Source organism: Streptomyces sp. NPDC002911 (genome assembly GCF_053591835.1).
In genome coordinates this window covers 57,672-144,868 of sequence record NZ_JBSFUO010000016.1, presented here as the reverse complement: position 1 = coordinate 144,868, position 87,197 = coordinate 57,672, and the positions used below count along the sequence as shown (strand labels likewise).

73 protein-coding genes and 2 pseudogenes (1 of these 75 only partly in view) are annotated in these 87,197 nt (G+C 71.2%); 28 read left to right on the top strand and 47 right to left on the bottom strand.

Annotated features, from left to right (window positions below):
* Positions 1-251 precede the first annotated feature (251 nt).
* The 5 genes from ACWD04_RS23755 to ACWD04_RS23735 all read right to left on the bottom strand — a co-directional run bounded on the left by ACWD04_RS23755 (position 252) and on the right by ACWD04_RS23735 (position 4,737).
* Entirely contained in the window at positions 252-434 is a 183-nt protein-coding gene (locus ACWD04_RS23755; protein WP_451135012.1) for a hypothetical protein, read from the bottom strand.
* Between the two features lie 110 nt (positions 435-544).
* Positions 545-1,003, bottom strand: coding sequence for a MaoC family dehydratase (locus ACWD04_RS23750; protein ID WP_451135010.1), 459 nt, complete (start codon positions 1,001-1,003; stop codon positions 545-547).
* 30 nt (positions 1,004-1,033) lie between these two features.
* Positions 1,034-2,377: an MFS transporter gene (locus tag ACWD04_RS23745; RefSeq protein ID WP_451135008.1), complete on the bottom strand. Its 1,344-nt coding sequence runs from the start codon at positions 2,375-2,377 to the stop codon at positions 1,034-1,036.
* A 127-nt stretch (positions 2,378-2,504) separates the two neighbouring features.
* Positions 2,505-3,731, bottom strand: a complete 1,227-nt coding sequence (locus tag ACWD04_RS23740) for an acetyl-CoA C-acetyltransferase (protein ID WP_451135006.1) — start codon at positions 3,729-3,731, stop codon at positions 2,505-2,507.
* Positions 3,732-3,846: 115 nt separating this feature from the next.
* Entirely contained in the window at positions 3,847-4,737 is an 891-nt protein-coding gene (locus ACWD04_RS23735) for a LysR family transcriptional regulator (RefSeq protein WP_451135004.1), read from the bottom strand.
* A gap of 154 nt (positions 4,738-4,891) precedes the next feature.
* Here ACWD04_RS23735 and ACWD04_RS23730 point away from each other — a divergent pair, with 154 nt between their 5' ends.
* The 4 genes from ACWD04_RS23730 to ACWD04_RS23715 all read left to right on the top strand — a co-directional run bounded on the left by ACWD04_RS23730 (position 4,892) and on the right by ACWD04_RS23715 (position 8,681).
* Positions 4,892-5,809, top strand: coding sequence for a CoA transferase subunit A (locus tag ACWD04_RS23730; protein ID WP_451135021.1), 918 nt, complete (start codon positions 4,892-4,894; stop codon positions 5,807-5,809).
* A 26-nt stretch (positions 5,810-5,835) separates the two neighbouring features.
* Positions 5,836-6,612: a CoA-transferase subunit beta gene (locus ACWD04_RS23725; RefSeq protein ID WP_451135002.1), complete on the top strand. Its 777-nt coding sequence runs from the start codon at positions 5,836-5,838 to the stop codon at positions 6,610-6,612.
* Between the two features lie 75 nt (positions 6,613-6,687).
* Positions 6,688-8,217 carry a 3-hydroxyacyl-CoA dehydrogenase gene (locus ACWD04_RS23720; protein ID WP_451135000.1) on the top strand — a complete coding sequence of 510 codons (1,530 nt, stop codon included), beginning with the start codon at positions 6,688-6,690 and terminating at the stop codon, positions 8,215-8,217.
* A gap of 68 nt (positions 8,218-8,285) precedes the next feature.
* Complete coding sequence (locus tag ACWD04_RS23715; protein ID WP_451134998.1) at positions 8,286-8,681, top strand: VOC family protein; 396 nt, start codon at positions 8,286-8,288, stop codon at positions 8,679-8,681.
* Here the strand turns inward: ACWD04_RS23715 and ACWD04_RS23710 are convergent.
* From ACWD04_RS23710 to ACWD04_RS23700, 3 genes are all read right to left on the bottom strand, one after another.
* Positions 8,618-9,379, bottom strand: coding sequence for a helix-turn-helix domain-containing protein (locus tag ACWD04_RS23710; protein WP_451134996.1), 762 nt, complete (start codon positions 9,377-9,379; stop codon positions 8,618-8,620). The two genes, ACWD04_RS23715 and ACWD04_RS23710, sit on opposite strands and share 64 nt — an antisense overlap.
* Positions 9,380-9,474: 95 nt before the next feature.
* Entirely contained in the window at positions 9,475-10,167 is a 693-nt protein-coding gene (locus tag ACWD04_RS23705) for a DUF5701 family protein (protein ID WP_451134994.1), read from the bottom strand.
* Between the two features lie 197 nt (positions 10,168-10,364).
* Positions 10,365-11,534, bottom strand: coding sequence for a YihY/virulence factor BrkB family protein (locus ACWD04_RS23700; RefSeq protein WP_451134992.1), 1,170 nt, complete (start codon positions 11,532-11,534; stop codon positions 10,365-10,367).
* Positions 11,535-11,551: 17 nt separating this feature from the next.
* Here ACWD04_RS23700 and ACWD04_RS23695 point away from each other — a divergent pair, with 17 nt between their 5' ends.
* From ACWD04_RS23695 to ACWD04_RS23630, 14 genes are all read left to right on the top strand, one after another.
* Complete coding sequence (locus tag ACWD04_RS23695; protein ID WP_451134990.1) at positions 11,552-13,189, top strand: acyl-CoA dehydrogenase family protein; 1,638 nt, start codon at positions 11,552-11,554, stop codon at positions 13,187-13,189.
* A gap of 258 nt (positions 13,190-13,447) precedes the next feature.
* On the top strand, positions 13,448-14,740 hold the full coding sequence (locus ACWD04_RS23690) for a GAF domain-containing protein (protein WP_451134988.1): 1,293 nt from the start codon (positions 13,448-13,450) through the stop codon (positions 14,738-14,740).
* 41 nt (positions 14,741-14,781) lie between these two features.
* Complete coding sequence (locus tag ACWD04_RS23685; RefSeq protein WP_451134986.1) at positions 14,782-15,390, top strand: GNAT family N-acetyltransferase; 609 nt, start codon at positions 14,782-14,784, stop codon at positions 15,388-15,390.
* Positions 15,391-15,521: 131 nt separating this feature from the next.
* Positions 15,522-15,605: a putative leader peptide gene (locus tag ACWD04_RS23680; protein WP_349817346.1), complete on the top strand. Its 84-nt coding sequence runs from the start codon at positions 15,522-15,524 to the stop codon at positions 15,603-15,605.
* 114 nt (positions 15,606-15,719) lie between these two features.
* The gene (locus tag ACWD04_RS23675; protein ID WP_451134984.1) at positions 15,720-17,417 is read left to right on the top strand and encodes a nitrite/sulfite reductase; all 1,698 of its coding nucleotides are present in this window, start codon (positions 15,720-15,722) and stop codon (positions 17,415-17,417) included.
* Positions 17,414-17,593, top strand: a complete 180-nt coding sequence (locus ACWD04_RS23670; protein ID WP_031095411.1) for a hypothetical protein — start codon at positions 17,414-17,416, stop codon at positions 17,591-17,593. The genes ACWD04_RS23675 and ACWD04_RS23670 overlap by 4 nt, the downstream gene beginning before the upstream one ends.
* On the top strand, positions 17,590-18,306 hold the full coding sequence (locus ACWD04_RS23665; RefSeq protein ID WP_451134982.1) for a phosphoadenylyl-sulfate reductase: 717 nt from the start codon (positions 17,590-17,592) through the stop codon (positions 18,304-18,306). The genes ACWD04_RS23670 and ACWD04_RS23665 overlap by 4 nt, the downstream gene beginning before the upstream one ends.
* A gap of 23 nt (positions 18,307-18,329) precedes the next feature.
* Positions 18,330-18,875 carry an adenylyl-sulfate kinase gene (gene cysC / locus ACWD04_RS23660; RefSeq protein WP_451134980.1) on the top strand — a complete coding sequence of 182 codons (546 nt, stop codon included), beginning with the start codon at positions 18,330-18,332 and terminating at the stop codon, positions 18,873-18,875.
* Positions 18,872-19,807, top strand: coding sequence for a sulfate adenylyltransferase subunit CysD (gene cysD, locus ACWD04_RS23655; protein WP_451134978.1), 936 nt, complete (start codon positions 18,872-18,874; stop codon positions 19,805-19,807). The genes cysC and cysD overlap by 4 nt, the downstream gene beginning before the upstream one ends.
* Before the next feature lie 2 nt (positions 19,808-19,809).
* Positions 19,810-21,156 (top strand): sulfate adenylyltransferase subunit 1, encoded by a 1,347-nt coding sequence (locus ACWD04_RS23650; RefSeq protein ID WP_451134976.1) that lies wholly within the window; start codon positions 19,810-19,812, stop codon positions 21,154-21,156.
* A gap of 234 nt (positions 21,157-21,390) precedes the next feature.
* Entirely contained in the window at positions 21,391-22,506 is a 1,116-nt protein-coding gene (locus tag ACWD04_RS23645) for an aliphatic sulfonate ABC transporter substrate-binding protein (protein WP_451134974.1), read from the top strand.
* Positions 22,507-22,551: 45 nt separating this feature from the next.
* Positions 22,552-23,343, top strand: a complete 792-nt coding sequence (locus ACWD04_RS23640) for an ABC transporter ATP-binding protein (protein WP_451134972.1) — start codon at positions 22,552-22,554, stop codon at positions 23,341-23,343.
* Positions 23,330-24,208 carry an ABC transporter permease gene (locus ACWD04_RS23635; RefSeq protein ID WP_451134970.1) on the top strand — a complete coding sequence of 293 codons (879 nt, stop codon included), beginning with the start codon at positions 23,330-23,332 and terminating at the stop codon, positions 24,206-24,208. The genes ACWD04_RS23640 and ACWD04_RS23635 overlap by 14 nt, the downstream gene beginning before the upstream one ends.
* A 6-nt stretch (positions 24,209-24,214) precedes the next feature.
* Positions 24,215-24,967 (top strand): sirohydrochlorin chelatase, encoded by a 753-nt coding sequence (locus ACWD04_RS23630; RefSeq protein WP_451134968.1) that lies wholly within the window; start codon positions 24,215-24,217, stop codon positions 24,965-24,967.
* Between the two features lie 148 nt (positions 24,968-25,115).
* Here the strand turns inward: ACWD04_RS23630 and ACWD04_RS23625 are convergent, their stop codons facing one another.
* From ACWD04_RS23625 to ACWD04_RS23590, 8 genes are all read right to left on the bottom strand, one after another.
* On the bottom strand, positions 25,116-26,033 hold the full coding sequence (locus ACWD04_RS23625; RefSeq protein ID WP_451134966.1) for a S1 family peptidase: 918 nt from the start codon (positions 26,031-26,033) through the stop codon (positions 25,116-25,118).
* A gap of 552 nt (positions 26,034-26,585) precedes the next feature.
* On the bottom strand, positions 26,586-26,969 hold the full coding sequence (locus ACWD04_RS23620; protein WP_451134964.1) for a nuclear transport factor 2 family protein: 384 nt from the start codon (positions 26,967-26,969) through the stop codon (positions 26,586-26,588).
* Positions 26,962-27,510, bottom strand: a complete 549-nt coding sequence (locus ACWD04_RS23615; RefSeq protein ID WP_451134962.1) for a DUF1697 domain-containing protein — start codon at positions 27,508-27,510, stop codon at positions 26,962-26,964. The genes ACWD04_RS23620 and ACWD04_RS23615 overlap by 8 nt, the downstream gene beginning before the upstream one ends.
* A 103-nt stretch (positions 27,511-27,613) precedes the next feature.
* Complete coding sequence (locus tag ACWD04_RS23610) at positions 27,614-28,816, bottom strand: S8 family peptidase (protein WP_451134960.1); 1,203 nt, start codon at positions 28,814-28,816, stop codon at positions 27,614-27,616.
* A gap of 344 nt (positions 28,817-29,160) precedes the next feature.
* Positions 29,161-30,354, bottom strand: coding sequence for a macrolide-inactivating glycosyltransferase (mgt, locus tag ACWD04_RS23605; RefSeq protein WP_451134958.1), 1,194 nt, complete (start codon positions 30,352-30,354; stop codon positions 29,161-29,163).
* Positions 30,355-30,419: 65 nt separating this feature from the next.
* Positions 30,420-31,715 (bottom strand): ABC transporter substrate-binding protein, encoded by a 1,296-nt coding sequence (locus ACWD04_RS23600; RefSeq protein ID WP_451134956.1) that lies wholly within the window; start codon positions 31,713-31,715, stop codon positions 30,420-30,422.
* Positions 31,715-32,554 carry a carbohydrate ABC transporter permease gene (locus ACWD04_RS23595; protein ID WP_451134954.1) on the bottom strand — a complete coding sequence of 280 codons (840 nt, stop codon included), beginning with the start codon at positions 32,552-32,554 and terminating at the stop codon, positions 31,715-31,717. The genes ACWD04_RS23600 and ACWD04_RS23595 overlap by 1 nt, the downstream gene beginning before the upstream one ends.
* Complete coding sequence (locus ACWD04_RS23590) at positions 32,551-33,489, bottom strand: carbohydrate ABC transporter permease (protein ID WP_451134952.1); 939 nt, start codon at positions 33,487-33,489, stop codon at positions 32,551-32,553. Before ACWD04_RS23590 ends, ACWD04_RS23595 begins: the two co-directional genes overlap by 4 nt.
* Positions 33,490-33,614: 125 nt before the next feature.
* Here ACWD04_RS23590 and ACWD04_RS23585 point away from each other — a divergent pair, with 125 nt between their 5' ends.
* Positions 33,615-34,481 (top strand): phosphotransferase enzyme family protein, encoded by an 867-nt coding sequence (locus ACWD04_RS23585; RefSeq protein ID WP_451134950.1) that lies wholly within the window; start codon positions 33,615-33,617, stop codon positions 34,479-34,481.
* A 205-nt stretch (positions 34,482-34,686) separates the two neighbouring features.
* Positions 34,687-34,824 carry a hypothetical protein gene (locus ACWD04_RS23580; protein ID WP_451134948.1) on the top strand — a complete coding sequence of 46 codons (138 nt, stop codon included), beginning with the start codon at positions 34,687-34,689 and terminating at the stop codon, positions 34,822-34,824.
* On the opposite strand, the gene ACWD04_RS23575 is transcribed toward ACWD04_RS23580, so the two are convergent.
* Positions 34,807-35,568: an exonuclease domain-containing protein gene (locus tag ACWD04_RS23575; protein ID WP_451134946.1), complete on the bottom strand. Its 762-nt coding sequence runs from the start codon at positions 35,566-35,568 to the stop codon at positions 34,807-34,809. The two genes, ACWD04_RS23580 and ACWD04_RS23575, sit on opposite strands and share 18 nt — an antisense overlap.
* 78 nt (positions 35,569-35,646) lie before the next feature.
* A complete protein-coding gene (locus ACWD04_RS23570; RefSeq protein WP_451134944.1) occupies positions 35,647-36,879 on the bottom strand; it encodes an SAV2148 family HEPN domain-containing protein in 1,233 nt (410 codons plus the stop codon).
* A gap of 379 nt (positions 36,880-37,258) precedes the next feature.
* Between ACWD04_RS23570 and glgX the strand changes: the two genes are divergently transcribed.
* Both glgX and treY read left to right on the top strand, forming a co-directional pair.
* Positions 37,259-39,403 (top strand): glycogen debranching protein GlgX, encoded by a 2,145-nt coding sequence (gene glgX, locus ACWD04_RS23565; RefSeq protein WP_451134942.1) that lies wholly within the window; start codon positions 37,259-37,261, stop codon positions 39,401-39,403.
* A 97-nt stretch (positions 39,404-39,500) separates the two neighbouring features.
* Positions 39,501-41,882 (top strand): malto-oligosyltrehalose synthase, encoded by a 2,382-nt coding sequence (gene treY / locus ACWD04_RS23560; RefSeq protein WP_451134940.1) that lies wholly within the window; start codon positions 39,501-39,503, stop codon positions 41,880-41,882.
* Positions 41,883-41,893: 11 nt separating this feature from the next.
* Here the strand turns inward: treY and ACWD04_RS23555 are convergent, their stop codons facing one another.
* The gene (locus ACWD04_RS23555) at positions 41,894-42,463 is read right to left on the bottom strand and encodes a DUF1707 and FHA domain-containing protein (RefSeq protein ID WP_451134938.1); all 570 of its coding nucleotides are present in this window, start codon (positions 42,461-42,463) and stop codon (positions 41,894-41,896) included.
* Positions 42,464-42,585: 122 nt separating this feature from the next.
* Here ACWD04_RS23555 and ACWD04_RS23550 point away from each other — a divergent pair.
* A pseudogene (locus ACWD04_RS23550) lies at positions 42,586-42,858 on the top strand (GNAT family N-acetyltransferase); the annotation flags it as partial.
* 200 nt (positions 42,859-43,058) lie between these two features.
* A complete protein-coding gene (locus ACWD04_RS23545; RefSeq protein WP_451134936.1) occupies positions 43,059-43,970 on the top strand; it encodes a GNAT family N-acetyltransferase in 912 nt (303 codons plus the stop codon).
* Here the strand turns inward: ACWD04_RS23545 and ACWD04_RS23540 are convergent.
* Positions 43,942-45,339 (bottom strand): GH1 family beta-glucosidase, encoded by a 1,398-nt coding sequence (locus ACWD04_RS23540; RefSeq protein ID WP_451134934.1) that lies wholly within the window; start codon positions 45,337-45,339, stop codon positions 43,942-43,944. The genes ACWD04_RS23545 and ACWD04_RS23540 overlap by 29 nt on opposite strands.
* 205 nt (positions 45,340-45,544) lie before the next feature.
* Between ACWD04_RS23540 and treZ the strand changes: the two genes are divergently transcribed.
* A complete protein-coding gene (treZ, locus tag ACWD04_RS23535) occupies positions 45,545-47,308 on the top strand; it encodes a malto-oligosyltrehalose trehalohydrolase (protein ID WP_451134932.1) in 1,764 nt (587 codons plus the stop codon).
* A 135-nt stretch (positions 47,309-47,443) separates the two neighbouring features.
* On the opposite strand, the gene ACWD04_RS23530 is transcribed toward treZ, so the two are convergent.
* Positions 47,444-48,574: a M24 family metallopeptidase gene (locus ACWD04_RS23530; RefSeq protein WP_451134930.1), complete on the bottom strand. Its 1,131-nt coding sequence runs from the start codon at positions 48,572-48,574 to the stop codon at positions 47,444-47,446.
* 91 nt (positions 48,575-48,665) lie between these two features.
* A pseudogene (locus ACWD04_RS23525) lies at positions 48,666-49,291 on the bottom strand (nucleoside/nucleotide kinase family protein).
* 86 nt (positions 49,292-49,377) lie between these two features.
* Here ACWD04_RS23525 and ACWD04_RS23520 point away from each other — a divergent pair.
* Positions 49,378-49,764 carry a VOC family protein gene (locus ACWD04_RS23520; protein WP_451134928.1) on the top strand — a complete coding sequence of 129 codons (387 nt, stop codon included), beginning with the start codon at positions 49,378-49,380 and terminating at the stop codon, positions 49,762-49,764.
* Positions 49,765-49,780: 16 nt separating this feature from the next.
* Here the strand turns inward: ACWD04_RS23520 and ACWD04_RS23515 are convergent, their stop codons facing one another.
* The 4 genes from ACWD04_RS23515 to ACWD04_RS23500 all read right to left on the bottom strand — a co-directional run bounded on the left by ACWD04_RS23515 (position 49,781) and on the right by ACWD04_RS23500 (position 53,942).
* Positions 49,781-50,686 (bottom strand): LysR family transcriptional regulator, encoded by a 906-nt coding sequence (locus ACWD04_RS23515; RefSeq protein WP_451134926.1) that lies wholly within the window; start codon positions 50,684-50,686, stop codon positions 49,781-49,783.
* A 69-nt stretch (positions 50,687-50,755) separates the two neighbouring features.
* On the bottom strand, positions 50,756-51,949 hold the full coding sequence (locus ACWD04_RS23510) for a glycine C-acetyltransferase (protein ID WP_451134924.1): 1,194 nt from the start codon (positions 51,947-51,949) through the stop codon (positions 50,756-50,758).
* A gap of 42 nt (positions 51,950-51,991) precedes the next feature.
* Positions 51,992-53,020 (bottom strand): L-threonine 3-dehydrogenase, encoded by a 1,029-nt coding sequence (gene tdh, locus ACWD04_RS23505; RefSeq protein WP_451134922.1) that lies wholly within the window; start codon positions 53,018-53,020, stop codon positions 51,992-51,994.
* Between the two features lie 508 nt (positions 53,021-53,528).
* On the bottom strand, positions 53,529-53,942 hold the full coding sequence (locus ACWD04_RS23500) for a MarR family winged helix-turn-helix transcriptional regulator (RefSeq protein WP_451135018.1): 414 nt from the start codon (positions 53,940-53,942) through the stop codon (positions 53,529-53,531).
* Between the two features lie 168 nt (positions 53,943-54,110).
* Between ACWD04_RS23500 and ACWD04_RS23495 the strand changes: the two genes are divergently transcribed.
* A complete protein-coding gene (locus ACWD04_RS23495; protein ID WP_451134920.1) occupies positions 54,111-54,572 on the top strand; it encodes a MarR family winged helix-turn-helix transcriptional regulator in 462 nt (153 codons plus the stop codon).
* Here the strand turns inward: ACWD04_RS23495 and ACWD04_RS23490 are convergent.
* Positions 54,547-55,383: an alpha/beta fold hydrolase gene (locus ACWD04_RS23490; RefSeq protein ID WP_451134918.1), complete on the bottom strand. Its 837-nt coding sequence runs from the start codon at positions 55,381-55,383 to the stop codon at positions 54,547-54,549. The two genes, ACWD04_RS23495 and ACWD04_RS23490, sit on opposite strands and share 26 nt — an antisense overlap.
* Positions 55,384-55,579: 196 nt before the next feature.
* Between ACWD04_RS23490 and ACWD04_RS23485 the strand changes: the two genes are divergently transcribed.
* Positions 55,580-57,994 carry a GTPase-associated protein 1-related protein gene (locus ACWD04_RS23485; protein ID WP_451134916.1) on the top strand — a complete coding sequence of 805 codons (2,415 nt, stop codon included), beginning with the start codon at positions 55,580-55,582 and terminating at the stop codon, positions 57,992-57,994.
* Positions 57,995-58,067: 73 nt separating this feature from the next.
* Here ACWD04_RS23485 and ACWD04_RS23480 read toward each other — a convergent pair whose 3' ends face one another.
* The 20 genes from ACWD04_RS23480 to ACWD04_RS23385 form a co-directional block, all read right to left on the bottom strand.
* Positions 58,068-58,952: a peptidoglycan-binding protein gene (locus ACWD04_RS23480; protein WP_451134914.1), complete on the bottom strand. Its 885-nt coding sequence runs from the start codon at positions 58,950-58,952 to the stop codon at positions 58,068-58,070.
* 28 nt (positions 58,953-58,980) lie between these two features.
* Positions 58,981-60,528 carry a DUF6519 domain-containing protein gene (locus ACWD04_RS23475; RefSeq protein WP_451134912.1) on the bottom strand — a complete coding sequence of 516 codons (1,548 nt, stop codon included), beginning with the start codon at positions 60,526-60,528 and terminating at the stop codon, positions 58,981-58,983.
* Between the two features lie 69 nt (positions 60,529-60,597).
* Entirely contained in the window at positions 60,598-62,769 is a 2,172-nt protein-coding gene (locus tag ACWD04_RS23470) for a hypothetical protein (protein WP_451134910.1), read from the bottom strand.
* A gap of 22 nt (positions 62,770-62,791) precedes the next feature.
* Entirely contained in the window at positions 62,792-66,547 is a 3,756-nt protein-coding gene (locus ACWD04_RS23465; RefSeq protein WP_451134908.1) for a putative baseplate assembly protein, read from the bottom strand.
* Positions 66,544-69,714: a putative baseplate assembly protein gene (locus ACWD04_RS23460; RefSeq protein ID WP_451134906.1), complete on the bottom strand. Its 3,171-nt coding sequence runs from the start codon at positions 69,712-69,714 to the stop codon at positions 66,544-66,546. The genes ACWD04_RS23465 and ACWD04_RS23460 overlap by 4 nt, the downstream gene beginning before the upstream one ends.
* Complete coding sequence (locus ACWD04_RS23455; protein WP_451134904.1) at positions 69,711-70,088, bottom strand: GPW/gp25 family protein; 378 nt, start codon at positions 70,086-70,088, stop codon at positions 69,711-69,713. Before ACWD04_RS23455 ends, ACWD04_RS23460 begins: the two co-directional genes overlap by 4 nt.
* Positions 70,085-70,426 carry a hypothetical protein gene (locus tag ACWD04_RS23450; RefSeq protein WP_451134902.1) on the bottom strand — a complete coding sequence of 114 codons (342 nt, stop codon included), beginning with the start codon at positions 70,424-70,426 and terminating at the stop codon, positions 70,085-70,087. Before ACWD04_RS23450 ends, ACWD04_RS23455 begins: the two co-directional genes overlap by 4 nt.
* 38 nt (positions 70,427-70,464) lie before the next feature.
* On the bottom strand, positions 70,465-70,995 hold the full coding sequence (locus ACWD04_RS23445) for a phage baseplate assembly protein V (protein ID WP_451134900.1): 531 nt from the start codon (positions 70,993-70,995) through the stop codon (positions 70,465-70,467).
* A 40-nt stretch (positions 70,996-71,035) separates the two neighbouring features.
* Positions 71,036-72,175, bottom strand: coding sequence for a hypothetical protein (locus ACWD04_RS23440; protein ID WP_451134898.1), 1,140 nt, complete (start codon positions 72,173-72,175; stop codon positions 71,036-71,038).
* Positions 72,168-72,536 carry a hypothetical protein gene (locus ACWD04_RS23435; protein WP_451134896.1) on the bottom strand — a complete coding sequence of 123 codons (369 nt, stop codon included), beginning with the start codon at positions 72,534-72,536 and terminating at the stop codon, positions 72,168-72,170. The genes ACWD04_RS23440 and ACWD04_RS23435 overlap by 8 nt, the downstream gene beginning before the upstream one ends.
* Positions 72,537-72,541: 5 nt before the next feature.
* Complete coding sequence (locus ACWD04_RS23430) at positions 72,542-73,228, bottom strand: hypothetical protein (protein WP_451134894.1); 687 nt, start codon at positions 73,226-73,228, stop codon at positions 72,542-72,544.
* Entirely contained in the window at positions 73,225-73,893 is a 669-nt protein-coding gene (locus tag ACWD04_RS23425; protein ID WP_451134892.1) for a hypothetical protein, read from the bottom strand. Before ACWD04_RS23425 ends, ACWD04_RS23430 begins: the two co-directional genes overlap by 4 nt.
* Positions 73,890-80,444, bottom strand: coding sequence for an eCIS core domain-containing protein (locus ACWD04_RS23420; RefSeq protein WP_451134890.1), 6,555 nt, complete (start codon positions 80,442-80,444; stop codon positions 73,890-73,892). Before ACWD04_RS23420 ends, ACWD04_RS23425 begins: the two co-directional genes overlap by 4 nt.
* Positions 80,441-80,728, bottom strand: coding sequence for a hypothetical protein (locus ACWD04_RS23415; RefSeq protein WP_451134888.1), 288 nt, complete (start codon positions 80,726-80,728; stop codon positions 80,441-80,443). The genes ACWD04_RS23420 and ACWD04_RS23415 overlap by 4 nt, the downstream gene beginning before the upstream one ends.
* Positions 80,719-82,761 carry an AAA family ATPase gene (locus tag ACWD04_RS23410; RefSeq protein ID WP_451134886.1) on the bottom strand — a complete coding sequence of 681 codons (2,043 nt, stop codon included), beginning with the start codon at positions 82,759-82,761 and terminating at the stop codon, positions 80,719-80,721. Before ACWD04_RS23410 ends, ACWD04_RS23415 begins: the two co-directional genes overlap by 10 nt.
* Before the next feature lie 30 nt (positions 82,762-82,791).
* Positions 82,792-83,655, bottom strand: coding sequence for a Pvc16 family protein (locus ACWD04_RS23405; RefSeq protein ID WP_451134884.1), 864 nt, complete (start codon positions 83,653-83,655; stop codon positions 82,792-82,794).
* A gap of 4 nt (positions 83,656-83,659) precedes the next feature.
* Positions 83,660-84,397, bottom strand: coding sequence for a hypothetical protein (locus ACWD04_RS23400; RefSeq protein WP_451134882.1), 738 nt, complete (start codon positions 84,395-84,397; stop codon positions 83,660-83,662).
* Entirely contained in the window at positions 84,390-85,148 is a 759-nt protein-coding gene (locus ACWD04_RS23395) for a T4 family baseplate hub assembly chaperone (RefSeq protein WP_451134880.1), read from the bottom strand. Before ACWD04_RS23395 ends, ACWD04_RS23400 begins: the two co-directional genes overlap by 8 nt.
* A gap of 8 nt (positions 85,149-85,156) precedes the next feature.
* The gene (locus ACWD04_RS23390) at positions 85,157-85,681 is read right to left on the bottom strand and encodes a phage tail protein (protein WP_451134878.1); all 525 of its coding nucleotides are present in this window, start codon (positions 85,679-85,681) and stop codon (positions 85,157-85,159) included.
* Positions 85,682-85,737: 56 nt separating this feature from the next.
* Positions 85,738-87,197 carry the 3' portion of a phage tail sheath family protein gene (locus ACWD04_RS23385; protein WP_451134876.1) on the bottom strand. It continues 391 nt past the right edge of the window, so the window shows 1,460 of its 1,851 coding nt (coding positions 392-1,851); its start codon lies off the right edge, out of view; its stop codon occupies positions 85,738-85,740.

Here is an 87,197-nt window from a genome sequence, read left to right as displayed (position 1 = left end):
CTTGCACTGCCGGGCGGCCCTTCGTGCGTGCTCCACGCGGGACGCCGGCGCGGTCGCCGAGGCGGTACCGGGTGCTGCGTCCCGTCGGTGCTCGCGGGCGACGCGGCGGGCGTCACCCGCCAGCACACGGCGAGCGGGGGGGGGGCAAGGCGCTGCAGGGCGCGCTCTGCCTGGAGGAGGCGCTGCGGCGATGGATTAGGACGCGGTGGACGCGTGGTGTCGCGCCACCCTGGCGGGGCCAGCAGCTATCTCTACGCGGGCGCGGAGGCTGAGGCGGACTGAAATTCCAGCCGCCTGCGGATGCCGCCGACGTGGGTACGCACGGCGCACACCACACGCACTCCGTCGGCCGCCTCGACGATCTCGTGGTGCTGGGTGCAGGTGGCGGCCGGGTGCTGCCGGCCGTCGTCGACGCCCTCACGCACCCGGTCCATGGCCGCCAGGTCGGCTTCGGCGTACCGACCGGGCTGAACCGGCCGACGGACCCCGACGCCCGGGCCGACCACCTGGCAGCGGCTTCGCGCGGGTGCTGGATGGGCCGGGCTCACGGGTAGAAGTGCGTGAGCGACTCGGCGACGCAAGCCGGCTTCTCGGAGCCCTCGAGTTCGAAGGTGAAGCCGCGCGTCATCTGCACGCCGCCCCGCGCGACCTCGGTCACCCCGGTGACGGTGGCGTGCAGGCGGACACGGCTGCCGACGGGGACGGGCGCCGGGTAGCGCACCCGGTTGACCCCGTAGTTGAGCGCGCGTCCCACGCCGCTCACCTGGAGGAGTTCGCCGAACATCGGGATGCCCCAGCTCAGCACCATGTACCCGTGGGCGATGGTGCGCCCGTACGGGCCGGCGGCGGCGCGCTCGACGTCGGTGTGGATCCACTGGTGGTCGCCCGAGACGTATGCGTAGGCGTCGATCAGCTCCTGGGTGACCTCCTTCCACTCCGAGTGCCCGAGGTCGCGCCCGCCGAGGGTGAGGATCTCCGGGATGCCGTGGACGGTCAGCGGCATGGCGGTACTCCGTTCTGCGTGTACGGGCGGTCAGGCGGTGACGGGCGCGGTGCGGGGGGCGGCGACCGGATCGGCGGCCTGCTCGTCGTGGTTGGGGCGCTTGAGCAGGAGGAGCATGCAGCCCAGGGTCAGCGCCACCTGGAAGACGGCGTACGCGATGACGGCGGTGATGGAGCCGGTCCGGTTCAGCAGGAACTGGCCGATGATCGGGGTCGTCCCGCCGAGCAGGGTGCCGCAGAGCTGGTAGCAGAGCGAGATGCCCGTGTAGCGGAGATGGGCCGGGAAACGGCTGGCGAGCATGCCGGCGAGGGCGGCGTAGTAGAGGCAGTGCGGGATCGTGGCGACGGCGACACCGAGCATCGCGAGGCCGTAGTTCCCAGTGCTGATGAGGACGAACATCACCGGCATCAGGATCAGTTCGGGGACCAGCATCACGGTCACCGCACGGGACCAGCTCTTCATACGGGTGGCGATGAGGGCGCCGAAGGGCTGGACGATGATCTGGGTGACGTTGGCGACGAGGATGATCGTCAGGAACGAGCTGCGGTCGAAGTCCAGGGACGTGGTGGCCCAGGACAGGGCGAACGTCGACTTGAAGTACGTCGCGGACAGGCCGATGGTGCAGGCGCCGATGCCGAGGACGATCAGCATGGGGTGGCTGCGCAGCACCTCGGTCAACGGGAGCTTGACCACTTCCTTCTTCGCGATGAGCTTGGCCATGGCCGGGGATTCTGCGACCTTCAGGCGGACCAGCAGACCGACCATGACGAGTGCGGCGGAGGCGAGGAAGGGCACCCGCCAGCCCCAGGAGACGAACGCGTCGTCGGGCAGCTGGCTGATGGCGAGAAAGCTCAGGGTGGAGAGCGTGTTACCGACGGGCGAGCCCTGCTGGGCGAACGCCGCGTACAGCACGGACTTGCCCTTGGGCGCGTGCTCGGAGGCGATCAGGACGGAGCCGCCCCACTCCCCGCCGAGGCCGATGCCCTGGATCATGCGGATGCAGACCAGCAGGATCGGGGCGGCGATACCGATGGAGGCGTAGCCGGGCAGCAGGCCGATCGCGGTGGTCGAGATGCCCATCATCAGCAAGGTGATGACGAGGGTCTTCTTACGGCCGAGCCGGTCACCGTAGTGGCCGAAGATGATGCCGCCGATGGGGCGGGCGAGGAAGCCGACCCAGAAGGTGGCGAAGGCGACCAGGGTGCCTATGGGGCCTTCGAGTTCGGGGAAGAACACCTTGTCGAAGACGAGCGCTGCCGCGGTTCCGTAGATGTAGAAGTCGAACCACTCGATGGTGGAGCCGATGAAGGCTCCGAACCCTGCGCGGTTGGCGGCCTTCGTTCGCTCGCGTGCGGTGGCGGTGGTCGCACTCATGGTGGCTCCCGTGAACATGGTGGAACAAGCGGATGGGGCACGGCTGACCCGGGCGTCGCCCGAGACGCTCCGGGTCGCGTGGTGGAGAGGGGAAGCAAACGGGGACGGAGGGGGATGGGGAGAGGTGTCAGGTGGTGATGCGTTCGAAGACCGCGGCGAGGCCCTGGCCGCCGCCGATGCACATGGTCTCCAGGCCGTAGCGCGCCTCGCTGCGGTGCATCTCCCGGCTGAGTGTGGCCAGGATGCGGGCGCCGGTGGCACCCACCGGGTGGCCGAGCGAGACACCGGATCCGTTGACGTTGATCCGCTGCTCGTGGTCCCTCTCGCCGAGCCCCAGCTCCCGGGTGCAGGCCAGGACCTGGGCGGCGAAGGCCTCGTTGATCTCGATCAGATCGAGGTCGGCGAGGGTGAGCCCGGCGCGGCCGAGGGCCGCGTGGGTGGCCGGGACGGGGCCGATGCCCATCGTCGCGGCGGGGACACCCGCGCGGGCGAAGGAGACCAGACGGACGAGCGGGGTGAGCCCGAGCTGTTCGGCGGTGGCGGCGCTCGTGACGAGACAGGCGGCTGCGGCGTCGTTCTGCCCGCTGGCGTTACCCGCGGTGACGGTGGCCTCCGGGTCGGTCCTGGCCATGATGGGGCGCAGCGCCGCGAGTTGCTCGCGGGTCGTGTCGGGGCGGGGGTGCTCGTCGGCGGTGACGACCGTCTCGCCCTTGCGCGTCCTTACGGTGACGGGGACGGTCTCCGCTTGGTAGCGCCCCTCCTCCGCGGCGCGGGCGGCGCGGGCCTGCGAGCGCAGGGCGAGGGCGTCCTGGTCGGCGCGGCTGATGGAGTAGGCGCGGCGCAGGTTCTCCGCGGTCTCGATCATGCCGCCGGGTACGGGGTGGCGGACGCCGCCCGCGGTGACCCGGCCCCGGGCGAGCGAGTCGTGGAGCTGGAGGCCGGGGCCCTTGATGCCCCAGCGTCCGTCGTGCGTGTAGTAGGGGGCGGCGCTCATGACGTCGACGCCGCCCGCGATGACGACATCGCTGAAGCCGGCCCGGATCTGCATGGCGGCGTCGAGGACGGCCTGAAGGCCGGAGCCGCAGCGCCGGTCGGTCTGGGCGCCGGTGACGGTGTCGGGCAGTCCGGCGTCCAGGGCGGCGACCCGGCCGATGGCGGGGGCTTCGGACGAGGGGTAGGCGTGTCCGAGGAGCACCTCGTCCACCCGGTCCGGGTCGACTCCCGTGCGGGCGACGACCTCGGCGATGACGCGTGCGGCGAGCGCGGCCGGGGTCTGCTGGGCGAATGCGCCGCCGAAACGCCCGATGGGTGTGCGCAGCGGCTCGCAGATGACGACATCGGTCTGGTCGGGCACGGCGGGACACCTCTCGCGGGTTCGGATGTGTGGGGCGACCTTCGCACTGGACCACTGAGTCGGTCCAATATCGAGTTACCTCATGTTCAAGACGCCACGCGTCTCAATCGGACGGCTACGGGGTCGGCAGGGCCCCCTCGGCGACCGCGAGCACCGCGCGGAGTGCCGCCGAGGGGTTGTCCGTGCGCCAGGCCAGCGCGGCCTGGCGCCGGATGGGCGGGCCGGCGAGGGACCGGTAGACCAGTCCGTTCTGCTGGATGTGGCGGACGGAGGAGACCGTGAGCGTGACGCCGACACCCGCGGCGACGAGGGCCAGGATCGTGTACGAGTCAGGAGCCTCCTGCACCACGCGCGGGTTGAAGCCGGTGGCCTCACAGGCCTGGACCATCGCGTCGCGCACCGTGGAGCCGGCGTTCGCGGGGAAGGAGACGAAGGGTTCGTCGGCGAGGACCCCGATGGGGATGTTCTCCAGGCCGGCGAGCCGGTGGTCGGAGGGCAGCGCGCACAGCAGCTCCTCCTCGTCGATCACCCGGTAGGCCACTCCGGGCTGGGTGACCGGGAGCCGGACGAACCCCAGGTCGAGGGAGCCGTCGGCGACCCGGGACAGGGCGACGTTGGCGTACGTCTGGCCCTTCATGGCCAGCTCGATCCCGGGGTGGGCGGCCCGCACGGCCCGGGTCAGCAGGGGCAGCGTCTCGTGGCTGGACGCTCCGGCGAAGCCGATGGTGACCCGGCCGTACTCCCCTCGGCCGGCGGCCTTGGCGGCCCGTACCGCCATGTCGAGGTCGTCGAGCACGGTCCGTACGGGCTCCAGGAAGGACTCCCCCGCGCTGGTGAGCCGCACCGAGCGGGTGTTGCGCTCGAAGAGCTGGACGCCGAGTTCCTTCTCCAGCTGCCGGATCTGCTGGCTGAGCGGGGGCTGGGCCATCTGCAGCCGCTTGGCGGCGCGGCCGAAGTGCAGTTCCTCGGCGACAGCGGTGAACGCGGTCAGATGACGCAGTTCCATCGGAGCTTCCATTCATTAACCAACGGTCTTGATCCGACCTTAATTTGGTATTGGACAGCAATCAATGGGTGCTGACACGGTAAGGGCGACCAGCACGCACTCGCCGAGGAGCACCGTGGAGCGGACGGATACGGCCGACGGGCCCAGCAAAGTCATGTCGATGAAGGAGGCCGTCGCCGCCTTCGTGCACGACGGAGCCACCGTCTGCATCGAAGGGTTCACCCACCTCGTCCCCACCGCCGCCGGGCACGAGATCATCCGCCAGGGCCGCAAGGACCTCACCGTCGTACGGATGACGGCGGACATCGTGGTGGACCAGATGATCGCCGCGGGCTGTGTCTCGCGGCTGGTCTCCTCCTTCGTGGGCAATTCCTCCGCCGGTTCGCTCGGCGAACTGCGGCGCAGGATGGAGCGCGCCGATCCGGCTCCGCTGGCCTTCGAGGAGTACAGCCACTACGGGATGGTCTGCCGCTACCTCGCGGGGTCCCAGCGGCTGCCGTTCTACCCGCTGCGCAGCTACGGGGGCAGCGATCTGCCGAGCGTGAACAGCGATCTGCGTAAGGTGACGTCGCCCTACCCCGGGCCCGACGGCGAGCAGGAACAGATCTACGTCGTGCCGCCCGTGAACCCGGACGTGACGATCATCCACGCGCAGCGTGCGGACCGCCGGGGCAACACCCAGATCTGGGGGCTGACCGGCATCCAGGCCGAGGCGGTGTACGCGGCGGACAAGGCGATCGTGGTCGTCGAGGAGATCGTCGCGGACGAGGTGGTCCGCTCCGACCCCAACCGCACGCTCGTCCCGTCCCACGCCGTGGACGCCGTCGTCGTCTGCCCGCGCGGCGCGCACCCGTCCTTCGCGCAGGGCTACTACGACCGCGACAACGCCTTCTACCGGGCCTGGTCACACATCAGCAAGGACCCGGGGCGGCTGCGGGAGTGGCTGGCTGAGTGGGTGTACGGAACGGCCGACCACGCCGAGTACGTCGACAAGCTGGGTGAGGACTTCTGGGCCGGCCTCGCGGTGGGCGAAGCGCTCAGCGAACCGGTGAACTACGGGCGGCGGCTGTGAGCGCGCCGCAGGGGAAGGAACGGACCATGACCACCACCGCGCCCGAGGCCGTCACCTCGTCCGAGCTGCTCTCCGTCGTCGCTTCCCGCGAACTGGCCTCGCGGCGAACGGTGTTCGCCGGCATCGGGCTCCCGACGCTCGCCACCGAGCTCGCCCATCTGACGGTCGCGCCGCAGATCGAGGTGGTGTACGAATCCGGGGTCTGCGGGGCCCACCCCTCGCATCTGCCGGAGACCATCGCGGACGCGGTGCTCATCTCGGGTGCGGAGGCCGTGCTGTCGATGCCGGCGTTGTTCGGCTGCGTGCTCCAGGGCGGCCACATCGACGTGGGATTCCTCGGGGCCGCGCAGATCGACCGGTGGGGCAACCTGAACACCTCCGTCATCGGCGACTGGGAGAACCCCACGGTGCGGCTCCCCGGTTCGGGCGGCGCCATCGAGGTGATGGCCAACTCCCACGAGGTGTTCGTGGTGATGCGCCGTCACAACCCGCGCTCCTTCACCGGCGCCCTGGACTTCTGCACCACCCCGGGCCCGGACCGCGCGCTCGCCGAGGGCATCCGGCCGCTGGGAGCCGGGGTCACCCGGGTCATCACCGAACTGGGCATTCTGGCCCGCTCCGGCGTCGGGGAGGAGCTCCGGCTCGTCGCCGTACACCCGGGCGTGGCGGTGGAGCAGGTCCGGGAGGCCACCGGCTGGGACCTTCAGGTCGCCGGCTCGGTAGAGACCGTGCCCCCGCCGACCGAGGAGGAACTGCGGCTCCTGCGCGAGGATGTCGACCCCGGCAGGGTCTACCTTCGCTGAGCCCGGACCCGCCCGGCTTCGCCGCCGTCAACCTTCGCTGACATCGACCGCACCTGCCGAGAGGACGTAACCGCCATGCGTATGAGGATCGTCGGAGCCGGAGCCATGGGACGAGGCATCGCCCAGTGGGCCGCTTCGGCCGGGCACACCGTCGAGCTCTGCGACGTCCGGACCGAGGCGGTGACGGCGGCCGTGGACTTCGTCCGGTCCATGCTGGAACGCGCGGTCCAGAAGGGCCGGATGTCCGCCGGGGACTCCGTCGCGACCCTGCAGCGGCTGATCCCGCTGGACGACCCGTGGGCGTCCGGCCCGGAGGTCGAGCTGGTCATCGAGGCCGTACGGGAGGACCTGGACACCAAGGCCGAGGTCTTCGGGAAGCTGGAGCAGGCCCTGCCGGACTCGGCGGTCTTCGCGACCAACACCTCGTCCCTGTCGGTGACCCGGATCGCCGCTTCGCTACGGGACCCGGGGCGGCTGGCCGGGCTGCACTTCTTCAACCCCGTGCCCCTGATGAAGATCGTCGAGGTCGTGCCGGGCGCTGCCACCCGTCCCGGGATCCCGCCGGCGCTCACGGCACTGGTCGAGAGCTGCGGGCACCGCGCGGTCATGGTCGCCGACACCCCCGGCTTCCTCGTCAACCACGCCGGCCGTGGACTGGTGACGGAAGCGCTGGCACTGCTGGAGGAGTCTGTCGCGGACCCGGCCGGGATCGACCGGATCGCCAGGGACGTCCTGGGGCTGCGCATGGGCCCGTTCGAACTGATGGACCTCACGGGGCTGGACGTCACGGCCGCCGTGATCGACTCGATCTGGCAGGGCTTCCGCTACGAGGACCGGCTCCGGCCCTCCTATCTCACGCCGAACCGGGTGTCCGCCGGCCTGCACGGCCGCAAGACCGGACAGGGCTGGTTCGCGTACGGCCCCGGGGCACCCGCCCCGGCCCCGGAAGCGCCGGTCACGGGTGACTCGGACCGCCCGGTGTTCGTCGCGGGCGGCGAGGACGCCGCATGTCTGCGGACCGCGCTGACGGCTGCCGGGACCACGGTCGAGAACGGCCCGTCGCCCACCGACGCTGCCGTGGTCCTCGTCCCTGTCTGGGGGACGACCGTGGCCGCGGCGGTGGCCTCGCTGGGGCTGCCCGCCCCGCGCACCTTCGGCGTCGACCCGCTGCACCCGGCGGGCCGTCGCCGGGTGCTCGCCGTGACGCCGGCAACCGATCCGGCCGCCGCGCGGGACGCCCGCGCGGTCCTGGCCCGCGCTGCGGACGGCGGGGAGCCCTGGGCCGTGTCGGTGGTGCGGGACACCGCGGGGTCGGTGGCGCAGCGGCTGCTCGCCTCGGTGGTCTCCGTCGCAGCTTCGATCGCGGAGCGCTCGCTGGCCACCCCGGCGGACATCGACCTCGCCGTGACGACCGGCCTCGGTTACCCGGCTGGACCACTGGCCTGGGGCGACCGGATCGGTGCCGTGCGGATGCTGGACCTGCAGCGGTCCGTGTACGCCACGACCGGCGATCCCCGGCACCGGCCGACCCGCTGGCTCACGGAACGCGCTCAGCTGGGGCTGCCGCTGACGGAGCCGGGCACCTCGCCCGCGACCTGCGCGTAGCGGCGCCACGCCGGGCCGTGACCGTTTCGTACAAGACCCGGTCACGGCCTCCGGCATACGGTCGGTCCATGACTCCACGACTCGACGCGATCTCCGTGACCACCGCCGACCTGGCCGCATCGCTCACCTTCTACCGCAGGCTCGGGCTCGAGATCCCAGCGGGCGCTGAATCGTCCCCCCACGTCGAAGTTCCCCTTCCCGGTGGGCGGCGCCTGCTGTGGGACACCGAGGACGTCGTCCGTTCCTTCGACCCCGGCTGGACGGGGTCGAGGGGCGGCGAGCGCCTCGGGCTCGCCTTCCTCTGCGACAGTCCGGCCGAGGTCGACGCGGTGTACGCGGATCTGACCACCGCCGGGTACGAGGGCCATCTCGAACCCTGGGACGCCGTCTGGGGCCAGCGCTACGCCGTCGTGCTGGACCCCGACGGCTGCGCGGTGTCGTTGTTCGCGACCAACCCCGCGTAGCCCGTCACGGCCAGATACTCACCGAGCGTCGTGCCGGCCAGATCGCGTACCTCCCGGGCCAGATGCGCCTGGTCGGCGCAGCCCGCCGCGGACGCGGCCTCGGCGTACGGTGTTCCCGCGCGCACGAGGTCCAGGGCCCGTTGCAGCCTCAGGACCCGGGCCAGCGTCTTGGGGCCGTAGCCGAACGCGGCCAGCGAGCGGCGGTGCAGTTGACGTGCTCCGAGCCCGACGGCGCGCGCGGTGGCGGCGACGGAGCACCCCTGCCGCAGTCGTGCGGCGACGGCCGCCGCGAGCGGGTCCGCGGCTTCGGCTCCGGCTGCCCTGCGCAGGGCGACGCCCTCCAGCGCGGCGGCCTGGTCGTCGGCCGCGCCGATCCGCGCGGTGAGACGGCGGACCTCCCTGCCGGGCCAGAGGGCGTCGAGCGCGACCCGCCGGTCGCGCAGCTCGTGCGCGGGTACGCCCAGCAGCGCGGGTGCGGTGCCGGGGGCGAAACGGATGCCCGCGCAGTCGGTGGAGAGTGCCGCCGCAGGAGTGAACGCGCGGGTGTCGGGCCCCGCCACCAGCAGCCGGCCCCCAACCCACAGCAGGTCCATGCAGCCGTCGGGGAGGACGGGCCGCGCCGTGTCGCGCGGGCCGGACCAGGTCCAGGCGGTGGCACCGTCGAGGCGGGACGCCCACTCCGCGTATCCGTCACTCATGCCCACCACGCCAGGCGCTCCCCGTAACCACGCGCGAGCACATCGGGCCCGGAGCGGGACGCCTGGCCGGACACCGTGGGGAGCGGATGGACACGTCAGCCTCCTGCGGAGGGACCTGGACGAACGTTACGCCCTGTCGCCGACGCGAAGCCGAGCCAGGTGTGCCGGTTGCCGGCCCAGCACCAGCCGACCTTGGGGGCGTCGCGCCGTTCACGGCCGTCCCGCCCGGAGCCGTTGCTGATCCAGAGCGCGGGGGTGCGGGCGTCCAGGGCGTCGTTCGCCTTGCGCAGCCGGGAACCGATGGTCATGAAGCAGTGGTTGCGCTCCAGGGCGGCGGGCTGCTGCAGCACCCAGGCGATGCCCTCGGTGAGCAGCAGCGGGGTGCGGCCCTGGGCGGTGAGAGCGGGAAGCGCCTCGTTCGGGCTCCAGTTGGCCATCAGGTCCCCTCGGTCGAGTCCGGTGACGAGATAGAGAGGGGCCTCGGGCAGCGCGACGGTGTCGAGCGGGGCGAACAGGTCGACGTCGGGCATGTCGGTGACGACGAAGCCCGGCTTGTGCTCCCGGCGCAGCAGCGGCGTGAGGGCGGAGGCGGGGGCCCGGTCGGGGTGGAGCGCGAGCAGGGTCCTGTCGTCGGCGGAGGCTTCGGCGGCCTCGGCGAAGGCCCGCAGCTCGGCGGCGGGCAGTCCCGCGATCTCGTGCACCCCGAGTTCGATCAGGCGCTCGGCCTGCACGCGTGGTGTCGGCAGGGCGGGAAGGACGGCGGCTGGCGAGGGCACGGTCTCCGGCACGATGGCTCCCAGGGATGACGTCGAACGGGCTCGGATTCAACGCGGCACCTTCCCGGAGAGTTCCCGCCCCCGGCGTCCTGGCACTGCCCGGTGGACACCGGTTGATGATTCCGGCGGAACACGGGCGGACTGCGTATGCGGGCCGGTCCCGGGTCCGGAGGGCATCGCGTCCCTGAACCGGGTTGTCGCACCGACCACTAGGCCTCCGGGCCCCCGCGGTCCGTCCCGGGCCGGTGGTTCCGGTCGTCCTTCGTGTCCCGGTTGCCGTGCAGACGGGACACCACGTCGTCCGGTGGCAGGAAGCGCGACCACCGCTCGGGGAATTCGGAGGGCATCGACACGTCGTCCTCGTCGTCGGCGTACGCGTCCCAGTTCGCTGCCTGGGCACGGGCCACGAGCTCCGCGGCCTGCGCCGCCCTGGCCCGGTCGCCGGCCGCGCGGGCCGCCGCCGTGGCCAGCGAGGGCCAGACACGGTCGATCGCCGCGTTCACCGCGGCACCGACGAGTACGGCGAAAGCCGAGATCCCTATCCAGAGCAGGACGGCGATGGGCGCGGCCAACGAACCGTAGATCGTGGGCCCTTCGACCGTGTTGGTGAGGTAGATCCGCAGCAGGAAGCTGCCCAGCACCCACATCCCGAGTGCCATGAGTGCCCCGGGGACGTCTTCTATCCACGGCGAACGGACGGGGACGGACACGTGGTAGAGCGTCGTCAGGAAGGCGATGGACAGGACTATGACCAAGGGCCAGTACAGGACGGCGAGCACCTCGGTGCCCCACGGGACGAATTCCACCACCCGGTCGGGGCCGACCACCAGCAGTGGCAGCACCACTGCTCCCAGCAGCAGCGCGACCACGTACAGCAGGAAGGCGAGCAGCCGGGTCTTGACGATGCCGCGGTGGCCGTCGAGCCCGTACATCACGGTGATGGTGTCGATGAAGACGTTCACCGCGCGCGAGCCGGACCAGAGGGCGATCGCGAATCCGATGGAGATGACGTCGGGGCGCGCCCCGGTGGTCACGTCGGCTATGAGGGGCTTGGCGATGTCGTTGACGCCCCGCTCCGACAGAACCGTCTGCACCGCGCCGAGGATGTTGCGCTCGATGGAGGCGACCGTGGTGGTGGACGTCCAGTCGTCGACGTAGCCGAGCAGACCGATCAGACCGAGCAGCAGAGGTGGCAGGGACAGCAGGGTGAAGAACGCCGCCTCGGCCGCGAGGCCGAGGATGCGGTACTCGATGCACGAATTGACCGTGTCCTTGAGCAACTGCCATGCCATCTGCCGCTTCGAGACGTTGCGGTAGAGGGCTCGAGCCCGGTGGAGCCGACCCGGTGGCCGCTCGGGTGTTTCTTTTGCTGCCTGCACCTCCTTACCGTATCGGCATGGCACCTAGCACCCACACAGTGACCAACCAGGTTCCGCCGCTGGTCGGCTATGACGTCTTCGCCGCCGACCGGGCTCTGACGGAGGCCGTCGAACGGCATGTCGGGCCCGGGATCCTCGACGAGGTCCGGGGGGAACTCGGCTCGCTGGGCCGGTCCGCCGGCTCCGCTCAGGCGCAGGCGTGGGGTACGCAGGCGAACGACAACCCGCCGAAACTGCGTACGCACGACCGCTACGGGCACCGCCTGGACGAAGTCGAGTTCCACCCGGCCTGGCACCGGCTCCTGGGGCACGCGGTGTCGGCCGGGCTGACCGACGCCTGGGGCAGGCCGGACGGGCACGTCCGACGGGCGGCCGGCTTCCTGGTGTGGACTCAGGCCGAGGCGGGCCACGGGTGCCCGCTGTCGATGACGCACGCGGCGGTCCCGGCGCTGCGCACGGATCCGGCGCTGGCCGCGGAGTGGGAGCCGCTGCTGACCTCCCACGTGTACGAGGAGGAGCTGCGGCCCGCGTCCCAGAAGGCCGGCGCGCTCTTCGGGATGGGCATGACGGAGAAGCAGGGCGGCACGGATGTGCGGTCCAACACCACCCGCGCCGAGCCGCTGGCCGGTGCCGGGGAGTATCTCCTCACCGGCCACAAGTGGTTCTGTTCGGCGCCCATGTCCGACGGCTTCCTGGTGCTGGCGCAGGCGCCGGGCGGTCTGAGCTGCTTCCTCGTACCACGCATCCTGCCGGACGGTGCCCGCAACGTGTTCGCGATCCAGCGCCTCAAGGACAAGCTGGGCAACAGGTCCAATGCTTCCAGCGAGGTCGAGTTCGACGGCACGTGGGCCCGCCGGGTCGGTGAGGAGGGGCGCGGGGTGCGCACCATCATCGAGATGGTGGCGGCCACCCGGCTGGACTGTGTGGTTGGTTCGGCGGCGCTGATGCGTCAGGCGGTGGCGCAGGCGATCCACCACAGCGCCTACCGCAGTGCGTTCGGCGGGCTGCTGATCGAGAAGCCGCTGATGCGCAACGTGCTGGCCGACCTGGCCCTGGAGTCGGAGGCTGCCACGACGCTCGCACTGCGGCTGGCCGCCGCGTACGACGCGGACACGGAGGAGGAGCGGGCCTTCCTGCGGATCGCGGTGCCGGCCGCCAAGTACTGGGTGACGAAGCGGTGCACCTCCGTGGTCGGGGAGGCCCTGGAGTGTCTCGGCGGCAACGGGTACGTCGAGGAGTCCGGGATGCCCCGGCTGCTGCGCGAGGCCCCGCTCAACTCGATCTGGGAGGGCTCGGGCAACGTACAGGCGCTCGATGTGCTGCGGGCGCTGCAGCGTGAGCCGCAGGCGCTCAACGCCTTCCTGCAGGAGGTCGGCAAGGCACGGGGCGCGGACCACCGGCTCGACGCCGCGATCAAGGACCTGCTGACGGAGCTGGCGGATCTGGACGCCGTCGAGGCACGGGCGAGGCGGGTGGTGGAGCGGATGGCCCTGGTGCTGCAGGGCTCGCTGCTGCTGCGCTGGGCGCCCCCGGAGGTGGCGGACGCGTTCTGCGCATCGCGGCTGGGCGGGGACTGGGGCTCGGCCTTCGGGACGCTGCCGCACAGTCTGGATCTGACCGCGGTCGTGGAGCGGGCGCGGGCCCAGGAAGGCTAGGGAGGAACGGCGGAGGGTGGTGCTGCGCCGACACGGCACCACCCTCCACGCTTCTGCACCACCGCCCGGCGGGTCGGGGGGACTCCCCGCGCGGTGTGCCGCCACTCTTGTACGGTCCACGGCCGGTCAACAGAGTTGCAAAGGGTTGCACCCGTTGCGGGGAGCGCGAGCCAACGGGCGCCTCGCACGGCAGGATGAGTGCTTGGGCCGGGTTGTCTACTGCCGGACCAGGCCCACGCATTTGTTGGGGGGAGCGTCATGAAGTCAATCCCTGCCGCGCGGAAGCGGCCGGAGACCGCCTCGTACCCCGTGGTGGCCGAGCGCCTGGTCCGCCGCGCACGGGAGGCCCGGCTGGCGGGCGAGCCCAGGGGGACGGTCCCGCGCGCGGAGATCGACGCGTCCTGGGACCGTGTGCTGCGCAGCGGGATCGACCCCGAGCAGGCACCGGAGAGCAGGCTGCTGGAGACGGACGAGATCGAGCACCGGCGCAGCAGCACGGCGCTGGGCGAGGTCATGCCCCTGCTGCGGGAGGGGCTGGCGACGATCGCGGACGCGGCGCACCAGATCATGGTCGTCTCCGACACCGAAGGCCGGGTCCTGTGGCGTCAGGGCCATGCGGCCGTGATGCGCCGGGCCAAGGACATCTGTCTGGAGGAGGGTGCGGCCTGGGCGGAGTCGGCGACGGGGACGAACGCGATCGGTACCGCCCTCGCCACGCGCGCACCCGTCCAGGTCCACTCCGCCGAGCACTTCATCCGCGCGCTGCACGACTGGACCTGTGCGGCGGCCCCGGTGCGCGACCCACGGGACGGCCGGCTGATGGGCATCGTCGACATCAGCGGGCCCGCCTCCACCTTTCACCCGGCCACGCTGGCGCTGGTCGGTTCGGTGGCGGCGCTGGCGGAGAGCGAGCTGCGCAGCCGGCATCTGGTGGCGATCGAGCGGTTGCGCTCGGTCGCTGCCCCGCTCCTGTGCCGGCTGGGCGGTCGCGCGCTGGTGGTGGACACCCACGGCTGGCTGGCCGCCGTCAGCGGGATGCCGCCCGTGGACCGGCTGCCGCTGCCGAAGTCGCTGGAGCCGGGCACGGTGTGGCTCGCCTCGCTCGGGATGTGCCGGGTGGAGCCGCTGCCCGGCGGCTGGCTGGTGCAGGTCGCGGAGGGCGCGCACGACCGTGTGCCGCGCCGGGTGGTGCTCGACCTGAGCCGCGAGCGGGCGCTCGCGGTCCATGTGACGGGTGCGGTGGGCAGGTGGACATGCCGGCTCTCGCCCCGCCACGCGGAGCTGCTGTACGCGCTGGCCCTGCACCAGGAGGGCCGCACCGCGGCGGAGCTGGCCGAGGACGTCTTCGGAGACGGGACCAGGACGGTGACGGTGCGGGCCGAGATATCGCGGATCCGCCGCCATCTCGCGGAGGTGCTGGCGCACCGGCCGTACCGCTTCGGCGAAGGCGTCGAGGTGGAGGTGGTCCTTCCGGACGTGCCGGCCGATCTGCTGCCCCGCTCGACGGCTCCGGTGGTGCTCAGGGCGCGTACGGCGGCGGGCGTGGCCTGAGCTTTTTGGCGACGGCCCCGGGCCGTGGTTCTCTGACCGCCATGAGCAACACCACGCACTCCGCCTCCTCCCTCTCCGGCGCCCCCCTCGCGGACGTGACCGTCTGGTACCTGGAGCAGACGTCGCCCGCCGACCTGAGCCCCGTCGCCGCCCCCGAGGGCTCGGTGACGGTCGTACGGTCGGGGACCCCGCTCCCGGAGTTCAGCCGCTTCCTGTACACGGCGGTGGGCGGGGACGTCCGGTGGACCGACCGGCTGGACTTCACGTACGCACAGTGGCGGGAGCTCCTGGAGCGGCCGGGGGTAGAGACGTGGGTGGCGTACGAGAACGGGACTCCGGCGGGGTTCATCGAGCTCGGCCCGCAGGAGGACGGGGCCGTCGAGATCGTCTACTTCGGCCTCATCCCTTCCTTCCGGGGCCGCCGGATCGGCGGCCACCTGCTGTCGTACGGAGTGGCGCGCGCCTGGGACCTCGCCGAGCGCCATCCGGGGCTGCCCACCACCGAGCGGGTGTGGCTGCACACGTGCTCCAATGACGGTCCGCACGCAATGGACAACTATCTGCGGCGGGGGTTCCGGCTGTCCGCCACGAAGATCGTGCAGGAGCCCGATGTCGCCGGCCCCGGCCCGTGGCCCGGCGCGCACGCCTGACCACACCCACCATGTCGCTTTGTCGACAGGCAGGCGTGACCGAAATTACAGCGTCTCACATTTCGGGACCATCTCGTCCACATGATGGATCGTGGTGGACTGGCGCAAGAGGCGCGTGACACGCTTCCGTCATGTCTGGAACTGGAATTGCCTTGGTGAGTCGACGGCACGTCGACCTCGGTCGCATGTCCAGCGCCATCTGTCCGGTCCGCTGAGAGTCTCCAGCACCGCGATTCCCTGATGTTCCGCTCCACCCCTGCGCACCGCCGCGCCTCACGCGAGTGTGCAGTTCAGAGCCGCCCTCCTGCAGTCCCGAAGGACGTATCGCCATGGCCGCCAGCCCCGAGAAGCCTGCTACCGCCACGCCTCGCCGCAAGGCCGGACGTCACCGTGGTGAAGGTCAGTGGGCCATGGGTCACTTCACCCCGCTGAACGGGAACGAGCAGTTCAAGAAGGACGACGACAGTCTCAACGTGCGGACACGCATTGAGACGATCTATTCCAAGCGCGGATTCGACTCCATCGACCCGAACGACCTGCGCGGGCGTATGCGCTGGTGGGGCCTGTACACCCAGCGCCGGCCCGGCATCGACGGCGGCAAGACCGCCGTGCTGGAGCCGGAGGAGCTCGACGACCGCTACTTCATGCTGCGCGTGCGCATCGACGGCGGGAAGCTGACCACCGCGCAACTGCGGGTGATCGGCGAGATCTCGCAGGAGTACGCGCGGGGCACCGCCGACATCACCGACCGGCAGAACGTCCAGCTGCACTGGATCCGCATCGAGGACGTCCCGGCGATCTGGGAGAAGCTGGAGGCCGTCGGGCTCTCGACCACCGAGGCCTGCGGGGACTGCCCCCGTGTGATCATCGGTTCGCCGGTGGCCGGCATCGCCGCCGACGAGATCATCGACGGCACGTCCGCGGTCGACGAGATCCACGAGCGCTACATCGGCAGCAGGGAATTCTCCAACCTGCCCCGTAAGTTCAAGACCGCGATCTCGGGTTCGCCGGTCCAAGACGTGGTGCACGAGATCAACGACATCGCCTTCGTGGGCGTGGACCATCCCGAGCACGGTCCCGGCTTCGACCTGTGGGTCGGCGGCGGGCTCTCCACCAACCCACGGTTCGCCGAACGCCTGGGCGCCTGGGTGCCGCTGGACGAGGTCGCCGACGTCTGGGCCGGTGTCGTCGGGATCTTCCGTGACTACGGCTACCGCCGGCTGCGTACGCGCGCCCGCCTGAAGTTCCTGATGGCCGACTGGGGCCCGGAGAAGTTCCGCCAGGTACTCGAGGACGAATACCTCAAGCGCCCGATGCTGGACGGCCCGCCGCCCGCACAGCCCTCCTCCCGCTGGCGCGACCACATCGGTGTGCACGCGCAGCAGGACGGCCGCTTCTACGTGGGCTTCGCCCCGCGCGTCGGCCGGGTGGACGGCTCCACCCTGGCCAAGATCGCCGATCTGGCCGAGGCACACGGTTCGGGCCGGGTACGCACCACCGTCGAGCAGAAGATGCTCATCCTGGACGTGGAGCAGGACCGGATCGAATCCCTGACCGCCGGACTGGAGGCACTGGACTTCCAGGTGAAGGCCTCCCCCTTCCGGCGCGGCACGATGGCCTGCACCGGCATCGAGTTCTGCAAGCTGGCGATCGTCGAGACGAAGGCGCGCGGCGCCGCGCTCATCGACGAACTGGAGCGCCGTATGCCGGAGTTCGAGGAGCCGCTCTCCATCAACATCAACGGCTGCCCCAACGCCTGCGCCCGCATCCAGACCGCGGACATCGGCCTCAAGGGCCAGCTCATGCTGGACGGCGACGGCAACCAGGTCGAGGGGTACCAGGTGCACCTCGGCGGCGCGCTCGGCCTGGGGGCCGGTTTCGGCCGCAAGGTCCGTGGCCTGAAGGTCACTTCGGCCGAACTTCCTGACTACGTCGAGCGGGTGCTCGGCAAGTTCCAGGAGGAGCGCGAGGACGGCGAGCGCTTCGCGACCTGGGCCGCCCGGGCCAGTGCGGAGTCGCTGTCATGAGCGAGCGAGCCGCGCCGTTCTACTGCCCGTACTGCGGCGACGAGGACCTGCGCCCGCACGAGGCCGGCCACGGCGCCTGGGAATGTGCTTCCTGCAACCGCGCGTTCCAGCTGAAGTTCCTGGGTCTGCTGGCCCAGGGGCTCCAGCGCGACGATGTCGAAGGGGACGGGACATGACGGACACTCTGCAAGCCGGTCAGCTCACCGACGAGGCCCTGAAGGATCTGGCCGTACAGGCTGGGCGCGACCTGGAGGACGCCTCCGCGAGCGACATCCTGCAGTGGGCGGCCGATACCTTCGGCAAGCGCTTCTGCGTCACCTCCTCCATGGAGGACGCGGTCGTCGCGCACCTGGCATCCCGGGTCTTCCCCGGCGTGGACGTCGTCTTCCTGGACACGGGCTACCACTTCGAGGAGACCATCGGCACGCGGGACGCGGTGGACGCCGTGATGGACGTCAACCTCATCACGCTGACGCCGCGTCAGTCCGTGGCCGAGCAGGACGCCGAGCACGGACCGAGGCTGCACGACCGTGATCCCGACCTGTGCTGCGCACTGCGCAAGGTCAAGCCCCTGGAGGAAGGGCTGACCGCGTATGCCGCCTGGGCGACCGGCCTGCGCCGCGACGAGTCCCCCACCCGGGCCGGCACTCCTGTGGTGGGCTGGGACGAGAAGCGCCGCAAGGTGAAGATCTCCCCGATCGCCCGCTGGACCCAGGACGACGTGGACGCCTACGTCGCCGAGCACGGCGTACTGACCAACCCGCTGCTGACGGACGGTTACGCCTCCGTCGGCTGCGCGCCCTGCACCCGGCGGGTGCTGGAGGGCGAGGACGCACGGGCCGGCCGCTGGGCCGGGCGTGGCAAGACCGAATGCGGGCTGCACGGCTGATGACGACTGATCAGGAGATACCGATGAGCGTGACGGAGACGGGAGCCACGGTCTGGCTCACCGGTCTGCCGAGCGCGGGCAAGACCACCATCGCCTATGAACTCGCGGGCCGGCTGCGCGCCGACGGGCACCGGGTCGAGGTGCTCGACGGAGACGAGATCCGCGAGTTCCTCTCCGCGGGCCTCGGCTTCTCGCGCGAGGACCGGCACACCAACGTCCAGCGGATCGGCTTCGTCGCCGAACTGCTGGCCGCCAACGGCGTGAAGGCCCTCGTCCCGGTCATCGCGCCGTACGCCGACAGCCGTGACGCCGTACGCAAGCGTCATCTGCAGGAGGGCACCTCGTATCTGGAGGTGCACGTCGCGACCCCGGTCGAGGTGTGCTCCGAGCGCGATGTGAAGGGGCTGTACGCCAAGCAGGCAGCGGGCGAGATCAGTGGTCTCACCGGGGTCGACGACCCCTACGAGGCACCTGAGTCGCCGGATCTGCGGATCGAGTCGCACCAGCAGACCGTGCAGGAGTCCGCAGCGGCGCTCCACGCGCTGCTCACCGAGAGGGGCCTGGCGTGAGTACTGTCGCCACCGTGCCGGAAGGCACTGTCAACCCGTACACGCTGAGCCACCTGGACTCCCTGGAGTCGGAAGCGGTGCACATCTTCCGCGAGGTGGCAGGTGAGTTCGAGCGGCCGGTGATCCTGTTCTCCGGCGGCAAGGACTCGATCCTGATGCTGCACCTCGCGCTGAAGGCGTTCGCCCCCGCGCCGATCCCCTTCACCCTGCTGCACGTGGACACCGGGCACAACTTCCCCGAGGTCCTCGAATACCGCGACCACACCGTCGAGAAGCACGGCCTGCGCCTGCACGTCGCCTCCGTCCAGGAGTACATCGACGCCGGCAAGCTCCGCGAGCGCCCCGACGGCACCCGCAACCCCCTCCAGACGGTGCCGCTCACCGAGGCCATCCAGCAGCACCGCTTCGACGCCGTCTTCGGCGGGGGACGCCGTGACGAGGAGAAGGCCCGCGCCAAGGAGCGTGTCTTCTCCCTGCGCGACGAGTTCTCCCAGTGGGACCCCCGCCGCCAGCGCCCCGAGCTGTGGCAGCTCTACAACGGCCGCCACGCCCCTGGCGAACACGTCCGCGTCTTCCCCATCTCCAACTGGACCGAGCTGGACGTCTGGCAGTACATCGAGCGCGAGGGCATCGAGCTCCCCCAGATCTACTTCGCCCACGAGCGCGAGGTCTTCAACCGTTCCGGCATGTGGCTGACCGCCGGCGACTGGGGCGGTCCCAAGGATGACGAGAAGACCGAGATCCGCCAGGTGCGCTACCGCACCGTCGGCGACATGTCCTGCACCGGCGCCGTCGACTCCGACGCCACCACCCTGGACGCCGTGATCACCGAGATCGCCGCCTCCCGCCTCACCGAGCGGGGTGCGACCCGCGCCGACGACAAGATGTCCGAGGCCGCGATGGAAGACCGCAAGCGCGAGGGGTACTTCTAGACATGAGCATCACCACGACCGAGCAGCTCTCGGCCACCACCCTGCTGCGGTTCGCCACCGCCGGTTCCGTCGACGACGGCAAGTCGACCCTCGTCGGACGCCTGCTGCACGACTCCAAGTCGGTCCTCACCGACCAGCTGGAAGCCGTCGCGCTGGCCTCCACCAACCGCGGCCAGGAGGCGCCCGACCTGGCGCTCCTCACCGACGGCCTGCGCGCCGAGCGCGAGCAGGGCATCACCATCGATGTCGCATACCGCTACTTCGCCACCCCCCGGCGCCGCTTCATCCTCGCCGACACCCCCGGCCATGTGCAGTACACCCGCAACATGGTCACCGGCGCCTCCACCGCCGAACTGGCCGTGGTCCTCGTCGACGCCCGCAACGGCGTCGTCGAACAGACGCGCCGCCACGCCGCCGTCGCCGCACTCCTGCGCGTCCCGCACGTCGTCCTCGCCGTCAACAAGATGGACCTCGTGGACTACGCGGAGCCCGTCTTCGCCGCCATAGCGAAGGAGTTCACCGCGTACGCGGCCTCGCTCGGCGTACCGGAGATCACCGCGATCCCGATCTCGGCCCTGGCCGGCGACAACGTCGTGGAGCCGTCCGCCCACATGGACTGGTACGGCGGCCCCACGGTCCTGGAGCACCTGGAGACGGTGCCGGTCAGCCATGACCTGACGGAGTGCCACGCGCGCTTCCCGGTGCAGTACGTGATCCGTCCGCAGACCACCGAGTACCCCGACTACCGTGGCTACGCCGGTCAGATCGCCGCCGGGGTGTTCCGGGTCGGCGAGACCGTCTCCGTGCTGCCGTCCGGACGCACCACGACGATCGAGGGGATCGACGCGCTCGGCGAGAGCGTCGGCATCGCCTGGGCCCCGCAGTCGGTGACGATACGGCTGGCCGACGACATCGACGTCTCGCGCGGCGACCTGATCGCCCCGGCGGACGACGCCCCCGCCGTCACGCAGGACGTCGAGGCGACCGTCTGCCATGTGGCCGACCAACCGCTCACCGTGGGCCAGCGGGTGCTGCTCAAGCACACCACGCGCACGGTCAAGGCGATCGTCAAGGACATCCCGTCGCGGCTCACGCTGGACGACCTCTCCCAGCACCCGGCACCCGGGCAGCTGGTGGCCAACGACATCGGCCGGGTCGTCGTGCGTACCGCCGAGCCGCTCGCGCTCGACGCCTACGCGGACTCGCGGCGCACCGGCTCGTTCCTGCTGATCGACCCCGCCGACGGCACGACGCTCTCGGCCGGGATGGCGGGCGCCTCGTTCGCCGCCGTCACCGACGGGGCCGCGGACGCGGACACTTCCGCCGAGGACGCGGCGTGGGACTTCTGATGACCACGGATTTCTTCTCGACCTTCGCGAAGGAGGGCGGCCGGGTCGGCAGTGGCGCCCTCGGCAGCGGCCAGGGCGGGGTCGGGCGATGTGCGTGATGACGTACGCGCACTGCCTGCGCGCCCGCTTGCAAGGACCGCACCGCCGGTTCAGACGAAGACCTGCCGATCGCCCGGCCGCGCCACCTGACTCCAGGGGGGCGTGAGTACCGGGCCGACGAGAGGAAAGCCTCCCGTGCCTGCCACCCGTACCGCTCTCCGCCGCAGCCTCGCCGCTGCCGCCGCTCTGCCGCTGCTCGCCGTGGCGCTCACCGCCTGCGGCTACGGTTCCGAGGCGAAGGACGACGGCTCCCAGAAGTCGAACGTCTCCGCCGGCGGGAAGAAGCTCTCGGCGGACACCGTGAAGATCGGGTACTTTCCGAATCTCACGCACGCCACCGCTCTGGTCGGCATCCAGGAAGGCCTCATCGCCAAGGAGCTGGGCGGCACCACGGTCAAGCCCTCGACGTTCAACGCCGGGCCCTCCGAGATCGAGGCGCTCAACGCGGGTTCGATCGACATCGGCTTCATCGGTCCCGCCCCGTCGATCAACGGCTACAGCAAGTCCAAGGGGCAGAGCCTGCGGATCCTCGGCGGATCGGCCTCCGGCGGAGTGAAGCTCGTCGTGAACCCGGAGAAGATCAAGACCCTGGACGACCTCAAGGGCAAGAAGATCGCCACCCCACAGCTCGGCAACACCCAGGACGTGGCGTTCCTCAACTGGATCTCCGAGAAGGGCTGGAAGGTCGACGCCCAGAGCGGCAAGGGCGACGTCTCCGTCGTCCGTTCGGACAACAAGGTGACCCCGGACGCTTTCAAGGCCGGGTCCCTGGACGGCGCGTGGGTCCCGGAGCCGACCGCTTCGAAGCTGGTCGCCGAGGGCGGCAAGGTCCTGCTCGACGAGTCGTCGCTGTGGCCTGACGACAAGTTCGTCATCACGAACATCATCGTGTCGCAGAAGTTCCTCTCCGAACACCCGGACGTCGTGGACGCGGTACTGCGCGGCACGGTCAACACGAACAAGTGGATCAACGCCAACCCGGACAAGGCGAAGGCCTCGGCCAACACCGCGCTCGAGGAGCTGAGCGGCAAGGCACTGCCCGCCGACGTCCTCGCCCCGGCGTGGGAGTCCATCCGGTTCACCGATGATCCGCTGGCCGCCACGCTCCAGGCGCAGGCGGACCACGCGGTCGAGGCCGGTCTGCTGGAGAAGCCCGACCTCAACGGCATCTACGACCTGAAGCCGCTGAACAAGATCCTCAAGGCAGCAGGACAGCCCGAGGTCGCCGACGCCGGCCTCGGTGCCAAGTAGCCCACCCGACCGCACCAGGATCCCTGAATTCAGGAGGTGACGACCATGGCGACCACCACCCTCACCAAGGCCGAGGACCGTGCAGCGGTCGAGCACGCCGCTCGTGTCACGAACGTGTCCAAGTCCTTCGCCGGACCCACGGGGCAGCAGCTGGTCCTGGACGACATCACACTCGATGTCGCGCCGGGCGAATTCGTCACCCTTCTGGGAGCATCCGGGTGCGGCAAGTCCACTCTGCTCAACCTGGTGGCCGGACTCGACCGCCCGACCGCGGGATCCATCGAGACCCCCGGCGGGCGGCCGGCCCTGATGTTCCAGGAGCACGCCCTCTTCCCGTGGCTGACCGCGGGCAAGAACATCGAACTGGCCCTGCGGCTGCGCGGGGTACCGAAGTCGGACCGCCGACCGGAGGCGGAACGGCTGCTCGAGCTCGTGCGCCTGGGCGGGGCGTACGGCAAGCGGGTGCACGAACTCTCGGGCGGGATGCGCCAGCGGGTGGCGATGGCCCGTGCGCTCGCCCAGGACAGCCAGCTGCTCCTGATGGACGAGCCGTTCGCCGCGCTCGACGCCATCACGCGCGATGTACTGCACGATGAACTGACCCGGATCTGGCACGAGACGAACGCGTCCGTCCTGTTCGTCACCCACAACGTGCGCGAGGCGGTGCGGCTCGCCCAGCGCGTCATCCTGCTGTCGTCGCGTCCCGGCCGGATCGCCCGGGAGTGGAAGGTCGACATCGAGCAGCCTCGCCGCATCGAGGACACCGCCGTGGCGGAGCTGTCCGTCGAGATCACCGAACAACTGCGTGGGGAGATCCGCCGACATGGCCAGCACTGAAACGAAGGCCGACGACCTGGCGGGTCTCGAGGCGGGCCTGGACGCGCTCGACGCCGTACAGGTACGCAGGACGCCGACCCGCGAGATCCTGCTCGGCAAGATCCTGCCGCCGGTCGTCGCGGTCGTCCTCGTGGTGCTCCTCTGGCAGCTGCTGGTCTGGGCGAAGGTCACCGACGACTACAAGCTGCCGCCGCCTTCGGCGGTCTGGGACAGCCTGACCGACATGTGGCTCCAGGGCACTCTGCTGGAAGTCATCTGGACCAGTGTGTCCCGCGGTCTGCTCGGCTTCGTGATGGCCGTCGCGATCGGCACCCCCCTGGGTCTGCTGGTGGCACGGGTGAAGGTGGTCCGGGCGGCGATCGGCCCGATCCTGTCAGGGCTGCAGTCCCTGCCGTCCGTGGCGTGGGTGGCTCCGGCCATCATCTGGCTCGGCCTCGACGACAAGACGATGTACGCCGTGATTCTGCTCGGCGCGGTCCCGTCCGTCGCCAACGGTCTGGTCTCCGGCGTCGACCAGGTGCCGCCGCTGTTCCTGCGCGCGGGCCGCACGATCGGCGCGACGGGGCTGCGCGGGACGATCCACATCGTCCTGCCGGCCTCGCTGCCCGGCTATCTGGCGGGGCTCAAGCAGGGCTGGGCGTTCTCCTGGCGCTCGCTCATGGCCGCCGAGATCATCGCTTCCTCGCCCGACCTGGGCCTGGGACTCGGCCAGTTGCTGGAGAACGGCCGGAACAACTTCGACATGCCGGGGATCTTCCTGGCGATTCTTCTCATCCTGTTCGTCGGCATAGCGATCGACCTGCTGATCTTCAGCCCGCTGGAGCGGCGGGTGCTGCGCAGCCGCGGTCTCCTCGTCAGGAGCTGAGTTCTCATGGCCTCCCCCGTCCTGCTCGTCATCGCCCACGGCAGCCGCGACCCGCGGCACGCCGCGGCCGTGCACGCGCTCACCGCGCGGGTGCGGTCGCTGCGGCCCGGGCTGCGTGTGGAGACGGGCTTCCTGGAATTCAACGCACCATCGGTGCCGAGGGTGCTGGAGCGTCTGGCCGCCGAACGGGCGGACGAGGTCGTCGCGCTCCCCCTGCTGCTGACCCGGGCCTTCCACGCCAAGTCGGACATCCCCTCGGTGCTGCGCGAGGCCCGCACCCGGCTCCCACGGCTGCGGATCAGCCAGGCCGACGTCCTCGGTCCGTCCCCGCTGCTGAACACGGCACTGGAACAGAGGCTGTACGAGGCCGGGGTGTCCCCCGGCGACAAGAGCTCGACCGGGTTGGTCCTGGCCTCGGCGGGCTCCACAGACCCGGAGGCGATCGCAGTGATCGCTGAAATCGCGCGGGAGCTGCGGCACACCGGTTGGTGCGCCGTGCGGCCTGCGTTCGCCTCCGCATCCCTTCCGCGGACCGCCGATGTGGTGCGCGCCCTGCGTACCGACGGTGTTCGGCGGGTCGCGGTCGCCCCGTACGTCATCGCTCCCGGCCGTCTCCCCGACCGCATCGCCACGGGCGCGGAGGAGGCCGGAGCGGATGTGCTGGCCGGCGTACTGGGACCGTCCCCCGCTCTCGCCCGGCTGTTGCTGACCCGGTACGACGAAGCGCGCGTGCCGGTCGACGGGGCGATGAGCGCCTGACCGACGTCCAGGCTGCCGGTGCGCCCGCGCTTCCGCTCGCGGAGCCCGGGTGAGGCACACCGGTCCGAAAGCGGATACGGCAACGGGCCGCGCTCGGTGAGCGCGGCCCGTCGGCAGGTGGTGGCGCGTGAGGTCCTGGCAGCCGGACCTAGAAGATGCTGACACCGTAGGCGCTCAGCGCCTCGGTGACGGGCTGGAAGAACGTGGTGCCGCCCGAGCTGCAGTTACCGCTGCCGCCCGAGGTGAGGCCCAGCGCGGTGGTGCCGGAGAAGAGCGAACCGCCGCTGTCGCCGGGCTCGGCGCAGACGTTGGTCTGGATCATGCCGTAGACGACGTCACCGCTGCCGTAGTTCACCGTCGCGTTGAGGCCGGTGACGGTGCCGCTGTGGACGCCGGTGGTGGAACCGCTGCGCTTGACGGCCTGGCCGACTCGGGGGGTCGCGGCGGAGGTGATCTCCTGATAGCTGCCGTTGTAGAGGGAGACCCGGCCGTCCGCGGCGGCGCTGCTGGCATGCCGGATGATCCCGTAGTCGTTGACCGGGAAGCTGGAGCCGGTCCTGGTGCCGAGGGTCGTGCTCTGGCCGGAGTTGGTGTACCAGGTGCTGCCGATCTCGGTGCAGTGCCCGGCGGTCAGCGCGTAATAGGTGCTGCCGCTGCGGACGTTGAAGCCGAGGGAGCAGCGTCCGCCGCCGGCGTAGATGGCCTGTCCGCCCGCGATGAGCTTGTTGAACGTGCCCGGGGTGTGCTTGATGTCGGCCTTCGCGCCCGAGTCGGTGACCGACTTCTTGATCGTGGCGACCTCGGCGGCGGTGACCGTGCTGTCGACGGTCACGACGACCTTGCCGGTGCTCGCCTCGGTGTACCAGGCCGTGCCCGCGATGTCGGCGCCGAGCACGGCGGAACTGGCCTCGGTCAGCTCGGCCTTCGTCACGGTGGTGTCCGGTGCCGCCTGGGCGACAGCGGTGGGTGCCGCAAGCGCCACAGCGGTGACCAGACCCGAGGTGGCGGCAATGAGACGAGCACGTCTGGAGAGCGAGCCGAGGGGAGCGAAGCGCTTGAAGGTCACAGGATCCTCCGTCGTTGGGGGGTGTCCGGTCCGCTGGGTGGGCGGTCCGAGGGTGTGCGGCTGTCCGCGACCGGGGGTTCTGATCGTGGACCTGCCAACCGCACGCTCGCATCCTTGACTCCGCCGGAACCGGTGACAAGGTCGTCTTCCGGACCACGGCGGAGAACGGACCGTGAACTCCGATATGCGTGCGAGTAGCCTCCGAACAACGAAGTCCGCTCACCGAACGGAGGTGCGCGGCGAATTGCAGCAAACGCCGGAACGCGGGGCGGACATGGGCCGCTGTCTGTGCGCATCGCGTTCACACACACCCCTCCTGCCCGCGAGGCGTGCGTACCCAGGCGCCCGCAGCCCGGACCGGAGCCGCCGGGACGTCGACCGTTCGGGCGGCTTACCGGCGTTTTGCCCGGGCGCTCCCCTTGGCCGGAATCGGCCCTTCCGGCGAGAACCGGCCGGGCTCGTGGCACGGATCAGACCGGGGCGGCACTCTTGCGGCGCCGCACCGGTGTGTGCTGACGGCGGATATCGGCGAGCGGGACAAAACCGCCCCGTTCAGACCTCGGCGAACGGATCGTCGATGAAGGGCGTGGCCTGGTGGAAGTAGAGCAGCCAGCCCCTCCCGGTCAGCCGCCACAGTGAACTGCGGTGGGAGCGAAGGCCTTTGGACTCCGTGTCGAAGGTGAGATGCACCAGGTCCGGCGCCAGCTGGTCACCCCGCATCCGTGACGCCGTGAGCGGTCCCGGACACGGTGTCTCCGGGGCCGTGAGCATGGCGATGATCGTGTCCCGCTCCCACAGCCGGCCGCTGGTGCCGATCTCCCGGAAGTCGGCGTGCAGCAGTGTGGCCATCACATCGGCGGAGGCACGCACCACGGGGTCGAGGAGGCGGAGCTCACCGTCGATGGCCGCGGCCACGGCGGGCGAGGGTTCAGTCACGCGTCATCTCCACCAGCTTGGCGACGGTGTTCCAGTTGCGGCTGGTGGCGACGAGCCCCCGGGTGACAGCGGGCCGCCCGAGCGCCACGGCAAGCTTGGAGCGCCCGAGCCCGTCGGGCGCGTACAGATAAAGGGAGCGGTCCCCCAGCCGGAACTCTTCGGGGCGGAAGGCGTCGGCGTCGAGCGAGGCCAGCCGTGCGGCATCGACGGCCTGGTCGAAATAGGTGACGTGCAGCTGCTTGCCCTCGAGCTCGGCTGCCGGGAACGGGCAGGCCTCGGCCACTGCCGCGAGATATGCGCCCGAGCGGACGAGGCAGTCGACCGGGAAGCCGAACCGTTCCTCGAACGCCCGCTCCAGCCCGACGGCCAGGTCGCTCTCGTCGCCCGCCGCGCTGCGGAACACGGCGTTTCCGCTCTGCAGATGCGTGGCGACGTCCTCGTGCCCCAGCTCCTTGAGCAGCGTACGGAGGTCCGCCATCGGCACCCGCCGGTGACCGCTGACATTGATACCCCGCAGCAGCGCCGCGTACATCGTGCTCATGTCCCCACCCTAGATCTTTCCACCGGCAGAGGCCGCCGCGCCCCGTGGGGGAGGGCGCGGCGGCCTCCTGCCTGTTCTACCCGGCCTGCTCGGCCTGCTCGGCCTACTCCACGACCTTCAGGAGCTTGTTCGCCGTGCCCTCGGTCGCGTTGGTGACCGCGTCCGGGGTGGCGCCGTCGGTGAGCGCCGTGGCGACCTCCTCGGGCGTGGCGTCCGGGTGTCCGCCGAGGTAGACGGCGGCGGCACCGACGACGTGCGGGGTCGCCATGGACGTACCGGAGATGGTGTTCGTGCCGTCGTCGCTGTCGTTCCACGTCGACGTGATGTCCGAGCCCGGGGCGTAGATGTCCACGACCGAGCCGAAGTTGGAGAACGACGACTGCTCGTCGTCCACCGTGGACGAGGCGACCGTGATGGCCTCGGGCACACGGGAGGGGGAGCCCTCGCCCGCGTCGCTCGACTCGTTGCCCGCGGCGACCGCGAAGGTGACGCCGGAGGCGACGGCCTTCTGCACCGCGGCGTCGAGGGCCGGGTCAGCGGATCCGCCGAGGCTCATGTTGGCGACGGACGGACCCTCGTGGTTCGCGGTGACCCAGTCGATCCCCGCGACGACCTGCTCGGTGGTGCCCGAGCCCGCGTCGTCCAGGACGCGGACGGCCACGATCTTCGCCTTCTTGGCCACGCCGTGGGACGCGCCCGCTATGGTCCCGGCCACATGGGTGCCGTGTCCGTTGCCGTCGTCGGCGTCGTCGTCGTTGTCCACGGCGTCGAAGCCGGAAGTGGCGCGGCCCTCGAAGTCGTTGTGCGTGACGCGGACACCGGTGTCGATGACGTACGCCGTGACGTCCCCACCCGCGGCATCCGGGTAGGTGTACGCGTCGTCACCTGCGGTTTCGGCCTGGTCGATCCGGTCCAGCCCCCAGGACGGCGGGTTGTCCTGGGTGGCGTCGATGTGGAACTTCTTGTTCTGGACGACCTTGGAGACGGCCGGGTCGGCGGCGAGCCGCTTGGCCTCGGTCTCCGAAAGCCCGCTGGCGGAGAAGCCGTTGATGGCCGACTTGTAGTTTCGCTCGAGTGTGCCGCCGTACTGCTGGGCCAGGCCGGCCTTGTCGGCCTTCTGGTCCAGCATCACGATGTAGCTGCCGGAGACGGCTGTCGCCGCGTCCGCGCCGTAGACGGTGCCCATCGCGGGTGCCGGGGCGGCGCCGGCGAACGGAGTGGCGAGCAGGGTGACGCCGGCAGCCACTGCCACTGCGGTGATCGCAGCGGAGAGCTTGACCGAGCGCGCGCGCTTGTGAATTGCCATGAAGAGGGGACTCCTCGTCATTCCTTGTGGGGGGATTGACCCTCGGCCGGAAAATCTCCGTGGGCTGCCTCGAAAGCCTGCTCGATTGACGCGCATAGATCAAGACCTTCATGTAGCCGTCACGCACTCGGCAAGGTTCCGTCACAGAAAAACGGCGCACTCCCCTCCATCTCGGGCGAGCCGCCGGAGTCTCCCAGGCCGCGAGAAGTCGCATCGGCGGCACGTCCGGATGAACGTGACCCGAACGCGCGCGGACAACCCCAGCTCACCGCTGCCGAGCACCGAAACGGAGCGACATGTTTCGGTTGCGTACACCGCGTGCCGGCCGGCGCGGACGCGTCGACTCAGGCGGGCAGTTCGGCCTCGATGAGGTCGGCGGCACGCCGCGTGCCGCCTTCTGCCGCCATCCGCTCCCGCATGACCGCCAGCCTCGCGGCCACCTCCGGATCGCCCACCAGCGCGAGGACGGCGGCCCGCAGCGACGCGGCGCCGGCCTCCTCCTTCGGCAGGTGCCGGGCGACACCGATGGCCTGCAGCATGTCCGCGTTGCCGAACTGGTCGACCGCCTGCGGCACCGCGACCATCGGGGTGCCGGTGGCGAGCCCCTCCTGGCTGCCGCCCGCGCCCGCGTGCGTGATGAAGGCGTCCGCCTGCCTCAGCACGGACAGCTGCGGCACCCAGGAGTGCACCTCGACACTGTCCGGTACCTCCCCGAGCTCCGCCGGATCGACATGGGCGCCGATCTGCAGCACCACGTGCCAGCCCGGCAGTTCACCGAAGGCCTTGACGCACTCACGGTAGAACGCGGGCTCATTGGTGTACGCCGAGCCGAGGGAGACCAGCAGGACTTTCTCCGCACCGGCCGGCCGCTTCCACTCCCCCTGGTCAGCCCGCTCACCCTGACAGGCGCCGACGAAGGTGAACCTCTCGTGGTCCACCCGGTCGGCGTGCGGCTGGAGAGCCTCGGGGATCAGCACCAGCCCACGACGCGGGCGGGCCACGAAGTCGTCGGACGAGAGGTCACCCAGACCGTTGTCCGAGAGCCAGGCCGCGAAGCGGTCGAAGTACGCCCGGCCCTGCGCGGTCCGCCTCAGTTCGGCGTTCGCGGGCTCTCCGATGTCTTCGGCGTACCCCTCCCAGGGCACCAGGTTGGGCCAGAGCTGGACGGCCGGCACACCCCAGCGGTGCGCGAGGACGCGGGCCGGGTAGGCGGTGATGTCGTACAGGACGAGGTCCGGCTCGTCGCCTTCGAAGGCGTCGACGAGCTGCGGGAGCGCCTGGACGGCGTCATCGAGGAACGGCTCGATGTAGTCGACGGGTTCACTGCCCCAGTCCTCGGGATCGGTGGGCAGCGTGGAGGTGTAGATCACCGGCTCGGCCCCGGTGGCGGCGACCTTGTCGGCGAAGGAGGCCGGGATGGCGTAACTGACGCGGTGCCCACGGGCGACGAGCTCCCGGATCACTTCGAGGCTCGGGTTCACATGGCCGTGGGCGGCGATGGAGAACATGGCGATATGGGCACGCGGGGTCGATGTCATGGCCCCACGTTAAACGAGACGATACGTCTCGTCTATTTGTTTTCGGCGTCTGCTCTGCGGCCGGATCAGCGCTGGTAGCGGGCCAGTACCCGGTTCCCGTCGTCGACCAGACGTTTCTTCAGCTCCTCGGTGCCGATGGCCCCGCTGTAGTACTCCTGGAGCGCGGGCGTGGCGACCTTGTCCTTCCACTCGGGATAACCGCGCACCGACTGCGCGGGGGCGGGGCGCAGCGCCCGGGCGAGAGCGGTGCCCGTCGCCCACCCGTTGGCCTCGGTGTGCAGCGCGGGGTCCGCCAGCGCCTCGGTGCCGGTCGGCAGCATCCAGTCACCCCTGGCCAGCCGCACCATGTTCGCGGGGCGCAGCAGGAAGTCGATGAACTGCACGGCCTCCTTCTTGTGCGGGCTCTCCTCGGCGACCGAGAGGGTCTGCGGACTGACCCCCTGGGCCGGCCCGCCGCTGCCGGCCGGAGCGGGGAGCACCGTCCACTCGAAGCCCTCGGGGGCCTGCTCGACCACCTGCTGGCGGTAGGAGAAGCCCAGCGGGACCATGGCGTACTTGCCGCCGAAGAAGCCGGGGAGCGTGTCCGAACCCCCCATGCCGAGCGCCGAACGCGCGGCGCTGCTGTCGGAGTTCACCTGGTCCCGGACGGTTCCGGGCATGACCTGGTCGCCTTCGTCGAACCGGATGGTCACCTTGCCGTCCGGGCCGCGGTGGAAGAGCTGCCCACCGGCGGAGAGGCCCAGACCGAGGGTGACGGAGACCGGCTCCTTGAGCGGCCAGGCGACCCCGTACGTCCCCTTCATCGTCAGCTTTCGGGTTACCTGGCGGAATTCCGGCCAGCTCCAGGGCTTCTCGGGGGTCGGGATCCGGACGCCGGAGGACTCGAGGATCTTCGTGTTGGCGATCAGGACCTTGGGTTCCTGGAGGAACGGGACTCCGTAGACACCGTCGCCGAAGGTGGTGGTCGCCCAGGACTGCTGTGGGATGTCGTCGGCCAGCCGGTCGGGCAGCAGAGTCCTCAGATCGGCCAGGTAGCCGCCGTACGCGAAGTCCGCGAGGTCGTCGGAGGCGTCGTGGATGATGTCGGGCGCCTCACCGCCCTCGAAGGAGGTGAGCAGCTGGTCGTGGACGTTGTCCCAGCTGCCCTGGACGTAGTCCACCTGGATGTCCGGGTGGGCGGCGTTCCACTCGCGTACGAGTTGCCTGTTGGCGTCCACCGACTCCTTCTGCCAGGCCAGCGACTGGAAGGAGAGCCGGATCGTGCCGTCCGCGTCCGTATCACCCTCTCCCGAGCAGCCGGTCAGCAGGAGAGCGAGTGCGGTGGTCACGGCCGCGGCGAGCGCGGGCAGCCGGCGGCGCATCAGTGCTTCACCGCCCCGGCCGTCAGACCGCCCGTGATGCGCTTCTGGATGACCGCGAAGAGCACCAGCGAGGGAAGGGTGGCGAGGAACGCGGCGGCGGCGAGCGGTCCGAGGTCTGCCACGCCCTCCGCGCCGAGGAAGTGGGTGAGTACGACCGGCAAGGTCTGTTTCTCCGGAGTCTTGAGCAGGACGAGCGCGAAGAAGAACTCGTTCCAAGCGGTGATGAACGCGAAGAGGGCGGTGGCGACGATCCCGGGGGCCAGCAGCGGCGCGGTGACCGACATGAGGATCCGCGCCTTCCCCGCCCCGTCGACGGCGGCGGCCTCCTCGAGTTCGGGTGGCACCGCCCGTACGTAACCGGCCAGCATCCAGAGGGCGAAGGGCAGTGACCAGACGACGTACACCAGGATCAGCCCCCACAGCGAGTTGATCAGGTGCAGGTGCTTGAGGACCAGGAACAGCGGAATGATCACCAGGACGAAGGGGAACGCCTGGCTGACCACGACCCATCCGGTGGCGGCTGTGGAGAGCCGCCCGCGGTGGCGGGCCATCACATAGGCCATGGGCGTGGCGATGACGACGGCGATGAGCGCGGCGCAGACCGCGGCGGTGAGCGAGTTGGCGGCGGCCCTGAGCAGCGGCTGCTCGTCGAAGGCCTGCCGGAAGTTGTCCAGCGTCGGGTTTTCGGGAATCCACGTGGGGTGCAGCGAGCCGAGCTCGCGGGCCGGCTTGAAGGCGGTGGAGATCAGCCAGAGGAAGGGGAACGCCAGGAAGACGAGGTAGCACAGGAGCGCGGCGTACTGACCGGCGCGCGCGGTTCTGCCCGTACGGAGGCTCACGCGTCCTCACCTCCCCTGAGCCGGCCTACGAGGTAGAAGGCGAGGAGCACCGAGATGACGGCGACCATCACGCATCCCATCGCTGCGGCGTAGCCGAACTGTCCGTAGCGGAAAGCCTCTTCGTACGCGAAGAGCATGGGAAGCCGGGTGCGGCCTCCGGGTCCGCCGCTGGTCAGGACGTAGACCAGGGCAAAGGAGTTGAAATTCCAGATGAAGTTGAGCGCGCTGATGGCGAGCGCCACTGGCCTGATGGCGGGCCAGGTGACGGTACGGAAGCGGCGCCAGGCCCCTGCCCCGTCGAGGGCGGCCGCCTCATGGAGTTCGTGCGGGGTGTTCTGCAGCCCGGCCAGCAGCGCCACGGTGGTCTGTGGCATTCCGGCCCAGATACCGACGACAATCACCGCGGGCAGCGCGGTGGCGAGTCCGGTCAGCCAGTCCCGGCCGTCACCGAGCCCGAGATCCCGGATGGTCTCGTTGAGGATTCCGGCGTCGGGGTTGTAGACCAGGCGCCACATGATGCCGACGACGACCTCGGGCATGGCCCAGGGAATGATCGCCAGCGCCCTCGCGAGCCAGCGCATCCGGAGGTTCGCGTTGAGCAGCAGGGCGAGGCCGAGGGCGAGCACGAACTGCGGGACCGTGACCCCGACCGCCCACAGCAGACCGATCCGGAAGGAGTCCCAGAACAGGGTGTCGTGCAGCAGGTCCTGGAAATTGAGGACGCCGATCCATTGGGTGGAACGGGTGCGCCCCGACTGCGCGTCGGTGAAGGCCAGCACGATGCCGTACAGCAGGGGTCCGACGCTCAGGATCAGGATCGGAATCAGTGCGGGCAGCACCAGGAACCAGGCGGCCCCGTCCCGTCGGCGGCCCTCACCCCGTCCACCCTGGGGGGCTTTACGCCCGGACCGCACCACTGCGGTCGCCAATGTCATGAATTCGACCCCTTTACTTCCTTGGATCGGTTTCATACCCGTATGGCCGACCGAGCGGCCCCCGTCATCGTGCTGACGGCCCGCCTGTTCGTCAAGGTGGCCTGCGGGGATGAGAAAATCGAGCCATGGACGACATGCGGGCGCGCGAGGTACTGACTGCCGCCGGACTGGCCGACGGCGCGGAACTCCTCGCGCTGGGCGAGAACGCGGTGTTCGCGCTCGACGACCTGGTGATCAAGGTCGGCCGGGACGCGACGCACCACCCGGAGCTGCGGGAACGGGCCGAGCGCGAGGTGGCCGTCGCCCGGTGGCTCGCCGCGTCCGGCGTTCCCGCCGTACGGGCAGCCGAGCCGCGGGCCCGCCTGGTGGAGGGCCACCCGGTCACGCTGTGGCACCGGCTTCCCGAGGCCGTGCGCCCGACCGAACCGCGCGATCTGGCCCCGCTCCTCACCCAGGTCCACGCGCTGCCCGCCCCCGAGGACTTCACCCTGCCGCGCCGGGAGCTCCTCGGCGGCGTCGAGCGCTGGCTGCGGCTCGCGGGCGACGTGATCGATCCGGCCGACGCCGACTATCTGCGCGGCCGTCGCGACGGCTTCGCGAAGGCCGCGGCTGCTCTCGCTCCCCACCTGCCGCCGGGCCCCATCCACGGCGACGCGCTCCCCCGCAATGTCCACGTCGGCCCGGACGGGCCGGTGCTGGTCGATCTGGAGACCTTCTCCGCCGATCTGCGCGAGCACGACCTGGTGGTCCTCGCCCTCTCGCGTGACCGGTACGGCCTGTCCGCCGAGGCCTACGAGGCGTTCACACAGGCGTACGGATGGGACGTACGCGCCTGGGAGGGGTGCGCGGTGCTGCGCGGCGCACGCGAGACGGCGAGCTGCGCCTGGGTCTCCCAGCACGCCCCGGCGAACCCCAGGGCGCTGGCGGAGTTCAGGCGCAGGGTGGCGTCACTGCGCGAGGACGACCCCCAGGTGCGCTGGTACCCGTTCTGAACGCAGCGACCGTCCGACCCGCACGGGTGGTTGACTTCACGGGACTCATCGACTAGCTCACCGGAACCGAGCGCCCCGATGACGGGGTGGTGCCGCGCCCGGCCGAGGATCTGCGGGCGGCCCTGCTCGGCCTCGACCGGCCCGATGTCCCGTACGTCATTCGTGACGGCTCGTCGGTGACGCCGACCCGGTGGCGGAGTGGCGGATGGCGGAGCCTGCCTGGCAAGCCCTCTTCGCCGAGTCCCAGCTGACGCGTGCCGTCCGGATCCGGACGCGACTGGTCGAGGAAGGCCATGAGGTGCGCGCCCTGGAGGAGCAGTCGGCGTCACCGGCTCCGAACTGACGCCTCCGGACCGCCCTCTCCCGCCTGCGGCTCCCGCCTCCGCGGGATGAGCGGCCACGCCGGTTCGACGACCGCCGCAGGATCCGCGGTGCGCCGGAGATAGGCCTGCAGCGAGAGCGACTGCTCTGCTGCCGCCTGCACCTGGAGACCGTGCAGGTCCTCCAGCGGCATCACGCCGACGGACTGGTGCTTCTCCCCCAAACGCCGCACCACCCGGGCAGCGGCCACGGCGTCCGCCCTCGCATCGTGCGCGTCGTCGAGCGACACCCCGTACTGGGCGCACAGCGCGTGGAGGGCCCGCTTCCCCTTCCGGTACTTGTCGACATGCTTGTCGATCACCAGCGGATCGATGACGGGCGAGGGTGTGCCGCCCAGCAGCTCGCTGACCGAATCGACCCCGTACCGTCGGCACTCACGGTCGAGCAGGGACAGGTCGTAGCGCGCGTTCATCACCACCAGAGGCGTCCCCGAGCGCAGCCCGCCGGCGACGGCCCGGGCGATCTCCTCGATCGCGGAGGCGGCCGGCACCCCGTGCTCGCGGGCGCGCTCGGTGGAGATTCCGTGGATCGCCGACGCCTGCTCGGGTATGGCCACACCGGGATTCAGCAGCCACGTCCGCTCCTCCGACACGGAGCCGTCCGCTTCCAGCCGGACGACCGCCGCCGTCACGATGCGGTCGGTCTCGACGTCCGTACCCGTGGTCTCCAGGTCGAACGCCAGCAACGGCCCGCTGTTCCAGCTCATCCCGTATCTCCTTCTGTGGTGCTTACCCCCAAGTGCTGACCACCCTCGCACGCACCACTGACAACGCCGGCGAGGGCGTCAGGAGACGGGCCTGGAGTCCGTCCAGACCGACTCGAACTCCTCGCGGTACGTCTCGAAGAGGCCGTGCTCACTGTCCTGCCCCGCCCTGACCACCGCACGCCCCCCGCCGCGCAGCACCAGCACGGGGGCCTCCATGCCGCGTGCGCGCCGCAGATACGGCTGGACGACCCCGACCGCGTCGGGCCCGTCGCCGTCCACCAGATAGGCGGTGAAGCGCGGTGTCTCGTCGAAGACATGGATCTGGAAGGCGCCCGGGTCGCGGAGCTTGGAGCGGACCCGTCGCATATGGAGGATGTTCATCTCCACGGAGCGGCTCAGTTCGCCCTTTTTGAGGCCCAGTTCGCGCTCCCGGCGTTTCACGGCGCTGCTCGCGGGGTTGATGAACAGCAGCCGGACCCGGCAGCCCGACTCGGCGAGGCGGACCAGCCGGCGCCCCGAGAAGTTCTGCGTGAGGAGATTGAGCCCTATGCCGATGGCGTCCAGCCGGCGCGCGCTGCCGAACAGGTTCTCGGCGGGCAGCTGGCGCTGCAGCCGGACCCGGTCCGGGTGGACGGAGACCACGTCGGCGTAGCGGTCGCCGACCAGTTCCTCCACGGCGTCCACGGGCAGGCGGTCCGCGGAGGGGACGGCCGCACCATTGCCGAGGATCTCCAGGAGCCGCGCGGATGCCCGTTCGGCCTGCGCCAGGACCGCCTCGTTCAGCGCGCGGTTGCGGGAGACGACGTTGCGCGCCACCTCCAGCTCGTCCAGCGCGAGCTCCACCTCGCGGCGGTCGTCGAAGTACGGCTCGAAGCAGGGCCAGTGCTGGACCATCAGCTCACGCAGCTGGGGCAGCGTGAGGAAGCTCAGGACGTTGTCGTCGGCGGGGTCGAGCAGATAGCCCTTGCGGCGCGAGACCTCCCGGACCGCGACGGCGCGCTGCACCCACTCCTGCCCCGCGGGTCCCGCGGCGGCCACCACCCAGTCCTCGCCGTGCACCGGCTCGTAGATCGGCCGGATCACGGCGGAGACCACGGCGCGCAGCCGCTGTTCCACCAGATTCAGCCAGATGTACGCCCGCCCGGCCCGCTGGGCGCGTGTGCGCACCTCGTTCCACTCGTCCGCTCCCCAGTCCAGCTCAGCGCCGATCTCCATGGGCTGTGCGAGGGAGACAGCGCCTGGCGGGGCATCGGTCGACTCCCCCTCGTGACCCGTGTCACCTGGGGGCAGCTCGAACCCTCCCGAGCTCACCCGTGTACCGCCTTCCACTCCCCCACCAACGATCAAGGAAGGGTACTCCGGTAGCGGGAGCCGGTGCAGCAGGATGCACAGGCTCCTTACTCAACTCCCCTGTGCTGCACGCCCGTTCCTTGCGGTGAGTTCGGGCGGAGTGAGATGGTTCATAGCGATTGCGCACCCCCTCGCATGCCGCATACCGGACGGAGGAGCTGCCCGGCGGCCCGGTCCCCCTGTCCGGGCGACTCCGAGGTGCCCCAGGTTGACCGGCCCCGCGGGATCCCGCGACGGGACCCGGCCGCACCGGTCGACGTGCTAGGTACAGGACCGTCTTTCGGGGAGTATCGGGGCGAAATCCCCCAGCACCCGGATCAGAAGTGGAAGAGTCCTATTTATGCAGGTCTGGCCGGGACACGCGTACCCCCTGGGCGCCACGTACGACGGCGCCGGAACCAACTTCGCGGTCTTCTCGGAGTCCGCCGACAGAATCGAGTTGTGCCTGCTGCACGACGACGGTTCAGAAACGGCGGTGGAGCTGCGCGAGACCGACGCCTTCGTCCGTCATGCCTATCTCCCCGGGGTGATGCCGGGGCAGCGCTACGGCTTCCGGGTGCACGGGCCGTACGAACCGCAGCGCGGGCAGCGCTGCAACTCGGCAAAGCTGCTCCTCGATCCGTACGCACGTGCGATCTCGGGAAAGATCCAGTGGGGCGAGGCGGTGTACGGCTATCCGTTCGGCAAGCCGGACGAGCGCAACGACCTCGACTCCGCGCCGCACACGATGAGCTCGGTCGTGGTCAATCCGTACTTCGACTGGGGGGACGACCGCAGTCCGCGGACCGATTACCACCGCACGGTGATCTACGAGGCCCATGTGAAGGGCCTGACGATGCTTCACCCGAAGCTGCCCGAGGAGCTGCGCGGCACCTACGCGGGGCTCGCGCATCCCGCGGTCATCGCCCATCTGACGGAGCTGGGTATCACGGCGATCGAGCTGATGCCGGTGCACCAGTTCGTCCAGGACCACCGTCTCGCCGACGCGGGGCTCGCCAACTACTGGGGCTACAACACCATCGGCTTCTTCGCCCCGCACAACGCGTACGCCTCCTGGGGCGACCGCGGTGAACAGGTGCTGGAGTTCAAACAGGCCGTGAAGGCACTGCACCAGGCGGGCATCGAGGTGATCCTCGACGTGGTCTACAACCACACGGCGGAGGGCAACCACCTCGGTCCGACACTCTCGTTCCGGGGCCTGGACAACGCTTCGTACTACCGCCTGGCCGACGACCAGAAGTACTACATGGACACCACCGGCACCGGGAACTCGCTGCTGATGCGGTCCCCGCACGTCCTGCAGCTGATCATGGACTCGCTGCGGTACTGGGTGACCGAGATGCACGTGGACGGGTTCCGCTTCGACCTGGCGGCTACGCTCGCACGGCAGTTCCACGAGGTGGACCGGCTGTCGTCGTTCTTCGACCTGGTGCAACAGGACCCGGTGGTCAGCCAGGTGAAGCTGATCGCCGAACCCTGGGACGTGGGCGAGGGCGGCTACCAGGTGGGGAACTTCCCGCCGCTGTGGACCGAGTGGAACGGCAAGTACCGGGACACGGTGCGGGACATGTGGCGGGGCGAGCCCCGGACCCTCGCGGAGTTCGCCGGACGGCTCACCGGCTCCTCGGACCTCTACCAGGACGACGGCAGGCGCCCGCTGGCCTCGATCAACTTCACCACCTGCCACGACGGCTTCACGCTGCACGACCTGGTCTCGTACAACGACAAGCACAACGACGCCAACGGCGAGGGCAACCGGGACGGTGAGAGCCACAACCGCAGCTGGAACTGCGGGGCGGAGGGCGACACCGAGGACAAGGAGGTCCTGGAGCTGCGCAGCCGTCAGATGCGCAACTTCATCGCCACTCTGATGCTCTCCCAGGGCGTGCCCATGCTGAGTCACGGCGACGAGTTCGCGCGGACCCAGCGGGGCAACAACAACGGCTACTGCCAGGACAACGAGCTCTCCTGGGTCCACTGGCCCGGCCCGGCCGCCGCCAAGGGCGCCGAGGACGGCGGCGACACGGACGCCGGCCTGCTGGAGTTCACGCGGGCCATGGTCTGGCTGCGCCGCGACCACCCGGTCTTCCGGCGCCGCCGCTTCTTCCACGGGCGCCCGGTCGAGGGCACGCACGACGAGCTGTCCGACATCGCGTGGTTCACCCCGCGGGGTGAGGAGATGAAACAGCGGGACTGGCAGGCGGCGCACGCCAGAGCCATGACCGTCTTCCTCAACGGCCACGCGATCTCCGAGCCGGGCCCGCGCGGGGAGCGCATCTCCGACGACTCGTTCCTGCTGATGTTCAACGCGGGCGCCGAGACCCTGGAGTTCGCCGTCCCGACGAACCACGGCAAGCAGTGGCAGGTCGTGGTGGACACGGCGATCCCGGACGGGGTGCCGCCCGGTGCGGGGCCCAAGGTGTCGGCGGGCGAGCGCGTGACCCTGGTCGGGCGGAGTCTGACGGTGCTCAAGCGTCCGGCGTAGGCCGATGGAGTGACTGGCACCTGGTGGGCGCCACCCGGTCGGTGCCCGGTGGCGGAGAAGGTGGGACAGAGGCCCCCGGCGGGGTACGTACGAGTCCATGACGCCCACCGCCACGTACCGGCTTCAGCTCCAGCCGGACTTCCCGTTCGCCGCGGCCGCGGACGCCGTGCCGTATCTCGCCGAGCTCGGCGTCTCCCATCTGCATCTGTCGCCCGTCCTGGAGTCGGTGCCCGGTTCCGGGCACGGCTACGACGTCGTGGACCATCACACGGTGCGGGCCGAGTTCGGGGGCGAGGAGGGCCTGCGGGCGCTGGCCGGTACGGCCCGCGCCCACGGTCTCGGGATCGTCCTGGACATCGTGCCGAACCACATGGCCGCCGCACCCCGGCACAACCTGCCGCTGTGGGAGGTGCTGCGCGAGGGCCGGGACTCCCCGTACGCCCGCTGGTTCGACATCGACTGGGCGGCGGGCGGCGGGAAGGTGCTGCTTCCCGTACTGGCGGGCCGGGTCGGCGAGGAGAGCGGCAGGTTCGAGCCGGGCACCAGGGACGACGGCACACCCGTGCTCCGCTACGGCGATCTGGAGTTCCCCCTGCGCAAGGGCACGGCGGGCCTCCCGCTGCCGGAGCTGCTGGCCGCCCAGCACTACCGGCTCGCCTGGTGGCGTCTGGCCAGGACGGAGCTGAACTACCGGAGGTTCTTCACCATCTCCGATCTGATCGGTGTCCGGGTGGAGCACCCCGAGGTCTTCGCCGCCACGCACGGCAAGATTCTCGAACTGGTCCGCGACGGAGTCATCGACGGGCTGCGCATCGACCACCCGGACGGGCTGGCCGATCCGGCCGCGTATCTCGGTCGCCTCGGCGAGGCCACCGGCCGGCGGTGGACGGTGGTCGAGAAGATCCTCACCGGTCCCGAGTCCCTGCCGGCCGGCTGGGCGGTCGCGGGGACGACCGGGTACGACGCGCTGCACCGGATCGACGGTCTGTTCACCGACCCGATGGGCGCGGCGGACCTGCTCGGCCGCTACCGGGGCTTCGCGGGGCCTCCCGGGGACCGCGGCGGTTACTGGACGGCGACCGTGCGGCGCGCGGCGTACCGCGTGGTCACCCGTGAACTGGCCGCCGAAACGGAGTGGCTGACGCGTCTCGCCGTCGAGGCGTGTGCGGGGGACGCCGCACTGCACGACCACGCTCCCTGGGCCCTCCACACCGCGGTGCGCGAACTGCTGGTGCGGGTGCCCGTCTACCGGCCGTACGTGACGGCGGGCGGCCCGCTCACGGAGATCGCCGAGTCGACGCTGCCCGCCGAGGCCGTGCGGGACGCCAAGGCGGTGTTCTCGGTCCCCCAGGAGGCGGAGGCCGTCGACGTCGTACGGGATCTGGCACTGGGCCGCCTCGGCGGCGGGCCCGAACACGTCGCGTTCTGCGCCCGGTTCGCGCAGACGGCGTCCGCGCTGCACGCCAAGTCGGTGGAGGACATGGCGTTCTACCGTTACGTCCCGCTGATCTCTGCGACCGAGGTGGGCGGCGACCCGGGCCGGCCGGCGGTGAGCCCGGAGGAGTTCCACGCCTTCTGTGACCGGATCGCGCGGGACTGGCCGGCCACCGGCACGGTGCTGACCACCCACGACACCAAACGCAGCGGGGATGTACGGGCCCGGATCGCGGTCCTGTCCGAGTGCCCCGAGCGGTGGTCCTCGCTGGTGGCTCAGCTGTCCAGGGCGTCGTCCGTAGCGGCCCCGGATCCCCAGCTGGCCTGGCAGGCCTGGCAGTCGGCGTTCGGCTGCGCGGGCCTGCCCGCCGGCGAGATGGCGGGCAGGCTGGAGCCGGCGCTGCTGAAGTCCGTGCGCGAGGCGGGCCTGTTCACCAGCTGGACCGAGCCGGACCCGGCGTACGAGCGGGCCGTGACCGATTTCGTGGCGGCGGGCCCGGGCAGCGACGCGGGTGAGGCACGGGAGACGATGACCCGGTTCGCGGACACGCTCACCCCCTTCGTACGGGCCAATGCGCTGGGGGCCGCGCTGGTGCATCTGACGATGCCGGGCGTGCCCGATCTGTATCAGGGCACGGAGCGGGAGTACGTCGCACTGGTCGACCCGGACAACCGGCGTCCGTTCACCCGGTCTGCCGGAGGCGACGAGAAGACCGCGCTGACCACGGCCGCGCTGCGCCTGCGCCGGGATCGCCCGGAACTCTTCGGCGAATCGGGCACCTACGCCCCCCTGGCGGCCCGGGGGCCCGCGGCCGCGCACTGCCTGGCGTTCTGCCGGTCCGGCGAGGTGATCACGGCGGTGACCCGGCTGGCACTGCGGCTCGACGAGGAGGGCGGCTGGCGCGATACGTCGCTGACGCTGCCCGACGAGGGACCGTGGACCGATCTCCTGTCGCCGGGACGGGAGTTCACGGGGCCCGCGGTCCCGGTGGCGGAGCTCTTCGCCGACCGGCCGGTGGCGCTGCTGGCGAGGGCGGGGAGCTGAGGGGCCCAGGCTCAGGCGGGGGGTACGGGGAGGGAAGCGGCGAGCCGGTAGGTCATCCGGCCGAAACTCACCTGGTCCCCGTCGCGCACCGCGACCGAGCCGACGACCCGCTGCCCGTTGACACAGGTGCCGTTCGTCGAGCCCAGGTCGCGCAGAATCCATCGATCGCCGTGCGAGGTCAGTTCGGCGTGCATCCGCGACACCGTCTCGTGGCTGAGCCGGAGTCCGTTCCCCGGGTCGCGGCCGATGCGCAGCGGGTGCGGGCCGGGCATCGGCAGCAGGAGCCTGGGCAGCCGCTCGGACTGCCAGGCCCTGCGCAGCCGTGCCGGAAAGGCGGAGACGCCGCCCACCGCGCGGAACAGGCCGCGGGACCAGCGCCCGCCCGACGGCTCCAAATCCGAGGTGAGCGCCTTCAGCTCCTCGGAACGCCGGGCGGTCAGGGCCAGTTCCATGCGCCGCAGGAAGGTGTCGTGGGAGAGCTTCCCTTGCGCTGCGCCGTCTCTGAGCACGCCGAGGACACGGTCGCGCTCGGCGTCCGACAGCCGCGCGGGATACGTGTAAGACTCGAAGGAGGACGTCACAGAACCGATTGTCGGTCCGAGACGCCCGAGGTGTCCAGACGATGACCGGTTCCGGCCGCCCTGACCTGCGCCGCAGCGGATCAGAACACCTGAAGCCCCCTCAGGAGTGGTGCGTATAGCCGGACTTCCCCGGCGGTGAACCGGTGGGGTTCGTCATTCCGGCCCGCAACAACTACCACCCGGTGATCGCGTACATCGGCGTGCTGCCGGCGCACCGCGGCAACGCTCACATCGACGGCATCCTCACGGAAGGCACCCGGGTGCTGCTGGCCCAGGGCGTGGACCGCATCCGGGCCGCGACGGATCTCGGCAACGTGCCGATGGCCGGAGCGTTCGCGCGCCTGGGTTACGTCAACTTCGAGCGGGCGTTCGACATGGTGTGGGACCAGCCGTGAACCGGGACGAGCGTAAACCGGTGGACCCCGCGCGCCCGGGCCCGTACTGTCACGGAAGAAACCCGGCCCAGGACGCGGAAGGAGGCGAGACAGGTGCATACCACTTCGTTCCCGCGCTCCCGTCCCGTCCGCCGGGCGGTGTCGGACTCGGTCTGACCGGGAGCGCGTACTTCCGTCACCCAGTCCCGGAGGACACTTCCATGACCGTTCCGGTCATCCGTTCGCTCACCCCTGGCGACGCCCACCTCTTCCATGCCCTGCAAGATCCCCGGCTGGTCGGCCGTGCCGCGTTCGGCCACCGTTATGCCACCGTGCACGAGGGCGGTGAGTACCGCCCCGAGTGGACCTGGGTCGCCCTGCGCGACGGCGACGTCGTCGCCAGGGCCGCCTGGTGGGGCGGGCCCGGGGACACCGAGCCCGTCCTGCTCAACTACTTCGACTTCGCCGAGGGCGAGGACGCCGCCGCAGTCGAGCTGCTGCGCCGGGCGCCGTGGTCCGTCGAGTACGAACTGATCGTGCCGCCCCGCTGGCGGGACGTGCCGGCGGTGCTGGCGGCCGCCTCGGCACGGATCGCGGCAGCCGAGGCGGCAGGGATGAGGCCGCTGGTCGAGCGCTACCGCTACGAGTGGACGCCCTCGGACGGCCTGCCCGAGCGGTCCGGCCGGCTGGAGTTCCGCGAGGAGCCCGACGACGCGGTGATCCTGGAGGTCTTGCGCCGGGTCCATTCCGTGACGCTGGACGCACACGCACGGCGTGCCATCGAGGGCCCCGGCGGTCTGGAACTGGCCGCCCGGGAGGAGCTGGACTTCTTCAACTGGTGCCCCTCGCCACGCTCCTGGTGGCAGCTCGCGTACACCCCGGACGGCGCACTGGCGGGCATCCATGTGCCCGCCCGCAATCCTGGTGGCCCGTGCATCGGGTTCATCGGGGTCGTTCCCGAAGCGCGGGGACACGGGTACGGCTACGACCTCCTCGTCGAGTGCACCCGCTTCCTCGCCGGTGAGGGCGCCACGTCCGTGGCGGGCGCGACGGACCGTGGCAACCTGCCGATGGCCGCCGCTTTCGCGCGGGCCGGGCACCGCATCACCCAGGAGCGTGTTCACCTGGTGTGAGTTCCGGGCAGGGTGCGCCGGTGCCCGTGCGCTGCGCCCGGATCACGTCGCGGTACCAGGTGTAGGAGTCCTTGGGGGTGCGCCGCAGGGTCTCGTAGTCGATGTGGACCAGGCCGAACCGCTTGCTGGCACCCTCGGTCCATTCGACGTTGTCGGTCAGGGACCAGGTGAAGTAGCCCCGTACGTCGGCGCCCGCGTCGATGGCCGTACGCAGCGCCTCCAGGTGCCCTTCCAGGAAGGTGATGCGGCGGCCGTCGGCGACGGGCTCGTCGACCGCGCAGCCGTTCTCCGTGATGTAGACGGGCGGGAGCCGGTCGCCGAAGCGGTCCCGGAGCTGACCGAGGGTCTCCGCGAGCCCCTGGGGGACGACGGGCCAGCCGAAGTCCGTCGTGTCGTATCCCTCGATCTCCCTGATGCCGAAGGGAAGTCCGGCGGGCATCGAGTAGCCGGAGAAGGAGTCGAGCGCTTCCGGCCTCGGGGCACCGACGAGGGTCGGGTTGTAGTAGTTGACGCCGTACCAGTCCAGGGGCGTGGAGATGGTCCTGAGGTCGTCCTCGACCGGTCCGGGCATCAGGGCGGCGAACCCGTCGTCGGGATAGCGGCCGGTGAGGACCGGGTCGGCGAACAGCCAGTTGGTGAGGGTGTCGTAGAGCTCGGCACCCATGCGGTCCTCGTCGGTGTCCCCCGCCGTCCAGACGGGGCTGTGGGAGAGCGCGATGCCGATGTTGCCGGCGCCCGCGGCGCGCAGTGCCCGTACGGCCAGCCCATGGGCGAGCAGCTGGTGGTGGGCGGCCGGCAGGGCGTCGAAGAGAAGGGTCCGGCCGGGGGCGTGCTCCCCGAGGGCGTAGCCGAGCATGGTCACCTCCGCCGGTTCGTTGATGGTGATCCACATGGGTACCCGGTCGGCGAGGCGTTCCGCGACGATGCCCGCGTACTCCGCGAAGCGGTATGCGGTGTCCCGGTTGAGCCAGCCGCCCGCCTCGTCCAGCGGGAGCGGGGTGTCCCAGTGGTAGAGCGTGGGGGCGGGTGTGATGCCGTGGGCGCAGAGTTCGTCGACGAGGCGGTCGTAGAAGTCCAGTCCCGCGGGGTTGAGAGAGCCGCTGCCACCGGGGACGACGCGGGGCCAGCTGATGGAGAAGCGGAAGGCGTCCGCGCCGAGTCCGGCGAGCAGGGCGACGTCCTCACGGTAGCGCTCGTGGAAGCCGGTGCCGCGGGTGGTGTCGGTGCCGTCCTTGATGCGGCCTGGCTGTGCGGCGAAGGCGTCCCAGCCGGAAGGCCCCTTGCCGTCCGCGTCGAAGGCCCCTTCCGTCTGGAAAGCGGAGGCGGAGGCTCCCCACAGGAAGCCGGGTGGGAAGGACGGCACGGTCATCTCGGCCTCCAGCAGCCGTGGGAGGGACCTCGGGAGTACTGCTCGGGTTCATTACGTATGAGCGGAACCCGGTAGGGCAATGATCAGGACCTGACCCTGATCGCCGGTTACGGACTGGCTCCGGTGTCCCGGGGCCGTGTGTGCGACTTCCGCCGGTCATGGGGCCTCCGGGTGGGGCTTCCGGTTCATGGACGAGGAGTGGTGGATGCAGTTCGAGGTGTGGGCCCCCGCCGCCGGGTCGGTCGTGCTGTGCACGGCGGACGGGCGGAGTCCGATGGACCGCGACCCGCAGCGTGCGGGCTGGTGGACGGCCGAGGCGGCGGCGGCGGACGGCGACCGTTACGGCTTCTCGCTCGACGACGGCCCCGTGCTGCCCGATCCGCGCTCCCGCCGCCAGCCGGACGGACCGGACGGCATGAGCGCGGTGGTCGAGCCGGCGGCGTACGCCTGGCAGACGACAGCCTGGGCGGGGCGCGGGCTGCAGGGCGCCGTCCTGTACGAACTGCACATCGGCACGTTCACGGACGCGGGGACCTTCGAGGCCGCGGTCGAGCGGCTCGGACACCTCGTGGACCTCGGCATCACCCATGTGGAGCTGATGCCCGTCTGTCCGTTCCCGGGAACCCACGGGTGGGGGTACGAAGGAGTCTCGCTCTGGGCCGTGCACGAGCCGTACGGCGGCCCGGCCGGGCTGAAGCACTTCGTCGACACGGCGCACGGCCTGGGTCTCGCGGTCGTCCTGGACGTGGTCCACAACCACCTGGGCCCGTCGGGCAACTACCTTCCGGCCTTCGGCCCGTACTTCACGGACACCCACCACACCCCCTGGGGCACGGCCGTCAATCTCGATGCCCCCGGTTCCGACGAGGTGCGCGCGTACCTGCTGGGCAGTGCGCTGGCCTGGCTGCGGGACTACCACCTGGACGGGCTGCGTCTGGACGCCGTGCACGCACTGGCCGACGGCCGGGCGCTCACGTTCCTGGAGGAGCTCTCCACCGCCGTCGACGCGCTCGCCACGGAGCTCGGCCGGCCGCTCGGGCTGATCGCGGAGTCCGACCTATGCGATCCACGTACGACCACGCCGCGCACGGAGGGCGGCATCGGCCTGCACGCCCAGTGGAACGACGACTTCCACCATGCCCTGCACACCGCGCTCACCGGCGAGTCCCAGGGCTACTACGCCGACTTCGCGACCGCCCCGCTTGCCGCCCTCGCCAAGACGGTGACCAGCGCGTTCTTCCACAACGGCACCCACTCCAGCTTCCGGGGCCGCACGCACGGCCGTCCGGTGGACGTCACCCGGACGCCCGCGCACCGCTTCGTCGGCTACGCCCAGACGCACGACCAGATCGGCAACCGCGCCCTCGGGGACCGGCTCGCCTCCTCGCTGAGCCCCGGCCTGCAGGCGTGCGCCGCGGCGCTCGTGCTCACCGGGCCCTTCACCCCGATGCTGTTCATGGGCGAGGAGTGGGGCGCCCGCACCCCGTGGCAGTTCTTCACCGACCACACGGATCCGGAGCTGGCCCGCGCCGTACGCGACGGCAGACGGCGGGAGTTCGCGGCGCACGGCTGGGCGGAGGAGGACATCCCCGATCCGCAGCACCCGGCCACCCGGGACCGCTCCTGCCTCGACTGGAGCGAACCGGAGCGCGAGCCGCACGCCCGGCTGCGGTCCTGGTACCGGGAGCTGATCACCCTGCGCCGCGCTCTGCCGGACCTCTCCGACCCGGACCTCGCCTCGGTGAGGACGGCGTACGACCAGGGCTCCGGCTGGATCGCCTACCGCAGGGGCGACCTGCGGATCGCGGTCAACCTTTCCGGGAAGCCTGCCGCCGTCCCGCTGGGCGCCGGCCGGCACCGATCCGGCGGGGGGAGGGTGCTGGCCGCCTGGGAGCCGGTCGAGGCTCCCGGCGACGGCGGAGTACTGCATCTGCCGCCGGAATCGTGTGTCGTACTCGCCGACGACTGAACAACGCCCTTGCACATCCGTGCACTTCGTGGGAGCTCACGCCCGGCCGGACGGAGCGGGCGACCGTCCGCTGCCCTGTCCCAGGACGTGCCGCACCGGTTCCGCGACCGCGGGCCGCAGGACCGAGGGCAGGCTCTATTCGACGACCGCCAGATCGCGAGCGGTGGTGTTCAGCCGCCTGCCCCCGCTCTCGGTGACCGTGACGATGTCCTCGATACGGACGCCGAAGCGGCCCGGGAGGTAGATGCCCGGCTCCACGGAGAAGCACATGCCGGGCACGAGCGGCTGCTCCTCGCCCTCGATCATGTAGGGCGGTTCATGGGTGGTGACACCGATGCCGTGTCCGGTGCGGTGGATGAACCGTTCGCCGTAGCCGAATTCGGTGATGACGGCGCGGGCCGCCCGGTCGATGTCCTGGCAGGCTGCTCCGGGCCGCACGGCACGGCAGCCCGCCTCCTGCGCCTCCCGTACGACGTCGTGGACCCGCTGCTCCTCGGCGGTGGGTTCGCCGACGTGGACCGTACGGGAGGTGTCGGAGCCGTAACCGTGCTTCAGGCCCCCGAAGTCCAGGACGACCATGTCGCCCCGCTCGATGGTGCGGTCGCCCGCCTCGTGGTGCGGGTCGGCACCGTTCGGGCCGGAGCCGACCACGGTGAAGTCGACCTGGGAGTGGCCGTGTCCGGTGAGGAGGGCGGCCAGGTCGGCGGCCACGTCGCTCTCCCGCCGGCCGGCGAAGCGGACCTTCAGGATCTGCTCGTACGTCGCGTCGGCGGCCGCCCCCGCGGCGGCCAGCCGTTCCAGCTCGGCCGCGTCCTTGACGGCGCGCAGCATCGGCAGGGCGTCGGTGAGCGAGGCGTAGGAGGTGTCGGGGAGGAGCGTGTGCAGCGCCAGGAGGTGCAGGGCCCAGGCGTTGTCGCTGATTCCGAACCGGCCCTTGGCGTCGAGGAGTCCGGCGGTCAGGGTGTACGGGTTCGCGGCGTCCGTCCAGTCCCGCAGGGTGAGGGCGGGGGAACCCGCCGCACGTTCGGCGTCCGCCGCCTCCAGGGCCGGGACGACGAGGACGGGATCGTGGCCCGCCCGCAGGACGAGCAGGGTGAGGCGCTCGGTGGTCGCGGTCGGCCGGTAGCCGGTGAGGTGGACCATGTCGGGTCCCGGCGCCACGAGGACACCGGCCAGGCCCGCGGCGTCGGCGGATTCGGCGGCGCGGGTCATCCTGGCCCGGTAGTCGTCGGCGGTGAAGGGCACGGGCTGATCGGTGCTGGGCATGGGGAACCTCCTGGACGGGCGACGCGGCACACAGCATCCTGCCCGCCCGGCCCGGTGGACGCGAGCGGATACGGGGCGTGCCCGGGCGGGTTCAGCGGCGCCGCACGACAAGGTCGGCACGGTCGCGATGCCGCTCGACCAGCCGGGCGTTCCGCTCGTCGGACTCGGCGACCCAGCGCTCGGCGTGGCGTCGGGACTTCCCGAAGCGCACGTGCCGCTCCACGAGTCCGCTGACCCGGGCCGCCGGATCGACGTCCAGGAACCACACCTCGTCCAGCAGCCCGCGTACCGGCGTCCAGGGCCCCTCGTCCAGCAGCAGGTAGTTGCCCTCGGTCACCACGAGCGGGATGTCCGGGGGGACGCGGACGGAACCGGCGACGGGCTCCTCCAGCGCACGGTCGAAGGCGGGCGCGTACACCGGGCAGGTCTCCCCCGGGTCCCGCAGCCTGCGGAGCAGGGCCGCGTATCCGGCGGCGTCGAAGGTGTCGGGGGCGCCCTTGCGGTCGGTCCGGCCGAGACGTTCCAGCTCCGCCCCGGCCAGGTGGAAGCCGTCCATCGGGACGAGGACGGCCCGTCCTTCGAGCGCTTCGACGATCCGGGCGGCCAGCGTGGACTTCCCGGCGCCGGGCTCTCCCGCGATGCCGAGGATGCGCCGGCTGCCGGTCGCGGCGAGGCGGCCGGCACGTCGGTCAGGGCGGCGAGGTCGCTCGTGTCCATGGCGGGATTGTGCCCGGACGGGACGGAAGCACGTTAGTGTTACGTATAACTCACGCTTCGCACCCACCTGGACGAGGATCGGTCCCATGCCCCATATCGCCCTGGTCACGCTGGTCGTCCGCGACTACGACGAGGCCCTCTCCTTCTATACCGACGCCCTCGGGTTCGAGCTGGTCGAGGACACGGACCGGGGCGAAGGCTCCCGCTGGGTCGTCGTGCGGCCGCGGGGCACCGCGGGCACAGGACTGCTTCTGGCGCGCGCCAAGGACGAGGCCCAGCGCGCGAGTACCGGGGCGCAGACGGGCGGGCGGGTCGGCTTCTTCCTGCACACGGAGGACTTCGCCGGTGACCACCGGCGGATGCGGGCCGCCGGGGTCCGCTTCCTGGAGGAGCCGAGGCACGAGACGTACGGCTCCGTCGCGGTGTTCGAGGACCTCTACGGCAACCGGTGGGACCTGCTGCAGCCCGCGTGACCGCCGGCCCGGTACGTCACACGGGCCCGGCCGCCGCGCGCAGCGCTTCCAGGACCGGCTTGATCAGCGGGTGCCCCTCGGCGCCCTGCCGTACCGCTGCGAAGACCCTCCGGGTGGGGGCGGCGCCCTCCACCGGCCGTACGACGACCCGGCCGAGCTCCGTGCCGCGCAGCGCCGAGCGGGGCACCAGCGCCACACCGGCGCCCGCCCCGGCCAGGGCGACCACGGCGTGGAAGTCGTCGGAGGAGTGCTCCAGCAGGGGCTCGAAGCCGGCGTGCTCGCAGGCCAGGACCACCACGTCGTGGCAGGGGTTGCCGGGGTACGGGCCGATCCACGTGTCCTTGGCCAGATCGGCGACGGCGACGTGGTCCTGGCCCGCGAAACGGTGCCCGACCGGCAGCACCGCGTCGAAGGGTTCGGAGTACAGCGGGATCCGGGTCAGGCGCCGGTCTTCGGCACCGGGCGCGCCCCGGTATTCGACGGCGACCGCCACATCGACCTGACGGTCCAGCACCATCGGCACGCTCGCGTCGCCCTCGGCGTCCTGCACCCGGACCCGGACACCCGGCGCGGTACGGGTGAGTTCGGCGATCGCGGGGGCGAGGACAAGGCCGATGCCCGTGGCGAACGCGGCGACGGTGACCGTCCCCGCGACGCCCGCGCTGTAGTCGGCGAGCTCCGCCTCCGCCCGCTCCAGCTGGGCGAGGACGGCGTTGGCGTGGGTCAGCAGGATCTCCCCGGCGGCGGTCATCCGGGCACCCCGCGCCCCGCGCTCGACCAGCCGGTGGCCGGTCTCCTGCTCCAGTGCGGCGAGCTGCTGGGAGACCGCCGAGGGGGTCAGATACAGCGCGGCGGCCGCGGCGGTCACCGTGCGGTGGTCGGCCACCGCACGGAGGATGCGCAGCCGCCGTGCATCGATCATGCGCTCATTGTCCCAGGTCGTGAGACGGTTCTACGCCTCAGGCGCGGCCCTGTGCCTTCATTTGCGGCCCTACGCCTCGAGCGCGGCCCGTGCGTCGACGAACGCGTCCACGGCGCGGTTGACGTCGTCCGTGGAGTGCGCGGCGGAGAGCTGGACGCGGATGCGCGCGGCGCCCTGCGGGACGACGGGGTACGAGAACCCGATCACGTACACACCGCGCTCGAGGAGCAGCTCCGCCAGCCGGCCCGCCTTCGCCGCGTCCCCGATCATGACGGGCGCGATGGCGTGGTCGCCGGGCAGGATGTCGAAGCCCTCCTCGGTCATCCGGGAGCGGAAGAGCGCGGTGTTGGCGTCGAGACGCTCACGCAGGTCACCGGCGGACTCCAGCAGGTCGATGACCTTGAGGGAGGCGGCGGCGATGACCGGGGCGAGCGAGTTGGAGAAGAGGTACGGGCGCGAGCGCTGGCGCAGCAGCGCGACGATCTCGGCTCGCGCGGCGACGTAACCGCCCGACGCGCCGCCCAGGGCCTTGCCCAGCGTGCCGGTGATGATGTCGACCCGGTCCATGACGCCGTGCAGCTCGGGGGTGCCCCGGCCGCCGGGGCCGACGAAGCCGACGGCATGCGAGTCGTCGACCATGACCATGGCGTCGTAGCGGTCGGCGAGGTCACAGATCTCGGCGAGCGGGGCGACGTAACCGTCCATGGAGAAGACGCCGTCGGTGACGACGAGGCGGCGCCGCGCCCCGGACGCCTCCTTGAGCTGCTGTTCCAGGTCGGCCATGTCGCGATTGGCATAACGGTGGCGCTTCGCCTTGGAGAGGCGGATGCCGTCGATGATGGAGGCGTGGTTGAGGGCGTCGGAGATCACCGCGTCCTCGGGGCCGAGGAGGGTCTCGAAGACGCCGCCGTTGGCGTCGAAGCAGGAGGAGTAGAGGATCGTGTCCTCCTGCCCGAGGAAGGCGGAGAGCCGCTGCTCCAGCTCCTTGTGGACCTCCTGGGTACCGCAGATGAAGCGGACGGACGCGAGCCCGTAGCCCCAGCGGTCGAGCGCCTCGTGGGCGGCGGCGACGACCTCGGGGTGGTCGGCGAGGCCCAGGTAGTTGTTGGCGCAGAAGTTGAGCACCTCACCCGCGCGGCCACCGGAGGTGACGGCGACGGTGGCGGACTGCGGGCTGCCGATGACCCGTTCGGGCTTCTGGAGTCCGGCGTCGCGGATCTCGTCGAGGGTGGTGCGCAGTTCGTCGCGTACGGAGTCGAACATGTCGGATGTCTCCCAGGTGGATACGGGTGCGTACGAGGGGCTTCAGGCGGTCCAGTCGAGCAGTACCTTGCCGCCGAGACCGCTCGCCGCGTCGTCGAAGGCGGCTTCGAAGTCGCGGTAGCCGTACCGGCCGGTGATCACCGGGGCGAGGTCGAGCCCGCCCTCCAGGAGTACGGACATGGCGTACCAGGTCTCGTACATCTCCCGGCCGTAGATGCCCTTGATCGTGAGCATCGAGGTGACGATCCGGGACCAGTCGACGGGGAATTCGGCGGACGGCAGTCCGAGCATCGCGATCCTGCCGCCGTGGGTCATGTTCGCGATCATGTCCCGCATGGCCTCGGGGCGTCCGGACATCTCCAGACCGATGTCGAAGCCCTCCCGCAGGCCGAGCCGGCGCTGGCCGTCGGCGATGGTCCCGTCGCCGACGTTCAGGGCGAGGTTCACCCCGACCTTCCTGGCCAGTTCGAGCCGGGCCTCGCTGACGTCGGTGATGACGACGTTGCGGGCGCCCGCATGGCGGGCGACGGCGGCGGCCATGATGCCGATCGGGCCCGCGCCGGTGATCAGCACGTCCTCGCCGACCAGGGGAAAGGACAGTGCGGTGTGCACGGCGTTGCCGAACGGGTCGAAGATGGCGGCGACATCGAGGTCGACCTCGTCCCGGTGCACCCAGACGTTCGACGCGGGCAGTGCCAGGAACTCGGCGAACGCCCCGTCCCGGCCGACACCGAGCCCCAGGGTGGAGCGGCACAGGTGCCGGCGCCCGGCAAGACAGTTGCGGCACTTCCCGCAGACGAGATGGCCCTCGCCGCTGACCAGGTCGCCGATCTTGATGTCGACGACGTCCGCGCCGATCCCGGCGACCTCGCCGACGAACTCGTGGCCCAGGACGAGCGGGGTCCGCACGGCCTGCTGCGCCCAGCCGTCGTAGTCGCGGATGTGCAGGTCGGTGCCGCAGATACCGGTGCGCAGGACCTTGATCAGCACGTCCCCGGGACCGGTCTCCGGCTCCGGCACATCCATCAGCCACAGTCCCGGCTCGGCCTTGTGCTTCACGAGTGCCTTCACGACTGCGGCTCCCTGTACCTGGTACGTGCGAATGACCCGGGCCGGGGCATGCCGAAGTCGGCCTGCGGCCCGGGGTGTGGGGGTGACGGCGGACGGAGCAGGGCGAAACGAGTGATTCGCTGCTCGCTGCCGTCACAGAGACCCTGCCGCACGCCGGGCCCCAGGTCCATCGAGGATTTCTTAAGCGCCGTCGCAGCTGCGCTTCACACCTTCGCCTACGGTCCCAGCCGTCGGGACCGGCTGTCCCGGCGGCCCGGGCTTTCGGACGGACCGCGCGGGGCGAGCACGGCGGCCGACCGGTCCGCGATCAGCTGTATACGTCCTCGGGCAGCCATTCGCCCGAGCCCTGCGGCGCACGGTGCAGGGCGTCCTCGACGATGCGCTCGTCGAGGTGCCGGGTCCCGTCCCCTGCGGGGCGGGCACGTCGAAGACCCTCACGGGTATACGACGGACTGTCACGCCCGCGCGGCGTGCGGGTAACGCGTGCGAAAAACCGGGTGCCCTGCGCTCAGGGCCGGGGCCAGGGACGGCCGTCGTGTTTTTCGATGTCACTGTTGAATCGCCTGAGGCAGGCGGCGAAGGCGGCGACCTCCTCGGACGACCAGTCGGCCATGACCCGCTCCAGACCGCTGATGTTGTCCGTACGTTCGGCGTCGAGGCTGAGTTCACCCGCACCGGTGATGCGGAACTTTCGGGCGATGCCTCCATCGGGATCCGGGATCCGCTCGACGAGACCGGCGCGCAGCATGGCGGCGGTCTGCCGGTTCAGGGTGGAGGCGTCGAGACCGAAGGCCTCGCTCAGCCGGCCGATGGACATCGGCCCTTCCATACGGATCCGGCTCAGCAGGGTGTACGCGCTGCGGTCGAGGTGCCCCCCGCCCCGCCGGGGCGCGTTCAGATGGAGGTGCCGCCCTAGCAGCATCGTCTCGAACTCGATCAGGTGCGTCGGCTTGTCCACGATCCTTCTCTCGACCGCGTTCGCGGCATCTCGGGGCTTTCCAGGGCACGTATACCACCCGCCGCCCTGTCGGCCCCACACCGCATTTGCGTATGTTGGCATAGCTATTTCACCAGTACCTACGCTGTGGGCATGCCCGCTCCCACCGCGCCCGAACAGGACATCGACCGCGTAGCCTCCGCGCTCGTGGCGGTCCTGCGTGCGCTGCAGCGGGGTCTGGAGCGGAAGGTCGCGCAGTTTCCGCATCCGCGGCTTCCTGACGGTCAGATGGCGCTGCTGTTCCTCGTCGAGGAACGCGAAGGGATCACCGTCCGCGAGACGGCCGAAGCCCTGCTGATGAAGCCGAACAACGTGAGTGCCCTCGTCTCCCAGCTCACCGACCATGGGCTGCTGGAGCGCAGGCAGGACGCGGCCGACAAGCGGGTCGCCCATCTGTACCCGACGGCCACGGCCCGGGAGCGGCTCGCCGCGGCGCGGGCACTCAGGGAAGCCCACGGCGCCCCTCCTGCCCGGCCCGGCCGGGTGCGGGAGTGCGGGAAAGCGCGCCCCGCTCCCGGACGGGCCGCGTTCAGGACAGCGGTACGAACGATCTGACCGCCTCGCACAGCCGCTGCGGCTGGTCCTCGGGGATGAGGGTGAAGCTGTCGGTGATCTCCACGAGTTCACCCCTGGGCAGCATGTCCGCCAGTCGTCGGCCGTGGGCGAGCGGCATGACCTTGTCCTCGGCCGCCCAGACGACGAGTGCGGGGCGGTCAAACGTACGCAGCGCTTCAGCCCACGCCAGGAGTTCGTCCCGGGGCGGCACCCCGAGCACATACGCCCGCAGGTCCCGCCGGATCGCGGCGGAGGTCCACAGCGGCCGGAACCACGCGTCCATCACGTCGTGCGGGACCGGCCGTTTGCTCATCCACCCCCAGGTCAGGGGGGTTCGGCGCATCGGCTTCAGCTTCAGCAGTGCGAAGGCGAGCCGCAGTCCACCGGGCAGCTTGGCCGCGGCGTGCAGATTGCGGCCGGGCAGGCCGGGCGGAAAGTTGTCGAAGGCCTCGCAGGACGTGATCACCAGCCTGCCGATCCGCTGGTCCCGGCCCTCAGCGACGAGGGCCTGTGCCCCGCCCCAGTCGCTCATCACCAGAGTGACGTCCCGCAGGTCCAACTCCTCCAGGAACTCGGCCACCAGGTGGGCGACCCCGAGGACCGTCAGATCGGCATCCGGGCGCATCGGCCTGCGGTGGGCCCCCAGCGGCAGCGTGGGCACCACGCATCTGAAGTCGGGGCCCAGCCCGGCGACCACATGGCGCCAGAGCGAACCGTCCATCGCCACCCCGTGGAGCAGGACCACCACAGGCCCTTCGCCGCCCGTGTCCTCGTACTCCACCACTCCCGCGGAAAGCGTCACCTCGGTCATACGGCCAACCTAGGGCCTCCTCGTGCCACGTGCGGCCCAATGGGGCGTCAGGGCTTGATAGCGTCGCCCGCACGACTACGGAAAGCTCCCCGCCGGGGTCGTCGCTCCGCCGGGCCGGGCCGCACCGACAGGGCGGCGAGCGGCGGCCGGTGCGCGTGACGGGGACGCACGTGGCAGGGACGATGAGGGCCTACGCATGAGCCTCCCGCAGTTGCACTACACCTCCGTGGCGTCCGGGGACGGGGTGTCCGCCGGCCGGTTCACCGCCGTGGACCCCGCGATAGCCGGGCCGGTGCGCGAGGAGGCCGCACCGCTTCTGGCGTACGACGCACCGGCGGACACTGCCGAGCGGCTCACCGATGCCCGGCTCCGGGCGCTGCCGATGGCGTTCGGCTTCGTCACACTCTCCGACGGCAGTCATCTGCTGAGCCGTACGGTGGCCACCGGCGGGGGCGGATTCCACGCGCACGCCGTGCACCTCCTGCCCGGCACGCCGCTGCCCGGCCGAGTGCTCCCGGTCGCCGCGTGGGGGGCCGCGGGGTGGCTCTCCACGACGCCGGACCGCATGCTGCCCGATCCCCTGACCTCGATGTCGACCACGCACGGCCCCTCCCGGGGGCTCACCCGGGAAGGCCTCGGCGACTTCGCCGTGTCCCGCAGCCCGTGGCTCGCCGCCGTGCTCAGCGATCTGCGCCGGGTGAGCGAAGACCCCTCCGCGCCACCGGTCGTGCTCGTGGAGCGGCAGAGCGCGGATGTGGCCCGCTGGGTCGCGCTGGCCACGGCCGTGCTGCCCCGGGAGCATGCCGAGCGGCTGACCTTCACCACGTACACCCGGCACCCCGGACGCACCTCGCACCAGGTCTTCGGTGTCCTGCCCGAGGACGCACCCGATGTCCGCGACCCGCGCTTCCGTGTACACACCTCCTCCGGTCCGCGCCCCTCCGGGACGGTGGACGACGTCTGGGCGGGGACCGCGGCCCGGATCTGGCGCAGCCGGTCCCCTGAGCTCTTCCGCGAGGCGGCGGAACTGCCGGGTGAGCCCTTCGCCGCCGGGCCGCTCGCCGTCACGGCGCTCGGCGCCGGCATCGCGCTCGGGTCCGGCGAGCGGGCCGCGGCGGCCGACTGGGCGGCCGTGCGGCCCTACGCCCTGGACGAGAAGGGCATCCGGCAGCTGACCGACGCGCTGACCGCGCCCGCCGACGACCGCACGGCCGCGGAGTGCGCCGCGGCGCTCCGGCTTCTGACGGCGCTCGACGGCCGCTGCCCCGCAGCCGTCACCGCGCCGCTGGCCGCCCTTCTGGTGACGGAGGCGGTACGGGGCGGCGACGTGACCCTGGAGCCGCCCGCGCGTTCGGCGTTCGAGGAGCCCGCCGGGGAGCGCGCGCTCGCCGCGCTGGTCGAGGAGCTCGGCGACGAACTGCTGGCCGAACTCACCGCCAGGGTGCCTCGGGGGGTCGCACGGACCGTGCAGCTGCTGCGGATCACCCGGCTGCTCGGCGTCGACTGCTCCGAGCTGCTTCCCGGGGTCGTGGGCCGGCTGGCCCGCTCGCTGCTCGACGACCCCGGGGCGGGCGCGTGCCGCACGCTGCCCGACCTGCTGGACGAGCAGTTCGACGTCCGTACGGCGCTCCTGGGCGAGCTGGACCGGCTCGCCCCGGACCACCCCGCGGCCACGGAACTGCTGCTGGTCCGGGTGGCCCTGCCGTTCACCGGGACGCAGACCCTGCCACATCTGCGCATGTGCGCCGAGGCACCCGGGGCCAGGGCGCGGGGAGCGGACCGGGTGGAGGTCCTGCACACGGTGCTGCGCGCGGCGGGCATGTCCCCGTTCACCGAGCCGCTGGTGCTGCGGACCGCTGTCGGCCTGGTGTGGGGCGAGGAGACCCCGACCTCGGGCGAGGCCCGGTCGCTGCTGGGCGAGACCACCTCCGACGCCCACCGGACGGCCGGCACCTGGTCACGCCTGGTCGACGCCGCCCTCGCCGCCCCCGCGGGGGACGAGGACGCTCCCGAGCTCGCCCACGACCTGCTGCGCGGCTTCCCGCAGGAGATCGGTGCCCGGCTACGCGCCTGCCTGATGCTGCTGGACTTCGCGCGCGACCTGCGCTCGGGGACGGCGGAACCCGGATGGGCGGACCGTGCCCGGACGCTGCGCAGCCGCGCCGAACCGGCTGAACCCCCGGCCCTGGAGCACGCCTTCGGCGCCCTGGCCGAGCGACTGCTCGCCCCCGGCCGGCCCGGGGAGGAGTTGTACGCGTTCGTGCACAGCGGGGACGAGGACCTGATCGCGGCGTACGGCAGGGCTGCCCGGCGGGACGCGGTTCTGGCCCTGCTGCGGGCGGACCCCACGTACGTGGCGGACTGCTTCACCGTGTGGAACGCCCACCCGCACGCGGGCGGCGACTGGACCCGGACCCGTACCGCGCTGCTGGAAGAGGTGCTGCGCCCCGCGGTGCGCGCCCTGTCCCCCGAGGGGCTGACCGCGGCGGAGCAGGCCGTGGAGCGCGAGGGAAGCAGTCGCACCCTCGACGCGTTCCGCGCCTGGAACCGGCCGACGCGCTCGATCGGGCGTCTCGGCAAAAGGATCGTGGGGCGGGTGCGCCGGGGGTGACCCCGGGGGGTGCGGGGGTCCTCTCCTCAACGGGACGAGGTGAGGGCCCCCGCACCGGCATCACACCGCGGGCTCAGACGTTGGGCACCTTGAGCTTGTCCCAGCTGGCCTTGCCCGGGATGCCGTCCGCGCCGCTCCCCGAGTAGCCCAGCTTGCGCTGCCACGCGGCGTACGACTTCCGGTCCGCCTCGGACCAGTCCGGGCCGGGGCCGACCTCGTACCGTCCGCAGCCTTCGGCCACCAGTCTCTTTCCCATCGCCGTGATGACGGCGCTGCGCCGCCCGACCCGGAAGTACGCGGCTCCGGGGAACGGCTCGTACCTGGCCGGAGGCTTGGGGGCGGGCGGCTTCGACGGGCCGTCCGGCTCGCCCCCGAGGCGTGTCCTGACCCTGCCGCGCATCGAGTCCATCGTGAACCCGCGCGGGTCGATCTTCCCCGGCTGCCACTCCTTGTGGCCTATCACCGAGCGGTGGTTCCAGCCGTGTGCCCGGCAGATCGCGGCGGCCGCCTTCTCGATCGCCTCCAACTGGGCCGCCGGCCACGGGTCCTTGCCGTCGCCGAGGTTGACGCACTCGAAGCCGTAGAAGGAACGGTTGCCGTCGGTGTTGGCCTCGTTGTCGGCGGGCAGGGACGATTCGTTGATCACCGCGCGCAGGACTTCGTCGTCGCCGAGTCCGGCGTGGTTGGCGCGGCCATGGCCCACCAGGTGGACCGAGCCGTCCTTGGCGATCACTCCGTGGCACAGCGGGCCCGGGAGACTCGAATGGCCGTCGTAGCAGAGGTCCACGGAGCTCTGGGTGCCCGAAGTCACGGTGTGATGGATCATCACCCCGTGCACGGGCCCCCACGAGCCCTTGTGGTTGCGGTTGTGCGTGCGCCAGTTACGGTGCTCGACGACACGCAGACCCTCGTCCCGCAGGGCCTTGAGCAGTTTGTCGGCGGAGAGAGGCGTTGCCATCGTGATGCTCCTTCACCCAGGTGGTGCGTCAGTTCTCGGGCTGTCCCTCGTCGTCCTGCCCCGCCGTCCGGCCGTCCGAACCGGCGGCGGCGGTCTCCGTGGCCTCCGCTTCGGCTTCGGCCCGCGCCTCCGCGGCCAGTTCCTGTTCACCGGCCGCGGGGATGACGGCGGCCAGGGGTGCGAACGTCATGCGCAGGTCCGCTACCGAACCCTCCCCCAGCACCCAGGCCAGCGGCGCGTAGTGGACCCGGATGCCCTTCGGGGACTGCAGCAGCGGGCGGCTGGCCGCGTCCGCCGGCCACTCGACTCCGCCCGTCACGGTCCTGGCCGGGACGGTCCAGAAGTCACCGGACCGGTAGGTCCGGCCCGGCTCGAAGTACACGAACACGCCGTCCTCCAGCGGCAGCCAGCCGCCCTCCTCGATCCGGACCGCCCCGCCCCGCAGCGTCGCCGCTGACTGCTTCGTACGGCCCGGGCCGCCCCCGTGCCGCGCACCTGACCGCTGGTCCCAGCGCCGTAGGTACGGGTGGAGTTCGGGGCGCCGCCCTACCGAGGAGTGCGGTTCGTCCGAGAGCCGTACCCGTCGTCCTGGCAGGTCGAGCTCCTCGATCCGCAGCAGTGGCAGCGGCTCGCCCCGACTGGTGTAGCCGGTGTCCACGAACTCCACCTGGTCGCCGACGTTCAGACCGAGCTTGCCGTCGTTGCCGAGCGAGGACAACTCCACCCAGGTCCCGTCGATCTCGTCGACCGGCAGCGTCACGGAGCCGTTCTCCCGCGACCATTTGAAGGTGGCGTCCGCCGCCGCGCCGCCCTGGTGGATCTCCACGCGGTACATCTGGTTCTCCGGGCCCCGGTAGCGGGCGCCCGGCTCCACCAGGCAGGGGTCGTCGTCCGCGTGCTCGGGGCGCTCGCTGCGCGCCGCCATCCGTGCCGTCGGCGCCTGCGCGGCCGCCCACCGCGCGAACGCCTCGCGGACCTGGTCCTCGGCCGCCCCGTCCTCCAGTTCCAGCTGCGCGCCGGGCAGCGGAAGCACCTGCCAGACGGTCTTGATCCGTGCCGCCGTGTCGGGCATCGCCGACCCGAGCGCCACCTCGCGCAGCAGCGGGTCCTCGGCCGCGGTCACCGAGCGCTCCCACACCTTGAGGCAGGCCAGGTACGGGAACTGGGTGGGCAGCCGGTCGCCGGGGCGCTCCGGGTCCCGGTAGCCGTCCGGCTGGTCCCAGTAGGTCCAGGTCGCCGGGGTCTCCGCGTCGTCGGCGGCGTCCTCGCCGGCCGGTACGCCGGGCTCCGGCCGGGTCGCGTCCAGCAGGATCCCGTCGACGTAGTAGCGCCCGCCGCCGAGCGACAGGTCGTCGAGCTCCCGGCTGCCGCCCAGGAAGCCCACCTCGAAGCCGGTCGCGCCGCTCGGGCCGCCGTGCTGCCCGATCAGGTCGGCGGTGGTGGTCCGGGCCAGGTGCAGCTGGATGGCGGCCTGTTCGTTGGCGTCGGCGTCCAGCTGGACGCGGCCCTGCTGGGTGAGGACCGCCGCGTAGTGCCGGTCCGGCCGGAAGGTGTCGCGGGAGAGATCTGCGTGCATGGGAAGGGGTCCCCCTCGGAAGTACGTCAGTTCGGAAGAGACTGGGGCGGGCGGGGCGGATCAGGGCGGTCAGGTCACGGGGAAGATCCCGGCGTCCGTGCCGGCCGGGGTGTACGCGGCGAGCCGGGCCCGCAGGCTGTCCTCGCGCTGCGGTTCGTGGAGCTGGTGGAAGACCCCCATCTCGGAACCGTCGTCGGCGCCCCGCCGGATCTGCCACGGCCCGCCGTCGGCGAGCCGTCCGTACGCCGGAGTGCCGTACCGCTCGCTGCTCAGTCGCGGGCGCACCAGACCGGCCTGGTCGGCGCCTACGAGGTCCGGCTGGCAGCGGTGGCGGCGCGGGGTGCGGGAGCCGGGCGGCACGTAGCAGTACCGCAGGCAGCCGATGCCGCGCCGGGCCACCCGCAGCTGCCCGGTGAAGACGCTGTTCTCGGCGATCCGCACCGCGTGGGTGTGGACCTCGCCGATGACCGTGGTGCGGTGCGCGTGCAGCACGGCGTGCGCGTGACGGCAGTCCGGGGCGGAGAGCGCCGGGAGGTTGTGGCCGGTGGCGTCCAGAATGCTGTCGCGGATGTGGATCGGCAGCGGGTCCGTGCTCACCTCGTCGCCGATCACCTCGATGGTGCCCAGGACGCTGCGGTCGATGGACACGCAGGCGGTGGTCCGGTCCAGGACCAGGCTCGGCTCCTCGGGCGAGTGCGGTTCGCAGTCCGTCTCCAGCGACCAGCCGGGCACCAGGGTGCAGTGCCGCAGCACGACCGCGCCGACGGGGCCGCTGACATGGAGTCCGCGTCCGGTGACCAGCAGACCGTCCAGGACGATCCGGGGAGCGTCGGCGTCGTGCCCGTGCCGCGTGTCCTCCTGCGCCCGGATGTTGAGCGCGTCCGGGCGGTTGCTGTACCAGTCGAGCAGCCGGATCACCGGGCGGCAGCCCTCGGCCGCCCGCAGTTCCAGCCGGTCGCCGCGGCCGAGGTCGAAGTCGAGCTGCTCCTGGTAGGCGCCGCTGTGCGTGATCTCGATGACGCCCTCGGCACCGCAGTGCCCGGACCGCCGGTCGGTACGCCACTGCGCGTACGCGTCCATGATCCGCTGGTAGGCCTGACGGGGGCCCACCCGGTAGATGCGGGCGGCGGGCGAGGTGACACGCTCGCGCGGGTACTCGCCGCCGCCGGTGTCGCCGCCGAAGGCGTAGTGGTAGGTGACCCAGACCCCTTGCCGGGGCGCCGAGCGGGACCCGAAGGCGATCCGGCCGAGCAGCGGGTCGACGGCCACCTGGCCGAGCTTGGGGCGGTAGCGCCAGCCGGACAGGTCCGCGACGACGATGTCCGACATCGGCACCGGCTCGTCCTGCCCGTCACGCCAGACCGTGAAGCTCTTGCCCGGCCCGTAGTGGTCGGCGAGCCGGTCCGCGAGCTGCCGGCGGCTGATGGACGCGGGCACGTTGTCGACGGTCGCGATGTGCGTGGCGGAGGGTTCCGGCACCGGGCGGGTCACCAGCGCGGTGTCGTTGCCCAGGATGGAGAACGCGTACAGGCTGCGGGCGCGGTCGATGCAGTACGCCGGTGCCCGGCTCACCCGGTAAGGCTTCAGCCGCCACACGAACAGGCCCACCCCAGCGGGGGAATGGCCGCCTCTACGTCGCGACGAGGCTGCCCTGCGTACGTCGACGGAGCGGGCCAGCTCGTCGAACGGGCCACCTGCCAGGTCGAGTTGCGCCCCCTCGCGTACGTCCGCAAGCCTGCCGCGCCCCAGCCTGCGTACGTCGCTGGGCGCCGAGCCCGTTCCGTACAGCCTGACCGGCTGCTGGTGGGAGACCAGTCGGGAGGACTCCACGGCCCTGGCCGGCCACCCGGCGACCTCCTGGGACAGCTCCTCCAGCAGGGCGAGGGTGCCCTTGCGGCGGCGGTTGGCGACCGTGGCCGCGACGTCGCGGCGCGGGGCGAGCGCCTCGGCCAGCCGGGAGCGGGCCTCTCCGTCGGCGGTGTCACCCAGCCCGGACGTCCGGACCCGCTCGTACCCGGGCAGCGGCCGGTAGCCGACCAGGTCGCCGAGGTACGGCAGCACCCAGGGCGCGGCCGTCTCCACGAAGAGGTCCTCGTAACTCTGGTCGACGCCGTCGCGCACCCGGTCGACCTGCTCGGCGATCACCGCGAGCAGGGCCCGCAGCGGCTCCCCGCCCTCGGCGTCCCGCAGCCGGTGCCACTGCGGGAGCAGCTCCGCGAGGCCGTCGGGTTCCCTGCTCATGCGACGCTCCCTTCCTGGGTGTTCATGCGGTGACCTCCGTCAGAATCAGCGTGTCCGGGACGTCCGGTGACAGCAGGACGAGCTGTGCGGGCCGGATCCCGCGGAAGACGCACACCGCACGGCCCTTCTCCAGGCGCCGGGTGTCGGTGATGTCCGGGTTGAGGCGCAACAGTTCGGCGAGTGCGATGCCGTAGCGGGCGGCGACCGCCGTGAGCGTCTCGCCCTCCGGCGCTGTCACCCGGTGCACGTCCTCGTCGTACGTGGCGAGCCGTGCCGGGACGGTGGTCCGCGGTTCGGCCGGCGTGTCCGCGAGGGCGGGCAGGCCGTCGGGGGTGAGGGACGCCGGCACTCCGCCGAAGACGTCGACGTCCACGTGGTCGACCCCGCGCACGGAGTGCGCGGTCGCCAGTACGTCGGACAGATGGGCGGGGCTGCCCAGCTCACGCCGGGAGCTGCCGAACCGGGTCAGCAGCGCCTGGCGCAGTCTCGGTTCGACGGTCTGCCAGCTGTGGTCCCGGGCCACCTTCACCTTCGCCGCCAGAAGGAGCAGCAGCAGTTCGCGTACCTGTACCCGTACGGGCAGCCGGGAGTCGCCGTACCGGGCGAGCGAGGAGCGCAGCGCGGTGAGTACGTCGGAGTCCTCGGCGATCGGGATGTCCTGGACCCCGGTGACGGTGAGGTGCAGCATCCGCCGCCTGCCGTCGAAGAGTTCGCGTGCCGCCGCCTCTCCGACACCGGCCCGGGAGCGGGCGAAGTCCTCGTAGTCCGCGACCGACACCAGCCGGTCGAGGGCGGACACGGCGAGCGGGATCGCGGACCGGGTCCGGCCGGGGCCGTCGGCGTCCGCGCCGCCCGTCGCGGGTTGGGGATTGGTGACCCCGGTGACGCCCAGCGGCCGGGTGACCGCCTGGGTGACGCGGTCGGCCCGGACGTTGGCGGCCCGGCCGGTGCCGAACCGGTAACGGGCCCGGACGTTCTCGTGGCCGGTGGGCAGCCGGGCGCCGTGCACCCCGTCGCCGAAGGTGACCGTGGTCCGGCCGCCCGCGGCACCGCAGACGTAGACCCGTTCGCGCGGGCCGCGCCCGGCGAGGCCGTCCACCCGGTGCCAGAGCAGTCCGTCGACACGTACCTCGAGGGCCGGGGTCGCGCCCAGCGGGTTGTCGGCGGGCAGCCAGGTCAGCGGTGCCTGCCAGAGCGCGAACGTCTGGTTGGCGAGGTCCGCGTCGCCGTTGCCGATCGGTTCGTCCCGGCTTTCGCCGTGTCCGGCTGCCACGACGTTGCCCCGTACGCGCACGGTGGCGCGCCGGTAGCGGTGGACGAGGTCCGTCGTCAGGGTCAGCCGCGTGTGCACGTGGTCGCCGGGCAGCAGCGGGTCGAGGACCTGTTCCACGCCCGCGATCGTCACCAGCTCGGTGGCGGGCGCGGCGGCCACGTCGGTGCGCTCCCCGGACACGATCAGCCGCCGTCCCGGGCGCAGCCCGTCGTACAGCTCGGCCAGTTCCAGTTCGTTGCCGTGGACGTCCTCTCCGAGCGGTTCGTCGGCGAGCCGCAGCGCCTGCCCGCCCGCGTGCACGATGGCGTCGCGGATGGTGGAGAGCAGCACGTCGTGCTCGTCGAGCCAGGGGTCGGCCAGGGTCAGCTCCGTACCGCGGCCGGTGATGCCGAAATCGGTGTACACGGCGGTGCGCAGGGAGGTGACCCTGGTGGTGACGAAGCTGAGCGCCGGGTCGCCGGGGATGCCGTCCGGTCCTCCGGCGCCCTTGCGGGGGCGCTCGACGACGACCCAGCTGCCGGGCGTGATCGAGTCCTGCACCGAGTCCAGGGCGATCACCTGGCGGTTGGCGGGTTCCGGCACCGTGGCGATGCCGATGACCACGTTGGCCGGTTCGCTGCCGACCGTGTAGCGCACGGTCAGCTCGTAGCCCTCGTGTCTGATCTGCTGGTGGTCGCCGGGCGCCAGGCGCCAGCTCTTCGTCTCGCCGTTGTGCACGGCGACATGGACGCGGCCGTCGTCCGCGGGCCGGGACACGAACAGCGTCCGCTCGGGCAGGCCGTCGAGCAGTTGGGCGGTGACCCCGGGCTCCTGCGAGTCGGCGGGGCGCACGTTCAGCCAGCTCAGGTCGTGGTCCTGGGCGGTCCGGGTCATGACGGCGACCCGGCCGGGCCCGAGGTCGAACGTCGCCTCCGACGGCAGGTTCTCCGTGTGCTGGACGGACGAACCCGTCTCGGTGTGCTGGAACTCGGCGCGTACCGGGACCTTGCCCGCCGTGTCGAACACGACCCGCACCGTGGTGAGGGCGGAGCCGGTCAGCGGCCAGTCCGCCTGCCTGATCACCCGCCCCCGTTCGTCCTGCACCGGCCTCAATGGGGCCGTCGCCCCGAACGGGGCAGCCGTCACCCGCATCGCCTGCACCTCGTGCAGGAGCGGCGGTGCGGTCGGCGCGGACCGCCGCCACGCCGGGTACATCCCGTCGGCGATCCGCGGGTCGAGCGCCGCCAGCAGCCGGGCGCCCATATCGGAGCCCGGAGCCGGCCTGCCCGCGGGCACCGGGCCCGTCCCGCTGCGGGACGGCCCTACGACCTGGCCGCGCAGGGCGGGGAGCACCGCGCCGAGTGCCCGCAGCGCCGCGGACACCGGTGCGGCGGCGCGCAGCGCCTCGGACGCGGGCCGAGAAGGTTCCAGGTCCGCCGCCTGCGCGATCACTTCGCCGATCATCGCCTCCAACTGCTCGAACCAGGAGGCGGCCTCGGCGTGCGCGCGGGAGACGGCCTGTGCCTCGGCCAGCCGCTCGTGCGGCTCCGCCAGCCGTGCCGCGAGGGCGGCCGGTGAGGTGACGGAGTCCAGTTCGGCCCGCAGCGGGGCGAGCACCTGGGCGTCGAAATCGGCGACGAACCTGCTGACCGGTCGCGGATTGGGGTTCTCGGGCGTGGGTTCGCCGTCCTCGACCGCCCGCTCGTCCTCGGTGATCCACTCGCGCAGCAGCTCCACCAGTTCGCTCAGCGACGGCGGGGCTGACTGCTGGAGCCCGATCCCCGTCACGTCCTCCTCACGGTCGACACGGAGCCGGGCCACGGAGCGGAGCAACCGCCGTCCCGGAGTGCCGTCACCGTCCTGGCCCTTGAGGACGAACAGCAGCCGGTCCCCGGTCTGCAGGGCGGTCGTGGTGCCCGAGACCTGGATCTCGGAGCGGCGGGTCAGATCCTCCTCGGTGAGCAGCGCGGGCCTGCGCCGGCGCACCGCGAGTTCGTTCCACGAGGCGCGGGCGACGAGATCGGCCTCCGTCTCGAAGACCTGCGACTCCTCCTCGGAGGTGAGAGGAACGCTGTTGCTGCGCGCCCCGCGCGGAACGAGCACCTCCACGTCCACGCCCCGCGGGTCCCTGTCCAGGGTGTACGCGAGATGCGTGTCGGCGGCGATACCCGGCCTGGGGCGGTGTCCCACCAGGCGTCCGAGCAGCGCCAGCGAGCGGTGCTCGTCGGCGGTGCGGACGTACGCCTCGTCCATGATCCGTTCGCCGTGGAACGTCAGCAGGTCGCCGACGACGGCCCAGGAGTCCAGCAGCCCGATCGCCGGATCGTCCGGGGTGCGGACCGTCAGCCCCCGCAGCACCGGATAGGCCGGAGAGGCGAGCCGGTCCACCATGGCCGCCAGGAACGATCCGTAGTCCCCGACCCGGTAGTCGAGGGCGGTGCGCCCCGGCGGGTTGTACAGGGCCTCGGGGGCCCGGCGTTCGTCGTGTCCACCGCAGCCGCAGCCGCTGTTGCCCGAACCGCTCATCGGGTACCTCCGGCGAGTTCGATGGTCAGCCGCCCGTTGTCGGGGCGGTCCGGGTCGTTGTCGCAGCGTGCGATCTCCAGCGCGCCGAGGCGCAGCACGCCTGTCTCCAGGGCGGTGCCGTCTCCGTCCGCGGCGTCGAAGAGCCGGCGGAGCCGGGTCACCGTCACGCTCTCCACCCCCTGCACGGCGGCCGCGGCGGCCACCAGCCGGCTGAGCCGCACCGGTTCGCCGAACACCAGGGCGTCGGGGTGGAAGAAGCCGAGCCGCCCGTCATGCATCCGCCCGCGGCCCAGCAGCCGGTACAGCTCGGCCAGGATCTGCCCGTGCTGATGTCCGGGGGCCGCGCACACCGACAGGGCGATGTCCAGCGGTACGTTGCTCGCGGGGCCGACGACCAGGTCGTGTCCGATCCGCCGGTAGCGTTCCAGCGCGTACGTCACCGAGTCGAGCAGCTCGGGCTCCGGGTCCCCGGCCCCCAGCGTGTCGACGGCGACGTGGGCCTCCTGCACGCTGCCCGTCCAGCGGATCTCCGCCGCCGCCCGCTGCACCCCGGGCAGTGCGGAGGCCAGCGCGGCGTAGTCCTCGGCGGTCACCGCGCGCTGTGCGGTGCGTTTCAGGTCGAGCGGGGCCAACTGCCTCACCTGTTCGAGTGGTTCGGGCTCCGTGCCGCCGACCGCAGGCAGCGGGTTGCGTACCGCTGCGACGGGCAGCGCCTCCCCGGCGGCCTCGGCCGCCGGGTCGCGGTGGAGCACCAGGTGGTTGACTGCTTCCGCGCCGACGTTGCCCGCCGTGCCGCCACCGAGCCGGTAGTGCAGCTCCAGCCGGGCTCCGGGCCGGGGCCGGGCACCATGCCTCCCGTCGCCGAAGCGCAGTGCGATCCGCCCGTCGTCCTCCAGCTCACCGACGAAGTTCCGGTCCCGGTGACCGGCGGCGAGCAGATCCCGCCGCGCGGCCCACTCCTCGTCGCCGTCCACGGCCGTCACCGCGGGCAGCGCGTCCCGCGGATCCTGAGCCAGGGCGGCGGCGGGCCCCCGCAGCACCGGCTCGTCCGGATGCAGCCCGGCCGCGTGGCCGGGGCCCCAGGTCTGCGCGATCTCCCAGGCGATGCCGGCGTCGAGGACCGTGCCCGCCCGGGCCCGGGCCGTCAGCACGTGGAGCCTGCGCAGCTTCCGTGCCAGCAGCCGATCGCTGCGGTGGAGCAGTTCGCGCAGCGCGCGTACCGGGTGGAGGTGCAGCTCCAGGTGCTCCAGCGTCCGCAGCCCGAAGAGCACGGTCAGTTCGTCGATCTCCGCCTCGGTCAGCCCGTCTCGGTCACGGGCGCTGCGCCACAGCTCCACCAGCCGCTCGCGGACCCGCCCGGGCACGGCGGCCAGTCGGTCGGCCTGCCCGGTCGAGATGTGTTCCGGAAGCGGGAACGGCGCCGCCTGGACCACGGGTGAGCGCTGGAGTACGGGGCGGAACCGGGGCCTGATGCCTGGGTAGGCCACCTGCGCGAGGAGAGTCGCCAGCGCCTCGGCCTGCTCGTACGCCGTACCCGGTACGACCTTCTCGCGCCGTCGTCCCGCGAGCTCCAGGCCGATGCCGGCGCGCGTCACCTGATCCTCGCCGACCTGCTCGGACAGCTCCCTCACCTGCTCGGCGGTGAGCAGGTGTCCGTGCCGCGTCTGTTCCAGTCGTTCGTCCAGGAGCCGGGCCGTCGCGTTGCCCGCGTCGGCGGCCCCGCAGCCGAAGCCGGACGGCTCGCAGGAGCCGGGTACCGCGGGCTCCGGGGGCACGGGCACCGTCTCCGGCAGGGCTCCGCCGAACGTCAGCGACCTGCCGTGATCGACGAGAACCACATTGCCCCGGGCGACGCTCACGTCCGCCACCGGTGCGCATCCCGGTCCGCCACGCGTCGACAGGCACACGGGGAAGGCGAGCGCGTCCTGGCGGGCCCAGGTGACCTCCAGCACCGGCCGGCCGGCCAGCCTGTCCACGCCCGGGGTGACCGAGGTCAGCCGTACCGCCTGCCGGTGCGCGGGATCCGCGTCGCCCGGTGTACCCGAACGTGCCCCGCGGACTTCCTCGAACACCAGCAGATCGCCGGGCGACAGGGCCAGCGAGCGCACCGTGCACTTCTCGTCGGCCCACCCGTCCAGGAGCGTCGCGGTCACCGCGCCCTTCGGCAGGGCACACACCTCGTCGCCCCAGGTCCAGAAGCGGATGGTGTTGTGCGCTGGGCGCAGTTCGGCCGGTTCGGCGTCCACCACCGGCTCGAACACCTCCACCGCACCGCGCTCGGCCAGCACCGCCAGATCCCGGTCCTCGATCACGGTGCCGGTCTCGGGCCGGTCGCGGAGTCCCGGGGTGCGGACGTCGACCGCGGCGAAGCGGAACGTCCCCGGCAGCAGCGTCAGCCGCTTCGTCACCTCGACGGTGACCAGGGCCCGGGCATTGCATCCGTCGTGCATCGGGTAGTCGATCAGCCGTACGTGCCGGCGCACCGACACCCGCCTGCGGGCGGTGTCGAGGTAGGCCTCCGTCGCGACGGCGTCCTGGTGGTAACTGATCCGGTCTGCCGTGTGGGCCAGCAGCTCGACGAGCGTGACGCCCAGGTCGGCGGGGTTGCGCTCGACCCAGTCGGGTGTCGTCAGCGCGAGCCGGTCGAGGATGAGGCGGCGTACGGAGTCGTAGTCGCGCGCCGTGTAGTCGATGACGGGCGCCTCGGCCCGGGGGCCGGGGTCCCCGCCCGCCGGGTCGTCCGCGCAGTCGAAGGGAGTGGGGCAGTCCGTCCGGAACTCGAACTCCGTACGGAAGTACCGCTGGTCGAAGCCGGGGAACGGCTCCGTGCCCGGCCGCCCGTACGGATCGGTCTCCACCACCGACAGCCGGTAGCGCGAGGTGTCCCCGGTCCGGTCGACGGTCACGAGCAGCCGGTCGTCGAGCTCCGGTTCGTCCTCCCGCTCCACGGTCACCTCGACCGCCTCGATGCTCGTGACACGGCGGCCGCCGTCGATGCGGATGTTCTCCGGGCACAGCCCGTGCGGGGCCTTCCCGAGGAACGTCACCGTGAGGGTCAGCCCGTCGTCGCCGGCCTCCACCGCGTCCACGCCGTGGAGCCGTGCCGCGCGCACCTTGCCGCGCCTGCCGTTCGTCCGGCAGGCCACCTCCCTGCCCGTGCTGCTCATGCGGGCCCGCTCCCTTCGAAGACCTCGTCGCGCCGGCTCCCGGTGGAGCGCACCACGTAGCGCAGATACACCCGGACGACGCTCTCCTCGCTCACCACGTCCAGGGATTCCACATCGATCAGCTCGCCCAGCCAGCGCTGCAGCGAGGCCTGTACGGACAGTTCCATCGCCGAAGCCAGCTCGGGGCTGTTCGGCGTGAACACCAGATCCAGCAGCCCGCAGCCGAAGTCGGGGCGCATCAGCCGTTCGCCGGGGCTGGTGAACAGCAACTGCTCGACGAGGTCCCGCACATGCTCGTCGTACCGGGCGTGCGCCGTCCTGCCGCGCCGGTCGCTGCGGAACGGGAACACGAGGTCGGTGCGTACGGTCCTCATCGGCACGTCGCCCCCCGCCGGGGCGCGTTCACGACCGGTGGCCCCTGCGGCACGAGCACCGCACTGAAGCACTGCGCCGCACTCGTGTGCAGCAGGACGGGTGCGCCGTCGACCCGCACGCCGCCGGGCTGCGGGCTCCACCGGACGGTGGTGCACGGATGCGGCACCCCGCCGACGGTGTGCGGGCACCCGGTCACCACGAACGTGTCGGCGGCGGTGTGCACCGGCAGCCCGTCCAGGCGCACGGTCGCGTGCGCGGAGGCGGCGGAGGCCCGTCCGCCGTGCGGGCAGTGGAGGGTCGCGGCGGCGCTGACGATGGTCCCTGAGCTGCTGGACAAGAGTTCTCTCCCCGTTGTCTGGTGCTGCTTCGTGGCCACTACTGCTTCTTGGCCACGATCAGCCGGCCGTTGTTGATGTCGACCTCGCCGCCGGCCAGCACGATCGAGGCGCCCTGGCCGTCGGAGACCGTCACGCCCTTCTCGTCCACCTGGATGTACGCCCCCGTCGCGGCCTGGAGACGGATGCCGTTGCCGCCGTCCGGCACGTCGCCCATGACGAACCTGTGCTTGTCGGAGGTCTGGATCACCACGTTCTGGTGCCCGGGAGATCCGGTCACCGCGTCGGGCGGCAGCTCCGAGCGTTCGCCGTACCAGCACCCCGTCCAGATGGGGAAGCTGACCTCACCCTGCTCGAACTCCACCCACACCCCGGCGCCGGCCGTCGGCACCACGTACTGCCCCGACTGCGGCCCGGTGAACGGCAGACAGGGCATCGCCCAGGTGGACGTCTCGTCGCCCAGGACGTCCGGCACCTTGACCGTGACCCGCCCGATTTTCAGGGGGTCGTCGTTGCTCACCACCCGCCCTCGGAACTTGCCGAGAAACCGGTTGTTCGGACCTGCAGCCATGCGAAGTTCTCCCGCTCCTCGTTCTCTGTCCCGTCATCGGTCACGGTCGTACGGTGCCGCTCCGGGCGACCAGGCCCTCGCGCGAGAGCGTGAAGTTCTGCTGGTACGAGCCGGGTCTGATGTTGTGCGTCACGGACTTGACGAAGTAGTCGCCGTCGTACGTCACCCCGGCGCCACGGACCCCGACCAGCTCGCGCGGCCGCAGGATGTACCCGTGCCGGTTCACGTCCAGGGACCCGGAACCGGAGACGGCGTCGGCCGACAGCGCCGCGCGCGCCAGCAGTTCGGCCTGCGCCTGCTGAGACTCCCGCTTCGCCGTGCCGGACAGGGTGCGGCGCTTCAGCGCGGGAGTGGCGCGGCGGCCCAGCGGCGGGCGCAGCGGCCCGATGTCGGGCTGCGGCAGGAGCCGGCTGTCCCGGGTGGCCGGATCCTGCACCCGGGCCTGCGGCTCCTCCCGGGCGGTCCCGTCGTACGCGAACGTCAGCTGGTCCACGGTCGAGTTGACGTCCATGTTCACGTTGAGCGCGTGCTGGCGCTGCCCGATGCGGGCCTCCGGGCCCCAGACGGCGGTGGAGTGCCCGGGGCGGGGTCCGGGTTCGAGGTAGAACGTGTAGCCGTTGGCCCGGGCCAGGTCGTTCACGTAGCTCAGGTCGGTGCCCGACTGGTAGTCGACCCTGAGCTGTTCGCGCGGCGGCTGCTCGATCTGCTCCTGGAAGACGCGGGCCTCGATGCCGTAGTCGGCGTACTTGGCGAGGATGCGGGCGACGCGTCCGGAGGGCCGCAGGTTCGGGTACCGGTCGGTGCGCTCCTCCAGGTCCATGAGGAGCGTCAGGTCCTCCCCGGTCACCGTGAGGGTGGAGTGGCCCGGCTGGTTGCTCGCGCCGACCTCCTGGCGCACGATCAGCCCGTCGAGCAGCACCCATCCCGTGCCCTTCACGCTCACGGAGAGGATCACCCGGGTCTTCGGGTCGAAGAACCCTTCGGGCAGCAGCCGCCGGGACAGCGCCCCCTGCTTGGTGAGGTCGAACGCCATCTGGAATCCGCTGCGTTCGCCTGCGGTGGCGGTGATCTGGGCGGACAGCAGTGCCTCGGTGACCTCGGGCGGCACCGGCCGGGTCAGCCGGGGTCCCGTCTGCAGTGTGATGTGGATGGGCCCGCTCCCCACGGGCTGGTCAGACATACCGCGCCCCCTGGAAGCCGCCCGCGTGCGGGATCGCGATGGTGCGGCCCGCCTCCTCGGTCAGCTCGTGCGGGTCCAGCACCGGATTGGCGTCGGCGATCTGCCACCACTGCCCGGGGTCACCGAAGTACCGCTGCGCGAGCAGGTCCGGCCGGTCGCCGCTGCTGACGGTGCGCGGGGCGCTCTCGTGTGCTGCTTCACTCAGCGGCGTAAGTAACCGCCGCTTCGTGTACCGCACCTCGGTCCCGTCGGCCATCCGGTGCACGCCGATCTCGGCGTCGTGGTACCGGCTGGAGCGGGGGTAGGGGTGGGCGCCGGGCAGGGCGTCCAGCACGTTCTCGTACGGTTCGATCTCGGCCATGTCCTTCAGCCCCTCCCCATGACGGTGTTGCCCCCGGCCAGCCCCAGCGAACCGAGCCCGCCGCCGCGCGCGGCCCTGGCGAGCTGCTCCTTCTGCGCGAGATGCGCCATGTACAGATCGGCCCCGCGGTGCCCGGCGGGCAGGTCGCTGACGCTGAGCACCTTCATGCCGATGCTGAGGCTCGCCCGGATCGGATTGAGGTTCACGTCGAACGCCGACTCGTTGACGGACAGTTCGGTGAGCCGCACGGGCATGACGCGTTTGCTGCCCCAGGTGAAGAGGGTCAGCGGCATCTCGATCGGGCTGATCTCGATGGTCCCCTTCTTGGAGAGGCGGCTCGCTTCGCGCAGCTGGGCGGTGGTCGGGTGCACGAGCATTTCGAGGGTGGCCAGCTCGGGGTGGATCCCGTCGGGTGCGGCGACCTCGAACTGATCCGTGGCATCGATCTCGGCGGTGAACTTCCAGGTCTCCTCGGCGGGCCCCTTGAGCCGGAGGGCCTCGTTCCTGTCGCCGGAACCGCTGCCCCCTCCCCCGGAGTCGCCGCTCCCGCCGACGGACCGGGGGGCGAGGCTGCGTTCCAGGGTGTCGGGGTTGAACTGGAGGACGATGATGCGCTGCGGGGTGCCGCGTTCGGGGTCGACGACGACTATGCCGGAGCGGATGGGTTTGGGGATGTCGGCGTAGCGGGTCATTGTTCTGCCACTCCGGCTTCGTCGAAGCCTTCGAGGAGGAGGCCGGCCGTGTCCCGCAGATCCTCATCCGGATCGTGGTCCCGGACCTGGACGAGCTGCGGGCGATAGTTCGGATAAGGCACGTAGGAGACCGACCACACTGCGGATTCCCTCACTCGTGTGTCAGAGTGGCGCAGGGCATCGTTGATCCGAGTGAAGAAACGGTCGTCGAATTCCTCAGGAGCGCCGAGGCCGGCGCGGATCACAGCCTGTGTGAGTTCCGTCGGGCCGGAGGAGGAATCGACCTCGGCCACCAGTTCGTCGAGTCGCCAGGTGTGCAGACGGACCTCGATGATCTCTGCGGCCCCCCGCACTGCGGCAGCGTCCTCGCCCACCACGACGACGTAGCTGTTTCGAGCGATGTCATCTTCGAAGTAGTGCAGGGAGAGCTTGGGCCCGGCAGCCCAGACGACCTGGTAAGGAGTCCCCTCCTCGGGATCTGCCGCATATTCCTCCCTGCGCGGCCATCCCAACTCCACCGCGAGACGGTTCACCTCATCCTCGGAGAATCGCGGACGCAAAACCATTCGTCGTGTGCGAGACCATTCGGTCGTCATCGTGTGGATCGCCTTCTTTGTTCGAACACATAGCGGTGATAGGTGCGTTTCGCGCATGGTGCGGATCACAATCCGTACATCTGGTACATGCGGCTACGGATCTGTTGCTTGAGGTCCGCGAGTGTTTTGAGTTCGCCCCCTGTCGTCGTCTTGATATTCATCGATTTGATCCACACGCGAATTGCCATGATTTCACGGTCTGCCATGGCCTGCGCCCGGGAGTTCTTCTCCAGACCTCCTCGTTGTGCGGGCGGAGTTGCGACCCGGCGGGCCATGTACTCGTCCAGTTGCCGGGCGTCCTCCATGGCGCCGACAGGGGCCATGGGCATCAGATGCAGGGCGTCGCCCCCCGGCATTCTCCTCTTCGGATCGACCGTGAGGTTCCGGGGTTTCGTCAGATCCTTCTCACGGTCCAACTGGACGTGTCCACCTTGCCCTGCCATGTCGAGGACCATGCCGGACGTGATCAGGGTGCGTGGGTTACGGGCGGCTTCCTGGCCTGCGATGAGCACTCCCAGATGCGCAGCGTCCTGGCCCCGTCGGCCTGTCGGCCGGTCGCCTCGTGCCAGCTCGCGGGCTGCCTCCATCGCGTCCTGTCCCCTTCGCTCATCGGAGAAGATCTCTTCCTGGATCTTGTCGTACGGGAGTCCGGCTCCCCTGTTTTCGCGCACTTCACCGGTGCGCAAGATCTTCTTTCGTACGCCTTTCACCAGTCCGCGGTTGACCCTGTTCTGGTTCTCGATCTCCTGCTGGGCGCGCCGCATACTCTCGGCCTGTTGCGGTGACGCTGCACCCTTTGCCGCATCCTCGATCCGCTCGGCAATTTTCGCCTTCAGGGTTTTCGTCTCATTTGGTTGCGACAGGGCGACCGAGGGAAGCAGCTTTTCCATGTCCTGACCGGGCGCAGCAGCCCCACCGTCGAGGAAGGAGAGCATGTCGTGGGTGTTGACCCCGCGGAATTTACGCTTGGCCAAAAAATTGTAGACAGATGCCAGACCGACACCCTTGGGCACACCGTACCGGTCCTGATTTTTCTCCTGGCGCTGGACTGCCTTCGGCTGCGCCTCCAACGCAGCGGGATCGGCCGGCTCCTTGGATATCCGATTCTCACCTGCGACGACTTTATTGTTTCCCGATATGTCTGCAGCCAGGTCGTTCAGGAATTCCAGAAGTTCATCTTCATCGACCTCGAGCCCTTCGGCCACTTCGACCTGTGGGTTGAGACGGGCGTGGATTTCGAACCGGTTGGCGCCGGAAAGGTCCAGGGAGGACAACCTGTACCACATGCGCAGAGCCGAGAGTGCGCCGTCGAGCACCGCGCTGCGCACACCACGGTTGAGCATGGAGGCGATCTTGGGGCGGATACGAGCCGCGATCTTCTGCAACCGGGCCTCCTTGGACTCCTTCGAGTCCTCCTTCTTCTTCCGGTCGTCCTGGTTCTGCTTCTTCCGGTCCTGCTGGTTCTTCTTGTCGTCGCGCAGACGGTCGCGTTTCTTCGTGAACGCGTTCCGCAGCTTCGACGCACTGTTCTTCAGCGCCTTGCCCGGCTTGCTCTTCTTGAGCTTCTTGCCCAGCGTCTTCCCCGCGTTGCGGACCTTCTTCAGGGCCGACTTCACAGCTGACTTCGCCTTGCCCAGCGCCTCGCCCAGCGGTGACTTCGGCTTCTTCGGCCTGGTCGGCTTCGGGCCCTCGATCTCCTTCCTCTTCTTGGGAATCCGAGGAGAACTCCCGGGGGACTTGTCCTTCGCCGGCCCCTTCGGTGTCGCCGTGTCCTTCGGCTTCACCGGTGCCTTCGGGTTCGGCGACGGCTTGCCCTTCGGCTTCGGCGCCACCGCCGGCCTCGTCATCGCCGTCTTCGCGTTCCGCATCGCGTCCCGCGCCTTGTTGACCGCCGATCCCGCCGCCTTCTTCGCGCCCTTGCCCGTTTTCTCCAGGCCCTTCATGATCTTCTGGGCCATCGTCTGGAGCCTCTTGCCCACGCCCTTCGTCGCGCCCGCCAGGCGGATCATCAGGAAGTTGGCGATGAATTCCAGCAGTGCCACGATCCCCGCGGCCACCGCCTCCGCGAACAGGCACGCCGCCGGGCCGGCCTTCACGGCCCTCAGATAGGCCCAGAACTTACTGAATGCGGAGAGGATCGAGCTGATGCTCTGCCAGGCAGCCATCAGGCCCTGAACGATCGTGAGGATCGCGCCCGCCGCGGGCACGATCATCGAGACGACCTTCTCGATCACGAGCGAGGCGATCATCATCGGCAGTGAGGCGATGATCGCGTCCCATGCCATCTTCCCGATCTGCTTGATCGAGACGCAGCCCTTCACCAGGACGTCGATCACGGCCTTGCCGAGCCCGAGGATGCCCTCGACCTTCGTGTCGAACCACCGTTTGACGCCCGTCTTGATCGCGCCCCACAGATGGTCCTGGATACCGGACTTCGCCGAGCTGCCAGCCTTGCCGATCCAGCCGCCCGGATCCGGTGCGATGTCCGCGACCAGCGCCGCGAACTTGCCCAGCGCCTCGATCGCCGCCTGCGCGAACTTGATCGCGCCCAGGATCACCGCCTGATAGGCCTTGATGACGGCCTTGATGCCCGCCTCGAGGACGTCGAGCAGTGCGTTCAGGCCCGCGGCGAGCGCGTCCAGCAGCGTGTTCACGGCCTTCTTCAGGCCGTCCGCCAGCGTGTTGACCGCCGCGATCGCCTTGTCCCGCAGGCCCTCGATCGCCTTGCGGAACCTGTCCCGCAACTCGGGGAACGCCGCCAGCAGCACGTCACCGATCGCGATCAGCGCGTCCGCGAGCACATTGATCGCCGCGATCGCGAGGTCGCGCACGAAGTCGATGGCCTTGTTCGCCCAGTCCTTGAACGTGTCGATGATGCTGTTCACGGCCTTGCGCGCGGCGTCGAACACCGCCGTCACGGCCTCCAGAAGCGCGGTGAAGAAGCCCTTCACCTTGTCCGCGATCCAGCCGAAGAAGCCTCCGGAGGGCTTTTCCTCCTCCTTCTTCTTCTCCGCCTCCTTCTCGGCGTTCTCGCGCTCCGTGTCGATCTGCTGGTTGTCCTTGTCCTTCCTGTCGCCGACCTCCTTGTCCTTGTCGTCGCGGGCCTTGACGATCTCCTTGTTCTTGGCGGTGTGCTCCTTCTCGGAGTCCCTGTCCGCCTCTTCGACCTTCTCGTCCTGCTCGGTGCGCCAGGTCTCGCGTTCGCGCTGCGCGTCCTCGGCGGCCCTGCCGCGTTCCGCGGTCTGCTTCTCCGCGTTCTGCGTGACCTCACGGTCGATCTCGGTCTGCTTCTCCTGCTTGGACTGCTGCTCGCTCTGCTTGTGCTTCTTCTCCTCGGCGGCCAGATCGCCCTGTGCCTGTCCTGCCGACCCCTGAATCTCGCCGCCGCGCTCCTGCTTGGCGACCGCGCCCACACCCGGTTCGGCCCGAGATCCCTTGGCCGCGCCGGCGCTGCGCTTGGCAGCCCCGCGGCCGGTCGCCCTGCCGACGAGCTGCTCCTGCGGCGCGTTCGGGAAGATCTGGTCCTCGCCCATCGGCTTGGCGGCGTCGTCGCGCCCCGTGCTCTGGATGTCGGACTGCTTGTTCTTGAGAGCCTTGGCCTGGTCGTCCGTCCGCTTGGGGTCGCTCGCCCCCTCCAACCGGATCTTCGGCGCGGGACCGACCGTCTTGTTGCGCAGTTCGGGGTCCACGGTCGGGACCGCGTCGGCCGCGGCCTCCACGTTCTTCGCCTCGTCGGCGCTCAGTTCCGCCGCCACGGGCATGGGCGGTGGTGGAGCACTGTCCGTGGGCTTCGCGCCGTCGGCCTTCTCACTGCCCTTGGCCCGCTGCTTGTCCCCCTGGCCCTCGGGCCCGAGCTTCTCCACCTTGCCGGTCACCTGGGCAGCGGGTTCCGCAGCCTCCGGCGGCCCCGACTGCGTACGCGGCGCCCCCGAAGGGCGTTCCCGCTTCGGCGGTTCGGCGTTCAGCCGCTTCTGCTCCTCGCCGACCTTCCTGTCCGCGGCGGCGTCCACACCCGGCATCGCGGCGGCCGCCTGGTCCGGCGCCAGCTTGCTCACCGTACCGATCGCGGCCTTGGGGTCCTGGCCGGAGACGTCCGGCGGCTCCTCCTCCTTCTTCTCCGCGGGGGCGGCGCCTCCGCCCCCGCCGCAGCTGCCGCCTGCCTCGTCCTTATCGGCCGCAGGCTCCGGCGGGGCGCAGCCGCCGCCGTCCTTCTCCAGCGACGCCTCAGCCGTGGGGCCCGCGCCGGGGCCACCAGTCAGCTCGGCCGCCGGGCTCACGGCGGCCTGGGCCGCGGACGGCGCGGCACCGGGCCCGGCTGCGACGGTCGGCCCCATGGGCTCGGAAGCGCCCACCGCGCTGCGTGGTGACACGCCGGGACCGGACTCCCTGGGCACACGGCTCTTCGGACCGGCGGCCTCCCGCTCCGGCTTGGGCGGCTCGGCGTCACGTCGTGCGGCGGGTGAGGGGTTACGGTCCTCGACGGCCGTCTCCTGGGGCTGGGCACCCGCGGGCCGCGCTACGGCCGGGCCGGAGGAGGCTACGGGAGCGGCGTCGGCCGCCGCAGGTGCTGATCTCTCGCCCGTGGCCCGCTGGGCCTCCTGCTGTCCTCGTTCGCTCAGCTGACGCTGTTCGTCCTGGGCGTCCTTCGCGTCGTCGGCGTGACGCTCCTGCGCGCCTGCGGACGGGGCCTCCTGCTCCCGCTCCTGCTCATCGGCCGGATCGGGCTTCTCGGCCTCCGGTTGCGGCGGCTCCTTGTCGGTGGTCTCCGGGTCGGAACCGACCTCCTGGTCGGTTGCCTTCTCCGGCTGCAGATCCTTCGCCGAACGGTCCTGCGCCTCGACCGCGGGCCCGCCCTCCGGCCGGGGAGCCTCACCCTCCGCCGGCCCGACGTCCGAACCTGGCGCCTTCGGGTCGGGGGTGACGGAGTCCTCGTCCTCCTCCTGCTGCTCCTTCTCGCGCTCCCGCTGGACCCGTTCGGCCTTGGTCGGCGGCGGCACCGGAAACGCGGGCAGGCTCGGTTCGGCCGCTCCCGGAGACATCTCGTCCGCCGTCGGTACGGCAGAGAGGTCCAGGTCGGTCTCGGGCAGATGGTCCTCCGGCCTCAGCGCCTCCTCGGTCCGGGCGGCACCCGCCCTGCTGCCCTCGCGGTCCTCATCGCCACCGATCTCATCGTCCGCGCCCGCCTCCAGACCGAGCGGCTTCTCCTCCTCGCGCGGCTCCCCCTCGTCCTCGTCCTTCTCGTGGAGGCCGTGCTCGGACAGTGCGCTGTCCGGCCGGTCGCCGCGTTCGTCGACCTTCTCGGGACGTACGGGGCCGGGCTGGGCCTTCGCCTTCGGATCGAGATTCTCCTGCTTCGAACCGACCGCCGGCTTCTTCGCGTCATCCTTGCGTCTGCGTTTGTCGGCGCCGGGAGAGTTCGCCTGCTCCGGGTCCTGCTCCTCGCGGTCCCGTTGGGCCTTGCGCTCCTCCTTCGCCTCCTCGGCGCCCACCTGCTGCCCCTGCGCCCGCTCGTCCGCGGCCTCGTCGGTGCGCTGCCGGTCCTCGGACTGCTTCTCCTCCTCCTGCTGCTGTTCCTGTGCCGCCTGCTCGCGCGACTGCGCGCGCTCGTCCTCGCGCTCCTCGCGCTGTGCCGCTTCCTGGTCCTCGGCCGCCGCGTCGGAACGCGCTCTGCTGCGGTCGCTGCCCTGCTGCTGGTCGCGGTCCGTGGCGTCCCGCTGCTCCTCACGGGCGTCGTCGTCGCGCCGGCTGGTGGAGGCCGCCTCCCCCTCCTGCTTGCGCTTCCACTGGGTACGCTCCACGCCCAGGGCCTCGAAGAGGTCGATCTCCGGGGCAGGCACATCGGCCGATGTGAAGCCTGCGGGCCCGGTCTCCGCTTCCTCTGCGAGATCGAGCAGTCGGTCGTACTCGGACGTGAGCAGCCGGTTCTCCAGCAGGTCCAGTACAGAATCCTGCAACTGCGGTGCCAGGCGGGCCAGTTCCCAACGCACTCGCCCGGACAGGTCGGCGGGATCACCGCGCAGCGAGCGCAGCAGGCCGTTCGCGAGCCGGTCCACCAGCGTCGCCGGATCGATCTGCTCCAGCCGGTTCCGGTCGGCGTCCACGGTCGCGTACCGCAGCCAGCCGGGCGTGGCCTGCCCTTCCTCGACCCGGGCCCCGGGCTCCCCGTCCCGTACGGCTTCCTTCGCCGCCGACTCCGCCTCGCGCTCCATCGCCTGCTGAGGCAGGCTCACCTCGCCCAGGTCCCGCCCCGCTCGCAGGGCACCCAGGCCGTGGGGGTTCTGCACCGTGTGCAGCAACTCGTGTGCGAGCAGCCGCTGTCCGTCGACCGTGCCGGGGCTGTAGGTGCCCTCGCGGAAGAAGATGTCCTGGCCGACCGCGACCGCGTCCGCCCCGAGCATCTCGGTGAGCGCGCCCGCGTCCGGGTCGGTGTGCAGCCGCACCCGGCTGAAGTCGTGCCCGAGCTGTTCCTCCAGCTCCCGCCGTACGCTCAGGTCGAGCGGCTGGCCCGCGCCGCTGACGATGTTCTTCGGCTCCGGCGCCCGGGATGCGGCGCGGTCCTTGCGCTTGCGGCGCTGGGCCGACTGGTCCGACCTCGTCTCCTGCGAGTGGGTCGTGCTCATCGCGTCACCTCGCCCCCGCCCGAGAGGCCCGTGTGCACCGCGCGCGCCAGCTCCTGGCCGAGGCGCCGCGCGGAGAGGGTCGCGGGCAGCGGGGGCAGCCCGCCCAGTGCGTCCAGCGCCTGTCCGCCGTCTGCGGCGAGCGGCACGCCCCGTTCCCGTACGAGCCGCCCCAGTTCCGCCTGGAACGCCTCCGACACGTGTTCCGGGTCCACGCGGCCGAACCCGTCGAGCACCAGCTCGCCGATGTCCACCCGTACCGTGCGCTGCTGCTCGTTCAGCCCCATCCGTTCACCTCGGACGGCGTCAGGGAACGGTCGAGCTTCAGGTACTCGGTGCGGGCGGCCTCCAGCATGTGGCGCATCTGGAGCCGGTCGCCCTCCTCCGCCGCGAGGAACGCGCCCGACAGCGCGATGTTGCGGATGGAACCACCCGCCACGGTCAGCCGCGCCAGGAGCGCCGGGTCGACGCCCTTCATCGGCGCACGCGCGGGCAGGACCCGGCGCCAGATCTCGGCGCGCTCACTCTCACCCGGGAACGGGAAGTCGACGACGAAACGGATACGGCGCATGAATGCCGTGTCCAGCGCCTGCTTCATGTTCGTCGTGAGGATCGCCAGGCCCCGGTAGGCCTCCATCCGCATCAGCAGGTAGCTGACTTCGAGGTTGGCGTACCGGTCGTGGGAGTCCTTGACCTCGCTGCGCTTGCCGAACAGCGCGTCGGCCTCGTCGAACAGCAGCAGCGCACCGCCCTGCTCGGCGGCGTCGAAGACCTTGCGCAGGTTCTTCTCGGTCTCACCGATGTACTTGCTGACCACCTGGGAGAGATCGATGATGAACAGGTCCAGGCCCAGTTCCTTCGCCATCACCTCGGCGGCGAGGGTCTTGCCGGTGCCGGATCCGCCGGCGAAGAGCGCGGTGACCCCCAGCCCCCGGCGCAGGGTCCCGGCGAAGCCCCACTCCTGGTACACGGTAGGCCGCTGCCGCACATGCGCGGTGATCTCGCGCAACACCCGTACCTGCCGCTCCGCCAGCACCAGATCGTCCCAGGCGGCATGCGGCTCGATCCGGCGCCCCAGCTCGTCCATGCCCATCCGGGCCTCGGTGAGACCCGCCTGCCAGGCAAGTCCGGCCGCGTCCCGCTCGTCCTCGCCGGGCAGGTCCCTGGCCACGGCCGCTCCCGCCGCGCGGACCAGATGGGGCGGCAGTGAGAACTGGGCCACGAGGTCGCGGAGGTCGCCCTCCGACACGTCCGGCACATCGGCGAACGCCTCGGTCCACACCCCGAGCTGCTCGTCCGCGTCCAGCTGCGGAACGATGACACGCTCACCGCGGGGGCGTGCCGTCCGCCGTGGATCGGCGCTCGACACGACCAGCGGCACGGCGGCGCTCTCGACGAACGCATCCGTGGCAGCGCCCTGTTCGCGGTCCAGGTCACCGACCTCCACCAGCAGCGCCGCGGGCAGCAGAACCGCCTCGCGTTGCCACAGCCGGGCCAGCAGGTCCCGTTGGGCCGGGGCGGATGGAAGATCGGCGGCCGACAGCTCGTAGAGGCCGAGCCCCGAGCGGCGCGCCGCGACCGCGGCGATGTCCGCGCGGGTACGGAGATCGCCTCCGACCAGCTCGACCCGGAGCGGCGCACCCCGCCCCGTCCCCGCCCAGCCCGCGGCGACCTGCCTCGCCGCCAGGTCGTGGGAGGCGGGCAGCGAGTCCGGGGCGGTGGTCCGGCGGAGCAGGCCGTGCAGTCGTGCGTCCAGGTAGGGCGAGCCGGCCAGGAAGTGCAGGATCCGTTCGTCGAGCCGGAGCCGGGACGTGGTCAGCCGGGTCTCGTCGTCGAGCTCGACGATGCGCCAACGCCGCAACGGGGCTACGGGAGTCAGCGCGCTCCAGTGCGCATCGGCGAGCGCGGCGAGGGAGAGCGAGAAGGTGGGGTACGTACGCTCCGGATCCCCGCCGGCTGCGGCGCAGCGGGCGGCCGTGGTGGGGTCCAGCTCAGCCGCCGCGGCCAGCAGGACGATCTCGCGCTCGAACGGACTGAGGCCGAAGCAGGCGACCAGGGCGTCGAGGGCGGCGGGGCCTGGGGGCGCGGCCAGGGCGCCGCCGGTGGCGTCGGCCGTGCTGAAGGCCGGGGCGACGGCGTCCGTGTCCAGGTCACCGCTCTGTTCGGGCCGCTCGGCCCCGGCCGGCCCCGAGCCCTGTGTCGCGCGCCCGGCGTGGGAGTCGACGCGGGCGAGCACGGCGTGGACCGCTGCCAGCAGTGCCCGTCCCTGCCCTGCCCTGCCACGGTCCTCGCCGCCACCGGCGCCTTCGTACGTACCCATGCCCTCACCCCCGGTGTTCCGCACCCCGGCTCAGCCCTCGTCGTCCGGCGTCGGTACGTCGCTCCCGGCCTTCCGGCGGGGACGCGGTGAAGCCGCTCGCTTGGCGGCGGTCCTGGTCGATGTGACGGGTGCCTTGGCCGCAGCAGCGGTCTTCCTCGGGGAAACCTTCTTGACGGAAACCTTCTTGGCCGGAACCTTCTTGACGGGAAGCTTCTCGGCGGGAGCCGTGCCATCCGGAACGGCCGGAACAGCGGGCGCGGCAGGCACGACGGGCGCCGCAGGAGCCGCCCCGAACGGCACCACCCGTACCGTGCGCTGCTGCACCGGCTTCGCCGGGACCGGCTTCTCGCGGCCCTCGATCACCACCAACGACGCCTGGTAGGCGACCGACAGGGTGTACGGAGTCTGGTGCAGCATCCCCCAGAGCTTGGACGTCTCGTCGACGTCCATGACCGTCGGCGTGAAGCGGACCTTCTGCGGCGAGTCCGCCAGATCGCCGCCCGCCAGATACGGCCGCTCGGCGGCCAGTTCGATCAGTTCCCTCGGCAGTACCGGAATCTCGTGCAGCGTCCGGATCACGCAGCCCAGCAGCCGCTGCCCGACCAGCTCCGTCTCCTCCCCGTACGCGCTGATCACGTAATGCAGGTCCAGCGGTGCGGCCGCCCGGTTACGCAGGGAGCCGTCGGCGGCGCGCGTCGGCAGGTCGTTGTTGCGCATCGCGGCGTTCGGGGTCACCTGGTAGAGGAACACCGTGATGGTCGGCTCGCCGGGCGGCTCCGACGGCGGCTTACGGGTCTCCACCTTGACCGCGATGTCCATCTCGGGTCCGAGGTTGCTCTCGATCAGCAGGGCGAGCGCCTGGGTGACCGTGGCGACGGCGAGTGCGTTGCTCATGTCGTCAGTCCCTCTTCCCGCCACGTGACAGGTAGTCGTCCAGCGTCAGTACGGGTGCGGGCCGGCCGGTCCGCTGTGCGGGGCGCCCGGCCGGTGCGGCGCTCGCGCCGGGCGGCGGCGCCGCGCTGACCTCCAGTCGACCGATCTGCACGTGCACGACGCGTTCGGCCGGGCGCGGTGCGCGCCGCCCCACCGAGCCGGGCGCCGCGCCCCGCGCTGCGGCGGAACCGGAGCCGCGCGGCAGGGCGAGCGCTGCCGCGCGCGCCGGTGGGGTCGGCGCGTATGCCGGCGCCGTCGGCATGACGGGCGCCGCCGGCTCGTCCGGAGCGGACGGCCGCCCCCGGCGTGCCGCACGCGCGCCTTCCGCCCCAGCGGGCCGGGCCTTCGGTGCCGGAGCCGCCGAGGGCCGCAGCAGGGGGGCCGGGGCTGCTGCCTCGGGCCGGGCGGGTTGCCCCGTCCCGGCGGGCTGCGGGACGCGCTCCGTGCGCACCATGGTGTGCCGCTCCGTACGCACCTCCCGGTCCGGCCGCGGCGGCCGGGGCAGATCCCGGTCGGCGCTCGGAGCGGAGGGAAGCAGCGCGGCCGGTTCGTCCGGCTCGGGCGGGCCGTACCGCAGTGCCTCGGCCCGCTCGAACGGGCCGGACAGCCGCGGCCGTACCCGCACCCGCACCCGTGCGCCGCTGTCGTCGGCTACGGCCACCGGCGTGTACCGGGCGAGCAGCCTGTCGAAGTAGTCAGCCATCGGTGCACAGCTCCAGGTAGTAACGACGCCGAATGGGGCTGAGCGCCAGAATGTCGGGTTCGCTCCACCCGTAGGCGGTGGCGAGCAGATGGACATCGAGGAGCAAGTCCCTCGCCCAGCTGTCCAGTTCGGTCCACAGGTAGGAGGTGATGTCCAGCTCGGCCCGGGTGGCCCCACCGCATTCGGGGCACGCCACGTTCAGCGTCACCTCGGCCGTCGGGTCGGCCTCGGCGGCCTTCTCGGCGATGAGCCGCTCCACCCGTTCGGGCAGCAGGTCGGCCAGCCGCTCCGCGGTGACGGGCTCGCCGCCCCGCAGGGCCCGGACCGTGCAGCCCGTCACCAGTCGCCGGCGTGCACCGGCGGGCGAAACGTCCGCACCGGCCGTCGCGAGGTCGGCGACGGTGGGCAGCCGGAACTCGACCACCCAGTCGTCCTCCGCCACGCGCAGCAGCCGGTCCCCCGCCGCCGGGCGGGCACCCAGTGCGCCGGCGTCGAGGTCGAACTCCACGGCCTCGCCGCAGGCACCGCACTCGGTCCGCACCTGCATCCGCTCGCCGAAGAGCGACCGGCGCAGCGCGAACAGATCGGCTTCCCGCTCGCCGACCGGCACCGACAGCAACGCGTCGGTACCGGCCCCCGGGCGGGCCGCCCCGTGCAGCAGCAGCGATCTCTCCGCCGCGTCCAGAGACAGCCCGGTCTCCCAGGCGGCCAGCAGTTCGGCGGGCCCCACCGGGGCCGTTCCAGGGATCACGGCGACGATCAGGCCGGGTGGGTGAACGACGGCTCGACCGGTTCCGGGATCTCGTAGTCGCGCTCCCAGCCCTCGCACTCCAGCTTCACGCTCTGGATGGCGACGGCGTTGGCGTTCGCGTCGAGCTCGCCGATGACCTGGTACTCACTGACCCAGGCCCGGTAGAGCTTGTGCGAAACGGCCACCTGCCCGGCTTCGTTGAGCACCTGGATGATGATGTCCTTGCGGAAGTCCCGGAGCGAGACCTCCGACCCGAGCCCGGCACCCACCTGCCAGACCTTGTTGGCCCAGCGGTCGAACTCGGCATCGTGGGTGACGCCGCGTTCGAGCGTGACGCCCTCGAACTCGGAGCGGCCCGGCGACTTGCGCGGTGAGCTCGGATCACCGCCGTGACGGTGTTTGACCACCTCGGTGGTGCGCTTCAGGGGACTGATTTTACTGATGCCCGCGACCGTTCTACCGTCCCAGAGAACCAGGAACTTGAAATTCTTGTAGGGGTCGAAGCGATGGGCGTTTATCTGGAACTCAGCCATCGGTTTCCTTCGTGATCCTTTTCCGTGACTACGAGACGTCGGCTACGAGAGGCCGGCTACGAGAGGTCGAACTGCCCGGCGAACTGCTGGATCTTCACGATCACGAACTCCGCGGGCTTGACCGGTGCGATACCGATCACGACGTTGACCACTCCGCGTTCGATGTCGGCGTCGGTGGTGGTGTCCTTGTCGCACTTCACGAAGTACGCCTCGCGCGGTGTACCGCCCTTGAACGCGCCCTGCCTGAACAGGTCGTTGAGGTAGGCCGACGCCTTGAGCCTGATCTGCTGCCACAGCTGCTCGTCGTTGGGTTCGAAGACGACCCACTGCAGACCGCGGTAGAGGCTCTCCTCGACGTGCAGGGCGAGCCGTCGCACCGGTACGTACTTCCACTCGCTGTCGAGCGCGTCCGCGCCCTCCAGCGTGCGGGCACCCCAGACCAGCGGCCCCACCACGGGGAAGGTGCGCAGGCAGTTCACGCCCAGTGGGGTGAGCAGCCCGTTCTCCCGGTCGGTCAGCTTGACCGTCAGTGACCGGACACCGGCGAGGCGCGCCTCGGTCCCGGCCGGCGCCTTCCACACCCCGCGTTCGCCGTCGGTGCGTGCGATCACCCCGGCGACGGCACCCGACGGCGGGAAGGAGCGCAGCCTCCCGGTCAGCGGGTCGGTCAGCTGCAGATGCGGGAAGTACAGCCCCGCGTGGTTGCTGCGGACGGGTTCGAACGCACCGATCCCGGCCCGCGCGGCGTCGACGCCGCCCCACGTCGAGGGCGAGTCGACGAGCAGGAAGATCCGCCGCTCCTGGCAGAGCTGCTCGGCCGCGGACAGGACGGTGACCATGTCCTCGGTGGACTCGTACGCCGACAGCTCCGGCAGGGCCAGCAGGTTGACGTCGTCCACGTCACGCAGCGACTGGAGACCGGTCTTGGCCCCCTCGCTGCCGATGAGGTCGCGCGGGCCGGGCGGGTCGCCGTCCTTGCCGCCCTCCAGCGGGAAGACGGGCGGGTTCACCGAGGCCTCGAGCCCCAGGTCATTGGCGCACTCGCCGACGAAGCGGACCACGTCGTCCGGGTCGACGGACCCGGCGACGACCTGGAGCCGCCGTCCGAAGGCGGTGACCTCGGCCCCTGCGAAGGCGTGCTTCCCGGGGGCGTCGGGCAGCGCGCGCAGCTTGCGCTCCAGCAGGAGGGCCAGCTCCGTGAGGTTACGGGGCGGTCCACCGTCACGGTCGGGCTCGAAGAGCGTGAACTCGCGCTCCACGTCACCGATCTTGACCTTCAGCTCGACTTCCAGGCCGGGCAGATCCGCCGCGAAGGGCTTGGAGACCGTGCCGGACGGGTCCGGCCGGTCCTCGTCGAGGGCCTTCACCCGGACCAGGGAGGAGCCGGCGTTGACGACTGTCTCGACGAAGCGGCCGTGGCCGGCGTCCATGGACAGTCCGGTGAAAGACTCCCGGGCCCCACCGCGGGCGTCGAGGATCTGGAGGTTGAACGTCCTGTCCGGCGCGGGGGTGTCGT

Bases quoted from the DNA above. Each gene is read 5' to 3' on its own strand.
- ACWD04_RS23610 (WP_451134960.1), bottom strand. From the start codon at position 28,816: ATGGCAATTCACAAGCGCGCGCGCTCGGTCAAGCTCTCCGCTGCGATC.
- ACWD04_RS23455 (WP_451134904.1), bottom strand. From the start codon at position 70,088: ATGAGGACCGTACGCACCGACCTCGTGTTCCCGTTCCGCAGCGACCGG.
- ACWD04_RS23490 (WP_451134918.1), bottom strand. From the start codon at position 55,383: ATGACCGAGGTGACGCTTTCCGCGGGAGTGGTGGAGTACGAGGACACG.
- cysC (WP_451134980.1), top strand. From the start codon at position 18,330: ATGAGCGTGACGGAGACGGGAGCCACGGTCTGGCTCACCGGTCTGCCG.
- ACWD04_RS23720 (WP_451135000.1), top strand. From the start codon at position 6,688: ATGCGTATGAGGATCGTCGGAGCCGGAGCCATGGGACGAGGCATCGCC.
- glgX (WP_451134942.1), top strand. From the start codon at position 37,259: ATGCAGGTCTGGCCGGGACACGCGTACCCCCTGGGCGCCACGTACGAC.
- ACWD04_RS23695 (WP_451134990.1), top strand. From the start codon at position 11,552: ATGGCACCTAGCACCCACACAGTGACCAACCAGGTTCCGCCGCTGGTC.
- ACWD04_RS23735 (WP_451135004.1), bottom strand. From the start codon at position 4,737: ATGGAACTGCGTCATCTGACCGCGTTCACCGCTGTCGCCGAGGAACTG.
- ACWD04_RS23680 (WP_349817346.1), top strand. From the start codon at position 15,522: ATGTCTGGAACTGGAATTGCCTTGGTGAGTCGACGGCACGTCGACCTC.
- ACWD04_RS23520 (WP_451134928.1), top strand. From the start codon at position 49,378: ATGCCCCATATCGCCCTGGTCACGCTGGTCGTCCGCGACTACGACGAG.
- ACWD04_RS23465 (WP_451134908.1), bottom strand. From the start codon at position 66,547: ATGAGCGGTTCGGGCAACAGCGGCTGCGGCTGCGGTGGACACGACGAA.
- ACWD04_RS23510 (WP_451134924.1), bottom strand. From the start codon at position 51,949: ATGTTCGACTCCGTACGCGACGAACTGCGCACCACCCTCGACGAGATC.
- ACWD04_RS23445 (WP_451134900.1), bottom strand. From the start codon at position 70,995: ATGGCTGCAGGTCCGAACAACCGGTTTCTCGGCAAGTTCCGAGGGCGG.
- ACWD04_RS23730 (WP_451135021.1), top strand. From the start codon at position 4,892: ATGTCGATGAAGGAGGCCGTCGCCGCCTTCGTGCACGACGGAGCCACC.
- ACWD04_RS23405 (WP_451134884.1), bottom strand. From the start codon at position 83,655: ATGAGCAACGCACTCGCCGTCGCCACGGTCACCCAGGCGCTCGCCCTG.
- ACWD04_RS23580 (WP_451134948.1), top strand. From the start codon at position 34,687: ATGGCGGAGCCTGCCTGGCAAGCCCTCTTCGCCGAGTCCCAGCTGACG.
- ACWD04_RS23500 (WP_451135018.1), bottom strand. From the start codon at position 53,942: ATGCTGCTAGGGCGGCACCTCCATCTGAACGCGCCCCGGCGGGGCGGG.
- ACWD04_RS23410 (WP_451134886.1), bottom strand. From the start codon at position 82,761: ATGGGTACGTACGAAGGCGCCGGTGGCGGCGAGGACCGTGGCAGGGCA.
- ACWD04_RS23650 (WP_451134976.1), top strand. From the start codon at position 19,810: ATGAGCATCACCACGACCGAGCAGCTCTCGGCCACCACCCTGCTGCGG.
- ACWD04_RS23690 (WP_451134988.1), top strand. From the start codon at position 13,448: ATGAAGTCAATCCCTGCCGCGCGGAAGCGGCCGGAGACCGCCTCGTAC.
- ACWD04_RS23590 (WP_451134952.1), bottom strand. From the start codon at position 33,489: ATGACATTGGCGACCGCAGTGGTGCGGTCCGGGCGTAAAGCCCCCCAG.
- ACWD04_RS23545 (WP_451134936.1), top strand. From the start codon at position 43,059: ATGACCGTTCCGGTCATCCGTTCGCTCACCCCTGGCGACGCCCACCTC.
- ACWD04_RS23540 (WP_451134934.1), bottom strand. From the start codon at position 45,339: ATGACCGTGCCGTCCTTCCCACCCGGCTTCCTGTGGGGAGCCTCCGCC.
- ACWD04_RS23485 (WP_451134916.1), top strand. From the start codon at position 55,580: ATGAGCCTCCCGCAGTTGCACTACACCTCCGTGGCGTCCGGGGACGGG.
- ACWD04_RS23615 (WP_451134962.1), bottom strand. From the start codon at position 27,510: ATGAGCACGATGTACGCGGCGCTGCTGCGGGGTATCAATGTCAGCGGT.
- ACWD04_RS23745 (WP_451135008.1), bottom strand. From the start codon at position 2,377: ATGAGTGCGACCACCGCCACCGCACGCGAGCGAACGAAGGCCGCCAAC.
- ACWD04_RS23640 (WP_451134972.1), top strand. From the start codon at position 22,552: ATGGCGACCACCACCCTCACCAAGGCCGAGGACCGTGCAGCGGTCGAG.
- ACWD04_RS23685 (WP_451134986.1), top strand. From the start codon at position 14,782: ATGAGCAACACCACGCACTCCGCCTCCTCCCTCTCCGGCGCCCCCCTC.
- ACWD04_RS23665 (WP_451134982.1), top strand. From the start codon at position 17,590: ATGACGGACACTCTGCAAGCCGGTCAGCTCACCGACGAGGCCCTGAAG.
- ACWD04_RS23420 (WP_451134890.1), bottom strand. From the start codon at position 80,444: ATGAGCACGACCCACTCGCAGGAGACGAGGTCGGACCAGTCGGCCCAG.
- ACWD04_RS23430 (WP_451134894.1), bottom strand. From the start codon at position 73,228: ATGACCCGCTACGCCGACATCCCCAAACCCATCCGCTCCGGCATAGTC.
- treZ (WP_451134932.1), top strand. From the start codon at position 45,545: ATGCAGTTCGAGGTGTGGGCCCCCGCCGCCGGGTCGGTCGTGCTGTGC.
- ACWD04_RS23460 (WP_451134906.1), bottom strand. From the start codon at position 69,714: ATGAGCAGCACGGGCAGGGAGGTGGCCTGCCGGACGAACGGCAGGCGC.
- ACWD04_RS23675 (WP_451134984.1), top strand. From the start codon at position 15,720: ATGGCCGCCAGCCCCGAGAAGCCTGCTACCGCCACGCCTCGCCGCAAG.
- treY (WP_451134940.1), top strand. From the start codon at position 39,501: ATGACGCCCACCGCCACGTACCGGCTTCAGCTCCAGCCGGACTTCCCG.
- ACWD04_RS23495 (WP_451134920.1), top strand. From the start codon at position 54,111: ATGCCCGCTCCCACCGCGCCCGAACAGGACATCGACCGCGTAGCCTCC.
- ACWD04_RS23710 (WP_451134996.1), bottom strand. From the start codon at position 9,379: ATGAGTGACGGATACGCGGAGTGGGCGTCCCGCCTCGACGGTGCCACC.
- ACWD04_RS23400 (WP_451134882.1), bottom strand. From the start codon at position 84,397: ATGGCTGACTACTTCGACAGGCTGCTCGCCCGGTACACGCCGGTGGCC.
- ACWD04_RS23435 (WP_451134896.1), bottom strand. From the start codon at position 72,536: ATGGCCGAGATCGAACCGTACGAGAACGTGCTGGACGCCCTGCCCGGC.
- ACWD04_RS23390 (WP_451134878.1), bottom strand. From the start codon at position 85,681: ATGGCTGAGTTCCAGATAAACGCCCATCGCTTCGACCCCTACAAGAAT.
- ACWD04_RS23630 (WP_451134968.1), top strand. From the start codon at position 24,215: ATGGCCTCCCCCGTCCTGCTCGTCATCGCCCACGGCAGCCGCGACCCG.
- ACWD04_RS23600 (WP_451134956.1), bottom strand. From the start codon at position 31,715: ATGCGCCGCCGGCTGCCCGCGCTCGCCGCGGCCGTGACCACCGCACTC.
- ACWD04_RS23725 (WP_451135002.1), top strand. From the start codon at position 5,836: ATGACCACCACCGCGCCCGAGGCCGTCACCTCGTCCGAGCTGCTCTCC.
- ACWD04_RS23585 (WP_451134950.1), top strand. From the start codon at position 33,615: ATGGACGACATGCGGGCGCGCGAGGTACTGACTGCCGCCGGACTGGCC.
- ACWD04_RS23530 (WP_451134930.1), bottom strand. From the start codon at position 48,574: ATGCCCAGCACCGATCAGCCCGTGCCCTTCACCGCCGACGACTACCGG.
- ACWD04_RS23440 (WP_451134898.1), bottom strand. From the start codon at position 72,175: ATGTCTGACCAGCCCGTGGGGAGCGGGCCCATCCACATCACACTGCAG.
- ACWD04_RS23670 (WP_031095411.1), top strand. From the start codon at position 17,414: ATGAGCGAGCGAGCCGCGCCGTTCTACTGCCCGTACTGCGGCGACGAG.
- ACWD04_RS23475 (WP_451134912.1), bottom strand. From the start codon at position 60,528: ATGCACGCAGATCTCTCCCGCGACACCTTCCGGCCGGACCGGCACTAC.
- ACWD04_RS23635 (WP_451134970.1), top strand. From the start codon at position 23,330: ATGGCCAGCACTGAAACGAAGGCCGACGACCTGGCGGGTCTCGAGGCG.
- mgt (WP_451134958.1), bottom strand. From the start codon at position 30,354: ATGACATCGACCCCGCGTGCCCATATCGCCATGTTCTCCATCGCCGCC.
- ACWD04_RS23480 (WP_451134914.1), bottom strand. From the start codon at position 58,952: ATGGCAACGCCTCTCTCCGCCGACAAACTGCTCAAGGCCCTGCGGGAC.
- ACWD04_RS23575 (WP_451134946.1), bottom strand. From the start codon at position 35,568: ATGAGCTGGAACAGCGGGCCGTTGCTGGCGTTCGACCTGGAGACCACG.
- ACWD04_RS23415 (WP_451134888.1), bottom strand. From the start codon at position 80,728: ATGGGGCTGAACGAGCAGCAGCGCACGGTACGGGTGGACATCGGCGAG.
- ACWD04_RS23750 (WP_451135010.1), bottom strand. From the start codon at position 1,003: ATGCCGCTGACCGTCCACGGCATCCCGGAGATCCTCACCCTCGGCGGG.
- ACWD04_RS23515 (WP_451134926.1), bottom strand. From the start codon at position 50,686: ATGATCGATGCACGGCGGCTGCGCATCCTCCGTGCGGTGGCCGACCAC.
- ACWD04_RS23755 (WP_451135012.1), bottom strand. From the start codon at position 434: ATGGACCGGGTGCGTGAGGGCGTCGACGACGGCCGGCAGCACCCGGCC.
- ACWD04_RS23715 (WP_451134998.1), top strand. From the start codon at position 8,286: ATGACTCCACGACTCGACGCGATCTCCGTGACCACCGCCGACCTGGCC.
- ACWD04_RS23470 (WP_451134910.1), bottom strand. From the start codon at position 62,769: ATGAGCAGGGAACCCGACGGCCTCGCGGAGCTGCTCCCGCAGTGGCAC.